This window comes from Pseudomonas sp. MWU12-2037, from assembly GCF_023242345.1.
Lineage (GTDB): Bacteria > Pseudomonadota > Gammaproteobacteria > Pseudomonadales > Pseudomonadaceae > Aquipseudomonas > Aquipseudomonas gingeri_D.
The window spans coordinates 278,865-391,404 of sequence record NZ_JALLIZ010000002.1; the positions used below are offsets into that span (position 1 = coordinate 278,865).

Annotated in this window: 110 protein-coding genes and 2 tRNA genes (1 of these 112 running past the window's edge); 45 read left to right on the plus strand and 67 right to left on the minus strand. The window is 60.4% G+C overall.

Features of this window, described 5'->3' with window-relative positions:
• Nucleotides 1-18: 18 nt before the first annotated feature.
• A complete protein-coding gene (locus M5B42_RS04490) occupies nucleotides 19-180 on the minus strand; it encodes a hypothetical protein (protein ID WP_177099862.1) in 162 nt (53 codons plus the stop codon).
• A gap of 190 nt (nucleotides 181-370) precedes the next feature.
• On the opposite strand from M5B42_RS04490, the gene M5B42_RS04495 reads away from it, so the two are divergent.
• The 3 genes from M5B42_RS04495 to M5B42_RS04505 all read left to right on the plus strand — a co-directional run bounded on the left by M5B42_RS04495 (nucleotide 371) and on the right by M5B42_RS04505 (nucleotide 3,035).
• The gene (locus tag M5B42_RS04495; protein ID WP_248745132.1) at nucleotides 371-1,249 is read left to right on the plus strand and encodes a LysR substrate-binding domain-containing protein; all 879 of its coding nucleotides are present in this window, start codon (nucleotides 371-373) and stop codon (nucleotides 1,247-1,249) included.
• Between the two features lie 89 nt (nucleotides 1,250-1,338).
• The gene (locus tag M5B42_RS04500) at nucleotides 1,339-1,809 is read left to right on the plus strand and encodes a RidA family protein (RefSeq protein ID WP_152737922.1); all 471 of its coding nucleotides are present in this window, start codon (nucleotides 1,339-1,341) and stop codon (nucleotides 1,807-1,809) included.
• Complete coding sequence (locus tag M5B42_RS04505) at nucleotides 1,806-3,035, plus strand: aminotransferase class V-fold PLP-dependent enzyme (RefSeq protein WP_248745133.1); 1,230 nt, start codon at nucleotides 1,806-1,808, stop codon at nucleotides 3,033-3,035. Before M5B42_RS04500 ends, M5B42_RS04505 begins: the two co-directional genes overlap by 4 nt.
• Here M5B42_RS04505 and M5B42_RS04510 read toward each other — a convergent pair.
• Nucleotides 3,005-3,346 (minus strand): aspartate-semialdehyde dehydrogenase, encoded by a 342-nt coding sequence (locus M5B42_RS04510; RefSeq protein WP_100938707.1) that lies wholly within the window; start codon nucleotides 3,344-3,346, stop codon nucleotides 3,005-3,007. The two genes, M5B42_RS04505 and M5B42_RS04510, sit on opposite strands and share 31 nt — an antisense overlap.
• Nucleotides 3,347-3,592: 246 nt before the next feature.
• Here M5B42_RS04510 and rapA point away from each other — a divergent pair, with 246 nt between their 5' ends.
• The gene (rapA, locus tag M5B42_RS04515; RefSeq protein WP_248745134.1) at nucleotides 3,593-6,439 is read left to right on the plus strand and encodes an RNA polymerase-associated protein RapA; all 2,847 of its coding nucleotides are present in this window, start codon (nucleotides 3,593-3,595) and stop codon (nucleotides 6,437-6,439) included.
• A 157-nt stretch (nucleotides 6,440-6,596) separates the two neighbouring features.
• Here the strand turns inward: rapA and M5B42_RS04520 are convergent, their stop codons facing one another.
• Nucleotides 6,597-7,943, minus strand: coding sequence for an MFS transporter (locus tag M5B42_RS04520; RefSeq protein WP_177099854.1), 1,347 nt, complete (start codon nucleotides 7,941-7,943; stop codon nucleotides 6,597-6,599).
• Nucleotides 7,944-8,205: 262 nt separating this feature from the next.
• Between M5B42_RS04520 and M5B42_RS04525 the strand changes: the two genes are divergently transcribed.
• The 3 genes from M5B42_RS04525 (at nucleotide 8,206) to M5B42_RS04535 (ending at nucleotide 13,278) form a co-directional block, all read left to right on the plus strand.
• Nucleotides 8,206-8,574 carry a YkgJ family cysteine cluster protein gene (locus M5B42_RS04525; RefSeq protein ID WP_103496323.1) on the plus strand — a complete coding sequence of 123 codons (369 nt, stop codon included), beginning with the start codon at nucleotides 8,206-8,208 and terminating at the stop codon, nucleotides 8,572-8,574.
• A gap of 124 nt (nucleotides 8,575-8,698) precedes the next feature.
• Nucleotides 8,699-10,906 (plus strand): EAL domain-containing protein, encoded by a 2,208-nt coding sequence (locus M5B42_RS04530; protein ID WP_283099679.1) that lies wholly within the window; start codon nucleotides 8,699-8,701, stop codon nucleotides 10,904-10,906.
• A 197-nt stretch (nucleotides 10,907-11,103) separates the two neighbouring features.
• Entirely contained in the window at nucleotides 11,104-13,278 is a 2,175-nt protein-coding gene (locus M5B42_RS04535; protein ID WP_103496321.1) for a hypothetical protein, read from the plus strand.
• 167 nt (nucleotides 13,279-13,445) lie between these two features.
• Here the strand turns inward: M5B42_RS04535 and M5B42_RS04540 are convergent, their stop codons facing one another.
• Nucleotides 13,446-13,751: a DUF2288 domain-containing protein gene (locus M5B42_RS04540; RefSeq protein ID WP_103496320.1), complete on the minus strand. Its 306-nt coding sequence runs from the start codon at nucleotides 13,749-13,751 to the stop codon at nucleotides 13,446-13,448.
• 361 nt (nucleotides 13,752-14,112) lie between these two features.
• Between M5B42_RS04540 and M5B42_RS04545 the strand changes: the two genes are divergently transcribed.
• The 9 genes from M5B42_RS04545 (at nucleotide 14,113) to M5B42_RS04585 (ending at nucleotide 21,827) form a co-directional block, all read left to right on the plus strand.
• A complete protein-coding gene (locus M5B42_RS04545) occupies nucleotides 14,113-15,231 on the plus strand; it encodes a branched-chain amino acid ABC transporter substrate-binding protein (RefSeq protein WP_152737910.1) in 1,119 nt (372 codons plus the stop codon).
• A 227-nt stretch (nucleotides 15,232-15,458) separates the two neighbouring features.
• Nucleotides 15,459-16,382, plus strand: a complete 924-nt coding sequence (gene livH, locus M5B42_RS04550) for a high-affinity branched-chain amino acid ABC transporter permease LivH (protein WP_103496317.1) — start codon at nucleotides 15,459-15,461, stop codon at nucleotides 16,380-16,382.
• Nucleotides 16,379-17,632 carry a high-affinity branched-chain amino acid ABC transporter permease LivM gene (locus M5B42_RS04555; RefSeq protein WP_103496316.1) on the plus strand — a complete coding sequence of 418 codons (1,254 nt, stop codon included), beginning with the start codon at nucleotides 16,379-16,381 and terminating at the stop codon, nucleotides 17,630-17,632. The genes livH and M5B42_RS04555 overlap by 4 nt, the downstream gene beginning before the upstream one ends.
• A complete protein-coding gene (gene livG / locus M5B42_RS04560; RefSeq protein ID WP_103496315.1) occupies nucleotides 17,629-18,396 on the plus strand; it encodes a high-affinity branched-chain amino acid ABC transporter ATP-binding protein LivG in 768 nt (255 codons plus the stop codon). Before M5B42_RS04555 ends, livG begins: the two co-directional genes overlap by 4 nt.
• Nucleotides 18,397-19,098: an ABC transporter ATP-binding protein gene (locus tag M5B42_RS04565; RefSeq protein ID WP_103496314.1), complete on the plus strand. Its 702-nt coding sequence runs from the start codon at nucleotides 18,397-18,399 to the stop codon at nucleotides 19,096-19,098.
• A 216-nt stretch (nucleotides 19,099-19,314) separates the two neighbouring features.
• Nucleotides 19,315-19,623, plus strand: coding sequence for a DUF2282 domain-containing protein (locus M5B42_RS04570; RefSeq protein ID WP_152737904.1), 309 nt, complete (start codon nucleotides 19,315-19,317; stop codon nucleotides 19,621-19,623).
• A 46-nt stretch (nucleotides 19,624-19,669) separates the two neighbouring features.
• Nucleotides 19,670-20,554, plus strand: coding sequence for a DUF692 domain-containing protein (locus tag M5B42_RS04575; protein ID WP_248745135.1), 885 nt, complete (start codon nucleotides 19,670-19,672; stop codon nucleotides 20,552-20,554).
• Nucleotides 20,551-21,327, plus strand: coding sequence for a DNA-binding domain-containing protein (locus M5B42_RS04580; RefSeq protein ID WP_248745136.1), 777 nt, complete (start codon nucleotides 20,551-20,553; stop codon nucleotides 21,325-21,327). Before M5B42_RS04575 ends, M5B42_RS04580 begins: the two co-directional genes overlap by 4 nt.
• The gene (locus M5B42_RS04585; RefSeq protein ID WP_177099845.1) at nucleotides 21,324-21,827 is read left to right on the plus strand and encodes a DoxX family protein; all 504 of its coding nucleotides are present in this window, start codon (nucleotides 21,324-21,326) and stop codon (nucleotides 21,825-21,827) included. The genes M5B42_RS04580 and M5B42_RS04585 overlap by 4 nt, the downstream gene beginning before the upstream one ends.
• Here M5B42_RS04585 and M5B42_RS04590 read toward each other — a convergent pair.
• Nucleotides 21,818-22,732, minus strand: a complete 915-nt coding sequence (locus tag M5B42_RS04590; RefSeq protein WP_103496310.1) for a LysR family transcriptional regulator — start codon at nucleotides 22,730-22,732, stop codon at nucleotides 21,818-21,820. The genes M5B42_RS04585 and M5B42_RS04590 overlap by 10 nt on opposite strands.
• A gap of 105 nt (nucleotides 22,733-22,837) precedes the next feature.
• Here M5B42_RS04590 and M5B42_RS04595 point away from each other — a divergent pair, with 105 nt between their 5' ends.
• The 4 genes from M5B42_RS04595 (at nucleotide 22,838) to tsaA (ending at nucleotide 26,606) form a co-directional block, all read left to right on the plus strand.
• Entirely contained in the window at nucleotides 22,838-23,437 is a 600-nt protein-coding gene (locus M5B42_RS04595) for a short chain dehydrogenase (RefSeq protein WP_248745137.1), read from the plus strand.
• A gap of 68 nt (nucleotides 23,438-23,505) precedes the next feature.
• Nucleotides 23,506-24,177, plus strand: coding sequence for a hypothetical protein (locus M5B42_RS04600; RefSeq protein ID WP_103499715.1), 672 nt, complete (start codon nucleotides 23,506-23,508; stop codon nucleotides 24,175-24,177).
• A gap of 108 nt (nucleotides 24,178-24,285) precedes the next feature.
• Nucleotides 24,286-25,899 (plus strand): NAD(P)/FAD-dependent oxidoreductase, encoded by a 1,614-nt coding sequence (locus M5B42_RS04605; protein ID WP_248745138.1) that lies wholly within the window; start codon nucleotides 24,286-24,288, stop codon nucleotides 25,897-25,899.
• A gap of 11 nt (nucleotides 25,900-25,910) precedes the next feature.
• Nucleotides 25,911-26,606 (plus strand): tRNA (N6-threonylcarbamoyladenosine(37)-N6)-methyltransferase TrmO, encoded by a 696-nt coding sequence (tsaA, locus tag M5B42_RS04610; protein ID WP_248745139.1) that lies wholly within the window; start codon nucleotides 25,911-25,913, stop codon nucleotides 26,604-26,606.
• Between the two features lie 63 nt (nucleotides 26,607-26,669).
• Here tsaA and fpr read toward each other — a convergent pair whose 3' ends face one another.
• Nucleotides 26,670-27,449 (minus strand): ferredoxin-NADP reductase, encoded by a 780-nt coding sequence (fpr, locus tag M5B42_RS04615; RefSeq protein WP_047526369.1) that lies wholly within the window; start codon nucleotides 27,447-27,449, stop codon nucleotides 26,670-26,672.
• A 122-nt stretch (nucleotides 27,450-27,571) separates the two neighbouring features.
• On the opposite strand from fpr, the gene M5B42_RS04620 reads away from it, so the two are divergent.
• Nucleotides 27,572-28,498, plus strand: coding sequence for a LysR family transcriptional regulator (locus tag M5B42_RS04620; protein ID WP_152737885.1), 927 nt, complete (start codon nucleotides 27,572-27,574; stop codon nucleotides 28,496-28,498).
• A gap of 12 nt (nucleotides 28,499-28,510) precedes the next feature.
• Here M5B42_RS04620 and M5B42_RS04625 read toward each other — a convergent pair whose 3' ends face one another.
• From M5B42_RS04625 to M5B42_RS04635, 3 genes are all read right to left on the minus strand, one after another.
• On the minus strand, nucleotides 28,511-28,876 hold the full coding sequence (locus M5B42_RS04625; protein ID WP_103499721.1) for a diacylglycerol kinase: 366 nt from the start codon (nucleotides 28,874-28,876) through the stop codon (nucleotides 28,511-28,513).
• Nucleotides 28,877-28,950: 74 nt separating this feature from the next.
• Entirely contained in the window at nucleotides 28,951-29,601 is a 651-nt protein-coding gene (gene erdR / locus M5B42_RS04630; protein ID WP_100938685.1) for a response regulator transcription factor ErdR, read from the minus strand.
• Nucleotides 29,602-29,655: 54 nt separating this feature from the next.
• The gene (locus M5B42_RS04635; RefSeq protein WP_248745140.1) at nucleotides 29,656-30,366 is read right to left on the minus strand and encodes a tRNA-uridine aminocarboxypropyltransferase; all 711 of its coding nucleotides are present in this window, start codon (nucleotides 30,364-30,366) and stop codon (nucleotides 29,656-29,658) included.
• Nucleotides 30,367-30,594: 228 nt separating this feature from the next.
• On the opposite strand from M5B42_RS04635, the gene M5B42_RS04640 reads away from it, so the two are divergent.
• The gene (locus tag M5B42_RS04640) at nucleotides 30,595-31,023 is read left to right on the plus strand and encodes a PA3611 family quorum-sensing-regulated virulence factor (protein WP_103499723.1); all 429 of its coding nucleotides are present in this window, start codon (nucleotides 30,595-30,597) and stop codon (nucleotides 31,021-31,023) included.
• A 241-nt stretch (nucleotides 31,024-31,264) separates the two neighbouring features.
• Nucleotides 31,265-32,380: a TIGR00730 family Rossman fold protein gene (locus tag M5B42_RS04645; RefSeq protein ID WP_103499724.1), complete on the plus strand. Its 1,116-nt coding sequence runs from the start codon at nucleotides 31,265-31,267 to the stop codon at nucleotides 32,378-32,380.
• Nucleotides 32,381-32,393: 13 nt separating this feature from the next.
• On the opposite strand, the gene recX is transcribed toward M5B42_RS04645, so the two are convergent.
• The 23 genes from recX to M5B42_RS04760 form a co-directional block, all read right to left on the minus strand.
• Entirely contained in the window at nucleotides 32,394-32,861 is a 468-nt protein-coding gene (recX, locus tag M5B42_RS04650; protein ID WP_248745141.1) for a recombination regulator RecX, read from the minus strand.
• Nucleotides 32,862-32,869: 8 nt separating this feature from the next.
• Nucleotides 32,870-33,934 carry a recombinase RecA gene (recA, locus tag M5B42_RS04655; protein WP_103499726.1) on the minus strand — a complete coding sequence of 355 codons (1,065 nt, stop codon included), beginning with the start codon at nucleotides 33,932-33,934 and terminating at the stop codon, nucleotides 32,870-32,872.
• 83 nt (nucleotides 33,935-34,017) lie between these two features.
• Complete coding sequence (locus M5B42_RS04660) at nucleotides 34,018-34,518, minus strand: CinA family protein (protein ID WP_248745142.1); 501 nt, start codon at nucleotides 34,516-34,518, stop codon at nucleotides 34,018-34,020.
• Nucleotides 34,519-34,712: 194 nt separating this feature from the next.
• A complete protein-coding gene (locus M5B42_RS04665) occupies nucleotides 34,713-35,249 on the minus strand; it encodes a lysis system i-spanin subunit Rz (RefSeq protein WP_248745143.1) in 537 nt (178 codons plus the stop codon).
• Complete coding sequence (locus M5B42_RS04670) at nucleotides 35,231-35,860, minus strand: glycoside hydrolase family 19 protein (protein ID WP_248745144.1); 630 nt, start codon at nucleotides 35,858-35,860, stop codon at nucleotides 35,231-35,233. The genes M5B42_RS04665 and M5B42_RS04670 overlap by 19 nt, the downstream gene beginning before the upstream one ends.
• A 59-nt stretch (nucleotides 35,861-35,919) precedes the next feature.
• Nucleotides 35,920-36,279 (minus strand): tail fiber assembly protein, encoded by a 360-nt coding sequence (locus tag M5B42_RS04675; RefSeq protein WP_248745145.1) that lies wholly within the window; start codon nucleotides 36,277-36,279, stop codon nucleotides 35,920-35,922.
• Nucleotides 36,280-36,289: 10 nt separating this feature from the next.
• The gene (locus M5B42_RS04680; RefSeq protein ID WP_248745146.1) at nucleotides 36,290-37,588 is read right to left on the minus strand and encodes a hypothetical protein; all 1,299 of its coding nucleotides are present in this window, start codon (nucleotides 37,586-37,588) and stop codon (nucleotides 36,290-36,292) included.
• Between the two features lie 79 nt (nucleotides 37,589-37,667).
• Nucleotides 37,668-38,117 carry a phage tail assembly chaperone gene (locus tag M5B42_RS04685; protein ID WP_248745147.1) on the minus strand — a complete coding sequence of 150 codons (450 nt, stop codon included), beginning with the start codon at nucleotides 38,115-38,117 and terminating at the stop codon, nucleotides 37,668-37,670.
• A gap of 1 nt (nucleotide 38,118) precedes the next feature.
• Nucleotides 38,119-39,390, minus strand: a complete 1,272-nt coding sequence (locus tag M5B42_RS04690) for a hypothetical protein (protein ID WP_248745148.1) — start codon at nucleotides 39,388-39,390, stop codon at nucleotides 38,119-38,121.
• Nucleotides 39,391-39,401: 11 nt separating this feature from the next.
• Nucleotides 39,402-40,001 (minus strand): putative phage tail protein, encoded by a 600-nt coding sequence (locus M5B42_RS04695; RefSeq protein ID WP_248745149.1) that lies wholly within the window; start codon nucleotides 39,999-40,001, stop codon nucleotides 39,402-39,404.
• On the minus strand, nucleotides 39,989-41,029 hold the full coding sequence (locus M5B42_RS04700) for a baseplate J/gp47 family protein (protein WP_248745150.1): 1,041 nt from the start codon (nucleotides 41,027-41,029) through the stop codon (nucleotides 39,989-39,991). Before M5B42_RS04700 ends, M5B42_RS04695 begins: the two co-directional genes overlap by 13 nt.
• Nucleotides 41,019-41,417, minus strand: coding sequence for a phage GP46 family protein (locus M5B42_RS04705; RefSeq protein WP_100938671.1), 399 nt, complete (start codon nucleotides 41,415-41,417; stop codon nucleotides 41,019-41,021). Before M5B42_RS04705 ends, M5B42_RS04700 begins: the two co-directional genes overlap by 11 nt.
• The gene (locus tag M5B42_RS04710; protein ID WP_100938670.1) at nucleotides 41,417-41,926 is read right to left on the minus strand and encodes a phage baseplate assembly protein; all 510 of its coding nucleotides are present in this window, start codon (nucleotides 41,924-41,926) and stop codon (nucleotides 41,417-41,419) included. Before M5B42_RS04710 ends, M5B42_RS04705 begins: the two co-directional genes overlap by 1 nt.
• Nucleotides 41,927-42,092: 166 nt before the next feature.
• A complete protein-coding gene (locus M5B42_RS04715; protein ID WP_248745151.1) occupies nucleotides 42,093-43,139 on the minus strand; it encodes a phage baseplate assembly protein in 1,047 nt (348 codons plus the stop codon).
• Nucleotides 43,140-43,142: 3 nt separating this feature from the next.
• Entirely contained in the window at nucleotides 43,143-44,429 is a 1,287-nt protein-coding gene (locus tag M5B42_RS04720) for a DNA circularization N-terminal domain-containing protein (RefSeq protein WP_248745152.1), read from the minus strand.
• Nucleotides 44,419-46,176 (minus strand): phage tail protein, encoded by a 1,758-nt coding sequence (locus tag M5B42_RS04725; protein WP_248745153.1) that lies wholly within the window; start codon nucleotides 46,174-46,176, stop codon nucleotides 44,419-44,421. The genes M5B42_RS04720 and M5B42_RS04725 overlap by 11 nt, the downstream gene beginning before the upstream one ends.
• A gap of 130 nt (nucleotides 46,177-46,306) precedes the next feature.
• A complete protein-coding gene (locus M5B42_RS04730) occupies nucleotides 46,307-46,603 on the minus strand; it encodes a phage tail assembly protein (RefSeq protein ID WP_177099820.1) in 297 nt (98 codons plus the stop codon).
• Entirely contained in the window at nucleotides 46,600-46,947 is a 348-nt protein-coding gene (locus M5B42_RS04735; RefSeq protein ID WP_100938665.1) for a phage tail tube protein, read from the minus strand. Before M5B42_RS04735 ends, M5B42_RS04730 begins: the two co-directional genes overlap by 4 nt.
• Nucleotides 46,948-47,013: 66 nt before the next feature.
• Nucleotides 47,014-48,510 (minus strand): phage tail sheath subtilisin-like domain-containing protein, encoded by a 1,497-nt coding sequence (locus M5B42_RS04740; RefSeq protein WP_248745154.1) that lies wholly within the window; start codon nucleotides 48,508-48,510, stop codon nucleotides 47,014-47,016.
• On the minus strand, nucleotides 48,510-48,692 hold the full coding sequence (locus M5B42_RS04745; RefSeq protein ID WP_103498942.1) for a DUF2635 domain-containing protein: 183 nt from the start codon (nucleotides 48,690-48,692) through the stop codon (nucleotides 48,510-48,512). The genes M5B42_RS04740 and M5B42_RS04745 overlap by 1 nt, the downstream gene beginning before the upstream one ends.
• The gene (locus M5B42_RS04750) at nucleotides 48,689-49,273 is read right to left on the minus strand and encodes a hypothetical protein (protein WP_177099816.1); all 585 of its coding nucleotides are present in this window, start codon (nucleotides 49,271-49,273) and stop codon (nucleotides 48,689-48,691) included. The genes M5B42_RS04745 and M5B42_RS04750 overlap by 4 nt, the downstream gene beginning before the upstream one ends.
• 170 nt (nucleotides 49,274-49,443) lie before the next feature.
• The gene (locus tag M5B42_RS04755) at nucleotides 49,444-49,791 is read right to left on the minus strand and encodes a phage holin family protein (protein ID WP_248745155.1); all 348 of its coding nucleotides are present in this window, start codon (nucleotides 49,789-49,791) and stop codon (nucleotides 49,444-49,446) included.
• A 603-nt stretch (nucleotides 49,792-50,394) separates the two neighbouring features.
• Nucleotides 50,395-51,138, minus strand: a complete 744-nt coding sequence (locus tag M5B42_RS04760; RefSeq protein ID WP_103498945.1) for an XRE family transcriptional regulator — start codon at nucleotides 51,136-51,138, stop codon at nucleotides 50,395-50,397.
• A gap of 215 nt (nucleotides 51,139-51,353) precedes the next feature.
• Between M5B42_RS04760 and M5B42_RS04765 the strand changes: the two genes are divergently transcribed.
• From M5B42_RS04765 to fdxA, 3 genes are all read left to right on the plus strand, one after another.
• A complete protein-coding gene (locus M5B42_RS04765) occupies nucleotides 51,354-52,088 on the plus strand; it encodes a carbonic anhydrase family protein (protein WP_248745156.1) in 735 nt (244 codons plus the stop codon).
• A 227-nt stretch (nucleotides 52,089-52,315) separates the two neighbouring features.
• Nucleotides 52,316-54,895 (plus strand): DNA mismatch repair protein MutS, encoded by a 2,580-nt coding sequence (mutS, locus tag M5B42_RS04770; protein ID WP_248745157.1) that lies wholly within the window; start codon nucleotides 52,316-52,318, stop codon nucleotides 54,893-54,895.
• 142 nt (nucleotides 54,896-55,037) lie between these two features.
• Nucleotides 55,038-55,361, plus strand: a complete 324-nt coding sequence (gene fdxA / locus M5B42_RS04775; protein WP_152740255.1) for a ferredoxin FdxA — start codon at nucleotides 55,038-55,040, stop codon at nucleotides 55,359-55,361.
• Nucleotides 55,362-55,879: 518 nt separating this feature from the next.
• Here the strand turns inward: fdxA and M5B42_RS04780 are convergent.
• The 8 genes from M5B42_RS04780 to M5B42_RS04815 all read right to left on the minus strand — a co-directional run bounded on the left by M5B42_RS04780 (nucleotide 55,880) and on the right by M5B42_RS04815 (nucleotide 63,033).
• Nucleotides 55,880-56,104: a hypothetical protein gene (locus M5B42_RS04780; RefSeq protein ID WP_103498949.1), complete on the minus strand. Its 225-nt coding sequence runs from the start codon at nucleotides 56,102-56,104 to the stop codon at nucleotides 55,880-55,882.
• 176 nt (nucleotides 56,105-56,280) lie between these two features.
• Nucleotides 56,281-57,561: a HAMP domain-containing sensor histidine kinase gene (locus tag M5B42_RS04785; RefSeq protein ID WP_152740253.1), complete on the minus strand. Its 1,281-nt coding sequence runs from the start codon at nucleotides 57,559-57,561 to the stop codon at nucleotides 56,281-56,283.
• Nucleotides 57,551-58,234, minus strand: coding sequence for a two-component system response regulator ColR (gene colR / locus M5B42_RS04790; RefSeq protein ID WP_103498950.1), 684 nt, complete (start codon nucleotides 58,232-58,234; stop codon nucleotides 57,551-57,553). Before colR ends, M5B42_RS04785 begins: the two co-directional genes overlap by 11 nt.
• 168 nt (nucleotides 58,235-58,402) lie before the next feature.
• Nucleotides 58,403-60,049: a chaperonin GroEL gene (gene groL / locus M5B42_RS04795; RefSeq protein WP_248745158.1), complete on the minus strand. Its 1,647-nt coding sequence runs from the start codon at nucleotides 60,047-60,049 to the stop codon at nucleotides 58,403-58,405.
• Between the two features lie 49 nt (nucleotides 60,050-60,098).
• Nucleotides 60,099-60,392, minus strand: a complete 294-nt coding sequence (locus M5B42_RS04800; RefSeq protein ID WP_152740251.1) for a co-chaperone GroES — start codon at nucleotides 60,390-60,392, stop codon at nucleotides 60,099-60,101.
• A 250-nt stretch (nucleotides 60,393-60,642) separates the two neighbouring features.
• Nucleotides 60,643-61,116 (minus strand): FxsA family protein, encoded by a 474-nt coding sequence (locus M5B42_RS04805; RefSeq protein WP_103498953.1) that lies wholly within the window; start codon nucleotides 61,114-61,116, stop codon nucleotides 60,643-60,645.
• Between the two features lie 65 nt (nucleotides 61,117-61,181).
• Nucleotides 61,182-61,913: a HugZ family protein gene (locus tag M5B42_RS04810; RefSeq protein WP_248745159.1), complete on the minus strand. Its 732-nt coding sequence runs from the start codon at nucleotides 61,911-61,913 to the stop codon at nucleotides 61,182-61,184.
• 112 nt (nucleotides 61,914-62,025) lie between these two features.
• Nucleotides 62,026-63,033: a DUF481 domain-containing protein gene (locus M5B42_RS04815; RefSeq protein ID WP_248745160.1), complete on the minus strand. Its 1,008-nt coding sequence runs from the start codon at nucleotides 63,031-63,033 to the stop codon at nucleotides 62,026-62,028.
• A 165-nt stretch (nucleotides 63,034-63,198) separates the two neighbouring features.
• Between M5B42_RS04815 and M5B42_RS04820 the strand changes: the two genes are divergently transcribed.
• From M5B42_RS04820 to M5B42_RS04835, 4 genes are all read left to right on the plus strand, one after another.
• Nucleotides 63,199-63,552 (plus strand): MGMT family protein, encoded by a 354-nt coding sequence (locus M5B42_RS04820; RefSeq protein WP_100938638.1) that lies wholly within the window; start codon nucleotides 63,199-63,201, stop codon nucleotides 63,550-63,552.
• A 43-nt stretch (nucleotides 63,553-63,595) separates the two neighbouring features.
• Nucleotides 63,596-65,140: an AmpG family muropeptide MFS transporter gene (locus tag M5B42_RS04825; RefSeq protein WP_103498956.1), complete on the plus strand. Its 1,545-nt coding sequence runs from the start codon at nucleotides 63,596-63,598 to the stop codon at nucleotides 65,138-65,140.
• 117 nt (nucleotides 65,141-65,257) lie between these two features.
• Complete coding sequence (locus M5B42_RS04830; protein WP_248745161.1) at nucleotides 65,258-66,973, plus strand: proline--tRNA ligase; 1,716 nt, start codon at nucleotides 65,258-65,260, stop codon at nucleotides 66,971-66,973.
• A gap of 17 nt (nucleotides 66,974-66,990) precedes the next feature.
• Complete coding sequence (locus M5B42_RS04835) at nucleotides 66,991-67,944, plus strand: hypothetical protein (RefSeq protein ID WP_248745162.1); 954 nt, start codon at nucleotides 66,991-66,993, stop codon at nucleotides 67,942-67,944.
• A 30-nt stretch (nucleotides 67,945-67,974) separates the two neighbouring features.
• Here M5B42_RS04835 and dinB read toward each other — a convergent pair whose 3' ends face one another.
• Complete coding sequence (gene dinB / locus M5B42_RS04840) at nucleotides 67,975-69,036, minus strand: DNA polymerase IV (RefSeq protein ID WP_103498959.1); 1,062 nt, start codon at nucleotides 69,034-69,036, stop codon at nucleotides 67,975-67,977.
• 294 nt (nucleotides 69,037-69,330) lie between these two features.
• On the opposite strand from dinB, the gene M5B42_RS04845 reads away from it, so the two are divergent.
• The 4 genes from M5B42_RS04845 (at nucleotide 69,331) to M5B42_RS04860 (ending at nucleotide 73,881) form a co-directional block, all read left to right on the plus strand.
• Nucleotides 69,331-69,407: transfer RNA gene (locus M5B42_RS04845), tRNA-Met, on the plus strand.
• Nucleotides 69,408-69,603: 196 nt separating this feature from the next.
• Nucleotides 69,604-69,680: transfer RNA gene (locus M5B42_RS04850), tRNA-Met, on the plus strand.
• 278 nt (nucleotides 69,681-69,958) lie between these two features.
• The gene (gene mprF, locus M5B42_RS04855; protein WP_248745163.1) at nucleotides 69,959-72,601 is read left to right on the plus strand and encodes a bifunctional lysylphosphatidylglycerol flippase/synthetase MprF; all 2,643 of its coding nucleotides are present in this window, start codon (nucleotides 69,959-69,961) and stop codon (nucleotides 72,599-72,601) included.
• A complete protein-coding gene (locus tag M5B42_RS04860; protein ID WP_103496423.1) occupies nucleotides 72,601-73,881 on the plus strand; it encodes an AcvB/VirJ family lysyl-phosphatidylglycerol hydrolase in 1,281 nt (426 codons plus the stop codon). Before mprF ends, M5B42_RS04860 begins: the two co-directional genes overlap by 1 nt.
• Nucleotides 73,882-73,956: 75 nt before the next feature.
• On the opposite strand, the gene M5B42_RS04865 is transcribed toward M5B42_RS04860, so the two are convergent.
• Nucleotides 73,957-75,858, minus strand: a complete 1,902-nt coding sequence (locus tag M5B42_RS04865) for a potassium transporter Kup (RefSeq protein ID WP_152740244.1) — start codon at nucleotides 75,856-75,858, stop codon at nucleotides 73,957-73,959.
• Between the two features lie 302 nt (nucleotides 75,859-76,160).
• Between M5B42_RS04865 and rimO the strand changes: the two genes are divergently transcribed.
• The 5 genes from rimO to M5B42_RS04890 all read left to right on the plus strand — a co-directional run bounded on the left by rimO (nucleotide 76,161) and on the right by M5B42_RS04890 (nucleotide 80,227).
• Entirely contained in the window at nucleotides 76,161-77,498 is a 1,338-nt protein-coding gene (gene rimO, locus M5B42_RS04870) for a 30S ribosomal protein S12 methylthiotransferase RimO (RefSeq protein ID WP_248745164.1), read from the plus strand.
• A 102-nt stretch (nucleotides 77,499-77,600) separates the two neighbouring features.
• Entirely contained in the window at nucleotides 77,601-78,050 is a 450-nt protein-coding gene (locus tag M5B42_RS04875; protein ID WP_152740243.1) for a GNAT family N-acetyltransferase, read from the plus strand.
• A gap of 75 nt (nucleotides 78,051-78,125) precedes the next feature.
• Nucleotides 78,126-78,836, plus strand: a complete 711-nt coding sequence (locus tag M5B42_RS04880) for an rRNA pseudouridine synthase (protein WP_103496418.1) — start codon at nucleotides 78,126-78,128, stop codon at nucleotides 78,834-78,836.
• A gap of 54 nt (nucleotides 78,837-78,890) precedes the next feature.
• On the plus strand, nucleotides 78,891-79,352 hold the full coding sequence (locus tag M5B42_RS04885; protein WP_248745165.1) for a DUF1456 family protein: 462 nt from the start codon (nucleotides 78,891-78,893) through the stop codon (nucleotides 79,350-79,352).
• Between the two features lie 104 nt (nucleotides 79,353-79,456).
• Entirely contained in the window at nucleotides 79,457-80,227 is a 771-nt protein-coding gene (locus M5B42_RS04890) for an SDR family oxidoreductase (RefSeq protein ID WP_248745166.1), read from the plus strand.
• Between the two features lie 133 nt (nucleotides 80,228-80,360).
• Here M5B42_RS04890 and M5B42_RS04895 read toward each other — a convergent pair whose 3' ends face one another.
• Nucleotides 80,361-81,458, minus strand: a complete 1,098-nt coding sequence (locus M5B42_RS04895) for a PLP-dependent cysteine synthase family protein (RefSeq protein WP_248745271.1) — start codon at nucleotides 81,456-81,458, stop codon at nucleotides 80,361-80,363.
• A gap of 316 nt (nucleotides 81,459-81,774) precedes the next feature.
• On the opposite strand from M5B42_RS04895, the gene nhaA reads away from it, so the two are divergent.
• On the plus strand, nucleotides 81,775-82,959 hold the full coding sequence (nhaA, locus tag M5B42_RS04900; protein ID WP_248745167.1) for a Na+/H+ antiporter NhaA: 1,185 nt from the start codon (nucleotides 81,775-81,777) through the stop codon (nucleotides 82,957-82,959).
• Between the two features lie 154 nt (nucleotides 82,960-83,113).
• On the opposite strand, the gene M5B42_RS04905 is transcribed toward nhaA, so the two are convergent.
• The 6 genes from M5B42_RS04905 to dinG form a co-directional block, all read right to left on the minus strand.
• Nucleotides 83,114-83,578 (minus strand): glycine zipper 2TM domain-containing protein, encoded by a 465-nt coding sequence (locus M5B42_RS04905; protein WP_103496413.1) that lies wholly within the window; start codon nucleotides 83,576-83,578, stop codon nucleotides 83,114-83,116.
• A gap of 292 nt (nucleotides 83,579-83,870) precedes the next feature.
• Nucleotides 83,871-84,518, minus strand: coding sequence for a pyridoxamine 5'-phosphate oxidase (pdxH, locus tag M5B42_RS04910; protein WP_103496412.1), 648 nt, complete (start codon nucleotides 84,516-84,518; stop codon nucleotides 83,871-83,873).
• A gap of 25 nt (nucleotides 84,519-84,543) precedes the next feature.
• Nucleotides 84,544-85,776, minus strand: coding sequence for an OmpA family protein (locus M5B42_RS04915; RefSeq protein WP_248745168.1), 1,233 nt, complete (start codon nucleotides 85,774-85,776; stop codon nucleotides 84,544-84,546).
• 110 nt (nucleotides 85,777-85,886) lie between these two features.
• The gene (locus tag M5B42_RS04920) at nucleotides 85,887-87,032 is read right to left on the minus strand and encodes a serine hydrolase domain-containing protein (protein ID WP_248745272.1); all 1,146 of its coding nucleotides are present in this window, start codon (nucleotides 87,030-87,032) and stop codon (nucleotides 85,887-85,889) included.
• A gap of 138 nt (nucleotides 87,033-87,170) precedes the next feature.
• Nucleotides 87,171-89,534, minus strand: coding sequence for a beta-galactosidase (locus tag M5B42_RS04925; RefSeq protein WP_248745169.1), 2,364 nt, complete (start codon nucleotides 89,532-89,534; stop codon nucleotides 87,171-87,173).
• A 97-nt stretch (nucleotides 89,535-89,631) separates the two neighbouring features.
• On the minus strand, nucleotides 89,632-91,776 hold the full coding sequence (gene dinG, locus M5B42_RS04930) for an ATP-dependent DNA helicase DinG (protein WP_103496409.1): 2,145 nt from the start codon (nucleotides 91,774-91,776) through the stop codon (nucleotides 89,632-89,634).
• A gap of 99 nt (nucleotides 91,777-91,875) precedes the next feature.
• Here dinG and M5B42_RS04935 point away from each other — a divergent pair, with 99 nt between their 5' ends.
• A complete protein-coding gene (locus M5B42_RS04935; RefSeq protein ID WP_103496408.1) occupies nucleotides 91,876-92,340 on the plus strand; it encodes a CopD family protein in 465 nt (154 codons plus the stop codon).
• Between the two features lie 147 nt (nucleotides 92,341-92,487).
• Here M5B42_RS04935 and M5B42_RS04940 read toward each other — a convergent pair whose 3' ends face one another.
• Both M5B42_RS04940 and M5B42_RS04945 read right to left on the minus strand, forming a co-directional pair.
• On the minus strand, nucleotides 92,488-93,246 hold the full coding sequence (locus tag M5B42_RS04940; protein ID WP_248745170.1) for a collagen-like protein: 759 nt from the start codon (nucleotides 93,244-93,246) through the stop codon (nucleotides 92,488-92,490).
• Nucleotides 93,239-93,517 carry a DUF1145 domain-containing protein gene (locus M5B42_RS04945; RefSeq protein ID WP_103496406.1) on the minus strand — a complete coding sequence of 93 codons (279 nt, stop codon included), beginning with the start codon at nucleotides 93,515-93,517 and terminating at the stop codon, nucleotides 93,239-93,241. Before M5B42_RS04945 ends, M5B42_RS04940 begins: the two co-directional genes overlap by 8 nt.
• A gap of 109 nt (nucleotides 93,518-93,626) precedes the next feature.
• Between M5B42_RS04945 and M5B42_RS04950 the strand changes: the two genes are divergently transcribed.
• Entirely contained in the window at nucleotides 93,627-94,124 is a 498-nt protein-coding gene (locus tag M5B42_RS04950; RefSeq protein WP_103496405.1) for a DUF6231 family protein, read from the plus strand.
• Between the two features lie 334 nt (nucleotides 94,125-94,458).
• Here the strand turns inward: M5B42_RS04950 and M5B42_RS04955 are convergent, their stop codons facing one another.
• From M5B42_RS04955 to M5B42_RS05000, 10 genes are all read right to left on the minus strand, one after another.
• Nucleotides 94,459-95,391, minus strand: a complete 933-nt coding sequence (locus M5B42_RS04955; RefSeq protein ID WP_248745171.1) for an STM4504/CBY_0614 family protein — start codon at nucleotides 95,389-95,391, stop codon at nucleotides 94,459-94,461.
• 466 nt (nucleotides 95,392-95,857) lie between these two features.
• Entirely contained in the window at nucleotides 95,858-99,910 is a 4,053-nt protein-coding gene (locus M5B42_RS04960; protein WP_248745172.1) for a transglycosylase SLT domain-containing protein, read from the minus strand.
• A 141-nt stretch (nucleotides 99,911-100,051) separates the two neighbouring features.
• On the minus strand, nucleotides 100,052-100,630 hold the full coding sequence (locus M5B42_RS04965; RefSeq protein ID WP_248745173.1) for a hypothetical protein: 579 nt from the start codon (nucleotides 100,628-100,630) through the stop codon (nucleotides 100,052-100,054).
• Between the two features lie 12 nt (nucleotides 100,631-100,642).
• Nucleotides 100,643-101,134: a phage protein Gp13 family protein gene (locus tag M5B42_RS04970; protein ID WP_248745174.1), complete on the minus strand. Its 492-nt coding sequence runs from the start codon at nucleotides 101,132-101,134 to the stop codon at nucleotides 100,643-100,645.
• Between the two features lie 623 nt (nucleotides 101,135-101,757).
• Complete coding sequence (locus M5B42_RS04975; protein ID WP_248745175.1) at nucleotides 101,758-102,267, minus strand: BRO family protein; 510 nt, start codon at nucleotides 102,265-102,267, stop codon at nucleotides 101,758-101,760.
• A 26-nt stretch (nucleotides 102,268-102,293) separates the two neighbouring features.
• Complete coding sequence (locus tag M5B42_RS04980; RefSeq protein WP_248745176.1) at nucleotides 102,294-103,427, minus strand: ATP-binding protein; 1,134 nt, start codon at nucleotides 103,425-103,427, stop codon at nucleotides 102,294-102,296.
• Between the two features lie 50 nt (nucleotides 103,428-103,477).
• Nucleotides 103,478-103,807, minus strand: coding sequence for a hypothetical protein (locus M5B42_RS04985; RefSeq protein WP_248745177.1), 330 nt, complete (start codon nucleotides 103,805-103,807; stop codon nucleotides 103,478-103,480).
• Between the two features lie 140 nt (nucleotides 103,808-103,947).
• A complete protein-coding gene (locus M5B42_RS04990; RefSeq protein ID WP_248745178.1) occupies nucleotides 103,948-104,301 on the minus strand; it encodes a hypothetical protein in 354 nt (117 codons plus the stop codon).
• Nucleotides 104,302-104,710: 409 nt separating this feature from the next.
• Entirely contained in the window at nucleotides 104,711-104,935 is a 225-nt protein-coding gene (locus tag M5B42_RS04995; protein ID WP_248745179.1) for a hypothetical protein, read from the minus strand.
• Nucleotides 104,936-105,451: 516 nt separating this feature from the next.
• Entirely contained in the window at nucleotides 105,452-106,591 is a 1,140-nt protein-coding gene (locus tag M5B42_RS05000) for a site-specific integrase (protein ID WP_349292765.1), read from the minus strand.
• A 259-nt stretch (nucleotides 106,592-106,850) separates the two neighbouring features.
• On the opposite strand from M5B42_RS05000, the gene M5B42_RS05005 reads away from it, so the two are divergent.
• On the plus strand, nucleotides 106,851-107,327 hold the full coding sequence (locus M5B42_RS05005) for a YchJ family protein (protein WP_103496426.1): 477 nt from the start codon (nucleotides 106,851-106,853) through the stop codon (nucleotides 107,325-107,327).
• On the opposite strand, the gene M5B42_RS05010 is transcribed toward M5B42_RS05005, so the two are convergent.
• The gene (locus M5B42_RS05010; protein WP_248745181.1) at nucleotides 107,320-107,823 is read right to left on the minus strand and encodes a hypothetical protein; all 504 of its coding nucleotides are present in this window, start codon (nucleotides 107,821-107,823) and stop codon (nucleotides 107,320-107,322) included. The two genes, M5B42_RS05005 and M5B42_RS05010, sit on opposite strands and share 8 nt — an antisense overlap.
• Nucleotides 107,824-107,956: 133 nt before the next feature.
• Here M5B42_RS05010 and M5B42_RS05015 point away from each other — a divergent pair, with 133 nt between their 5' ends.
• Both M5B42_RS05015 and M5B42_RS05020 read left to right on the plus strand, forming a co-directional pair.
• On the plus strand, nucleotides 107,957-108,439 hold the full coding sequence (locus M5B42_RS05015) for an LEA type 2 family protein (RefSeq protein WP_248745182.1): 483 nt from the start codon (nucleotides 107,957-107,959) through the stop codon (nucleotides 108,437-108,439).
• Between the two features lie 7 nt (nucleotides 108,440-108,446).
• A complete protein-coding gene (locus M5B42_RS05020; RefSeq protein WP_100938610.1) occupies nucleotides 108,447-108,653 on the plus strand; it encodes an SEC-C metal-binding domain-containing protein in 207 nt (68 codons plus the stop codon).
• Between the two features lie 106 nt (nucleotides 108,654-108,759).
• Here M5B42_RS05020 and rpoS read toward each other — a convergent pair whose 3' ends face one another.
• The 5 genes from rpoS to truD form a co-directional block, all read right to left on the minus strand.
• Entirely contained in the window at nucleotides 108,760-109,764 is a 1,005-nt protein-coding gene (gene rpoS, locus M5B42_RS05025) for an RNA polymerase sigma factor RpoS (RefSeq protein ID WP_103496401.1), read from the minus strand.
• A 108-nt stretch (nucleotides 109,765-109,872) separates the two neighbouring features.
• A complete protein-coding gene (locus M5B42_RS05030; protein ID WP_103496400.1) occupies nucleotides 109,873-110,751 on the minus strand; it encodes a peptidoglycan DD-metalloendopeptidase family protein in 879 nt (292 codons plus the stop codon).
• 196 nt (nucleotides 110,752-110,947) lie between these two features.
• Entirely contained in the window at nucleotides 110,948-111,583 is a 636-nt protein-coding gene (locus M5B42_RS05035) for a protein-L-isoaspartate(D-aspartate) O-methyltransferase (RefSeq protein ID WP_177100209.1), read from the minus strand.
• 41 nt (nucleotides 111,584-111,624) lie between these two features.
• Nucleotides 111,625-112,374, minus strand: a complete 750-nt coding sequence (gene surE / locus M5B42_RS05040; protein WP_103496398.1) for a 5'/3'-nucleotidase SurE — start codon at nucleotides 112,372-112,374, stop codon at nucleotides 111,625-111,627.
• Nucleotides 112,362-112,540: the 3' end of a tRNA pseudouridine(13) synthase TruD gene (truD, locus tag M5B42_RS05045; protein ID WP_152740230.1), read on the minus strand. 880 nt of this gene lie beyond the right edge of the window; the window shows 179 of its 1,059 coding nt (coding positions 881-1,059); the start codon falls outside the window, past its right edge; it ends in the stop codon at nucleotides 112,362-112,364. The genes surE and truD overlap by 13 nt, the downstream gene beginning before the upstream one ends.

Genomic DNA, 112,540 nt, shown 5'->3' on the forward strand with positions numbered 1-112,540 from the left:
CAAGAATCAGCGGGGGTATCAGCGCTTTTTCGGTTTGTTCTTCGGTTTTTTCTTGCCCTTGCCCAGCGGCATGGCCTGTTCGAACGCCTGGCGAACTTCATTCAGGCGTTTTTCATTGAGATCATGGACACGCTTGGCCCGTTCGGCATTAAGGTCGATCAACTTGTCATCTTGGTTCATGGTCAGATTACATCGCTATCCGTCGAGTTACATCAAAGGGCCACTATCGGTAACCTTCAACACGCGCTATGGGTTAATAATGCGGGCAAGTCAGTCGGTTATCCAGACCTCACGCACAACAAGGTCTGGGCAGTCCCGCGATTTCCCAGCACAATCCTCCGACCACGATCAAATGCAAAGGAGCGCCGAAGTGGCGTTACACCGGGATCTGCCGCCCTTGATGGCCCTGCGCGCCTTCGAGGCCGTGGCCCGCCACCTGAGCTTCATCAAGGCCGCCGATGAGCTGTGCGTCAGTCAGAGCGCTATCAGCCACCAGGTGCAGAAACTCGAACAGCATCTGGGTCGACAACTATTTATCCGACGCACCCGCGCCATTGATCTCACAGAGGATGGCGACCAGTACTACCAGCAAATACGCCCGGCCCTGGAGCAGATCGCCCTGGCGACCCGCCAGCTCAGCCTGCCCCGAGCCAACCAGGTGCTGCGCATTGGCCTGCTGGCCTCCTTCGCCACTCTCTGGTTGGCGCCGCGCCTGACCGGCTTCACGATTCGCCACCCGCAAATCAGGGTCGAGCTGGAACCCACGATCCAACTGGCCGATGTGGCCGGCGCCCAAGTGGACCTGGCGATCCGCTATGGCAAAGGCGGCTGGCCCCATGTCGACGCTGTACGCTTGATGGGCGAGCGCCTCTTTCCGGTCTGCAGCCCGGCCTTCAAGGCCAACGGCATCGAACACGGTCCGCTGCTCATGTCACAGGCACCGCAACCGTTCGAATGGATCGACTGGTCCCGCCACTATCACCTGGACGTTCAGCACTACCCCAGCGTCATGCTCCACGACTACAACATAGTGGTCGAAGCGGCCATCGCCGGGCAGGGTATTGCCATGGGGCGCCAGCGCCTGATCGAGCGCCGCCTCAAGGAAGGTGTGCTGGTGAATGCCTTCGACCAACCGGCCTTTGAAAGCGAGATCGGCTACTGGCTGGTCAAACCCAACAGCGCATTGAGCCCCGCCGCCGAATGCTTCTGTGAGTGGTTGCTGGAGCAGTGCAGCGCCGCCGACCCATGAGTTATCTGGATACGTCGGATTGAATCTATCCGTTTGTCGGCCCCAGGCCGGCCCAGCATGCTCAGGCCTCTTTCCCTGAGGTTTGCCCAATGAATCATTCCCTGTCCGACCGAGTGGCCCAGCTAGGCCTGAACCTGCCGCAACCGGGGCAGCCGATCGCCAACTATGTGAACTACGTCATCAGCCAGAACCAGCTGTTCATTTCCGGACAGATTCCCCTGCAAGACGGCAAGCCGGCCTTTATCGGACGCCTGGGCGACAGCCTGGACGAGGCCCAGGGTGCACAGGCCGCCGAACTCGCCGCGCTCGGCCTGCTGGCACAACTGGGCCACGCCCTTGACGATGATCTGTCGCGCCTGGTGCGGATCGTCCGTCTGGGTGTCTTTGTCGCCAGCAGTCCCGACTTCCAGCGCCAGGGAGCCGTGGCCAACGGCGCCTCCAACCTGCTGGTCAATGCCCTTGGCGACAAGGGCCGCCATGCGCGCACCGCCGTCGGCGTCGCCAGTCTACCCAGCGGTGTGGCCGTGGAGATCGACGCGATTTTCGAGCTGCGGCCATGAACGATCTGCTTGCGGACGAAATCGTCCGCCTGCGTGCCGCCACCCCTGGCTGCGCCCGGGTGATCCATTTCAATCACGCCGGCGCCTCCCTGCCCAGCCAGGCCACGCTGGACGCCATCAACGCGCAACTGCTGCGCGAAGCGACCATCGGGCCCATGGAAGCCGGCGTTGAAGGGGCCAGGCTGCAAGAGCAGGCTCGCCACTGGGCGGCCCGACTGCTGGGCACCGACAGCGCCGCCATCGCCTTTACCGGCAGCGGCTCGGCGGCCTGGGGCATGGCCTTCAGTGCCCTGGGGGAGTGGCGCCCGGGCGACCGGATTCTGGTGGGGCGGCATGAATGGGGCGGCAACCTGGCCTGCATGACCCAGGCCGTCCAATCCGGAGCCCGGATCGAGGTGATCCCCTGTGACGAGAGCGGCGCGGTGTCGGTGCCCGCCCTGGAACAGATGATCGATTCGCGCGTGAAGCTGATCGCCCTGACCTGGCTACCGGCCAACGGTGGCCTGATCAACCCGGCCCGGGCCATCGGCGAAGTGGCACGCCGACATGGCATTGCCTACTTCATCGACGCCGGACAAGCACTGGGCCAGTTGCCCTGTGATGTCCAGGCCCTGGGCTGCGATGTGCTCAAGGGCGCCGCCCGCAAGTTCCTCCGCGGACCGAGGGGAACAGCGCTGATGTATATACGCCCGGAATTCATGGCACGACTCAAGCCGGTCCAGCTCGATGTGCTCTCGGCCCCCTGGGACGGCCATGCCTTCACCCCGAGGAACGATGCGCGCCGCTTTGAAACCAGCGAAGTCTCCCTGGCGCTGCTGGCCGGACTGGCGAATGCGCTGAAAGAAGCCGTGGAGGTGGGGATCGAGCGCATTTATCAGCGAATCCAGGCGTTAAGCCAACCACTGCGCCAGGCACTGGGCCAGATCAACGGCCTTGAACTGCGCGACCTGGGCCTGCCCGGGCAGCAATCAGGACTGATTGCGTTCACGCTGGAAGGGTGGGACGTTTTTGAACTGAAACAGCGGCTGGCCGCAAACGGCATCAACCTGGGAGCCAATGGCACGGCTTATACGCCACTGGATATGCAAGCCCGGGACCTGCCGGCCATTGCGCGGATCGCCGTCAGTCATCTCAATACCGGGGAAGAAATCGACGCCTTGCTCCAGGCCCTGCGGCTACTGGTCAACGAGCGCCGTCAGACCTCAACGTCCACCAGCAGGCCCTGACGCGGCTGATCGTCCATCAGCGCCACCACCGGTACGGTATTGTCGGCATTCAACTCATCGCCCGGGACGGCCAGGTGCAACTCGGGGTCGTCGTCGGCTTCGCGGCGGCGTTGTTGCTGTTCCTGCTGGCGCCGCTGTTCCTCGCGCAGCAGCCAACCGGCCTCGTCCGGGTCACGCTTTTGCAGGTCGATGGTGCTCTCATTGGAGCTTTGTTGGACCGGCACCACGGGGGGGATATTCGGTTGCGGTCGAATCGGATCCGTCTGGGACGTAATCGGTACGACACTCAAAGGCAATATGGGTGGCAGCATTATGGCATTCTCCTGTCGTCAGGCTGTCGGCGGCGCGCTCGGCGACTTGAGCCCAGGATGGTCAAACTGTGACCGGATTAACAGACAAAGGTGCCCGAGATCCCGATGAGCTACCCTTTCCTTCAGGTCTCGCACCGACTAAAGGCGGGATGCTCGCTAAAAGCGCGGTATTTGTGAGCTTCTTTTGGCCTGAAAGCGTCGATTCCGTTAACATAGTCGGCTTTTTCAAGGCGGGAGTCAGGCAGCATGGCGCAGCAGTATCAACCGGGGCAACGCTGGATCAGTGACAGCGAAGCGGAGTTGGGTTTAGGCACCGTTCTGGCACAGGACGGCCGCTTGTTGACCGTGCTCTACCCGGCCACTGGCGACACCCGCCAGTATGCGCTACGGAATGCGCCCCTGACCCGCGTGAGGTTCTCGCCGGGCGACACCATCACCCACTTCGAAGGTTGGAAGATGACCGTGCGGGAAGTCGACGATGTCGACGGCCTGCTGGTCTATCACGGCCTCAACGCGCAGAACGAAGCCGTCACGCTGCCGGAAACCCAGCTGTCGAACTTCATCCAGTTCCGCCTGGCCAGCGACCGCCTGTTCGCCGGGCAGATCGACCCGTTGGCCTGGTTCTCGCTGCGCTACCACACCCTGGAACACACCAGCCGCCAGTTGCAATCCTCGCTCTGGGGCCTGGGCGGCGTACGCGCGCAACCGATCGCCCACCAGTTGCATATCGCCCGGGAAGTCGCCGACCGCATCGCACCACGGGTCTTGCTGGCCGACGAAGTGGGCCTGGGCAAGACCATCGAAGCCGGCCTGGTGATCCATCGCCAGTTGCTCTCGGGCCGCGCCAACCGCGTACTGATCCTGGTGCCGGAGAACCTGCAGCACCAATGGCTGGTGGAAATGCGCCGGCGCTTCAACCTGCAGGTCGCACTGTTCGACGCCGAACGTTTTATCGAAAGCGATGCCAGCAACCCGTTCGAAGACACCCAGTTGGCCCTGGTGGCCCTGGAGTGGCTGGTGGAAGACGAGAAGGCCCAGGATGCGCTGTTCGCCGCCGGTTGGGACCTGCTGGTGGTCGACGAAGCTCACCACCTGGTCTGGCACGAAGACCAGGTCAGCCCGCAATACGCTCTGGTCGAACAGCTGGCCGAGAGTATTCCCGGCGTCCTGCTGCTGACCGCGACCCCGGAACAACTGGGCCAGGACAGCCACTTCGCCCGTCTGCGCCTGCTTGACCCGAACCGTTTCCACGACCTCAAGGCCTTCCGCGCCGAGAGCGAGAACTATCGCCCGGTGGCCGAAGCCGTCCAGGAACTGCTGGACAAAGGTCGCCTGTCGCCTGCCGCGCACAAGACCATCCAGGGTTTCCTCGGTGATGAAGGTGAAGCCTTGCTGACCGCGGTCAACGACGGCGACGCCGAAGCCAGCGCGCGCCTGGTGCGTGAGCTGCTCGACCGCCACGGCACCGGCCGCGTGCTGTTCCGCAACACCCGCGCCGCCGTGCAGGGTTTCCCGGAGCGCAAGCTGCACGCCTACCCGCTGCCATGCCCGGACGAATACCTCGAACTGCCCCTGGGCGAACACGCCGAGCTGTACCCGGAAGTCAGCTTCCAGGCCCAGCCGGACACCGACGACGAAGCTCGCTGGTGGCGCTTCGACCCGCGTGTCGAGTGGCTGATCGACCAGCTGAAAATGCTCAAGCGCACCAAGGTCCTGGTGATCTGTGCCCATGCCGAAACCGCCATGGACCTGGAAGACGCCCTGCGCGTGCGCTCCGGGATTCCTGCCACGGTGTTCCACGAAGGCATGAATATCCTCGAACGTGACCGCGCCGCCGCCTACTTCGCCGATGAAGAGTTCGGTGCCCAGGTGCTGATCTGCTCGGAAATCGGCAGCGAAGGCCGCAACTTCCAGTTCTCCCACCACCTGGTGCTGTTCGACCTGCCGTCCCACCCGGACCTGCTGGAGCAGCGCATCGGCCGTCTCGACCGGATCGGCCAGAAGCATGTGATCGAACTGCATGTGCCGTACCTGCAGACCAGCCCGCAAGAGCGCCTGTTCCAGTGGTACCACGAAGCGCTGAACGCCTTCCTCAACACCTGCCCGACCGGCAACGCCTTGCAGCACCAGTTCGGCCCGCGCCTTCTGCCGCTGCTGGAAAACGCCGACGACGGCCAGTGGCAGGCGCTGATCGACGAAGCCCGTGGCGAGCGTGAGCGCCTGGAAGCCGAGTTGCACACCGGTCGCGACCGCCTGCTGGAACTCAACTCCGGTGGCGCCGGCGAAGGTGACGCGCTGGTCGAGGCGATCCATGAGCAGGACGACCAGTTCGCCCTGCCTATCTATATGGAAACCCTGTTCGACGCCTTCGGCATCGACAGCGAAGACCATTCGGAAAACGCCCTGATCCTCAAGCCGAGCGAGAAGATGCTCGACGCCAGCTTCCCCCTGGGCGACGACGAAGGCGTGACCATCACCTACGACCGCAACCAGGCGCTGTCGCGCGAAGACATGCAGTTCATCACCTGGGAACACCCGATGGTGCAGGGCGGCATGGACCTGGTGCTGTCCGGTTCGATGGGCAACACCGCCGTGGCGCTGATCAAGAACAAGGCGCTCAAGCCCGGTACCGTGTTGCTGGAGCTGCTCTATGTCAGTGAAGTGGTCGCGCCGCGCTCGCTGCAACTGGGCCGCTACCTGCCGCCGGCGGCATTGCGCTGCCTGCTGGATGCCAATGGCAACGACCTGTCGACACGGGTGGCCTTCGAAACCCTGAACGACCAGCTGGAAAGCGTGCCACGGGCCAGCGCCAACAAGTTCATCCAGGCCCAGCGCGACAGCCTGACGCCGAAGATCAACGCCGGTGAAGCCAAGATCGCACCACGTCACGCCGAGCGTGTGGCCGAGGCCCAGCGACGCCTGGCGGCGGATACCGATGAAGAGCTGGCACGCCTGACCGCGTTGCAGGCGGTCAACCCGAGCGTGCGAGACAGTGAGCTGGTGGCCTTGCGTCAGCAACGTGAGCAAGGTCTGGCCATGCTGGAAAAAGCCGCGCTGCGCCTGGAAGCGATTCGGGTGTTGGTGGCGGGCTGATAACTACCTGACGGTCCTGCATCATTAGAACTGACGTCTTCGCGGGCAAGCCCTGCTCCTACAGTGCTATGTCGTACACACCATCAGTGAACGACAATGTACTGTAGGAGCAGGGCTTGCCCGCGAAGAGACCCTTGAACCTTGCGAGGATCTGGCGTCAGGCGGTAACCGGCGCCACAGCCGGCGCATCCGCCACCATCCCCTCGCGCATACGCTGCGCATCCTTGCTGAAACACCGCGCCGCCTGGAACAGGAACGCCAGCGTCAATAACAAGGCACCCGGAATCAGGTACATCGCGTCATGCAGACCGACGGCCTTGAACGCCTCGCTCATCTGCTCGGCCCCCGCCGCCAGCATCGCCGCATGGGCGAAATGATCGGACAGCAAACCCACCACCACCGGCCCCAAACCACCGCCCAACAGATACAAACCGGCAAAGTAGACGGCCATCGCCGTCGCCCGCAGCCGTGGCTCGACCACGTCCTGAATCGCCGTATAAACACAGGTGTAGAAGTTATAGGCAAACAGCCAACCGACGCTGAACACCGCCACGAACACGCCGATCTCGATCCGCCCGGCATGCAGCGCCCAGCCGGTGGTCAACGTCGAGATCACCAGGCTTACCGCTGCGAACAACAGCCGACCATTGGCAACACGCTGGTGCAGCTTGTCCGCGACCCAACCGCCCAGCGTCAAACCAACCAAGCCGGTGACCCCGACAATAAAGCCGGTCGCCACCGCGGCTTCCTGCAAGGGCATGAGGAAATAGCGCTGCAGCATCGGCACCAGAAACGAGTTGCAGGCGTAGGTGGCAAAGTTGAAGGTCAGCCCCGCCAGCACCAGCCAGAGAAACGTCGGGATCGCCATCAGGCGACGCACAGGACGGTCGATCTTCTCCTGGGAGACCTTCACCGTTTCCGCCGCACCGCGCTTCGGTTCCTTGATCAAGAACATGAACCCCGCCAGCAGCAACCCCGGCACCGCCGCGATAAAGAACGGTGCGCGCCAGCTGTCGAAGGCCTTGACCATGGCCCCGGTGGTGAAGAACGCCAGCACCAGCCCCAGCGGCAAGCCGAGCATGAAGATGCCCATGGCCCGCGCCCGGCGGTGCGCCGGAAACAGATCGCCGATCAGCGAATTGGCGGCGGGCGCATAAGCGGCCTCGCCAATGCCCACCCCCATGCGTACCAGCAGGAAAGTGGCGAAACTGCCCACCAGGCCGTTCGCCGCCGTCAGCCCACTCCAGACCGCCAGGCCCCAGCCCATCAGCTTGCTGCGCGAGCCGTTGTCGGCCATCCGCCCCAGGGGCAGGCCGGCAATGGCATAGACAATGGTAAATGCGGTGCCGATGATGCCGATCTGGAAGTCGCTCAGATGCCACTCCATGCGGATCGGCTCGATGATGATCGCCGGCAGGGTACGGTCGTAGAAGTTGAAGAGGTTGGCGAGGAACAACAGGAACAGAATGCGCCAGGCATTCGCCGCTTGGGTCGAGTTCTGCATGGGGTCCGTCTCTTTTATTGTTATAGGGGCCAGCCCGCCAGACGCGTTGAGCCCGGAACCCTCAATCTAGTGAGCGGCGCCGGGCCTGTCTGCCACCATTCGCGGCGCTGATACCCGGCAATGCCCCGCGCGCCCTGCCCTATCACCTGATTGCCGCAGCCCCGGACGTCGGCAAAGGTTATGCAAAAAATACCTTTCAAAGCCCGGGCCGAAGCCTAGAATAGCCCTCGATTGACTCCCCCCACTTTCTCCGTGACCTTCCATGCCCGACGCTAATCCGTGTCTGAATTGTGGTGCCTGCTGTGCGTATTTCCGCGTGTCTTTCTATTGGGGAGAATGCGCCTCGGCCGGCGGCCTGGTGCCCGACGAACTGGTCACCCAGGTCGGCGTCAACCACGTGGCCATGCTCGGTACCGAACGCAGTGCCCCACGCTGCACCGCCCTTGAAGGCAAGGTCGGCGAGCAGGTCAGTTGCTCGATCTACCATCAACGTTCAAGCACCTGCCGGGAATTCGAGGCCTCATGGGTCGACGGCGTGCACAACGAGTACTGCGACAAAGCCCGCGCGGCGGCCGGACTGCCACCGCTGGAGCCGGAACAGGCCGGTTTTTTAGTACCCATCGCTATTTAGGTCATTTCCAAATCATTGGTGTCGCTCTGCCATGCCCCCTTGCAGCCTGAGGTGAGCCTCTATACTCCATCGCACTGGTCGGTGCTGAGTCACCGGTAGTCCAAGGCGTCAAGTAGGGCATGCTATGGAATGGCTGGGCTTGCATTTTGTTAACGAGCTTCCCGAAACCGGGCAGCTGCTGCTCAATTGCAGCCACAATCCGTTGCTAGTGCTATTGGCTTATCTGGTGGCCTGCGCGGCCTCTTTTGCCATGCTGGACATGGCCGAGCGCGTCGGTCATGTGGAAAAACCTTCGCAACAGCGGATCTGGCGCTGGGTCGGTGCCTGTTGCCTGGCCGGTGGCATCTGGGCCATGCACTTCATCAGCATGCTGGCATTCCAGGTGCCCATCGACATTCAATACGACCTGTCGATCACCCTCTCCTCCCTGCTGATCGCCCTGCTGGCCTCCTTCCTGGCCATGCACACCCTGGGGCATCCCGAGCTGCGCACCTCACAGTACGTGCGCGCCGCGCTGTTCATGGGATTGGGCATCGCAGCCATGCACTACGTCGGCATGTCGGCGTTGCAATCGAGTGCGGTGCAGTACTACAACCCCGGTCTGGTCGGTCTTTCTGTCCTGGTGGCCATCGGCACCAGTCTCGCGGCCCTGGTCTTGTCACGGCGCTTTCGCACCGGCAGCGGGATCTTTCACCAACTGCTCAAATACACCGCCAGCCTGGTGATGGGCGCCGGCATCTTCAGCACCCACTTCATCGGGATGTGGTCGTTGCACCTGATGCTGCCGGCAGGTAGCGCCTTGCCCGCACTGGCGGACAACCATCACCAGCAATTGGGCATGACCATCGCCCTGATCACCCTGCTGATCATCGGCAGCAGCATCAGCGCGGCCCTGGCGGACAAGAAGCTGCAGGGCAAGGAACATGACCTGCGACGGGTCAACGCCCTGCTCAGCCAGCTCGACCAGGCGCGCCTGTCACTGGCGCAAGTGGCCCACTACGACGCCCTGACCAACCTGATCAACCGCCGCGGTTTCAACCAGATCTTCGCCGAACGGCTGATGGAGCGCAGCACCAACGGCGGCATGCTGGCGGTGATGTTCCTCGATATCGACCACTTCAAGCGGATCAACGACAGCCTCGGCCACGATGCCGGCGACGAACTGCTCAAGGTCATCGCCGGACATATCAAGAGCGCGACCCGCAGTCACGACGATGTGGTGGCACGCTTTGGCGGCGACGAGTTCTGCATCCTCATCGGCCTGCACAACCGCGAAGAAGCCCGGCACATGGCCCAGCGCATCATGCTGAAAATGAAGGAGCCCATCGAGCTGGCCGGGCGACGCATGGTCATGACCACCAGCATCGGCATCAGCGTGTTTCCCGATGACGGCAAATCCTGTGAGGAACTGCTGAAAAACGCCGACCTGGCGCTGTACCAATCCAAGGGCGCGGGGCGCAACAGCCTGCACTTCTTCAGCTCCAACCTGAAAACCCGCGCCACCCTGGAGCTGCAACTCGAGGAGGAACTGCGCCAAGCCCTGCGCGACGGCAGCGGCCTGGCGCTGCACTACCAACCGATCTACGACCTCAAGAACGGCCAGGTCGCCAAACTCGAAGCCCTGGTGCGCTGGCAACACCCCCAGCACGGACTGCTCTCGCCCGACCGGTTCATCGGCATCGCCGAAGCCAACGGGATGATCGCCGAACTCGACGGTTGGGTCATGCGCAAAGCCTGCGAGGACCTGGCCTGGCTCTCCGAGCGCGGCTGCGACGAACTGAAGATCGCGGTGAACTGCTCGGCCCTGAACCTGGCACGGGAAGAACTGGCCGATGAAATCGAAAATATCCTGTGCACCGCCGGCATGCCGCCCCAGCGCCTGGAACTGGAAGTCACCGAGAACGCCCTGATGGGCAATATTTCCAACACCCTGCAACTGTTGCGGCAGATCCGCAGCCTCGGCGTGTCACTGTCCATCGACGATTTCGGCACCGGCTACTCGTCCCTGGCCTACCTCAAGCGCCTGCCCCTCAACACCCTGAAAATTGATCGCTCGTTCATCCTCGATGTGCCCAAATCGACCCAGGACATGGAAATCGTCCAGGCGATCATCGTCATGGCCCACACCCTGCACTTGCAAGTCGTCACCGAAGGCGTCGAAACCCAACAGCAGTACGAATTCCTCGCGCACTACGACTGCGACTTTATCCAGGGCTACCTGCTCAGCCGACCGGTTCCGCTCGAGGAGTTGTTACCGGTGCTGCGCCAGCTCGACCTACACTGGCAATTGCCCAGCACCGCGTTCAATCCGCTGATAGTACAAAATTCATAAAAAGTTCCACGCCAATTAAAGAACGCCAATTTTTGGCCGATCCATCGGTACTACAAGCAAGGATTCCCCCTAGGGGAGCCTAGGGATAAACCCTATCGCTCAGGCCAATATCGCGAGGTACAGTCGCGATCTCTCACTCCGTGATGGCGCGTTGATACCCCTTCGACCGCCGAACCAGACCAGGCAAATGGCGCACAATGACCTCTAAAAATACTCCAGCCAACGCAGTATCCGATCTGATAGCGCCCACGGTCGCGGAAAAACCCTACAAGGCCTATTCAACTCCCCGTCCGCTGTCGACTCAGCAATACCTGTACTTCACCGAAACCAACACCGACCGCATCCTCGACAACCTCGACGGCCTGCGCGACATGGTGTTCCCCCGCTCGCCCCATACCGAAGGCGAAAGCGAGGCGCGCCGCGAGCAGGAATTCCCATCGGTATGCCTGATCGGCCTGGGTCGCTGCGGTTCGAACATTGCCCTGGATGTCGCGGAACTGGTGTACAACGCCCGCAAGTTCTACCTCAACGAGTTCAACAACGAAGACAAGGTCAGCGACAAGGGCTACCGCCCGGCGCAATGGATCCGCAACAACCTGCGCCTGGTACAGAACAAATCCGCCAAACCGGTGTTCCTGGTGGAGCCGCTGGTGATGCTCGGCGACCTGGACAAGGACATCGCCGGGCGCATCCGTTTCTCGCGCAAGGGCGAGAAAAGCGGTTTTATCCGCGACTACAGCAAGATGAAGATCATGGACCTGTCGGAAGTCCATGCCGGTGGTGCGGGCAACGCGCCGATCCTCGGCCAGTACCTGGCCAAGATCATCCTGAACAAGGACACCCAGCGCTTCTCCAGCCCCGACTGGAAGATGATCCATTCGTACCTGATCGACTCCTGCGGCATCAAGGCCAACCAGTCACGCCTGTACTTTTCGATCTTCAGCGCCGGCGGCGGTACCGGTTCAGGCATGGCCTCGGAATTCGGCCTGGCCCAGCAATACTCCTACATGAACAAGACCTTCGACACCAAGCCGGCCGACGAGCACGACAGCAAGAGCGGCCACTCCTTCGTGTTCGAACCGATCTTCACCAGCGGCATCTGCGTACTGCCGAATATTTCCGACCACCGCAGTGAAATGTCCGAAGCACTGCACATCAACGCCGGTCGCCTGCTCTGCAAGTACCTGTCCGAAGAGTGGGACTTCTCGTACAACTTCGACAATGACGACAGCAGCGAAGCCAGCGTCATGGGCCGTATTCGCCCATGGAACGCGATGATGCTGATCTCCAACGACATCATGCGTTATGCCGAAGAAAGCGATGACGGCAACATCCAGAACATTGATGTCAATGCCATGGAGAAACACGCCAACCAGTACATCTCCCAGCAGATCTTCAACATCCTGACCGCCCAGGCGGTAACCACTGACTACGACCAGAACTATTTCCGGCGTGCCGGCATCGACATCGGCGAGACCATTCGCCTGGATGCCAACGACCTGTTTATGAGCCTGGCCGGCCCGGTGGCGATTGCCTACGCCGAATCCGTGGTACCGGAACAGCCGGCGCCCACCGGCGACAAGTTCAAAGTGTTCGAGAAAGAACCCCAGCGGCTGAATATCGACGACCTGTTCTTCCGTTCCATCGACCTGCCGCACTTCAACAAAGTGACCCAGGCGATCGAAGGCATCAGCCTGCTACCGATCGAGTCCAAGCGCTATCGCGCGGCCCTCGACCAGTACAAGACCTCGGGCTACGACGCCGCGGCGCTGCACGACCTGCACTTCTTCAAGAACTGCTCGTCGGTGGTCTCGATCGTCTCCCTGCCCAAGGACTACAAACTGTCCTATATGGACCTGAACCGGCTCAAGACCCACCTCAACAGCCTGTTCCCCAACACCACGCTCAAGCGCTACGCCTTGGTGATCGGTGCCTCGGCGAACCTGTCGCTGACCACCCTGATCGCCAAGAGCCCGTGCCTGTCGGACGACTTCCTGACCCTGATCGTGGCTTTTATCAAGCGTTGCTTCGCACGTAACCCGTACCGTTTCGACGATACGCTGGACAACTCGATGCTGGACTTCATCACCCGCGATGAGTTCGACGAAGACAGCCTCGACGAGTTGCTCAACGAGTTCGAAAACCCGGCGAAAATCCTCGATACCAACTGGTACGCGATCAAGCCGATGTACGAGAAGAAGTACCGCGAGCTGATCAACGACAAGGAAAAGTTCGTCTCGATCAACGATATCCGCCTGTCCCGCGACTGCGTGAAGAAGGCCATCAAGTACCTGCGCGAGATCTACCGTCACCGCATCGGCAAGACCAAGGTCATTTCGCTGAACAACCACACCGGCAAGACCGAGTACTAGAAAAGCTCCCACGAGCCGCAAGCCATTGGCTCGCGGCTCGCGGGGTGCATCTGTCTCTGTGCATTTTCTCCACGGGCAAACTGCCATTACTGCGCAACGCAGTTACTGACCTACACACCGGCAAGCTATAAACGCACAAGGGTTATGCACTATTAGTGGGCGCCGAATTATTTTGTTGCTCTTTCCTGGATCATCACCCAGGGCGAAACCACCACCGCCCACAACTCCGGATCGCGTTCGAAAAGATCCAGCGCCCGCGACTCAGACACCTTGGCGAGCTCCCCGCTCGCCAGCCATGCGGCGACTTTCCCAGCCTGGTTCTCGGCCACGGCCTCGGCGGCGGCGATCAGATCCAGTGCCGGCTCGACCCACAATAGGGCACCCCGGGCAAAGAACGGTTGCAGCTCTTCCCAGCGAATAGATGCAGTTTCACCAAGCAGCTTGGCATAGAGGGTGCTAGGTTCTTGAATCATGGGGTTCCACCTGAGAAAAAATCGGCGCAATCATAACGTCGAGGCTCGCTTGGAAACACCCAGATGAAACTGAAGGGGTGATCGAGGGGATGGAAGGCGCCAGGGATTGCAGCTGAAAGCTAGCAACATCCAGACAAAAATCTGCATGATAATCTGCCGCTATTCTGTCTCTTTCTTTCACTTAAGCGACATATCTCGATTTTGCCTCCGGCTGCCCGCTATCCAATCGATGAGGGCGCACACTAAACTGTATCGGTACAGTTGCCGGGGCAAGAACCGGGATATCGGCGTTAAATCTGACCCGGTCCCACAGCTCCGGCCGTAGGACTCTAAAAACTACAACAGCAAGAGTGGAGCACTAATGACTAAGCAGATTTCCAAACTGTTCGCCGCTATGGTTCTGGCCGGGGTTGCCAGCCATTCTTTCGCTGCAGACACCATCAAGATCGGCATTGCCGGCCCGAAAACCGGCCCTGTGACCCAATATGGCGACATGCAGTTCATGGGCGCGAAAATGGCCATCGAACAGATCAACGCCAAGGGCGGCGTCGACGGCAAGATGCTCGAAGCCAAGGAATACGACGATGCGTGCGACCCTAAACAGGCCGTAGCCGTGGCCAACAAAGTGGTCAACGACGGCGTCAAATTCGTAGTCGGTCACCTCTGCTCCAGCTCTACCCAACCGGCTTCGGATATCTACGAAGACGAAGGCGTGATCATGATCACTCCGGCTGCCACCAGCCCGGAAATCACCGCTCGCGGCTACAAGATGGTGTTCCGTACCATCGGCCTGGACAGCGCCCAGGGCCCTGCCGCCGGTAACTACATCGCCGATCACGTCAAACCGAAAATCGTTGCTGTCCTGCACGACAAACAGCAATACGGTGAAGGCATCGCCACCGCGGTCAAGCAGACCCTCGAGAAGAAAGGCGTGAAGGTTGCCGTCTTCGAAGGCCTGAACGCCGGCGACAAGGACTTCTCCTCGATCATCCAGAAACTCAAGCAAGCCAACGTCGACTTCGTCTACTACGGCGGCTACCACCCGGAACTGGGCCTGATCCTGCGTCAGTCCAAGGAAAAAGGCCTGAACGCCAAGTTCATGGGTCCGGAAGGCGTCGGCAACGACTCCATCTCGCAAATTGCCCAGGACGCTTCCGAAGGCCTGCTGGTGACCCTGCCGAAGTCCTTCGACCAGGATCCGGCCAACAAGGCCCTGGTAGATGCGTTTGCGGCCAAGAAAGAAGACCCGACCGGCCCATTCGTATTCCCGGCCTACTCGGCTGTGGAAGTCATCGCCGAAGGCATCAAGGCCGCTAAGAGCGAAGACACCGCCAAGGTGGCAGCCGCCATCCACGCCGGTACCTTCAAGACTCCGACTGGCGACCTCAGCTTCGACGCGAAGGGCGACCTGAAGGACTTCAAGTTCGTGGTCTACCAATGGCACTTCGGCAAACCGAAAACCGAAGTATCCCCTCAGTAAGTCAGGCCTGACCGGTCAAGAAGCCCACTGTGCAAGCAGTGGGCTTTGTTTTACGAGGTTTATGGGCCCGACACCCGCGATCCGGGAGCTGGCTCACCTGAAAATCTTAAAACCGTCACCAGCGGTTCGCTGGCAAACGCTCGTGCCGACGTGGCCACAGACCACGGCACCGGGCCGGAACATGACTCCACCAGTGAAATGCGTATCGGGTTTTTAGGAGCGCTGTAATGCCTGAGATCTATCACTTCTTCCAACAGCTGGTTAATGGCCTGACCATTGGCAGCACCTATGCCTTGATTGCCATTGGCTACACAATGGTTTACGGCATTATTGGAATGATCAACTTCGCCCATGGCGAGGTGTACATGATTGGTTCCTACGTGGCCTTCATCGCCCTTGCCGGGCTGGCCATGCTGGGTATCCACTCACTGCCGCTGTTGATGACCGCCGCGTTTATCGCGTCGATCGTCGTGACCAGTGCCTATGGCTACAGTATCGAGCGCGTTGCCTATCGCCCCTTGCGTGGCAGCAACCGCCTGATACCGCTGATTTCCGCCATCGGCATGTCGATTTTCCTGCAGAACACCGTACTGCTGTCCCAGGACTCCAAGGACAAGTCCATCCCCAACCTGATCCCGGGGAGCTTCTCCTTTGGTCCAGGCGGCGCAGAGGAAGTGCTGATTTCCTACATGCAGATCCTGGTATTCGTCGTCACCCTGGTGGCCATGACCGGACTGACGCTGTTCATCTCCCGTTCACGCCTGGGCCGCGCCTGTCGCGCTTGCGCCGAAGACATCAAGATGGCCAACCTGCTGGGTATCAACACCAACAACATCATCGCCCTGACCTTCGTCATCGGCGCCGCCCTCGCGGCGGTAGCGGCCGTGCTGCTGAGCATGCAATACGGCGTGATCAACCCCAACGCGGGCTTCCTCGTGGGCCTGAAAGCCTTTACCGCGGCAGTCCTGGGCGGCATCGGCAGTATTCCGGGCGCCATGCTCGGCGGGCTGGTGCTGGGGGTGGCCGAAGCCTTTGGCGCCGACATCTTCGGCGACCAGTACAAAGACGTGGTGGCATTCGGTCTTTTGGTTCTGGTGCTGTTGTTCCGGCCGACCGGCATCCTGGGCCGTCCGGAGGTTGAGAAAGTATGACTAAATATCTCAAATCGGCGCTGTTCAGCGCCTTGCTGGTGTGGGCAGTAGCGTTCCCAGTACTCGGGCTCAAGCTGAGTATCGTCGGGATCAACCTCGAAGTGGAGGGCACGGGTCCCGTCACCCTGGGCATCATCGCCCTGTGCTCGATCCTGATGTTCCTGCGGGTGCTCTTCAGCCAGCAGTTCAGTGCAATGTTCAAGTCGAACCGTGGTCCGCTGGTTTCGCCCAAGGTCGGTCAGTTCCTGACCCTGCCGCGCACCCAGCGCTGGATCATCATCGGCCTGATCGTGACCGCGTTGATCTGGCCGTTCTTCGGCTCGCGCGGCGCGGTCGACATCGCCACCCTGATCCTGATCTACGTGCTACTGGGCCTGGGTCTGAACATCGTGGTCGGCCTGGCCGGCCTGCTCGACCTGGGTTATGTCGGCTTCTACGCGGTAGGCGCCTACACCTACGCACTGCTGTCGCACTACTTCGGCTGGAGCTTCTGGATCTGCCTGCCGCTCGCCGGCCTGATGTCGGCCACTTTCGGCTTCCTGCTGGGCTTCCCGGTCTTGCGCTTGCGCGGTGACTACCTGGCCATCGTAACCCTGGGCTTCGGGGAAATCATCCGGCTGTTCCTGCGTAACCTCACCGACCTCACCGGCGGCCCCAACGGCATCAGCAACATTCCCAAGCCGACCTTCTTCGGGCTGTCGTTCGAACGTAGCGCCGCAGAGGGCGCGCGGACCTTCCACGAATTCTTCGGGTTGGCCTACAACCCGGTGAACAAGGTGGTGTTCCTGTACCTGGTGGCCCTGTTGCTGGCCTTGCTGGCGCTGTTCGTGATCAATCGCCTGCTGCGCATGCCCATCGGCCGTGCCTGGGAAGCATTGCGCGAAGACGAAATCGCCTGCCGTGCATTGGGCCTGAATCCGACCGTGATCAAGCTCTCGGCCTTCACCCTGGGCGCCTGCTTCGCCGGTTTCGCTGGCAGCTTCTTCGCCGCGCGCCAAGGCCTGGTGACGCCGGAGTCGTTCACCTTCATCGAGTCGGCGATCATTCTCGCCATCGTCGTGCTGGGTGGCATGGGCTCGCAACTGGGGGTGATCCTTGCCGCCGTGGTGATGATCCTGCTGCCGGAGCTGATGCGTGACTTCAGCGAATACCGCATGTTGATGTTCGGCGCCCTGATGGTGTTGATGATGATCTGGCGTCCACAAGGTCTGCTGCCCATGCAACGTCCTCACATGGAGCTGCGCAAATGAGCCGTGAGATCCTGAAAGTAACCGACCTGAGCATGCGCTTCGGTGGTCTCCTGGCAGTCAATGGCGTGGCCCTGACCGTCCAGGAAAAACAAGTGGTGGCCTTGATCGGCCCGAACGGCGCCGGCAAGACCACGGTGTTCAACTGCCTGACCGGGTTCTACAAGCCGAGTGCCGGCAGCATCCTGCTCGACGGCCAGCCGATCCAGGGCCTGGCCGGCCATGAGATTGCCCGCAAGGGCGTGGTACGGACCTTCCAGAACGTGCGTCTGTTCAAGGACATGACCGCAGTGGAAAACCTGCTGATCGCCCAGCACCGGCACCTGAACACCAACTTCCTCGCCGGCCTGTTCAAGACCCCATCGTTCCGCAAGAGCGAACGCGAAGCCATGGAATACGCCGAGTACTGGCTGGACAAGGTCAACCTGACCGAGTTCGCCAACCGCCCGGCGGGCACCCTGGCCTATGGTCAGCAACGTCGCCTGGAAATCGCCCGCTGCATGATGACCCGCCCGCGGATCCTCATGCTCGACGAGCCCGCGGCCGGCCTGAACCCGCGGGAAACCGACGACCTCAAGGCGCTGATCAGTGTGCTGCGTGAGGAACACAACGTCACGGTGCTGCTGATCGAGCACGACATGAAGCTGGTCATGAGCATTTCCGACCATATCGTCGTGATCAACCAGGGCACACCGTTGGCCGACGGCACGCCACAACAGATCCGCGACAATCCCGACGTGATCAAAGCCTACCTGGGGGAAGCGTAAATGCTGCAATTCGAAAACGTTTCCACCTTCTACGGCAAGATCCAGGCCCTGCACAGTGTCAACGTGGAGGTTCGCCAGGGTGAAATCGTCACCCTGATCGGTGCCAACGGCGCGGGCAAATCGACGCTGCTGATGACCCTGTGCGGTTCACCGCAGGCCCATAGCGGCAGTATCCGCTACCTGGGCGAAGAGCTGGTGGGGCAGGAATCTTCGCAGATCATGCGCAAAAGCATCGCGGTGGTGCCGGAAGGCCGTCGCGTGTTCTCCCGCCTGACCGTGGAAGAAAACCTCTCCATGGGCGGCTTTTTCACCGACAAGGGCGATTATCAGGAGCAGATGGACAAAGTCCTGGGGCTGTTCCCACGTCTCAAGGAACGTTTCAACCAGCGCGGCGGCACCATGTCCGGCGGTGAACAGCAGATGCTCGCCATTGGCCGGGCGCTGATGAGCAAGCCGAAACTGTTGCTGCTGGACGAACCGTCCCTGGGCCTGGCGCCGATCATCATCCAGCAGATCTTCGATATCATCGAACAGCTGCGCAAGGACGGTGTGACGGTGTTCCTGGTGGAACAGAACGCCAACCAGGCACTGAAAATCGCCGACCGTGCCTATGTGCTGGAAAACGGCCGGGTGGTGATGGAAGGCAGCGGCAACGACCTGCTGACCGATCCCAAGGTGCGTGAAGCGTATCTGGGCGGTTGATGCCCCGGCGAAACCCGCAAAGCCCCGATTTATCGGGGCTTTTCTTTGACCGGCGAAACATCGGGAAAACCTTGCCGGGTACCGCCGCGAAAAATAGTCGATTATTTTTGCCCCAGGCTGTAACAACCACTAGCCTCGAGGCTCAAGTAAAGCAAGAAAGCAATGAAACCCAACCAACCCCTGCTTTCATCATTGAAGACACATCGGAGATCGACCATGAGCACTTCCACTACCCGTACCCTGTCCGCCGCCACCCTCGCCCTGGCCCTCGGTTCTGCCCTGAGCATGGCGGCATTGCCGATGAGTGCCCACGCCGCCGACGGCGTGGAAAAATGCTTCGGTGTGGCCATGGCAGGCAAGAACGACTGCGCCGCCGGTGCCGGTACCACCTGCGCCGGTACTTCGACCAAGGACTTCCAGGCCAACTCCTGGAAGTCCGTGCCAAAAGGTACCTGCTTGAGCACTAAAAGCGAGACCTCGCCCACTGGCAAGGGTCAGCTGGAAGCCTTCACCCCCAAGGCCTGATCAACCAGAGCCCTGCCACCTGTCAGCCTGAGCGCCGAAGATGCCCATGTCACTGCAACCCATCCCTCTTCACCGCGCTCAGGCCCTCGGGCCCGGGCTCCCGCCCCGTGCCGGGCTGGGGCTCAAGACCGAACATTTTCAGACGGTACTCGAAACGCGCCCCGACCTCGGTTTCTTCGAGGTCCACGCCGAAAACTACATGGTCGCCGGCGGGCCGTTTCATCATTACCTGGGTTTGATCCGCGAACAGTATCCGCTGTCGTTGCACGGCGTCGGTTTGTCCATTGGTGCCGAAGGCCCATTGGACAGCGAGCACCTGAAGCGCCTGGCGACACTGATCGAGCGCTATCAACCCCAATCCTTTTCCGAACACCTGGCCTGGTCGACCCACGGCCCGGTGTTTCTCAACGACTTGCTGCCGCTGGCCTACGACCCCGCCACCTTGCAGCGGGTCTGCGAGCATGTCGACCAGGTGCAAAGCACCTTGAAACGTCCAATGCTGCTGGAGAACCCGGCGACTTACCTGCAATTCCAGCGCTCGACCCTGGATGAGGCGGACTTCATCAGCGAAATCATCCGCCGCACCGGTTGCGGACTGCTGCTGGACGTGAACAACGTCTACGTCTCCAGCATCAACCACCAGCGCGATCCGCTTGCCTACATTGAGGCCCTGCCGCTGCACGCCGTGGGAGAAATCCATCTGGCCGGCTTTGCCGAAGATGCCGATAGCCTCGGTGACCGTCTGCTGATCGACGATCACGGCGCCCCCATCGACCAGGCGGTCTGGGCCCTGTATCAACAGGTACTGGCGAAGATCGGGCCGATGGCGACCCTGATCGAACGCGACAACCGGCTCCCCGCCTTCGCCGTGCTCCTGGCCGAAGCCGGGCAGGCCGAGGAATTGCTGAAACAGGCCGAGGTGAGAACATGAGCGACCAGGCCAGCTTCAGCGCCGCGCTGCTCGACCCGCGGTTGCCTTGCCCGCCCGGCCTGTGCAGCCGCAACGGGGCCGACCCGGCCAGTCGTTTCGCGGTGTATCGCAACAATGTCCAGAGTTCGCTGATCAACGCCCTGGCGGACAGCTACCCGGTGGTCATGGCCCTGGTCGGCGAGGAGTTCTTCCGTGCCATGGCCGGCCTTTATATCCAGCACTTCCCGCCCATCAGCCCGATCCTCAACGACTATGGCCAGGACTTCGACAGCTTTATCCAGGGCTTCGCCCCGGCGGCGAGCGTGCCTTACCTGGCCGACGTGGCCCGCCTTGAGCGCTTGCGGATCAACGCCTATCACGCCGCCGATGCAACGCCCCTGAGTCCGGAACAGATTGGCGTTTACCTCGCCGATCCCGAGGCCCTCAATCGCCTGCAGGTTCACCTGCACCCCAGCGTCGCCGTGCTGAATTCGTCCCATGCGGTCGTGTCGCTATGGGAGGCCCATCAAGGCGACGGCCTTATGGAACAGCTCGACCCGACGCAAGCCGAAGCCGCACTGGTCCTGCGCCTGAACTGGCGGGTCGAGGTGTTCAAGATCGATATCGGCACCCTGGTATTTATCCAGAGCCTGCAAAACGACTGTCCGCTGGAGTTGGCCCTTGCCTACGCTTATGACGCCAGCACTGCGTTCGATCCGAGCCATGCCCTTGCCCTGTTGATTCGCTACAGCGCCATCATCCACCTGCACCCAGAACAAAAGGCCCGCCCATGAACATTCACACTGAATCGCAGAACCCCATCGCGCGCCTGATCGGGCGGATCATCCAGCTGTTCGAGATGATCCCCTACAGCCTGATTGCCTTTGTCGCACGCTTCTCCATCGCAGCCGTGTTCTGGAAGTCCGGACAGACCAAGGTCGAGGGCTTTGCCGTGGACCTGATCTCCGGCACATTCGATATCGGCCTGCCGCGCCTGGCCGACTCCACCATCCCGCTGTTCGCCAGCGAGTACAAGGTGCCGTTGCTGTCGCCGGAAGTGGCCGCCCACCTGTCGGCCTTTGGTGAACACTTTTTCCCGGTGCTGATCCTGCTGGGGTTCGCCACGCGCTTTTCGGCATTGGCGCTGTTCGGCATGACCTTGACCATCCAGCTGTTCGTCTACCCGAATGCCTACCCGACCCATGGCACCTGGATGGCTATCCTGCTGCTGTTGATGGCCAAGGGACCGGGTGTGTTCTCCATCGATCACTTGATCGCCAAGCGTTATCGCTGAAGCCGCTCCAAGGCCTCGCCGCTACGCTTGAACCAGCCGATCAGATAGTCGGCCAACACCTGCGTACGGCGCGGCAGGCCGCCCTGGTAAGGGTGCACCAGATATAGCGGCATATCGCGGGTACGGTAGTCGCGCAACAGCCAGCGCAGACGGCCATCAGCCAGTTCCGCGGGCAGGACGTAGGACGGCAGGCGGGCGATACCGGCGCCCACCAGTGCCGCTTTCTTCAGCAAGTTGTAGTGATTGCTGGCAAAGGGGCCACCCACCCGCACCCGTAGCAGCTCATGCTGCCGGTGGTATTGCCACTCCTCGCGGCCACTGTAGTGGCTATTGAGCAGACAACGGTGATTGGCCAGCTCCTGGGGCGTCTGCGGCTCGCCGTAACGTTCCAGATAGGCCGGGCTGGCACAGGTCAGTTCGTTCATCACCAGCAATGGCCGAGCCACCAGGCGTTCGTCGTTGCCGACTTCGGTGCGAATCGCCAGATCGAAGCCCTCGCGGGCCAGATCGCGGAAACCGTTGTTCAGGTCCAGCTCGATCTGGACATCGGGATAATCCCGGGAAAACTCCAGCAACAAGCCATCAAAAAAGGTTTCCCCCAGGGACACCGGCACGGTCATGCGCACGGGACCGGCGATATCGTCCTTGAGCCGGGCCAGGGCCTGATGCGCCCGCTCCACTTGCACCACCAGCGCCTGGGCCTGGGGCAACAAGGCCGCACCGGCGGCGGTGAGGCTCAGGCGCCGCGTCGTGCGGTGCAACAACACCACCGAGAACTGCGCCTCCAACTGGCTGATGCGCTTGGACAATTGCCCCTTGCTGCAGCCCAGTTGCTGGGCGGCCAGGGTAAAGCTGCCGGCCTCGACCAACACTGCGAACGCCGCCAGATCATCCATCTCGCTCACTGGATTGTTTCCAAAAGAAAACCAAAGGTTGCCTATTAGCGCGCTTATCAATGGAAAAATCCACTCTAGACTGAAAGCTCAATCACCCACTGGAGGAACCGCACCATGAAAATCCTATTGATTGGCGCCCATGGCACCATCGGCTCGGCCGTGGCAGAGGAACTGGGCCAGCGTCACGAGATCATCAAGATCGGCCGCAACAGCGGTGACCTGCACGTGGACATCAGCGACAGCGCGTCGATTCGCAAGCTGTTCGAGCAAACCGGCAAGTTCGACGCATTGGTCTGCGCCGCCGGTAACGTGAACTTCGTGCCGTTGGCCGAGATGAGCGAGAAGGACTTTGCGCTGGGTCTGCAGGACAAATTGATGGGCCAGGTCAACCTGGTGCTGATCGGTCGCGAGTACGCCAACGACGGCGCCTCGTTCACCCTGACCAGTGGCATTCTGAACCGCGATCCGATCCGTACCGGTGCCTCGGCCAGCCTGGTCAACGGGGCCATCGACGGCTTCGTCAAGGCCGCCGCCATCGAGTTGCCGCGCGGTCTGCGGGTGAACTCCATCAGCCCGAACGTGCTGGTGGAAGCCATGGCCAGCTATGCACCGTACTTCCGTGGATTCAAGCCGGTGCCGGCGGCGGATGTGGCCTTGGCCTACGCCAAGAGCGTGGAAGGACTGCAGACGGGTCAGACCTACTACGTCGGTTGAATGCCAGCGAGGCTTGTACAGCTCTCCTGGCCTGAGTAACGTGGCGGCACTTGCCAGGAGACCCCATGATGCGCGTTGCCCGTTCCTTGATGATTTTCGCCCTGCCGCTGTTCGCCGCCGGCTGCCAGATGCTTGCACCGGCCACCTCGCATCCCACGGCGGGCCTGAGCCGGATGCAAGGCGAACTCACCAGCGTCGATGGCAAGCTGATGTTCCAGCCCTGCCAGGAACAGCGTCGCTTTGTCGTCAGCGACAGCGGCAATACCAGCGTCCTGCAGCAGGCCGCCAGCCTGTCCGGTCCGTCTGGCAAGCTGTTCGCCGACCTGCGCGGCAAGTTTTCCTCCAGCACGACCGACGGCAGCGACGGCCAGTTGAACCTGCAACAGTACTACCGCCTGGAACGCGGCACCGCCAGTTGCGACGAGCCCAACTTCAAATTCCAGACCGTGATTGCCAGCGGCCACAGCCCGGAATGGAGCCTGAAGGTCGGCGGCAACGGCATGATACTCGAACGCGAAAACCAGCCGCCCCTGGCCCTGCCCTATCTGGAAGAACAACTGGGTGACGGACGCTTCAGCCTGAGCAGCGAAGCCAATGCCCAGCACATCGAGCTGTGGGTCGCGCCGCAGTCCTGCGTCGACAGCAGCACCGGCAGCGTGCGCCACCTGAGCGCCGAACTGCGGGTCAACGGCCAGGTCCAGCGTGGCTGCGGCTATTTCGGCGGCGCCCGTAACGACTGATTCGACAAGCTGCTGTTTTAGCCTCACGGAATCTGGCCGTTGGGGCTTATAATCACCGGTTTGATGTAAAGCCGGCGCGCCCGCGTGGCCCGCACACTGGACCCTGTCATGTTACGAATCACCGAACTCAAGCTGCCGATCGACCATCCCGACGAAGACCTGCGCCCGGCCATCGTCCAGCGCCTGGGCATCGCCAGCGATGACCTGCTCGATTTCACCTTGTTCAAGCGCAGCTACGACGCCCGCAAGAAATCCTCCGAGCTCTGCTTCATCTACACCATCGACCTGTCGGCCCGTGGCGAAGACGCGCTGCTGAAAAAATTCGCCGAGGACCGCAATGTCAACCCGGCCCCGGACGTCAGCTACAAGGTGGTCGGCCAGGCGCCGGCCGATCTGCAGGAGCGTCCCGTGGTCGTCGGCTTCGGCCCCTGCGGGATTTTCGCCGGGCTGCTGCTGGCGCAGATGGGCTTCAAGCCGATCATCCTCGAACGCGGCAAGGAAGTGCGCGAGCGGACCAAGGACACCTGGGGCCTGTGGCGTAAAAGCGTGCTCAACCCCGAGTCCAACGTGCAGTTCGGCGAAGGCGGCGCCGGGACCTTCTCCGACGGCAAGCTCTACAGCCAGATCAAGGACCCGAACCACCACGGCCGCAAGGTCCTGCACGAGTTCGTCAAGGCCGGCGCGCCGGAAGAAATCCTCTACGTCAGCAAACCGCATATCGGCACCTTCCGCCTCACCGGCGTGGTGGAAAACATGCGCCAGCAGATCAAAGCCCAGGGCGGCGAAGTGCGCTTCCAGCAGCGGGTCACCGATGTGCTGATCGACGACGGCCAACTGACCGGCGTGCAGCTCGACAGCGGCGAACAGATCCACTCCCGGCACGTGATCATGGCCCTGGGTCATAGTGCCCGCGACACCTTCCGCATGCTCCACGGTCGTGGCGTGTACATGGAAGCCAAGCCGTTCTCGGTGGGTTTCCGTATCGAACACCCGCAATCGCTGATCGACCGCGCGCGCCTGGGCAAATACGCCGGGCACCCGAAACTCGGCGCGGCCGACTACAAGCTGGTGCACCACGCCAAGAACGGCCGTTCGGTCTACAGCTTCTGCATGTGCCCGGGCGGCACCGTGGTGGCGGCGACCTCCGAGCCGAACCGGGTGGTCACCAACGGCATGAGCCAATACTCGCGCAACGAGCGCAATGCCAACTCCGGGATCGTTGTCGGCATCACTCCGGAAGTGGATTATCCGGGCGGCCCGCTGGCCGGTATCGAGCTGCAGGAGCGCCTGGAGTCCCACGCCTTTATCCTCGGTGGCAGCAACTACGAAGCCCCGGCGCAACTGGTCGGTGACTTTATCGCCGGCAAGCCTTCCACCGCCCTGGGCAGTGTGGAACCGTCCTACAAGCCAGGCGTGGCCCTCGGCGATCTGGCCCTGGCGCTGCCGGACTTCGCCATCGAAGCCATTCGCGAAGCCTTGCCGGCGTTCGAGCGGCAGATCAAGGGCTATTCCCTGCATGACGCGGTGCTGACCGGGATTGAAACCCGTACCTCCTCGCCGCTGCGCATGACCCGTAACGACTCGATGCAGAGCCTGAACGTCAAGGGCCTGTTCCCGGCGGGTGAAGGTGCCGGTTATGCCGGCGGGATCCTCTCGGCGGGTGTCGACGGTATCCGTATCGCCGAAGCCGTGGCCCGGGACATGCTGGGGATCGGCGCCTGAGGGGCCGGACCATGACCTATAGCGTCTCCCCCATCGGTTTCGTGCGCTCCTGCTTCAAGGAGAAGTTCGCCATCCCGCGCCAGCCACAGCTGGCGCCGGCTGCCCGCGGCGTGCTGGAGCTGGTCGCGCCGTTCGACCAGGGCGAGGCCGTGCAGGGACTGGAGCAGGTCAGTCATGTCTGGCTGCTGTTCCTGTTCCATCAGGCCCTGGAAGACAAACCACGCTTGAAGGTGCGCCCGCCGCGCCTGGGCGGCAATCAGTCCATGGGGGTCTTCGCCACCCGGGCGACCCACCGGCCGAACGGTATCGGCCAGTCGGTGGTCAAGCTGGACCGGGTCGAAGCCCAGCGCCTGTGGATTTCCGGCATAGACCTGCTGGATGGCACGCCGATTCTCGATATCAAGCCGTACGTGCCCTACGCCGACATCATCCCTGGCGCCGTCAATGCCATCGCCAGTGCCGCGCCGGGGCTGATTCCCGTGCTCTGGACGGAGGGTGCACTGCAACAGGCCCATGACCATGCTCAGCGCCTTGAAGAGCCCCTGGTCGAACTGATCGAGCAATGCCTGGCCCAGGACCCGCGTCCGGCTTATCAGAAGCCAACCCCGGAACGGGAATATGGCGCCCAGTTCTGGGATCTGGATGTACGCTGGCATTACCCGGAAACCGGGACGATACGCGTACTGGAAGTGATCCCCGCCCGCTAGAAACGCCAGAAACACAAAAGCCCGCGCTGCCCTCTCAGGCAACGCGGGCTTTTTTGTTCAGGCCTATTTCTCGACGAACGCACGCTCGATCAGGTAATCGCCCGGCTCACGCATGCGCGGCGAGACTTTCAGGCCGAAGCTGTTGAGCACTTCGCTGGTTTCGTCGAGCATGCTCGGGCTGCCGCACAGCATGGCGCGGTCGTCCTGCGGGTTGATCGGTGGCAGACCGATGTCACGGAACAGCTTGCCGCTGCGCATCAGGTCGGTCAGGCGGCCTTCGTTCTCGAACGGCTCGCGGGTCACGGTGGGGTAGTAGATCAGCTTCTCACGCAGGGCCTCACCGAAGAACTCGTTCTGCGGCAGGTGCTCGGTGATGAACTCGCGATAGGCCACTTCGTTGACGTAACGCACGCCGTGGCACAGGATGACCTTCTCGAAACGCTCATAGGTTTCCGGGTCCTGGATCACACTCATAAAGGGCGCGAGGCCAGTACCAGTGCTGAGCAGGTACAGGTGCTTGCCCGGCTTGAGGTCGTCAAGCACCAGCGTACCCGTAGGTTTCTTGCTGATGATGATCTCGTCGCCTTCCTTCAGGTGCTGCAACTGGGAGGTCAACGGACCGTCCGGCACCTTGATGCTGAAGAATTCGAGATGCTCTTCCCAGTTCGGGCTGGCAATGGAATAAGCACGCATCAGTGGTCGGCCGTTTGGCTGCTGCAGGCCGATCATCACGAACTGACCGTTTTCAAAGCGCAGGCCCGGATCGCGGGTGCACTTGAAGCTGAACAGGGTGTCGTTCCAGTGGTGAACACTGAGGACACGCTCGTGATTCATGTTGCTCATTTGGATGGGGCTCCTGGAAATGTGGCCTGCGCCGTCAATTAGCGCGATTGCATAGCATTCTAATGGCGGCGACAATATCTGTTAACTGAATTATCAAGATAAGGGTTATCGGTTATATAGATATGCGATTTACTCTCCGTCAACTTCAGGTCTTCGTCGCCGTCGCCCAGCAGGAAAGCGTGTCCCGGGCAGCCGGGCTGCTGGCCTTGTCGCAATCCGCCGCGAGCACCTCGATCACCGAGCTGGAACGCCAGTCGAGCTGTCAATTGTTCGACCGTGCCGGCAAGCGCCTGAGCCTCAACGCCCTGGGCAAACAGCTGCTGCCCCAGGCCGTGGCACTGCTGGACCAGGCCAAGGAAATCGAGGACCTGCTCAACGGCAAGTCTGGTTTCGGCTCGCTGGCGGTGGGCGCCACCCTGACCATCGGCAACTACCTGGCAACCCTGCTGATCGGCCGCTTCATGCAGATCCACCCGGAAAGCCAGGTCAAGCTGCATGTGCAGAACACTGCCAATATTGTGCAACAGGTCGCGCACTACGAAATTGACCTGGGTCTGATCGAAGGCGATTGCAGCCACCCGGACATCGAGGTGCAAACCTGGGTCGAGGACGAACTGGTGGTGTTTTGCGCACCCCAGCACCCGCTGGCCCAGCGCGGCCAGGCCAGCCTGGAAGAACTGACCCGTGAGGCCTGGATCCTGCGTGAACAGGGCTCAGGCACGCGCCTGACCTTCGACCAGGCCATGCGTCATCATCGCAGCGCGTTGAATATCCGCCTGGAGCTGGAGCATACCGAAGCGATCAAGCGTGCGGTGGAGTCGGGGCTGGGGATTGGCTGCATTTCGCGTCTGGCCCTGCGCGATGCGTTCCGCCGTGGCAGCCTGGTGCCGGTGGAAACCCCGGACCTGGACCTGGCGCGCCAGTTCTATTTCATCTGGCACAAGCAGAAGTACCAGACCTCGGCCATGCGCGAATTCCTCGAACTGTGCCGTTCCTTCACCGCCGGGGTTCAACGCAGCGATGAGATCGTCCTGCCGACCATTGCCTGACGCTACCGGCGCTTAAAGCAGAATCACCGCCCAGACCAGGGCGATCATGCTCAAGGCCACGAATTGCGCGGCACTGCCCATGTCCTTGGCATTCTTGGACAAGGGGTGACGATCGAGGGAAATGCGGTCAATGGCCGCTTCGACCGCCGAATTGAGCAATTCGACGATCAGCGCCAGCAGGCACACGGCAATCAACACCGCGCGCTCGACCCGACTGACGTGGAACAGGAACGTCAGCGGGATCAACACCACGTTAAGCCAGACTAACTGACGAAAAGCCGCTTCGCCGGTAAAGGCCGCACGTAAGCCATCAAAAGAGTAGCCCACCGCGTTGAGCATGCGTTTAAAACCGGTTTGACCTTTGAAGGGCGACGGCATAGGTAAGCAACTACGTGAAGTGGAGTAGGAAAACTAACTCAACCGACGTCAAACAAAGATGAAAGAACCCATGCCTACTGGCTCGAAATTGACTCAAGTTGTTGCAGCAGCAGTGCGGCCTGGGTCCGGGTGCGCACCCCCAGCTTGCGGAAGATCGCCGTGACGTGGGCCTTGATGGTCGCCTCTGAAACACTCAACTCGTAGGCAATCTGTTTATTCAACAAACCTTCGCAGACCATGGTCAACACCCTGAACTGCTGGGGTGTCAGACTGGCCAGGCCGGCACTGGCGGCCTTGGCCTCGGCGGACACGCTGACCGCTTCGAATGCCTGGGGCGGCCACCAGACATCGCCATCGAGGACACTGCGCACCGCTTGCTGGATCACTTCCAGGGAACTGGACTTGGGGATAAAGCCGCTGGCGCCGAACTCACGGGAGCGCACCACCACCGAGGCTTCTTCCTGGGCCGAAACCATCACCACCGGAATCTGCGGGTATTGCCCGCGCAGCAGCACCAGGCCGGAGAAACCGTAGGCGCCCGGCATGTTCAGGTCGAGCAGGACCAGGTCCCAGTCGGCTTTCTCGGTGAGGCGGGTTTCCAGCTCGGCAATGCTGGCCACTTCCACCAGGCGTACATCGGGCCCCAGGCCCAGGGTCAGCGCCTGATGCAAGGCGCTGCGAAAAAGAGGATGGTCGTCGGCAATCAAGATGTCGTACGTGGTCATTTTTCCAATGATCCTGTTTTTATGCGTCAGGCTCGACGCTGTGCGTCCATTAGATTACAGGAAAGTCTTCAGATGCTCGTGGGCTTCGTCTTCAGTGTTGATCGGCAGCTGAAACTTGGCGCCCAGGTAGTGCGCGGTAAACACGTCCAGTAACGCGTCCAGCCCCTGGGCCGCACGGGTGTCCCCGGCCAGTTCCAGGCACAGGGCCGCCACTTCCGCGGTACAAAAATGATCATCGCGTTTGGAACGACGCAATTTGTAGCGGGACAACTGTTCGGATTCCAGGCTCAACACCGGAAAACGCTCCAGATAAGGGCTCTTGCGAAACATCTTGCGCGCCTCGGTCCAGGTCGCATCCAGCAGGATGAACAGCGGGCGCTTGCCGGGTGCCGGGTGTACCTGCGTCACCACCCGTTCCGGCGCCACGAACTCCCCCGGGAATACGATAAACGGCTGCCACTGCGGATCGTCCAACAGGGCCAGCAGTTGCGGATCGACTTCGGTCCGCGACCAACTGAAGGCGCTGGTGTCGGCGATCACATCGGCGATCAGCCAGCCGGTATTGCTCGGTTTCATCGGTTCGACGTCGTGCATCAGCAGGCACATGGCGGAATTCGACGCCACCCTGGGGCGCCAGGCGCACAGGCAATACTGAGGAATCACACGGCAGCCCGGGCAACGCTCGGCGCGTGAGCCGCGCGCGAGGAAGGGTGTTTTGGCACGGGCCAGGCGCTCGGCACGTAAACGGGATACGGCGTGGCTCATCGTGAAGAAAGTCGGCGGGAGGAAGGGCTGAACACGAACAATACGACTCGCAAGGGCAAAAGTGCACGGAGTTTACCAGAGAGCCCGGCGAGGTTTGAGCGCTCATCCGTCGACATTTCCGTCAGTAGCGCCCTAGTAGGGCCTACAACCGCCCTCTATACTTCGCGACCACTGAACGCACGCCCCGGTAACGGGTCGAAGCACCAGTTACCGAATCAGGAGAGTTGCATGCTGCGCCTTATCGTACCGTCCCTGGCCCTTTTGCTGGCCCTGCCCTTCAGTGCCCAGGCGGCGTCGCTGAAGGATTTCGAACTGAACAAGATGCTCAAGGACGTGGCCGAGCAGAGCAACGAAGGCCTGCCCCGTGAGATCGACGAGAACATCCTTGACGTCGGCTACACCGTTGAAGGCGCCGAACTGATCGACCACCTGAGCGTCCAGGCCGATTACGCGCAAAATATGCGCGATAACGCCAAGGCGGTTTACCTGCAACTGGGGGCCAGCGTGTGCCGTAACGCCAACTACCGCAAATTGATGGCCAAGGGCGCGGTCATGCGTTACGAGTTCACCGAGAACAAGACCAACCGTCCTGTGGCCTCCGCCCGTTTCGTGGAAAGCGACTGCCCGACGGAAACCCCGGTGAAGAAGAAAAAGTAACCCCTGCCATATCGCGCGCCGCCGTTCATCTTCGGCGCGCCGTTTCACCCCCGCGCCTGCGCGCAACGCCACTGACAAGCTGCTAAAGTCCTTTGCAAAGAGGCAATAAGCGGTTGCCAGACATGACTTTACAGGCTCATCATCAAATCGACATGGCACACATGCGACACATGCAGTGACGCGGCCTTGGCGAACTTTTCTTTCGGCCAAGCCAAGGGTTCCGTGCAGAAGGAGACGTTGAATGCCTTACCAACCGAATGACTTGCTGTCCCGTCATTTCCAGAACAATGGGATCGACCTCAGCCGGATCGAAGAGCAACTCGACCAGGTTGCTCCCAACAGTCCGAACCTTGAGCTTTACCGCGACATGATGCTGACCGTCCTGCGCATGGCCCAGGATGACCGCAACCGCTGGAATGCCAAGATAGTCCTGCAGACCCTGCGTGAACTGGAGAACGCCTTTCGCGTACTCGACCAGTTCAAGGGCCGGCGCAAGGTCACCGTGTTCGGCTCGGCGCGAACGCCCACCGAACACCCACTCTATGCCCAGGCCCGCGCCCTGGGGACCGCGCTGGCCCAGTCCAACCTGATGGTCATCACGGGCGGCGGCGGTGGCATCATGGCTGCGGCCCACGAAGGTGCCGGCCTGGAACACAGCCTCGGGTTCAATATCACCCTGCCCTTCGAACAACATGCCAATGCAACCGTTAACGGCACGCACAACCTGCTGTCCTTCCACTTCTTCTTCACCCGCAAACTGTTCTTCGTCAAGGAAGCCGATGCACTGGTGCTCTGCCCCGGCGGCTTTGGCACCCTTGATGAAGCCCTGGAAGTACTGACACTGATCCAGACCGGAAAAAGCCCGCTGGTCCCGGTAATTCTGCTGGATGCCCCTGGGGGCGGCTTCTGGCAAGGCGCGCTGGACTTTATCCGCAATCAGCTGGAGGCCAATCACTACATCCTGCCTGCCGACCTCAAGCTGATGCGCCTGGTCTACAGTGCCGACGAAGCCGTGGAAGAGATCAAGCAGTTCTACAGCAACTTCCACTCCAGCCGCTGGTTGAAGAAGCAGTTCGTGATCCGCATGAATCATCCGCTCAACGACCGCGCGATGGCGCAGATGCAAAAGGACTTTGCCGACCTGTGCCTCAGCGGGTACTTCTATCAGGGCCCCTGCAGCGAACCGGAACACGATGAACCCCAGTTCAGTCACCTGACGCGCTTGTCGTTCGCCTTCACGGCTCGGGACCAGGGGCGCTTGCGGGAGCTGGTGGACTTTATCAACCGGACGGAAAACTGGAGCAAGGCCAAGGCGCCGGCACAGGAGCACGCGCGCGAGCCGATCAAGGCGACGTGATTACCACCCAGCCTCAGTCATCCAGCCCTCGGCCGCTGAACAGGCGGCCGATCATCTCCATGGAATAACCCCGATAACTCAGGAAGCGTCCCTGTTGGGCACGCTCACGGGCGTCGGAGGGCAAATGCCCGGCGAACTTTCGACGCCAGGTGTCTTCCAGCTGGGCTTGCCAGTTGAAACCGCTTTCACGCAGGGCCAACTCGATGTCGGCACGTTGCAGGCCGCGCTGGCTGAGCTCTTCGCGAATACGCAAAGGGCCGTAGCCGGAACGGGCACGGTAGGACACGAAGCTTTCGAGGTAACGGGATTCGGACAGCAGCCCCTCTTCCGTCAAGCGGTCGAGTTCGGTGTCGATCATTTCAGGGGAGGCGCCGCGCTGACGCAGTTTACGCGTCAGCTCGACTCGACCGTGCTCGCGTCGCGCGAGCAGGTCCATGGCAGTGCGCCGTACGGCGACCGGGGTATCCAGTACGGCGGTCATCGTCTTACTCAGAGATCAGCGTCAGCCAGGTCGTCTTCGGTTGCGACGACAGCGGCCGCACCGGAGTTGGCCTTGGTGTCTACGCCTGGAGTCAGCAGCTTGTCACGTAGTTGCTTCTCGAGGGTCGCGGCGATTTCCGGGTTATCCGCCAGGAACTTGGCCGAGTTGGCCTTGCCCTGACCGATCTTGCTGCCGTTATAGCTGTACCAGGCACCGGACTTCTCGACGAAACCGTGCAGCACGCCCAGGTCGATCATCTCGCCATTGAGGTAGATGCCCTTGCCGTAAAGAATCTGGAACTCGGCCTGACGGAACGGCGAAGCCACCTTGTTCTTCACGACCTTGACGCGGGTTTCGCTGCCAACCACTTCGTCGCCTTCCTTCACCGCGCCGGTACGGCGGATGTCCAGACGCACCGAGGCGTAGAACTTCAGCGCGTTACCACCGGTGGTGGTTTCCGGGCTGCCGAACATCACGCCGATCTTCATGCGGATCTGGTTGATGAAGATCACCAGGCAGTTGGCGTTCTTGATGTTACCGGTGATCTTGCGCAGGGCCTGGGACATCAGACGGGCTTGCAGGCCGACGTGCATGTCGCCCATTTCGCCTTCGATTTCCGCTTTTGGCACCAGGGCGGCCACGGAGTCGACGATGATCACGTCAACGGCGTTGGAGCGCACCAGCATGTCGGTGATTTCCAGGGCCTGCTCGCCGGTGTCCGGCTGGGACACCAGCAGGTCGTCAACGTTGACGCCCAACTTGCCGGCGTATTCAGGGTCCAGGGCGTGTTCGGCGTCGACGAAGGCACACGTTGCACCGGCTTTTTGCGCCTGGGCGATGACGGAAAGCGTCAGGGTGGTCTTACCCGAGGATTCCGGACCGTAGATCTCTACGATACGGCCTTTCGGCAGACCGCCGATGCCCAGCGCGATGTCCAGGCCCAGGGAACCGGTGGAGATCGAAGGAATCGCCTGACGGTCATGATCGCCCATCCGCATGACGGCACCCTTGCCGAATTGACGTTCGATCTGACCCAAGGCCGCAGCCAAGGCTTTCTTCTTGTTGTCGTCCATTAAAGTCCTCACGTAATCAATAAGGCCTGACGGCCAACACCTGTATAAGTAGCCAGTATTATTCCACAGCGTTGGCGGATCGCCTACCCCTGATTTGCGATTTCTGCTTCCGCCCGTCGTAACAGGCCTTCCAGGGCGGCCTGCACCGTCTGTCGACGGACGGCGTCGCGGTCGCCGGGGAAGTGCCGGCGTTCGGTGCTGACGTCGTCGCCGCAGCCCCAGGCCAGCCAGACGGTACCCACGGGTTTCTCGGCGGAGCCGCCATCCGGCCCGGCCACGCCGCTGACCGCCACGGCGTAGCGCGCGTTGCTGTGGGCCTGGGCCCCCCGGACCATGGCTTCGACCACTTCCCGGCTGACGGCACCGACCTGATCGAACAAGGCCTCCGGCACCTTCAGTTGAAGGCTCTTCTGCCGGTTGGAGTAGGTGACATAGCCGGCCTCGAACCAGGCCGAGCTGCCGGGAATCCGGGTGATCGCCTCGGCGATGCCGCCGCCGGTACAGGACTCGGCGGTGGTGACATCGGTCTTGAGCGTCTGCAAGCGCTTGCCGAGTTCGGCAGCAAGCCGGGTGATTTCGTCCACGTTCCTCTCCTGCTCGGGGCAAAGCGGTGCCCTTGTGGGAGCTGGCTTGCCAGCGATAGCGATGGTGAGTTCACCACCCTAATCGCCAGCAAGCCGGCTCCTACAGAGGTTCCGTACAGCCGGATTCGATTGTGCGAGATGAACACCCTACACGAGCAGATCACACTTTCAAGACACGAGATTGCATCCGGATGTCAGCGGGAGACCGCCCCGGCATAGGCCTGACACGCCTTCAACTCAATCAGGGCGCGGTCGCCGTCGTCGGTGATGGCGATAATTCGTTGAGCATGCGCCGGGTCAAGTCGGGCTCTTGTGGCTGCATGAACCACGCCGCCGGCGGCGGTGGCGGCTGGCACGTCGCAGCCACTGGCAGGATCGTTGGCGTCGAGGAGGACTGACAGCCGCAGATCAGCAGTGGCAATACGATCACGCAGGCGAGCTTGATCCTGTTGCACATCGTTCAGCTCCTTGGAATGGGTTTGGTCGCTGACCTGGAGCCGTTGCTCCAGGGCCAGGCGCTTGTCCTGCTCGGCCCGCTGTTGCGCGGCCGCGGCGAGGGAAATCTGGTTGAGCGTGTCGGCCTGCAACCGGGCTTGATGCTCCAGTTGCTGGCCGTAACGCCAGTCTTGAATGTGCCAGGCGCAGGCCGCCGCACCACCGGCCAACAAGGCCAGCAGTGCGATGACAACGCCCAGGCGCCAGGGCGCCGGGATCAGGTCGAGGAGGCGCATAGCACCGCCCTCGCCCGGGCCCAGATTTGCAGTCGATCCTCGAGGCCGTTCAGGCCGCCGTTGATCTTGCGGGTGATGCTGTTGAACTGATCGGCGTCGGCCAGTGCGTTCAACCCTTGCTGCTCCCAGAACCAGGCCGCCGACTCGGCGGCCCATTGCGGTTGCTCCAGCAGTTCCGGTTGCAGCAACAGGCGTTCGTCGCAGAACAGCCCGAGACTGCATTGGCGATAGTTGCTGCGACCGGTGATCTGGATCAGCCCGCGACCGCGATAGCTCCAGCCGTCACCGGACGATGCATCGCCGTTATCCATACGCGATGCATAGACGATGTTCGCGATCTGCTCCGGCTGCCGGGCGACCTGCGCGGCCAGGTCCGGAGTAAACCGGTTTGGCCAAGTGGCGAGTAGGGCCTGCGCGCCATAGTTCAGGTTCTCGACCACCGACTGCAGTTGGCCTGACTCGTGGCCGGTTTGCGCCAGGAACGCTGCAACGCGCTGCGTGGTGACGATCTGGTAATCATTCATCGCTGTGTTGAGCACAGGCACAAAAACGCCGGCTTGGTCGCCGGCGTTCGGGAGGATCTGCAGCAATTGCTGCTGGGTAATGGGCATGGCTTTCTCCGAGCACAAAAAAACCGCTCGATGGCGGCGGGTGGTGGTCTGAGTGTTGCTCAGGCGGGTGGTGCGGGCCAGTTGATGGTTGTAGGGAAGCCGGGCTGCTCGGATATACGGTTGACGGCCACCCGATATTCCTTCCAAAGCTTCAGGTTTGCCGTGTCATCGGGGGTCGCCGTGCCAAGGTCAACTGCGTCTTGTAGAGGTGCGATGCGCAGACTGGCAGTGGCAAGCAGAGAATCGCGCTCAGAATTGGTAGCGGCTAATACTTGCTCAGGACTTGGTTCGTTTGCAGCGGCTTGAGCAGCACGTGCTTCTGTATCAGTAATCTCAACGGAGCCCTCGGGCAAAATATACGCGAAAAGGGCATCGTCGAGAAAGTGAACTCCACCGTTGGCATCTTTGTAATATGGCATTTTTATTTCCTTATCTAATTTCATTCCAAGTAACAGCACTACTTGCTACATACGATTCGCCCGGGAGAACGATAGCTGTGATGCCGCCGCCTGCAGAGGTAGGAGTACTATACCATCCCCAGGGAAAGTTCATAGAGACCCCTCCGACTGTCAGCGTACCAGCCCCGCCGATAGCGTTTGTGGACGTGTTATACACGAAGATTAAAATAGGGCGCCCTGTAGTGTTGTAATACGTTGTTCCAGCAACTCGCGTAGTTCCGACAGCAAAAACCTGTCGCGTCTGCCCAACCCCAATCCCAGACATCTCAATGGCATACCAACCCGCCACTCCATTCGAGGCAAGAGTCACCCAAGCACCAGTGGGAAGCGGAAGCGCCGTGGTAGCGGCTGGCAGGAGAATACCATCGGAGCCTGTAGTGACAATCGACATTCCCCCGCCCCCAAAACTCCAAAACTTTATCACTGTCTTTGCTGGCATGGTAGACGCGAGCGGCAAGGTCACGTTAATCAGCGTTGCGCTTGTACCAACAACAAGACCGCCCGCATGAGCCGCCGCAGTTAGTACGGTGCTTGTATTGACACCAAACGCACCGCTGAACTGAAATCCAACCCCCTGAACAAATGCGGTAGTCGGGAGTTTTGTTGAATTATCGAATTGTGGAGGCGTTACACCAGAGGCATTGGGTAACTGATCGAGCAAAACAATGTCGGTGCCATCATACACAGCGTCAGTTAACTGCCCCTGGATGACAGCAGCGACTTTGTTGCCGCTGGCATCGTATTGCATGATGCTCTTCGGGCCGAGGCCCGAGATGTTCATCTTGTCAGAGCCGGCGCCCCCCGAATGGAATTTCACTTGAAACCGCTGATTCACAGCATAGGCACTGATCGCCGGCACGGGGGCCAGTGTGAACAAGGGGGCAGTACCGCCAGTCGTGAAAGCAACCAAAGCCTGGCCTTGGACTGCCCCTGCCATCTTTTTGGGCGTGACGATGGTCGTGTCGTCAACACCTGAATTGGTCTGCGCCTGAGTGGCAATTTTAGCCACACCTGAAACACTTTCAGACGCGGGAACTACTGATTTTGAAACCCGCAGATCGGCGATGCTGACAATAGCATCTTTCAGTTGAGTGCTATTATTTTCATCCGGAACAGCATTGGTTGAGAGGATGACCGACAAAACCTCATCCGTCACCGCATTCCCCCACTCAGCAGGAATCAGGGATCCCGGCGTACCGGTCAGCGGATTGTCATCTACAAACTTCCCATTGACCAGCCCTACCCCAGGCACATTTTTTGGATAATCCATTGCTACCGCCTCAAAATATAATAATTATGAAATATATTGAATTTCAAAAAACTGACGTCTAACATTAGTGTTTAGTGCGCTAAACAGCAGCAAGCAGTGCTGCTAAAAAGTCTGGTTGAACCGGGCGATCAGACTCGGCAGGAAACTGGCTGCTCGCCGACTCCGGCCAATCGCGCAACGCTTGCCGATAAACCTGGAGCAAACGGTATTGCTCAACCGTCAAAGTTGTCACGGTGCCGACTTCAATCTGATCGCGATGCCTCGCCACTGCACCGTCAGTCTGTGCCAGTACCCCATTACGCCAATTCCTGGCTGACGCCTCCAACTCCGAGACCAAGGGTGCCGGTGGGAGTTGTACCTCTGGAAGGCCATCCTTCCCAGTCCCGATCACCATTAATTGTGGAAGTGCCGCATCCAGCTTTGCAAACAACGCGACATGATCAACATCGGAATACTCGCCCCATGACTCGTCAAGCTGATCAAACGAAAACATCCAGCGGTCATCGATTTCATTGAACTTGGCATACATATCAGTATCCCTTCACAACATAAGTGGATGAAAATGTAATTGCAGAAGCCCAGTTATAAATGGTCAACCCACTCAGGCTTCTTGCAACCCCAACCCCACCTCCAGGATTGCTGCTACTGGCGACCCCCATCGGCGTAACCGAACAGGTCAATATCGCGTTGGAAAACGTCAGCGGGAACGTCACACTTCCCGAACCGCCGGCAACGATGGACCCGCTGCTTCCCCACTGTTCAAGCAGATATCCCGTCGGACTGCTGCTATCGGGATAACGCTTCCATCCGGTCGGGTTCAAATTGGAAAGCGATGCGGTGGCATAGGTGGCTTGCGCGGAACCGTCTATGGCATACCAGATCGCGCCGCTGTTGGATGTCAGCGTCAGGGAATCGCCCGCAGCAAGAGACAGCCCGTTGAGGGTATAGGGAGTAACAATCGTGTCAGAACCCGCCCGCACCAAGTTCATTGGCAACGGACCGTAGTTCCAGAACTTGATCACCGATCCGTAAGGCATGCTGCTAGCGGCAGGCAGTGCGACGCTGATGGGTGAATTACTGGCCCCGATAATCAGCCTGCCCGCATGGGCGGCGGTCAATACCGCATTACTGGAGAAAACAGTCAGCCCACTAAACTGGAGACCAACTGACTGTACAAAAGCAGTCGTCGCCAGCTTGAGGCTGTTATCGAACTGCGGTGCCGTCGTGCCAATGGGGCCGGCCAACTGTCCCAACTGGAGGGAATGTTGACTCTGGGTCGCCGGGGCAACCTGTTGTGCTCCTCCGCAACCATCGATCAGGACCCAGGCACCGCCACCAATAGAGCTGTTGTACTGAACCCATGCCTCACCATTGGCGATAATCTCGCCGCCCTGAAGCGCAGAGTGCGCACCACCGACAACAGGCTTGGCCCCGATACCGTTCGGGTTGAACGTGCTGGCACCGGTGTTGGCGTTAGCGGCCTTGAAACGCAGGACGGTGCCGTCGACCAACTGAGTAACGACTGGCGAGTAAGTCGCAACGTAAGTATTGGCACTGCCTGTATCCGAAGCATAATTGCCCGTACTCGCTTGCCCAACCTTACGGATGGCTGCCAGCAACTGCGTGGTATCAGACTCATCCGGAGCAAGGCCAGCGCCTTGAATCACGTTGAGCATCTCCAGCGTTACCGCATTGCCCCACACCGCCGGAATCAGCGAGCCGGGCGAGCCACTCAACGGGTTCTCATCGACAAACTTGCCATTCACCAGCCCAACGCTGGGCACGCTTTTTGGGTAATCCACACTTTTATCCTCTAGTCATAATTGATGTGCACGAGCGTGTGCGCTGGTGCGGCACGATGTATCAGGCATTCCAGGGCACTACCGGGGTTGGCGCCGAAGCGCTCGCCCCAATAGCTCGCGCCGAAACGCCGGCCCATAAGCAGTCGGCCACCTGTATTCAGCGTCCACATGAACTGGGCCTGCCAAGTGCCGAAACGCGCTTTGCCGAACCGTGCCCTCCCCATGCGTGGGGTTTGCAGTTCGGTGACGCTGGCATTCGGATAACCCTGGCTGCGGGCGATATCAATGAAATAGCCGATGCTCTGGCCACCCACCGCCAACAACCGCCGACGCACCGCCACACGGCGATCGTCGAACAAGGGAGTGGGCCCCAGGCACGGGTCGGGCAGGTTCATCACCCGCTCCCAATCCGGCACCAGCTCACTGACCGTCACCGGGTCCACTTCATTGATCAGATCAACGGCCCGGGCATCAACCCGTGCCAGTTCCTGGGCGATCCCCAGCAGCACCTGCTGGATCTCCGGCACTTGCTCCGGATCCCAGGCCGGCCCCGCCGGCAGCAGGCTGCGCAACTGCTCCTGGTATTGCTCGGCCGTTCTTACTCCAGCCATACGCAACCTCCGAAAGTCAGCAACTGGTTGGTGGCGGCTGGCACATCGGCGGACGGCGAGACCAGCAGGTGATCCTGCTCACCACTGGCACTGCTGATGGACTCGGCGATATGGGTCAGCAACAGCGTGTCGCCCAGGCCAGCCTCACGATCATGCAGGTCCTGCAACTCGGCCTCGACGGCTGCGCGGATGGCACTGGTATCCGGGATCAGGCGCAAGGTGTAGGTCACCGGGACCAACACCGGCGCCAGTACATGCAACTCGGCGGTCACCGGACGCAACGGGTCGATATAGGCCTGGACCAACGCCAGTTGCCCATCGTCCGGCAGCGGCACCGGATCATCGTCGCGCATCACGAACAAGCCGACGGTGCCCGGTCCCAGGTAGCTGCCGCGACACCAGGCCCGGGTAATCCCCGGACACTCCAGTGCCCAGGTTTCGTAGTCGGCCGCCGAACCGCCATTGGGAACAATGCGATAGGAACTGATCACCCGAGCCCGCAACGATTCGATACTTTCCGCAGCAACGCCACCGCTCAAGCCAGGCGCCAGCACCGTGAAGGTGTTGCCGATTCCTTGCACCGGCTGCACCGGAAACAGGGTCAGGCCGGCATCGCCATTCCCCAGGCTGCCCGCATCCAGCGCCTGGATCTGCGCGGTATTGGTCCCGCCACTGGTGGTGCCACCCACCGTCACGGTGTAGCTGCGCCCATCACTGGTCTGCAGCAAGGTCCCGGCATCAAGCACCGCCCCTGCCGCCGCGGTATAGCTGACGCTGCCGCTGGCCGATTGCGCCGCCTTGCGCGGTTGATGCAAACGCAGCGCGGCAATACGCTCCAGGGTAGTGTCGTCGGCGGTGTCAGGCAGGATCTGATCAGCGATCCAGTCGAGGTAGCCGTAGAGGCCGAAGGCCGCGCCACTCAGGGTGCGGGCCAGGACCTGTGCATCGGACTGGCGCAGCGAATCGCCGGCCAGGTCGCCTTGGGTGCGGCTGATCAACACCGGTAGCGAAGGGGTTTCAAACGGCATAAGTCACCTGCCAACTATGGTTCGGGTTGATATCCAGGCGCTCGCCGCTGGCCAGGGTCAGAACCGTACGCAGGTTCAGTCGCTGGGCGTCGAGCCGTTCGGTTTGAATGTCGATGGCGCTGCAATGGCCGTCGTCGAGCAGCCATTGCAAGGCTTCGCGGGCATAGAACTCAGCATCGAGCTGGGTCTGCGCGGTGAGCTTGACCCGCCGCAACAGCCACAGCCGCGAGCCGATACGGTCGTCGGTCACCGAGGGAAAACTGTCGCCCCACCAACCGAAACGCTCGTCGTCATCGATCGGGTCATCGGTATTGGCGCGACGCCAGGTAAACAGGCTGATCAGCACCGAACGGGTCAGCGCCGTCTTCAGGTCGTTGGACACGAACATCAGGCACCTCCCGTCGGCGCGCCGGTCTGGCCGTTACCCGGCTGGATGCCGCCGTGCACATGTTTCATCTGGCTGATGCCGCCGGCGACCTGGTCGCCCTGGGAGACGATCTTGCCGGTCTGGGTCAGGCTCGGCGTGTCGATGTTCACCGCGGTACCGGCGCGAATGTTCAGGGTGCCGGTTTCGATATCGATGATCCGGCCACGCTTGAAGTGGATCTTGTCGCCTTCATCGGTGTAGAGGGCGATTTCGCCAGGGGCGAGGTTCTGCAGGCGGTAGCGGCGGTCGGCGACCACCAGGACGATAGCGTGGGAACGGTCGCCGCCGAGAAAGGTGGCAATGCCTTCGGCGCCGGCCAGCGGGTTGCTGGTGAAGCCGTAGGGCTCGAAGTGCTCCATGTCGTCGTTCACTTCACCGGCGGTCAGGCGCATTTGCAGCGATTGCAGTTTGTTGGCCGAATTGGCGAGCACGACAGTGCCGCGCGCCAGCAGGCGTGTCAGTAGGCTCATAGGGGGTCCTTGGGCAAGCGGAGTGTCAGGAAGGCCGCCTTCGCGGGCAAGCTCCGCTCCCACAGGGTTGATGTCACGCCGCGAACTTTCGGCCACACACGGACATTGTGGGAGCGGAGCTTGCCCGCGAAGGCGGTGGAACAGCATCCGAATAAGATGGGAATAACTACTTCGTGGCCTTCGCAGGTGCCGGCGTGGCATCGAAGACCTGCGGCGGCGCCACCACCAGGGTGGTGATCGAGCCCTGTGCGGACAACGACCAGGTCACCTTGGAGATAAGCATGTCCTGGTCCACGTCCAGCACCGGATCCTTGACCCGCACGGTCAGGTTGTGTCGCCACAGATCACCGTTGGACTGTCGCCAGCCCTGCACGGTGTAGGTGGTCGTCAGGGCCCTGGCGCGGCGTGTCGCCCGTTCCCAGTCAGCCCGTTGCTGGGCCAGCACCGGAGTGATCTGCGCGCTTTCGCTGATCACCGTGACGCGCTGGCGATCCGGACTGGTCTCGCTGGACACTCCGGAAACTTCGCTCACTGCAGTGCCGCTGTTCTGATCGCTGCCCTTGTGCTGGCCGATCACCCGGTACTCGGAAAACACCGCGCTGTAGTCTCTCGCCGTATTGGCCGAAAGAATGTTCTTGCCCAACTCCAGTACATCAGTCGCCCGCCCTGCACTGCCGGGCTTGGCGAGTACCAGGTTGCCGGCCGCATCATCGGTGGAGAACACCCGATACAAAGTCAGCAAGCGGTCGATGGACTTGAACACCGTCTCCCCCGGCACGATGCTGTGGGTTTGCAGTTTGGTGGTTTCCGGGATCTCGCTGCGCACAGTGACCTTGTAGGGCTTGGCCAACGCCTCGACGATCTTCAGCACGCTCTGTTCACGCCATTGGCTCGGCTGGTTGATGGCCGCGCAATCCACCAGGTCCTGGGTCAGCGAACTGCCCTCGACGGTCAGGCTGATCTGATTGCCGTCATAGCTGATGGGCGCCTTGAACACGTAACCGGTCAGGACCTGGTCGCAGCCGATCATGACCGAACAACGGGCACCGGCCTTGATCGGCAAAGCCTGGGTCTGTCCCGGCCATTTCCAGGTGATACCGAGCTTGAAGGTGCGGAACTGACGCTCGAGATCGGCCGTGATCTCGATGGTCTTCCAGCCCTCATAACTCAGGCCGTCGACCAACAGGACGACGGCGTTGTCGATGTCGTTCATGGCTTACTCCTTGGAGACCTGCAACGGTACCGGCGGTATGAAACCGGGGTGCGAAATCCGGTTGCGCTGCACCACCTCACCCACCCGCGTGGCATCACCGAGCTTCTGGTAAGACACGACCAGGGCCGGCTGGGTGCTCTTGGGCGTCAGGTCAACCAGCCGCACCCCGTTGGATGCCACTGCATTGAGATGCTGCGTCAGGGCCTGGCGGACGGTACTGAGTGCCTGGTACTGCACCGCGTCGGCCTTGAGCGCCGCCTGCCAGATCACATCGTTGAGGCTGTCACGCAGCGCCAGCACATCGTCGACCACCGGCACATCGGCCCGCTGCACCGGCTGCTGGGCTTGTTGGGCCAGCGACGGTGTGCTCGTCAGTTTCACCGCCGGCGTCGCCACCGGGATCATTGAGACAAACTGGGAGATCTGGACCAGCAAGGCATCCTGGATCAGGTTCACCGTGGCCTGTGAGGCCGCGGCGGAGTCCTTGCCAATGGTCAGTTTTGAGGCGTCGAGGGACTTGGCGTCCGCGACCTGTTTCGACAGGTCGGCCAGCATTCCGTGATAACCCTGGACGGCAAAGTCTTTCAAGCCCCGAACTTCGCCCACAACGCTTTTGACTTCGCCCACCAATCCGTTGAATTCCCCCAGCACGCTTTTAACCGCGGCACTCACTTGCTGGGGGAACTCCTTGACCGTGCGAACCAGGGCATAGATGTTCGCGTACGTCTCGATCAGCGGTTGCAACTCCTGCTCGATCACGTGATACGCCAGAGTAATCCCCTTGCGCAGGTTTTCCAGGCCGATCCGCGCCTGGTTGATCTGCGACATCGCCCCATCGAAACGCGCCACCGAAGCGTCGAGCAATTTGTCCGACGCCACCTGCAATTGCTTCTGGGTGTTGACTACGGCCTTGGGGAACTGCAGCGGTTCATCCGGGTAGAACTTCAGGTTGAAGGTCACCAACCCGCCATCCTTGCGGGTCTGGGTCATGTCACATTCGCCGACCTTGACCTGCATCCGTCCCTGCCACGGGTGAACCAGTTCGCCGCTGCCCTCCTCCAGTGCCTTGAGCAGCGCGTCACGCTTCTCAAGGCAATCGGCGCCAACGATAAAGGCGGTCAGTTCATAGATCTTCGACTGCTGGCCGAGACCTTCAAAAAACGACCGGTCGCGCTGCGGGTATTCATGCAACTGGCCTTTCTGGCCGACCGGGTTTTTCGCCTGATCGACCCAGAAGGGCACGCCGCGAAACGACGCCGGCAACAAACGATCACGCCAGCTAGTCGCCATAGGAACCTCCGTAGGAAAGCGAGCGATAGCCGACGCGCGGCGTCAGGTCCAGGCCCGGTTGATTGGTTTGCGCTTGGTCGACGCGCAAGCCCGCTGGCGCGTCCTTGAAGTTCACGGTCAAGCCGCCTTCGAGTTGCGTGCGGTTGTTGGCGGCGGTTTGCTGGACAAGGCCGCTGCCGTTGCCCGTCAGACCGGAGTCAGTACTGCTCGACGAGTCGCCCCAGTTCCAGAAGGAAGAAGCGCCGTCATTGGCCGCCTTGGCATTACTGGCCTCTTGTTGCTGCGCCAGGCCATCGACCTTGCCGGTGACCTTGGCGACAAAGTCACCGAAACCACCACTGAACAACTCCTTGATCGGCGTGATGAAGGTTTGCAACTTGCTCCACCAGCCAGCGAACCAGGCGACAATCGGATCCCAGTTCTTGATGATCATCCCCAACGGAGACCAGTCGAACATCGTCTGGAAAAAGTCCATGACCGGTGTCGCCAGGCTTTGCAGTACATCCCACAAGTCAGAAAAGACCTTGCCGATGGGCTCCCAGTTGGCGACGATCAGTCCGACAGGAGACCAGTCGAACAAGGTCTGGAAGAAGTCCTTGAGCGACTGCGCCGTGTCTTGCAGCGCCGCCCAGATCGTGTCGAAATAAACGCTGATAGCGCCCCAGTTATTGATGACCAGCACCAGCGGCGACCAATCGAACAGCATCTTGAGGAAGTCCACCGCTGGTGCGCTTGCCACTTTGATCGTGTCCCAGAGCTCACCGAAAAAGGCGCTGATCGCCCCCCAGTTATTAATGATCATCCCCAGCGGCGACCAGTCGAACACGCCCTTGAGAAAGTCCATCACCGGCACGGCCAAGGCCTTGAGCAATCGCCAGATCGAATCGAAGAGCCCCGTCACAGGCCCCCAGTTGTCGATGACCAGGCCCAGCGGCGTCCAGGAAAACAGCCCCTTGAAAAAGTCGAACACCGAAGTAGCTGCCGTCGTGATCGACTGCCAAAGGCCGGCGAAAAACACGCTGATCGTCTCCCAGCCCGCACTGATCATCGGCATCGGCGACCAGTCGAGCAGCGCCTGCAATCCCGACATGAAGCTGGCCGCCATGCCTTTGATATCGCCCCAAAGCCCGATAAAAAAGCCTGAAATCGGTTTCCAGTAAGCAACGATCAGCGCCGCGGCAAGGGCAAAGCCCACCACGACCAAACCGATCGGCGAAGCGAGCACACCCACCACCGCTGCCACCCCGGCCACCGCACCTTGCAGGACGGTGAACGCCACCGCCCCCGCCGCCAGGCCCTGGACCAGATTCGGATTGGCCGCCACGAACTCGGCGACGCGGCTCACCAGCGGCACCAACGCCGTCACTACGGAATTCACCACAGGCAACAAGCCCTGGCCGAACTTCAGGGAAACCTTGTCGACCGCCTCACTCAAACTCGCCAGATTTTTTGCCGTGGGCCCTGAATCAGATCCCTCGGCGCCCTTGCGGGCCTTGGCCAGGGTGTTTTCCGCCTCGATCGCTGACTTGACGCCCTCGACAAAAGGGGCGGCCAAGCCTTCGCCCTTGAACAGCTCCGAGAGATCCAGCTCGCCCAGGCCGCTGTCCTCCAGGCTCTTTTTGAAACTTTCGACTTTCTTGCTGACCCCTGACAGGTCGTCGTCCATTTTCTGGACGCCATTCACGACAAGGGCCATGTTCACAACCGTCTGGGTATTCGCCGTGAGCGTGTTATTGGTCGTAGCCATCACTGCACCTGCTGCATCGCATTGATCCGTTGCGCGTGCTCCAGGGATTCCCGGAGCACATCCAGTGGCCTGGCCATCATCTGTTCGGGGTCAACCTTCCAGAACCAGGCCAGGTCATAGGCGACCGCAATCAGCTCGCCGATGGCTGCGATGCCGCACTCATGAAAAAACCCGCCACCGCCCAGCTCAAGGTGTTGAGGTCGGACAGGTCCAGCTGGTTGACCGACGACGGCGGGATACCGGCGCAGACCGCGATGTACTTGGCCGCGACATCCATGTCGAGGCTGACGTCTTCGCCCTTGTCGATCTTGTACGGCAGCGCCTTGATCGACCGCACTTCCTGCACCGTCGGACGGCGCAGGGTGAGTTCGCTCAGGGGTTCGCCGTGGGCTTCGATGGGCACCTGCAACTTCACCGGATCAGTCATTGCCAGGTCCCCTTGATGCCTTCGAATTTCAGCGCGATGGTTGCGTCGTCACCCTTGGCGGACGGGGTGTCGCTCAGATAGGCACCGGCCAGGACGTAGACCTTGCCATTGCTGAATTCGCAGGTGACGGTCATGTCGGTGCCGGCGACCAGTTGCTTGAGCGGGAAGTCCGGCGTGTACAACGCGGTCACCGCGAAAGTGGGAGCGACGTCGGTTTCCTTGTAGAAACCCGGCACGACTGTTTCCCGTTTGACGAACATCAGCGGGGCTTCGCAGCCGCCATTGATAGTCAGTTGAGCGCCGTCCACTTTGACGTAGCAGGTACCCGCAATCAGTTGACCCATGGTGTATCTCCTTGCAATAAAAAGCCCGCATCGAGCGGGCTGGGGTTACGCAGTGTGGGCAGGCGATCAGGCCGCCGCGTCGTACTGCAGGCGGAACTGGTTGAGCAGCGCGAACACACGCAAGCCGTTGATGTAGTCCGGCGGGAACAGCACGTTGACCCGGCTCGGGTCCTGGCTGTCGCGCTCGACGATCAGGTGATCGGCGAACATCTCGGCGTTCTCCACGTGACCTTCCAGCTCGAGCTTGGCGTACTGGGCAATCAGTTCACCGCGGATGGTGCTCGGGGTGAGGATCGGCTGGCCGGCGCCGAAGCGGGTGCCATCGTCTGCCAGCTTGTGGCGACCGTACTTGCTGGTGATCACGCTTTGCAGGCGGCGCACGATAAAGGCCGACTGGTGCATGGTCTCGCTGTCCAGGTAGGAGTTGTCCGCCTGGCCGTAAGCGTTTTTCTGGTAGGTGGTGATCGCCCGCTGGATGCGCACGTAACCGCCTTCGTAGTACGCGGTGGCCAGACCGTAGCTGAGCAGCGACTGACGTTCGGTCAGGGTGAAACGCTCACTGGCCGCGGCCGGGTCGATACCCGCCAGGCTGCCGCTCTGGGTCGGACGGCTGGCATCGGCGGAGATGAACACCGAAGTCCGCGCGGCCAAGGCCGCGGCCTGGACCCAGAACGGTTGTGGCACACCCGGCTCCATGGCCAGGATGGTCATGTGCTGATCGTTACGGGTCTGACCGGCAGCCACCAGGGTGCCGACAGTACCGCGCTTGGCGGTGTAGACATGACCGAACAGTTGCTTGGACCAGGACCAGCGACCGACGCTGTCATTCATCGCGGCTTGCCAGGCATTCAGGGTCGCCACATCGGACCACGGCTGGCAGATGAATTCGAACGGCTCGTCACCGAGAGCCGCGAGTGCCGCAACCTGGTCCGGCACACCGGTGCCACCGGCCATTGGCGCGGAGACGATGGTCAAGCCGGCTGGGGTCTGCTCGCCATTGCTCTTGCCCAGGCGATTGAACTGCAGGCTGATGTCGTTGCCGCTGTCACCGGTCCATTTGCAGGTCAGGGTCACGGTGCCGTCGACGGCCACGGCGCTGACCGGCAGGTCGGTCGCGGCATTGACTTGCAGCGCCAGGGTGGTGGCTGCCTGGGCGGCGGTCGCGCCGTTGACCACGGCGGCCTGGACCCGTACACCACCGACATACAGGTTGAGCACGCCGCTTTCGGTGGCGGCGCCGGTCAGTTTCAGATCAGCCTTGGCGATGCTGCCCACGGTGTTTTGCAGCGGCAGGCACCAGATCTCGCCGACCGGATCGGTCTTGCGCCAGGTGTCGTACATCGAGGCGAGCATCGAGCCCTGGCCACCAATGCTTTTCGCCAGGGCGACGCTGGAAACCAGCACCAGGCTGCCGATTTCGGTGCTGGTGGCGTTGTCGTTGACCTGGGCGACGATCAGGCCGCGCAGGGTCGACGACGCGCTATTGGCCGCCGAGTTGTCCATTTCGGCGTAGAACAGCGGAACACGCAGGTCCGCGGGGATGTTGCTGAATCCGATAGCCATTATTGGGCATCCTGTGGTTGTGCCGCTTGCACGGCGTTGAGGGTGATATCGCCATCAGCCAGACGACGGCGCCACCAGGCGCTGTCGGCCACTTCACGGCCTTCGAGCGGTAGCAGGTCGCCGGCTTCCAGATCCGGTACGGCGCGGCCCGGGGCCGGCACTACGGTGATGCGTTGGGTCATTGCGTTACGTCTCCAGAGAAAGTCAGCTCCAGGCGCCCGTCGGGGCCTGGGCGGTGCAGATTGGGGTCGGCGGGATCGATGGCATCGACCTTCACCGTGACCCCGGTAAAAGACGGCAAGCCGTCCAGTTCACGCTCGTGCCAGGTTTCGGCCGGGTCCGTGGAGCGATTGCGCCCCAGTTGGAACTCGGCGAAGAAATGCAGGCTGTAGAGCAGGCGGGTGGCGTTGATCGAGATCAGCCCGCCGCCGTCGTACTCGATGGGGTTGTAATAGGTGTCGGGTTTGAAGCCGACCAGGGCCCGCCAAAGTTCGGCGCGCAGGCTGTGGAGTTGGTCGAAGGCTTGGGCGCCGTTGCTGGCGTCGAGCACCAGGGTCAGTTCCAGGCGATCGGTCAGGGTTTGGCGGGCGACGTTTTGTGAGGCGTCCTTGTTCGCCAGGTCGGTCATCAGCGTGACAAAGGCCGCCGGGGTTTGCAGCGTGGTGTTGCTTTGCAACAGGTCGAGATCAAGGCCGGTGGAAATGTGATTGGCAAGACTGGGGCATTGAGCACGCAGTTGCGTGAGAATCGGGGTGATATTCATGGGGGTTCACCGGGTAATAAAAACCCGTCGATTGACGGGTTCGACAGACAATCATTCGCCTCCAGAAAGCCCGCGTCCTTGCGGGCTGGGCCCTGCTCTCGGGCCCGGTGGTTCCAATCCGTTGGTGATTCCGAGGGAGTCATGAGCGCTTTATTCGGATCGCTATCCGGCTATTGTTCCGGCTTGATCTCCGGGGGAGGTGTTTCGTCAATCCCCAAGCGCCTGGCCGCCCAGCGTTCATAAATGCCGATGGCGGCGTCCGCGCCGGCCATGGCGGTCAGGCAGCCAAAGGCACCGGCGGTCCAGATCGACACGCCGGCTGCATACAGCAGCATGATGGTCGACACGCCACAGATCATGCAGGCCCCGGAGCGCAATACCAGGCGCCGCAGCAGCACCCAGCCGCGGGCACCGTCCTTGTCGGCGCGCCACATTTCGCCGGAAACCCCGCCGACCACGGCCAGCAGGATGACCAGCCAGATAGGCATGTCCACCAACGCTTGTTGCTCGCTCGTCATGTCACGCCTCCTGCAATAAAAAGGGCCATTCATTGGCCGGTGATGGTTTGGGCTTGTCGTTCAAGGTGAAGGGTTCTCTTCAGAGCCCGCGTTCGGTGGGCATTCCAAAAAGCCCGGTCGCCCAGGCTTTTCAGTAATGCGGTCCTGATGCCCGGTCCTGGAGCCGCTCGCGTTTTCGGCGATGGGGGCTTCTGTCCTGACACCTGATCTTTCGGCGCTACTGGCGCGGTACGGATCGATTCAAATTGTTCTTCCGACCGCGACCCTGTCCGCCGGATAACTGCTTGCGGTGCTTTACGCTGCACACCCGGGTCAGTTGCCAACCCTCTGAACCGTTGAGGCCGGTTCATCGCTGCCTGTTCTTTGAAGCGGTGTCACTAAAGAGCGGTGGGTTGCCCCTGGCATCTCTGCCTGTCACCGACCTTTCTGGCCGGCTTGAGACAAAGAATATGCATGTACGCATATACAGTCAATGCACAAATGCATTTATTTATGCATTTCATTTGCGTAAACGCATGGAACCCATGCAGATCAAGGGCTGGGGCTTTTTGGCGGGCGAAAAAAAACCCACATGGCTGTGGGTTTTTTCTCAATCAGAAGTGCTTAGCGGGCGTACATGCCCCACCAGAAGACGTGACCAAGGATGGTGATCTGCTCTTCCTGGATCTCCTGGAAGCTGTAGTCCTCATCCGGATGCTCGTCGCGGTTGAAGCTACGCAGGCGGATCCCGGTCGGCAGGCGATAAAGCTGCTTCACCCGCAGTTGACCGTTGTGGTTGATGGCGTAAAGGTCACCGTCGACGATATCGCCTATGGCGCTCTTGCCGGCGTTGACCCCGACCGTGGCACCGTCGCGCAGCACCGGCAACATGCTGTTGCCGCGCACGGTCACGCATTTGGCCTGGTCGAACTGCACGCCATTGTGGCGCAGGCTGCGCTTACCGAAACGCAGGCTGGCCTTCTCGCTTTCTTCTATGACGAATCTTCCTGATCCAGCAGCCAATTCAACCTCGCGAAGAAAGGGGACGGACACTTCGTCTTCATCGACGGGTGTGTCGTCGTCCCACAGGCTTATATCCTTGAGTTCGGAGTGCGGCGTGCCCTGCTCCTGATCCCGGGCAACGGCAACCGGTGCGCGTCCGCGCAGTTGGTCGGTGCTGATGCCGAAGTACTCGGCGACCTTCGAGATGTGCTTGTCCGAAGGATCGACGATCTTCCCGCTGAGGATCCGCGACAGGGTGGATTGGGGCACGCCGGTACGACGGTGAAGCTCCGTAGGGGAGATCCCGTGTCGGTCGAGCAGTGCTCGTAGGACGGTAGAAACGTTGCGTATTTGCATAATGCGCATATTGCTTGCGCTTTTCGGGAATGGCAAATGCTGATTTGCATATTTCATGCATAGACAGTCGCACAGGCGCGGCCAAGGGCGATGGGAGCCTTATTTCCGCCCAATAGCGATCAGCTCTATCGCAAATCCGTATTAAAAACTGTCATTTCTGACAGTAGTTACTTATTTTTCCGAATCTTAAGCTCGGGTCTCGACATTGCTCGAGACCCATCATCATGAACACCTCCAAAGTGGCCGTATCCGTGATACTTGCCATCCTGTCGTTGAACAGCCACGCCGCCTCCTGGGGTTACGAGGGGAATGTCGGCCCCACCCACTGGGGTCAGGTGGATCCGGACTACATCAGTTGCAGCACCAGCAAGGAGCAGTCACCGGTCAATATTGAAACCCACCATGCGAAACGTTCGAAACTCCCTGGCCTGTCGTTCCAGTACATCCCTCAAGCCGCTGAAATCACCAACAACGGGCACACGATTCAAATCAATGTCGCCCCCGGCAGCCTGCTGCGCTTTGACAATGAAGACTTCGAACTCAGGCAATTCCACTTCCATACCCCGAGTGAAGAGGAAATAGACGGCAAGTCCTTTCCGATGGACGCGCACTTTGTCCACAACTCTGAAGACGGACAGATTGTCGTCGTGGCGGTCCTGTTCAAGGAGGGAAGAAAAAACCAGAACCTGGAAGCTGTTTTCAACACGCTGCCGGATGTGGGCAAAATCACGGAAGTTGTGGCCTTCAATCCCGCCAGCGTCCTCCCCTCTCAAGGCAGCTATTACAAATACCAAGGCTCGTTGACCACACCGCCTTGCAGCACAGGTGTTACCTGGCTGGTCCTGAAGACACCGGTCGAGCTGTCTCATGAACAGATCGCCGCCTTTCAGAAGCTGTACCGGATGAATGCACGGCCTGTCCAACCGTTGAACTCGAGGGTTATCGAGTCCAGCGATTGAATGTCGACGACACCTGAACAAGCCCGCGGGCCGCGCGGATAACAGCGACGTAGCCGGTCCGCCATCGAAACAGGAAAAAAGTCTGACTCCTCCCTGTCCGGATAGGCTGCAAAAGGCCATACCAGCGGACATCCAACCTGCCGTGTTAACCTTGCCCCCATCGAAAAAGTCCCGCGCCAGGCGCTCGACTTCGCACTCCACTCAAAACGAATCCGCCTAAGTATCCGATGAGTAAAAATAGCCCCGATCTGTCCTCCCACACCCCGATGATGCAGCAATACTGGCGCCTGAAGAACCAGCATCCCGACCAGCTGATGTTCTACCGCATGGGCGACTTCTACGAGATCTTCTATGAAGACGCGAAGAAGGCCGCCAAGCTGCTCGATATCACCCTCACCGCCCGTGGGCAATCAGCCGGGCAGGCGATTCCGATGTGTGGGATTCCTTACCATTCCCTCGAAGGTTATCTCGTCAAGCTGGTGAAGCTCGGCGAATCAGTGGTGATCTGCGAACAGATCGGCGATCCGGCCACCAGCAAGGGGCCGGTCGAACGGCAGGTGGTGCGGATCATCACCCCCGGCACCGTCAGTGACGAAGCCCTGCTCGATGAGCGCCGCGACAACCTGATCGCCGCGGTACTGGGCGATGAGCGTCTGTTCGGCCTGGCCGTGCTGGATATCACCAGCGGCAACTTCACCGTCCTCGAAATCAAGGGTTGGGAAAACCTGCTGTCGGAGCTGGAGCGGATCAACCCGGTCGAGCTGATGATCCCGGATGACTGGCCACAGGGCCTGCCTGCGGAAAAGCGTCGTGGGACACGTCGTCGTGCGCCGTGGGACTTCGAACGGGACTCCGCGCTCAAAAGTCTCTGCCAACAATTTTCCGTACAGGATCTGAAAGGCTTCGGCTGCGAAACCCTGACCCTGGCCATCGGCGCCGCCGGCTGCCTGCTCAGTTACGCCAAGGAAACCCAGCGCACCGCCCTGCCGCACTTGCGCAGCCTGCGCCATGAACGCCTGGACGACACCGTGGTGCTCGACGGCGCCAGCCGCCGTAACCTGGAACTGGACACCAACCTTGCCGGTGGCCGCGAAAACACCCTGCAATCGGTGGTCGACCGTTGCCAGACCGCCATGGGCAGCCGCCTGCTGACCCGTTGGTTGAACCGCCCGCTGCGCGACCTGCGTGTCTTGCAGGCACGCCAGAGCTCCATCACCTGCCTGCTGGAAAGCTACCGCTTCGAAAAACTGCAACCGCAGCTCAAGGAGATCGGTGACATCGAGCGGATCCTTGCGCGGATCGGCCTGCGCAACGCCCGGCCTCGCGACCTGGCGCGCCTGCGCGATGCCCTCGGCGCCCTGCCGCAGTTGCAGGATGCGATGCTCGAACTGGACGCCCCGCACCTCAAGCAACTGGCCGTCACCACCAAGACCTACCCGGAGCTGGCGATCCTGCTGGAGCGCGCCATCATCGATAATCCGCCGGCGATCATCCGCGACGGCGGCGTCCTGAAAACCGGCTACGACACCGAACTGGACGAACTGTTGTCGCTGAGCGAAAACGCCGGGCAGTTCCTGATCGACCTGGAAGCCCGGGAAAAAGCCCGCACGGGCCTGGCCAACCTCAAGGTCGGCTATAACCGGGTCCACGGCTATTTCATCGAGTTGCCGAGCAAGCAGGCCGAGTCGGCACCGGCAGACTACATCCGGCGCCAGACCCTCAAGGGCGCCGAGCGCTTTATCACCCCGGAACTCAAGGAATTCGAGGACAAGGCCTTGTCGGCCAAGAGCCGCGCCCTGGCCCGGGAGAAGATGCTCTACGAAGCCTTGCTCGAAACCTTGATCGGCGAACTGCCGCCGCTGCAGGACACCGCCGCGGCCCTGGCCGAGCTGGATGTGCTGAGCAACCTCGCCGAACGCGCACTGAACCTGGACCTGAATTGCCCGCGCTTTGTCGACGAACCGTGCATGCGCATCAGCCAGGGACGCCACCCGGTGGTCGAGCAGGTGCTGACCACACCGTTCGTAGCCAATGACCTGGCGCTCGATGACAATACCCGCATGCTGGTGATCACCGGTCCTAACATGGGCGGTAAATCCACCTACATGCGCCAGACCGCGCTGATCGTGCTGCTGGCCCATATCGGCAGCTTCGTGCCGGCAGCCAGCTGCGAGTTGTCCCTGGTGGACCGGATCTTCACCCGGATCGGTTCCAGCGACGACCTGGCCGGAGGACGCTCGACCTTCATGGTGGAAATGAGCGAAACCGCCAACATCCTGCACAACGCCACCGAGCGCAGCCTGGTGCTGATGGACGAAGTCGGACGCGGCACCAGCACCTTCGACGGCCTGTCCCTGGCCTGGGCAGCGGCGGAACGCCTCGCGCAACTGCGGGCCTACACCCTGTTCGCCACCCACTACTTCGAACTGACCGTGCTGCCGGAAAACGAGCCATTGGTGGCCAACGTGCATCTCAATGCCACCGAGCACAATGAACGCATCGTCTTCCTCCACCACGTACTGCCCGGCCCGGCCAGCCAGAGCTACGGCCTGGCGGTGGCACAGCTGGCCGGCGTGCCGAGCGATGTGATCACCCGTGCCCGCGAGCACCTGAGTCGCCTGGAGACCACCAGCCTGCCCCACGAGCAGCCGGTCGCCAAACCAGGAAAACCAGCCGCTCCGATGCAAAGCGATATGTTCGCCAGCCTGCCCCATCCGGTGCTGGATGAACTGGCCAAGCTCAACCTCGACGACCTGACGCCACGGCGTGCATTGGAAATGCTCTATACAATGAAGACACGGATCTAACGCAGCGGACTACAAGCTGCTAGAATCTCGCGCGGTTTGGGATGCTGCGAACTATTAGCCTGGTTCGCAGACTATCGCTCCCAGACCTGGCGAGCCCATTCTGATAGGGTTTCGCTGCCGCCGCCTGAGGAGAGAACTAGAAATGACCTTCGTCGTCACCGACAACTGCATCAAGTGCAAGTACACCGACTGCGTAGAAGTCTGTCCGGTGGACTGCTTTTACGAAGGCCCGAACTTCCTGGTCATTCACCCGGATGAGTGCATCGACTGCGCGCTTTGCGAGCCGGAATGCCCTGCTGTGGCTATTTTCTCCGAGGATGAAGTCCCGGAGGATATGAAGGAGTTCATTCAGTTGAACGTTGATCTGGCCGAGATCTGGCCCAACATCACTGAGAAGAAAGAATCACTGCCGGACGCTGAAGAGTGGGATGGCAAAAAAGGCAAGATCAAGCACCTCGAACGCTGATTGCACCGCGCTCGACAAAAAGGCCCCTTGCGGGCCTTTTTTTTGTGCCTTCACTTTTCTACAGGCAAAAAAAAGGGGCGGTGTGACCCGCCCACATTTTTTCCCTAGTCCCTTTTTTCCCTTTCATCGTCCTGATGAATCGCATCCCGCGATGTTCCTTCCAGCAATCTGTCCTTGATCGCCGTGTCTATCCGTCGACACAGGGGCGATATTAAAGACTTTCTGAGTCGCTGCAACAGGATCCAAAGTGCCATCTCTTCAGGATTGGATCCATTTAAAACACAAAAAAACCATATATTTCAATTGGTTAAGAGAAATACCCAGTAATCGAGACAGCAAATTATCCTCGATCGCTTACGCAAGATGTAAGCAATGGCTTACACGCCGAGGCAGGTAAAACAGAACTTCTGGATCCAATCCTGGCCCGCAGCGTCCAAAAGCGGGTGCTGAATGAAGCAAACGGCGCACATAAAAAAGGCCTCGATCAATGCGAGGCCTGGGAGACAGACAGGACGACTTCAACTCTGCGGCTTGAGCCCTTGGGAAAGGCCGAACATGAACAACAGAAGATCGTGGTCGGGTTTGGCATCGGCCGCCTTGGCAACACGGGGCATAGGACAATGTCCGGCACCGGCCGCGGTAGTCAGGACCTCAGGACCGGGCTGCTCCCAGACCACCAGGGCCAGGGAGGCCACGGCCAGCGCACTGACCAGAAACAAACCTCGAGCGACTTCTAACTTCATTACCATAAGCCTTTGATGGTATTGCTGAACATCTATCCTCAAAATAGCTCAGTTTTCCCTGTGCCGTGGCACTCAACGACGAGTGGTGTCGTAGCTTTTTGAGATCATCCGCCGCGTCTTGGCGTATTTCAGGGCGCCAAAGACGGGCCTTTCCCAGGTGAACATTTCGTTTCCGGTCATGTATCAGGCCCGCCCAGGTCAACATGAAAGCGGCAGCCATTGGGTGTCATGGTGGTCAGGCTGACATGCCAACCCTGGTTTTCGCAGATCCGCTGGACCAGAGACAAGCCCAGCCCAAGGCCTTCACCGCGTTTTTCGTTACCGCGTACGAAGGGCTGGAACATGGCTTCGCGCTTCTCTTCCGGAATCCCCACGCCGCTGTCTTCCACCACGAACCCGGCCGGCTCCAGGCTCAGGCGGATAAAGCCCTGGTCGGTGTAGTGCAAGGCATTGCGCAGCAGGTTACCCATTACGGCGTGGAGGAAGGTGGCGTTATAGCGGGTATCCGGAGGATTGCCGGGATCGACGATCAGCCTCAGGCCCTTCTCTTCAATCGGTGCACGCCACAATCCGATCAAGTCGTCCGCTACCCGACTCAGGGAGACCTGCGGCGACATGCTGGCGTCCTCACGCTGGGCCCGGGCGAGCATCAGGAAGGTCTGCACCAGCTCGCGCATTTCCTCGCAGGCCCGGGCAATGCGTTCGACCTGATTGCGCCCGCGTTGGTCGATGGCCGGGTTTTCCAGCAACAGCTCACAGGAGGTCGCCAATACCATCAGCGGCGTACGCAGCTCATGACTGACATCGCTGGTGAACAGGCGCTCGCGAGTCAGGGCGTCACGCAGCCGGCCGAGGGTGGCGTCGAACGCCACCGCCAGTTCACCCACTTCGTCAGCGGCGTAATCCGGCGCCAGGGACGGTGCCAGCCCGAGCAACTGATCACGATGACGCACCTGGCGGGCCAGGCGTACCACCGGGGCCATCACCCGCCGGGCGAGAATCCAGCCGAGAAACACGGCCAGGGCCAGGGCCAGGACAAATCCCACCAGCACCACGGCAAACAACACCCGCTCACGCTCTTCGAAGTCACTCTGGTCCTGCAACAGCACGTAACGCCGGCCGTCGACCACCTCGACCATGGCGTGGTAGGACAGTTGGTCGCGAAACACCTCGTGGAACCCGGCGTCCAGATGACGCAGATCCCTGGGCAAGGCGAAATCCCCCGGACCGCCGCTGAAATAGAACAGTTGATCGGGCTCGGGTCGATGGCTCCAGTCATTGACACTGTCCATCAGCAACAGACGCTGGAGATCGCCTCCCAGGCCCGCGGAAATCAGCCTTTCCTCAACCAGGTGAACCGTCGCCACGATGCCTATGGCAAAGGTCCCCGCCACCAGGGCGCTCATCAGCGCAAAGGCGATGATGATGCGTTGGGCAAGGCTCTGTTTAAACTCCATCGCGGCCTTCGGCCAGGCGATAGCCGACGCCATGTACGGTATGCAGCAAAGGCTTTTCGAAAGGCTTGTCGATCACCTGGCGCAATTGGTGGACGTGACTGCGCAAGCTGTCGCTGTCCGGGCAATCGTCGCCCCACAGGGCTTCCTCGAGGACTTCGCGACGCAGTACATGGGGGCTTTTCTGCATCAGCACCGCCAGCAGCTTCAAGCCCACCGGGTTGAGCTTGAGCAGACGCCCTTCGCGGGTCACTTCCAGGGTATCGAGGTCGTAGCTCAGCTCACCGACCTGCAAGGCCCGGCGTCCGCCGCCCTGGGCCCGGCGCAGGACTGCTTCGATCCGCGCCGCCAGTTCCGACAGGGCGAACGGCTTGAGCAGGTAGTCGTCGGCACCGGACTTGAAACCTTGCAGACGATCATCCAGTTGATCGCGGGCGGTGAGCATGATCACCGGGGTGTCGCGCCGGGCATCTTCACGCAGGCGCTTGCACAGGGTGAAACCATCGATACCCGGCAACATGATATCCAGCACGATCAGGTCGTAATGTTCGGTGGCAGCCAGGTGCAGGCCCGACAAGCCGTCCTGCGCACAGTCCACGGTATAGCCTTTAAGCCCCAGGTAATCAGCCAGGTTGGCGAGGATATCGCGGTTGTCTTCAACCAGTAGAATTCGCATGGGTACTCTCTCCGTACGCGGTAACGGCCATGTCTTGGCCCGCGCAGCTTAAGGGCAAGCCTGTGGCAGCGACAAGCCGCGCGATAAAAGCAGTCGCTGCGCCCATGACTCGCCGAAAAAAAGAAACCCCGCACAAGGCGGGGTTTCTTTGTAGCAGGTGGGGCCGACTTACATCATGCCGCCCATACCACCCATGCCGCCCATGTCTGGCATACCGCCGCCAGCTGCACCTTCTTTCTTCGGTGCATCGGCAATCGCAACATCGGTGGTCAGCAGCAGACCAGCAATGGAAGCAGCTGCCTGCAGCGCCGAACGGGTTACCTTGGTAGGGTCCAGGATGCCCATTTCGATCATGTCGCCGTACTCGCCGGTAGCAGCGTTGTAACCGAAGTTGCCTTTGCCGTTCTTGACTGCGTTGACCACGACACTTGGCTCATCACCGCTGTTGGCGGCAATCTGGCGCATCGGCGATTCAACGGCGCGACGCAGCACGGAGATACCCACGTTCTGGTCGGCGTTGTCGCCGGTCAGTTCGGTCAGTGCTTCCAGGGCACGGATCAGGGCAACGCCACCGCCAGGGACCACGCCTTCTTCAACGGCTGCACGGGTCGCGTGCAGGGCGTCTTCAACGCGGGCTTTCTTCTCTTTCATTTCAACTTCGGAACCAGCGCCAACCTTGATCACAGCAACGCCGCCGGACAGCTTGGCCAGACGCTCTTGCAGTTTTTCACGGTCGTAGTCGGAGGAAGTATCGGCAACCTGGGCACGGATCTGAGCGATACGGGCTTCGATGTCGCCTTGAACGCCGGCACCGTCGACGATGATGGTGTTTTCCTTGGACAGGGTCACGCGCTTGGCGCTACCCAGGTGGTCCAGGGTGGTGCTTTCCAGGCTCAGGCCGATCTCTTCGGAGATCACGGTACCGCCAGTCAGGACAGCGATATCCTGCAGCATCGCCTTGCGACGATCACCGAAGCCCGGTGCCTTGACGGCAGCGACCTTGACGATACCGCGCATGTTGTTCACAACCAGGGTCGCCAGGGCTTCGCCTTCAACGTCTTCGGCCACGATCAGCAGTGGACGGCCGGCTTTGGCAACGGCTTCCAGCACTGGCAGCATTTCGCGGATGTTGGAGATTTTTTTGTCGACCAGCAGGATCAGCGGGCCGTCCAGCTCGGCGACCATGGTTTCCGGCTTGTTGACGAAGTACGGGGACAGGTAGCCACGGTCGAACTGCATGCCTTCTACAACCGACAGTTCGTTTTCCAGGCCCGAGCCTTCTTCAACGGTGATCACGCCTTCTTTACCGACTTTTTCCATGGCTTCGGCAATGATGTCGCCGATGGAGCTGTCGGAGTTGGCGGAGATGGTGCCGACCTGAGCGATGGCCTTGGTGTCGGCGCAAGGCTTGGACAGGGCTTTGAGCTCTTTGACGATGGCGATGGTCGCCTTGTCGATACCGCGCTTGAGGTCCATCGGGTTCATGCCGGCAGCGACAGCCTTCAGGCCTTCGTTGACGATCGACTGAGCCAGTACGGTGGCGGTGGTGGTGCCGTCGCCAGCGTCATCGTTGGCACGGGAAGCAACGTCCTTGACCAGTTGCGCGCCCATGTTTTCGAAACGGTCTTCCAGCTCGATTTCCTTGGCAACGGAAACGCCGTCCTTGGTGATGGTCGGAGCGCCGAAGCTCTTCTCGATGATCACGTTACGGCCTTTCGGGCCCAGGGTCGCTTTTACCGCGTCAGCCAGGACGTTGACGCCTTTGAGCATTTTTTTGCGGGCGGAGTCGCCAAACAGAACTTCTTTAGCAGCCATGATCGTAATTCCTTGAATACTTTGTCGTAACGGGAAAAATGAGCGGGAATCAGCCTTCGATAACAGCGAGAATCTCGTTCTCGGCCATTACCAGCAGGTCTTCGCCGTCTACTTTCACAGTGTTGCTGCCGGAGTAAGGGCCGAATACCACCTTGTCACCCACTTTCACGGCCAGCGCACGGACTTCACCGTTGTCCAGCACGCGGCCGGTACCTACAGCGAGAATTTCACCGTGGTTGGCTTTCTCGGCAGCCGAACCTGGCAGCACGATACCGCCGGCGGTTTTTTTCTCTTCTTCGCTGCGACGGATGACGACGCGGTCATGCAGAGGACGAAGCTTCATTGTCGATCTCTCCTAATTATGGTTTTCAAGGGTCGATGTCGATACCGACCGGTTTAGCAAATCCGGCGTTGCCGGTTGCGGCTCGCCAAGCGAACCGCGAAAGACTGTCTGGCGATTTTCGCCAAAACCTTGCGGTGACCGTTACATAAGGTCACCAAAGGTAATTTCAAGGGCGAGGTGACGTTTTTTTTACCTTATGGTGCCGAAAACCAACACGGCACCCGAAGGTGCCGTGTCGTTGTGCTGACGATCAGGAATCGCGGTGTTCGAACTCGCCTTCGATGACCTGGGGCTGCCGGCTGGCGGCCGGCGCCGATCCCGACGGACCACGGGGCTGCAGATCGTCGGCAAAGGCCCGCTGACGCAATGCCTGCTCTTCGACGCGCCGACGCATGCGGTCGGCCAACAGGCGGCGGGTCATGGGCAACAACAGGACCAGGCCGATAATATCGCTGATAAACCCCGGCAGCAGCAGCAGGCCACCGCCCAGGGCCAGCATCAGGCCCTCGAGCATGGTCTGGGCCGGCAACTCGCCGCGGTTGAGACTTTCCCGCGCCCGCAACGCCGTGGCGATCCCTGCAACCCGCAGGACCAGCACACCCAGCATCGAGCCGAGAATGATCAGCGCCAGGGCCGGGAAAAACCCGATCGCGGTACTGACCTGGAAAAACACATACAGCTCTAGCACCGGAAACAGCAGAAAGAGCAATAAAAAAGCGCGCATCAAATGGTTCCTCTACGGAAGAATGCCTTCCACTTAACCTGAGATGACGTCGACAGGTTGTGAATTCAAGCTGAAGCGGCTTCCTTTTTTGGCCAATGCTCGGCGTGAGCCAGGGAAACCAAGGCTTCGCGAACTTGTGTCGGCGTGTTGCAAGGTGTTTCGAAGGGCAGCCAGTACAGCGCCTGGCCAATGCGCAGGTGCATGCCTTCGGTGTCGATACCCGCCAGTTGCGCAGGCACTGTATCCGGCAGGCCGGCCAGGGCGACGTAGTGGGCGATGGCCTTGGCGTGGTCGCTATTCATGTGTTCGACCATGCTGATCTCGGCCTTGCCGGCGAAGGGGTTCGCCAAGGTGACCTGATCCAGCCAGTGAATCGCGCCGAAACCACCGATATAGCGGTGCCGCACCGGGTTGAGCACCCAGAAGTCGAAATCGTGGGCCTGATGGTAGTTCCGCGAATCCGGGAAGTAGCGATAGTAACGCTCGGCCGCTGCCTCGATCACCTCGGGATCGCTGAGCTTTTCGGCCTCGGCCAGGTAGGTCAGGCGACCGACCGCCTGCACGTCTTCGGCATCGCGCTCGCCCACCAGCAGGGAACACTTGGGGTCCTTCTGCAGGTTATGGGTATGCTGGGCGATCCGGCTGATCAGGATCAACGCACGCCCCTGGTCGTCAAGGCAGTAAGGCACCACGGAGCCAAACGGGAAACCGGGCATGGCCTTGGAGTGCGTGGACAACACCCCCCGGTACTCCTTGAGCAGCAGCTCACGGGCGTTCTTGGCAACTTCAGTACTCACCTTTATGACTCCTCGTCAGAAACCGTCGGCAAGCCCTTGGACTTGCGAATGAAAATCAGTGACAAAATAAACATTATCTGTGACGGAGGCCAGGGTCGGGGAAGCGGTGCGATTACCAGACGACGCCGAAGCCAGCCGTGTAGCGGGTCTTGTTCAGGCTGCTCTCCGCATCGCCCTGGACCACGTTGCGCTCGGCCTTGAGGTTCAGCGAGGCCCACTCGGTCACTTTGTAGCGCAGGCCCATCTGGGCGTCGAGGGAATACTCCGAAGGCCCGCTCAACGGCTTGCCCACTTCGCCGTTGGTGAAGAACTGCACCGTCTTGCCCACCAGGTTACGGCTGTAGTCCCATTTCATCCCCAGCGAATAAAAGTTCTTCTTATCGCCGTTACTGTACTCGTAGTCGGTATTGTTGAGCAGCGAACCGAGGGAAAACGCCCCCAGCTCATTGTCCCAGAACTGGTAGCCAGGACCGGTACCGACGATACGTTGGCGCGACAGTTCTTCCACGAAGTCACGCTTGTAGGTCAGGCGCCCCTGCCAGAACCACTTTTCGGTGATAAAGCGGTCCAGGGCATACTCGACGTTCCAGTTGTTGGCGGTCACGATATTGTTCTGGAACTCGCGGTTGTACTCACCCTGGGCATTATGCCGCCAGGCGCCATGGCGGGCAGTCGTCTTGAAGCCGATGTCGTAGTCGTCGGTGTCCTGATCCGCCCGTTTGTAGTCCAGGGCCAGGTCGACATTGCCCTTCCACACCAGGTCCTCGATCACCGGCTTGGGCTTGACGATCTGCTTGATACTCACGAGGTCGACGGTTTTCGGCGCTTCGCCGTTGACCAGCGTCACCTTGCCGTCCGCCGCCGCTTTCAGGGACTTGGCCTTCTCCCCCGTGTAGGCATCCTGCTTGACCAGCAGCTCCTGGTCGCTTTCCAGGGTCTTGACCTGCTTCCAGTCCACCGGGATCGCTCCGGCGTAATCGGTCTGGATCAACAGCTTGCCGCCGTCGAACAGGCTGATCTTGCCCGTCAGGCGATCGCCGTTCTTCAACCAGACGGTATCGGCCAGCAACGGCGTCGAGGCACTGAGAACAGCAAGGCACAGCAGGGTTCTGGATAACATAAGCAGAGAGAGGACTCGGGTTTGCGGAAAAAAACCGGCATTATCCCGCAGGGCAATACCTTGACCAAAGAGTGACCGACTGAACGACACCCTAGTTCAATAATCACCCATGACTCACAGAAATAACCTACACAAGCAGCCAGATCCCCGAACAGGACTGCCTCAATGACCGACGACAGCAGCGGCGGCGAAAGCCCTGCACAGATGCGCCGCACCGCCCTCTACCTGACCCTGGCGCAAGTGCCCGAAGGCCGGGTCGTGACCTATGGCCAACTGGCCGAGCTGGCGGGTCTGGGGCGTGCCGCCCGTTTTGTCGGACGGACCTTGAGCCAGTTGCCCGCCGATACGAGCCTGCCCTGGCATCGGGTGCTGGGTGCCGGCGGTCGGATCAGCCTGCCCGCCGGCAGCCCCTCCGGCGACGAACAACGCGCCCGGCTGCGGACTGAAGGCCTGACGGTCCTGAACAATCGTGTCGATATCAAGCGCCATGGCTGGCGCCCGATAGAGCACAGCGGTTAGAGTGCGCGCTTTGTTTCCGTTAACCTGAGGCAGATTCCAGCCCATGCCCCGTAAAACCTGGCGCGCCGCGCTCGCCGCTTATGCCAGCCCCTCGACACTCGTGCTCCTGCTGCTCGGTTTCGCCGCCGGTCTGCCTTATATGTTGGTGTTTTCCACGCTTTCCGTCTGGCTGCGTGAAGCCGGCGTGGCCCGTGAAACCATCGGTTATGCCAGCCTGATCGGCCTCGCCTACGCCTTCAAATGGGTCTGGTCGCCGCTGCTCGACCAATGGCGCCTGCCGTTGCTCGGAAAACTCGGGCGCCGCCGTTCCTGGTTGGTGCTGGCGCAGATCCTGATCGTCCTCGGGTTGATCGGCATGGGTTTCTGCGATCCGCAGAAACACCTGTCCTGGCTGATCGCCATTGCTGTTGTCGTGGCCTTCGCCTCCGCGACCCAGGACATCGCGGTGGACGCCTATCGCCTGGAAATCGCCAACGACAGCCAGCAGGCCGCCCTGGCTGCCAGCTATATGTCGGGGTATCGGGTTGCCGCCCTGCTGGCCACCGCCGGCGCGCTGTTTATCGCCGAAGGTTTCGGTTCCACCGGCTTCAGCTACAAGCATTCGGCCTGGACCGGCACCTACGTGCTGTTCGGCCTGCTGATGATTCCGGCGCTGCTCACCACCTTCTTCATGCGCGAACCGCCAGTGCCGCTAAGGACCCAGCTCTCCGCCGGGCGCTACAGCTTCGTGCACCAGCTGTCCTCGGTCTTCGTGCTGATCGTCCTGCTGGTCTCGGTACCGGCGATGTTCACCCAGCTCTACAACACCGATTTCGCCAGCGTGCTGTTCCAGGGCCGGAGCATGCTTGACCTGCTGCTGGAAGACCGTGCCTTCCTGCGCGCGATCCTCTATACCATCCTCACCACCCTCTGCCTGTCGAGCATGGGCCGTCGCGGCCTGGCGCCGGTGCTGACGCCGGTCAACGACTTTATCGTCCGTTATCGCTGGCAGGCCCTGCTATTGCTGGGGCTGATCGCCACCTATCGGATGTCGGACACGGTGATGGGCGTGATGGCCAACGTGTTCTATATCGACCAGGGCTTTACCAAGGACCAGATCGCCGGGGTCAGCAAGATCTTCGGCCTGATCATGACCCTGGTCGGGGCCGGCATGGGCGGCCTGCTGATCGTGCGCTTCGGCATCCTGCCGATCCTGTTCATCGGCGGCGCGGCCTCGGCGGCGACCAACCTGCTGTTCATGCTGCTGGCCGATATGGGCCCGAACCTGAAGATGCTGATTGTCACCATCTCCCTGGACAACTTCAGTTCGGGCCTGGCGACCTCGGCCTTCGTCGCCTATCTGTCGAGCCTGACCAACCTGAAGTTCTCCGCCACCCAGTACGCCCTGCTCAGTTCGATCATGCTCCTGCTGCCGCGCCTGATCGGCGGTTATTCCGGGGTGATGGTGGAAAAGTTCGGCTACCACAAGTTCTTCATCATTACCGCCGTGATGGGTATTCCGACCCTGATCCTGATCGCCCTGCACTGGTATCAGTCCAGCCGTGGCGAAGGCGCGATACCCACCGCCGTCGGCGAAGAAACCCCGTAAATACAGGCCCGCACCGCTCTCCCCCGGAGCGGTGCGGCGACACGCCTGTACGTCGCCGGATCACACCCGTACAATGCTCAGTCATTTTCAGTCATCAGCAAGCGACAACGGCCAACCATGCGCACCAGTCAATATTTGCTCGCCACACAGAAAGAAACGCCTTCCGATGCGGTCGTGATCAGCCATCAGTTGATGCTGCGCGCCGGGATGATCCGCAAACTCGCTTCCGGCCTGTACACCTGGCTGCCCATGGGCCTGCGTGTCATGCGCAAGGTCGAAGCCATCGTGCGCGAGGAAATGAACGCGGCCGGCGCCCTGGAAGTGCTGATGCCCGGCATCCAGCCGGCTGAACTGTGGCAGGAATCCGGTCGTTGGGAACAATATGGCCCCGAACTGCTGCGCCTGAAAGATCGCCACGACCGCGACTTCTGTGCCGGCCCGACCCACGAAGAAGTGATCACCGATCTGTGCCGCAACGAGCTGAGCAGCTACAAGCAGCTGCCGATCAACCTGTACCAGATCCAGACCAAGTTCCGTGACGAAATCCGCCCACGCTTCGGCCTGATGCGCGGTCGCGAATTCATCATGAAGGACGCCTACTCCTTCCACGTCGACCAGGCTTCGCTGCAGGTCACCTACGACCGCATGCACCAGGCGTACTGCAATGTCTTTACCCGCCTGGGCCTGAAGTTCCGCCCCGTGGAAGCGGACAACGGCTCCATCGGCGGCGCCGGTTCCCATGAGTTCCACGTACTGGCCGAGTCCGGCGAAGACGATATCGTCTTCAGCAACGGCTCCGAGTACGCGGCGAATATCGAGAAGGCCGAAGCCGTGCCTCGCGAAACCTCGCGCCCGGCGCCGACCGAAGCCCTGCGCCTGGTCGACACCCCTGATGCAAAAACCATTGCGCAGTTGGTCGAAGGCTACAACCTGGCGATCGAAAAGACCGTCAAGACCCTGATCGTCCACGCCGAAGAAGAAGGCAAGCTGATTGCCCTGATCATCCGCGGCGATCACGAGTTGAACGAAATCAAGGCCGCCAACCAGCCAGGCGTTGCCAGCCCGCTGGTCATGGCTTCCGATACCGAACTGCGTGACGCCATCGGTGCCGGTGCCGGCTCCCTCGGCCCGTTGAACCTGCCGCTGCCGATCATCATCGACCGTTCGGTCGAGCTGATGAGCGACTTCGGTATCGGCGCCAACATCGACGACAAGCACTACTTCGGCGTCAACTGGGAACGTGACCTGCCCGTACCGACCGTGGCCGACCTGCGCAACGTCGTGGCCGGCGATCCGAGCCCGGACGGCAAGGGCACCCTGGAGATCAAGCGCGGCATCGAAGTCGGCCACATCTTCCAGCTGGGCACCAAGTACAGCGAAGCGATGAAGTGCCAGGTCCTGGGCGAAAACGGCAAGCCGGTGACCCTGACCATGGGCTGCTACGGTATTGGCGTGTCCCGCGTGGTCGCTGCCGCCATCGAGCAGAACAACGACGCCAACGGCATCATCTGGAGCGACTCCCTGGCGCCGTTCCAGATCGCCCTGGTACCGCTGCGCTATGAAACCGAACAGGTTCGCGAAGCCACCGACAAGCTCTACGCCGAATTGACGGCCGCCGGCTTCGAAGTGCTGCTGGACGACCGCGACAAGAAAACCAGCCCGGGCATCAAGTTCGCCGACATGGAACTGATCGGCATTCCCCATCGGATCGTGGTCAGCGACCGCGGCCTGGCCGAAGGCAACCTGGAATACAAGAGCCGCACCGAGGCCGAGGCGCACGCGCTGCCGGTCGCCGACGTGCTGTCCTTCCTTCAGGCCCGTATCCGTCGCTGAGTCCAGATAGAGCGCCCATGTTCAATCGAAGTACCTTAGCCCTCGGGGGCGCCGCCTTGTGCGGCGCCCTGCTGGTCAGCGGCTGCGCCAACCAGATGTCACAACGCAGCGAGCATGAAGAGCGTGTCGAGCGCAAACTGCTCGCTCACAGCCTGCAGATCGATGTCGGTGACCCCAAGGTTCTCGAGCTGCCGCAACGTCGCGTGCGGATTCACGAGCAGAAGACCTTCGAAGTCACCGAATTCGATGTTACCCGTCGTTATGATCGCTACACGCCTTATCAAGGCTGGCGCAAGGTCTATGAAATGCCGCTCGGGGCCCTGGCCCTGATCGGTGGCGCAGCTGCCAATGTGGCCAATATCTTTGCCCTCGGCCATATGCCGGACAGCATGACCCATGGCTGGCTCAAGGACGGCATCGACGGCCTCAATCCGTTCATGAACGTCGAGTCCGGCGGCCGTGCCCAGCAGAACCTGGCCGGGGTCGAGGAAATCCAGCGCGACAAGCGTACGGAATACTCGAGCCTGCCGTGGTCCGAACGCCCGGTGGAAGTAGTCGCCGGCAAACAGACCGCCGAGCTGACCACCGACCGCAATGGCGTGCTGCGCCTCAACCTGCTGGACAGCCCGTTTGCCGAGCAGGACCTGTATCGCATCGGCAACCTGCAGATCCGCGTGGAAGATGCCCAGGGTGAAATTCACTCGGACTCCAGCCTGTCCATCAGCAGCAAGCTGCGCGGCAAGCTGCTGGAGGCCCACGACCTGATCTACAACGACCTGGAGGGTGACGACGTCAACCAATGGGTGCATCGGGTCAAGCGCCTGTCGGAGTTGGGGCTGGAGGACGAAGCCAGCGAACTGGAGCAGAGCCTGATCGAACTGACCCGCAACGATCCCGAGTTGCAGCGTGAGTTTCTCAAGACCCTGACCAAAAAAGCCGGGCGGCTGGTGGCGGATCCCGCGGCCAACTGAAGCGTTCGAGCGGGCTGAAGACTAATCGCTTCAGCCGCTGAACAACTCCAGCTGTTCATGCCCACCGCGCAAATCCTGCAAGCGCACACCAATCCCCAGCAACCGCACCGGCCGGTCGCCTCGGGCAAAAGCCTGGCTCAGCAACTGCCGATAACCCTCCAGATCCCGCCCTGCCCCGGCCTGCTCCAGGGTCGTCTGGGTAAAGTCGTGGAACTTCACTTTGACGAAGGGCTTGCCCGGCCGATAGCTGCTGTCGAGTCGGGCAATGCGCCCGGCGAGGGTTTCCATCAGTTCGGGGAGTTTTTCCAGGCAACTGGCGAGGTCCGGCAAGTCGGCATCGTAGGTGTTTTCGACACTCACCGACTGCCGCCGGCTATCGTTGTGCACCAGCCGCTCATCGATGCCCCGGGCCAATCCCCACAGGCGCTCGCCAAAACTGCCGAACTCGCGGACCAGGGCCAACTTGCCCCATTCGCGCAATTGCAGGCAATCGGTAATTCCCAACCGCCCGAGCTTGTCCGCCGTGACCTTGCCGACCCCGTGCAGCTTGTTGACCGGCAAGCCGGCAACGAAGTCCTCCACCTGATCAGGTGTGATCACAAACAATCCGTTGGGCTTTTTCCAGTCGCTGGCAATCTTGGCCAGAAACTTGTTCGGCGCCACTCCGGCGGAGACGGTGATATGCAATTGCTTGGAGACCCGGCGCCGGATGTCCTGGGCAATGCGTGTCGCGCTGCCGGCAAAGTGCGGGCTGTCGGACACGTCGAGGTAGGCTTCATCCAGGGACAAGGGCTCGATCAGATCGGTGTAGTCGCGAAAGATCGCCTGGATATCCTTCGACGCTTCCTTATAGGCATCCATGCGCGGCTTGACGATGACCAGGTCCGGACACAGGCTCAAGGCATGCCGCGACGACATCGCCGACCGCACGCCAAAGGCTCGCGCCTCGTAATTGCAGGTGGCAATCACCCCCCGCCGATCCGCTGAACCGCCCACCGCCATGGGCTTGCCAGCCAGGCTCGGGTTATCACGCATCTCGATGGCGGCGTAGAAGCAATCACAGTCGACGTGGATGATTTTGCGTTGCGTCATGAAAACACAGGTTCATTCAGGGAGCGGAAACACTACAGGCCAGCAGTATCTCACCGACACCTGTATATAGCACCAGTAGTTTGATTCTTCCTCTTTACTTGTAGGAAACAACCCCTATGAATTTATTTTTTCAATCGAAAAGCACTCGTCGATAGAGCTGAAAGCCTTACCCGGCATGGCCCCGAGCCCCTATGAAGAGCCCACCTCAAGCGCTAAGCGGTTGAACAATAAAGGGGTTTTCCTCAATTAGGGTTTGACAGCCCAGCGTTTCTCTGTAGAATGCCGACACACAGACGCGGGATGGAGCAGTCTGGTAGCTCGTCGGGCTCATAACCCGAAGGTCGTCGGTTCAAATCCGGCTCCCGCAACCAAACATCAAAAAAGGCTACTCGAAAGAGTGGCCTTTTTTGTGCGTGGGTGTTTTCACCTGGCAGCCTGAAAAAACCTTGATTGTCTGAGACTTAGCGAAAGCAGCCGGTCAAATCGAGGTTTTGCACATTATTTTGACCAAACGGACCATTAACGGTTGACACCCCGCCGTTCGGCTGTAGAATGCCGCCACACAGACGCGGGATGGAGCAGTCTGGTAGCTCGTCGGGCTCATAACCCGAAGGTCGTCGGTTCAAATCCGGCTCCCGCAACCAAATATCAGAAAAGGCTGCTCGAAAGAGTGGCCTTTTTTGTATCCGCCGAAAAAACTTTCATCCAATCAAGGCAGGACGGATCGAACCCTCGACGGATAACGCAGTCAATGGGTGCACAGGCTAAGCTGAATCCGCAACAAACTTCCTCTACAACAGCCCGGGGCGTGGGTCGCCGTACAACGGCCAGACACGTTAATATTTGCAATTATTTTGTCCATAGGGATTGGTAACTTGGCTGGATACCCCCATCCTGTCGCGCACAATCCTAGAGGTGATTGATGCGCGCCAACTCGTCCGAACCACACGATACTGTTACAGCAACACACCCGATCTCCGCCAACCGTCTCCGTTGGCTGGATCTGTTGAGCAAGTACCGGCAGTCCGTCGGCCTGGCCATCACTCTGTTCCTGTTCGCTATCGCCCTGATCGCCTGTCGCCACCTGTTGATCGAACTCGACCTGGACGCCCTGCACGATTCGATTCTCAGCGTGCCCAAGCCAGCATTGGCCGGCGCCCTGGCGGCGACCGCCATCGGCTTCATGATCCTGCTGGGCTATGAGTGGTCCGCCAGCCGTTACGCCGATGTACAGCTGCCGAAACGTACCCTGGCACTCGGCGGCTTCACCGCCTTCGCCATCGGCAACGCCATTGGTTTGTCGCTGCTGTCCGGCGGTTCGGTGCGCTATCGACTCTATGCCCGTTTCGGCCTGGGGGCCGCCGAAGTCGCGCGGATGACCCTGTTCGCCAGTCTCTCGCTGGGTTGCGCGCTGCCCCCCCTGGCCGCCCTGGCAACCCTGAGCAACCTGCCCGCGGCGTCCGAAGCCCTGCACTTGCCGATCTATCTCCTCGGCGGCATCGCAGTGGTCGTGCTGGCCTTGACCGCCCTACTGGCGGTCGGCATCTATCGCCGGCGCCTGCCGGAACAACCGATCAAGGACAACCTGCTGGTCAAGGTCGGACGTCGCACCCTGCGCCTGCCGAGTGCCCGACTGACCCTGCTGCAACTGGTGATTACCGCCCTGGACGTGGCCGCCGCCGCGACCGTGCTCTATCTGCTGTTGCCCGTAGCCCCACCGTTCGGCGCCTTCCTGCTGGTGTACCTGCTGGCCCTGGCCGCCGGTGTGCTCAGCCATGTGCCCGGCGGCGTGGGCGTGTTCGAAGCCATCCTGCTGGCCGCCTTTGCCAATGAGCTGGGCGCCGCGCCGCTGGCCGCCGCACTGCTGCTCTATCGCCTGATCTATGTGCTGTTGCCCTTGTTGCTGGCCTGCCTGGCCCTGCTGAGCACCGAAGCCCAGCGGCTGATGAGTACCCGCCAGAGCATGCGGGTGGCATCGGGTTTCGCGGCACCGATCCTCGCCGTACTGGTGTTCCTGTCCGGTGTGGTCCTGCTGTTCTCCGGCGCGACCCCGGAAATCGACACACGCCTGGAAGGCATCGACTTCCTGGTACCGGACCGCCTGATCGACGCCTCGCACTTCGGCGCCAGCCTGGTGGGCGTGTTGTGCCTGCTGCTGGCCCAGGGCCTGCGTCGACGCCTGTCCGCCGCCTGGATGCTGACCATGACCTTGCTGCTGGTGGGCGCCCTGCTCTCGCTGCTCAAGGGTTTCGACTGGGAAGAAGCCAGCATGCTGACGGCCACCGCCTGCCTGCTGGGGATTTTCCGCCGCTCCTTCTATCGACCCAGCCGCCTCACCGAATTGCCGTTCTCGCCGCTCTATCTGGTGGCCAGTCTCTGCGTACTCGGTGCCTCGGTCTGGCTGCTGCTGTTCGCCTACCAGGACGTGCCCTACAGCCACGAGCTGTGGTGGCAGTTCGCGCTGGATGGTGATGCCCCCCGTGGCCTGCGTTCACTGCTGGGGGCCGCCGTGGTCTTGGTCGCCGTTTCGCTGACCTGGTTGCTGCGTACCGCGCGCCCGGTGATCCACCAGCCCACGCCCGATGAAATGGAGCGGGCGGTCAAGGTGCTGATGGCCTCGGACCAGCCTGATGGCGGCCTGGCCCTGACCGGCGACAAGGCGTTCCTGTTCCACCCCACCGACACCGCTTTCCTGATGTACGCCCGTCGTGGCCGCAGCCTGGTGGCGCTGTATGACCCGATCGGCCCGGCGCGCCAGCGTGCCGAACTGATCTGGCAATTCCGCGACCTGTGCGACACCCATCATGCCCGTCCGGTGTTCTATCAGGTGCGTGCGGAAAACCTGCCGTACTACATGGACATCGGCCTGACCGCCATCAAGCTCGGCGAAGAAGCCCGGGTCGACCTGCATCGCTTTGACCTCGAGTCCAAGGGCAAGGAGATGAAGGACCTGCGCTACACCTGGAACCGTGGTAGCCGCGACGGCCTGTCGCTGGAGATCTACGAACCGGGGCAGGCGCCGCTGGATGAGCTCAAGGTCATCTCCGACGCCTGGCTCACCGGCAAGAACGTGCGCGAGAAAGGTTTCTCCCTGGGCCGTTTCAGCCCCGAGTACATCAACCACTTCCGTGTCGCGATCATCCATTTCGAGGGGCGCCCGGTGGCGTTCGCCAACCTGCTCGAGACCCACAGCCATGAACTGGCCAGTCTCGACCTGATGCGTTCGCACCCCGACGCCCCCAAGCTGACCATGGAGTTCTTGATGGTTGGCCTGATTCAGCATTATAAGGCTCACGGATACGCGCGTTTCAGCCTTGGGATGGTCCCGCTGTCAGGCCTGCAACCACGGCGTGGCGCACCACTGACCCAGCGTTTGGGCTCGATGGTGTTCCAACGCGGCGAGCAGCTCTACAACTTCCAGGGCCTGCGTCGTTTCAAGGACAAGTTCCAGCCTGATTGGGAACCCCGTTACATGGCCGTGCCGGCAGGGCTTGATCCGCTGGTCGCATTGGCCGATACCGCCGCCCTGATTGCAGGCGGCTTGACTGGATTGGTGAAACGCTGATGATTCAACGCTCCTGGCGGTTGTTACTGGTAATCGTGCTGCTTCTGGCCGCGCTTGCGGGAGGCGGCTACTGGTTCTGGAACCGCCCTCCACCGGAACCTACTCTCGAACACTTGAGCCAGGCCGACGGTTCGACCCTGACCCGCCTGACCCCTGGCACGACACCCAAGGCCCAGGTAGTCGTGGCGACCCTCGCCGAAGACGCCCTGAGCGACACACAGTTGTCCGCACTGAGTCGCAGTGGCGCGGCGCTGATCGTCCAGGTGATCCTGCCCAAGGACAACTGCACACTGCAGCAGAAGGTCCTGGACAGTGCCTTGCAGCAATTGAAAGGCCCGGCGACCCTGGTCAGCGGCATCGGCCCGGGTGCGTCCCTGGCCTGGAACTGGCTGGCGTCCCAGACCAGCGACAAGGCCCAGGCCATCTCCGTGGGCTTCGTTCTCGATCAACCGGATTGCACCACCCCGGTACCGAAGACCGCGGCCCACGGCCACTGGCTGGTGGCCTGGAACGACGGCCCGGATGATCCGAGCGCGGCGTTCGTGCGCGACCAGGCGAATGCCGAAACCAGCATCAGCGACTACGACATCAAGCTGCCCCAGGTGCTGAACAACGAACTGCGCAAAATGCTGGTGGGGACGGACAACGGCGGCCTGGCCATTCCGGTGGTGGAAGTCCCGGCGGACAAGACCAGCGACACCGTGACCCTGTTCCTCTCCGGCGACGGCGGCTGGCGTGACCTGGACCGCGACGCGGCGGGTTATATGTCGAAGATGGGCTACCCGGTGGTGGGCATCGATACCCTGCGCTACTACTGGCAGCACAAGAGCCCGGAACAGACGGCTGCCGACCTGACCGAACTGATGCAGCACTACCGGCAGAAATGGGGTGCCAAGCGCTTCGTCCTGGCCGGCTACTCCTTTGGTGCCGACGTACTGCCGGCGATCTATAACCGCCTGCCGGAAAACGAGCAGCAGCGGGTCGACGCGATCATCCTGCTGGCGTTCGCCCGCAGCGGCAGTTTCGAGATTCACGTTGACGGCTGGTTGGGCAAGGCCGGCATGGAACTCGATACTGGCCCGGACATGGCCAAGCTGCCGGCAGCCAAGGTGCTGTGTATCTATGGCCAGGACGAAGTGAAGGAAAGTGGCTGCACCACCACCACCGCGGTGGGAGAGGCCGTCAAGCTGCCAGGGGGTCATCACTTCGACGAGAACTACCCGGCGCTGGCCAAGCGATTGGTGGATGCTATCCAGAAGCGTCAGGTCAAAAGCGAATGATGTGAGCCCTGTAGGCGCCCAAAGAAAAAGCCCCCGCTGCCACAAGGCAACGGGGGCTTTTTCATACCCGTGGAATCAGATCTCGACCTGGGTCCCCAGTTCGATCACCCGGTTCACCGGCAACTTGAAGAAACGCAGGTTACCGTTGGCATTCTTCAGCATGAAGGCGAACAGACTCTCCCTCCAGCGCGCCATCCCGACGATCTTCGAAGCGATCACCGTCTCACGGCTGAGGAAGTAGGTGGTGCGCATCGGACTGAAATCCAGCTCGTCCAGATGACACAGCTTCAGCGCCTCAGGCACATCCGGCTCATCGATAAAACCGAAGTGCAGGATGACCCGGAAGAACCCCTCGCCATAGGCATCGACCTCGAACCGTCGCTGCGTCGGCACCCGCGGAATGTCCTCGTACACCACCGTCAGCAACACCACCTGCTCATGCAGCACCTGGTTGTGCAGCAAGTTGTGCAACAACGCATGGGGCACCGCATCCGGCCGTGCGGTCAGGAACACCGCCGTACCCTGCACCCGATGAGGCGGCTGCACGCGAATACTGCCAATAAAGATCGGCAACGGCAGGCCCCCTTCGTCGAGGCGGTCCATCAGCAGCTCCTTGCCGCGTTTCCAGGTGGTCATGAGGATAAACAGCACGATCCCCGCCAATACCGGGAAGGCACCGCCCTGGACGATCTTGGGCACGTTGGCGGCGAAGAACAGCCCGTCCACCAGCAGGAAGCCCACCAGGATCGGCACGGTCAGGATCGGCGACCATTTCCATAGCAACAGCATCACCGCCGCCACCAGGATACTGGTGATCAGCATGGTCCCGGTCACCGCCACGCCATAAGCCGAGGCCAGGGCGTTGGAGGAGCCAAACCCGATTACCAGCAGGATCACGCCGATCATCAGGGTCCAGTTCACCGCACCGATGTAGATCTGCCCCTGCTCGGCACTCGAAGTGTGCTGGATATGCATGCGCGGGATGTAGCCCAACTGGATCGCCTGGCGGGTCAGGGAGAACGCCCCGGAGATCACCGCCTGGGAAGCGATCACCGTCGCCAGGGTCGACAGCACCACCAACGGCACCAAGGCCCAGGCCGGCGCCAGCAGATAGAAGGGGTTGCGCGCCGCGTCCGGGCTTCCCAGCAGCAAGGCGCCCTGGCCGAAGTAGTTCAGGACCAGCGCCGGCAGCACCAGGGCGAACCAGGCGCGAGCGATTGGCTTGCGACCGAAGTGGCCCATATCGGCATACAAGGCTTCGGCACCGGTCAACGCCAGCACCACCGCCCCCAGGATCGTCACACCCATGCCCGGGTGAATGACAAAGAAGTGCACGCCCCACATCGGGTTCAACGCGCTCAGTACTTCAGGGTGCAGGGAAATACCATAGGCGCCCATGACCCCCAGTACCACGAACCACGCCACCATCACCGGCCCGAACAGCTTGCCGATACTCGCGGTGCCATGTCTCTGGATCAGGAACAACGCCACCAGCACCACCAGCGACAGCGGTACCACCCAATGCTCCAACCCGTCGAAGGCAATTTCCAGACCCTCGACCGCCGAGAGCACCGAGATCGCCGGCGTGATCATGCTGTCGCCATAGAACAGTGCCGCGCCGATCAACCCGAGAACCACCAGCGTCGACTGCAATTTCGGGTATGACGCCGATGCTCGCCGCGCCAACGCGGTCAGGGCCATGATCCCGCCCTCGCCCTGGTTGTCGGCCCGCAGGATAAACAGCACATACTTGATCGAGACCACCCAGACCAGCGACCAGAAGATCAGTGCCAGAATCCCGAAGACACCGTCATGGTCGACCGGCACCCCGTAACCACCAGTGAACACCTCCTTGAGGGTATATAACGGGCTGGTGCCGATGTCGCCGTACACCACCCCTACCGCCGCTACCAGCATACCCAACGGCTTTGCCGTCGAGTGCCCGACCTGCCCCTCACTCACTGCCTGACCACCCATCAACTACTCCTACACCCCGGAATAAGGCTTCTTTCAAGAAGCACTATTTGCTTTTTCACGCAGCATGCGCTGTTTTTCTTACAGTTGCCGACGATTTATAAGTCATCGGATATTTGAAACAAAAAATGACAGCAACTCGCATCGGGCGAAGCATAGCGCAGCACTCGTCGCATTTCCCTGCATAAAGCTGGTCAAGTGCCTCGGCCATCGCTAGAATTGCGCACTTTTTGATCAGAGGCGCATCAGCGCCCACGCGACGCCCTTGTCCCAAGTGGCTCGACACCCTAATACCGAGGTTAGACATGTCCACCCCTACCGCGCCAGCCAACCCCAAGGTCGGCTTCGTATCCCTGGGTTGCCCGAAAGCACTGGTCGACTCCGAGCGCATCCTTACGCAACTGCGCATGGAAGGCTATGACGTGGTGTCCACCTACCAGGACGCCGACGTCGTGGTGGTCAACACCTGCGGCTTTATCGACAGCGCCAAGGCCGAGTCCCTGGAAGTGATCGGCGAAGCCATCAAGGAAAACGGCAAGGTGATCGTCACCGGCTGCATGGGTGTCGAAGAAGGCAATATCCGCAAGGTGCACCCCAGCGTGCTGGCCGTGACCGGCCCGCAGCAGTACGAGCAGGTAGTCAATGCCGTGCACGAAGTCGTGCCGCCGCGCCAGGACCACAACCCGCTGATCGACCTGGTGCCGCCGCAAGGCATCAAGCTGACCCCGCGCCACTACGCCTACCTGAAGATTTCCGAAGGCTGCAACCATAGCTGCAGCTTCTGCATCATCCCGTCGATGCGCGGCAAGCTGGTCAGCCGTCCGGTGGGTGACGTACTCGACGAGGCCCAGCGCCTGGTCAAGTCCGGGGTCAAGGAACTGCTGGTGATCTCCCAGGACACCAGCGCCTACGGCGTCGACGTGAAGTACCGTACCGGCTTCTGGAACGGCGCCCCGGTGAAAACCCGCATGACCGAGTTGTGCGAAGCCCTCGGCAGCCTGGGCGTGTGGGTACGCCTGCACTACGTCTACCCGTACCCCCATGTCGACGAACTGATCCCGTTGATGGCCGCCGGCAAGATCCTGCCGTACCTGGACATCCCGTTCCAACATGCCAGCCCGAAAGTGCTCAAGTCGATGAAGCGCCCGGCGTTCGAAGACAAGACCCTGGCGCGGATCAAGAACTGGCGGGAAATCTGCCCGGACCTGATCATCCGCTCGACCTTTATCGTCGGTTTCCCCGGCGAGACCGAGGAAGACTTCCAGTACCTGCTCGACTGGCTGACCGAAGCCCAGCTCGACCGCGTCGGCTGCTTCCAGTACTCGCCGGTCGAAGGCGCACCGGCCAACGACCTCGGCCTGGGCGTGGTTCCGGATGACGTCAAGCAGGAGCGCTGGGATCGCTTCATGGCCCATCAACAGGCCATCAGCACCGCCCGCCTGCAACTGCGCATCGGCCGCGATATCGAAGTGCTGATCGACGAAGTCGACGAACAGGGTGCGGTCGGTCGTTGCTTCTTCGATGCCCCGGAAATCGACGGCAACGTGTTCATCGAAGGCGCCGGCGATCTCAAGCCTGGCGACAAGGTCTGGTGCCGGGTCACCGACGCCGACGAATACGACCTCTGGGCGGAAACGATCTAAGCTGTAAATAATCTGAAAAGCCCCGCTCTTTCAACGAGATGCGGGGCTTTTTTACGGCTATAGTCTGGCGTGTGTACAACCGCGATGGAAGGAATCTGCTACATGCCCCAGCTCCCGGTGATCCAAACCCCCAAGCCCGGTGACTACCCGGAACTGGCCCAGCTCTGGGAAGACTCGGTGCGCGCTACCCATGACTTCCTGCCGGACAGTTATCTCCAACTGCTGAAGAACATGCTGCTGACCCACTACCTGGATGCGGTCATGCTGGTCTGTACCCGCGATTCGCGCCAGCGCATCACCGGTTTTGCCGGGGTCGCGGCGGGCAAGGTCGAAATGCTGTTCATCGCCCCGCACGCACGCGGCACGGGCTTGGGCAAGCTGTTGCTGCGCTACGCCATCGAACACCTGAATGCCGATGAACTGGACGTCAACGAACAGAACGCCCAGGCCGTCGGTTTCTACTTCAAGCAGGGCTTCGAGGTGATCGGTCGCTCGGAGAAGGATGGCATGGGCCAGCCCTATCCTTTGCTGCATCTGCGCCTCAAGCGCTGAGTGCGACAAATGTTGCCGGGCTTAACCGGCGCCAGGCAGGTACAATAGCCGCCCCCCTTTTTTACGGCCGCCGTCATGTCTGAACCCACTCGCCTTTCCAAACGCCTGATCGAGCTGGTCGGCTGCTCCCGTCGGGAGGCCGAACTGTTCATCGAAGGCGGCTGGGTCACGGTCGACGGCGAAGTCATCGACGAGCCGCAGTTCAAGGTCCAAGCCCAGAAAGTCGAACTGGACCCCGAAGCCAAGGCCACCGCCCCGGAGCCGGTGACCCTGTTGCTGCACCAACCGGTCGGCCTGGACCCCGAGGCGGCCATGCAACTGCTGCACGCCGAGACGCTCTCCGAGGAACACCGCTATGGCAAGCGCCCGCTCAAGGGGCACTTCCTGCGCCTGACCGCGGGTGCCGACCTGCAAGCCGGCGCCAGCGGCCTGGTGGTGTTCACCCAGGACTGGAAAATCCTCCGCAAGCTCACCGCCGACACGGCCAAGATCGAGCAGGAATATGTGGTGGAAGTCAGCGGCGATATCGTCGAGCACGGCCTCAACCGCCTGAGCCATGGCCTGACCTACAAGGGCCGCGAGTTGCCCGCGGTGAAAGCCAGCTGGCAGAACGAGAACCGCCTGCGTTTCGCGATGAAAAACCCGCAACCCGGGGTGATCGCGCTGTTTTGCCAGGCGGTCGGGCTCAAGGTCGTGTCCATCCGTCGGATCCGTATCGGCGGCGTCTCCATCGGCAAGGTGCCCGTGGGCCAATGGCGCTACCTCTCGACCAAGGAAAAATTCTAATCCCCGCTTCAACGTCGCGCAGATGCGCGGCGTCTACCTCTCAGGATGGTTCACATGATTCACAACGACGTACTGCGTAGCGTGCGCTACATGCTCGACATCAGCGACAACAAGGTCGTCGAGCTCATCAAGCTGACCGGCTTCGAAGTGGCCAAGGCCGATATCATCACCTACCTGAAAAAGGATGAGGAAGAAGGCTTCGTGCATTGCCCGGACGAGGTCATGGCGCACTTTCTCGATGGCTTGGTGATCCTCAAGCGCGGCAAGGACGAAAGCCGTCCGGCGCTGCCGATCGAGCTGCCGGTGACCAACAACATCATCCTGAAAAAACTGCGGGTCGCCTTCGAACTGAAGGAAGACGACATGCACGCCATTCTCAAGGCCGCCGAGTTCCCGGTGTCCAAGCCCGAGCTGAGCGCGCTGTTCCGCAAGTTCGGCCACACCAACTACCGTCCCTGCGGCGACCAGTTGCTGCGCAACTTCCTCAAGGGGCTGACGCTGCGCGTTCGCGGCTGATCCGCTTCGACGTGCATGGCGCATCATTGCGCCGCCCAATAGTGGCTCCGCTTTTGACTCCTGACGGCTAGGGTATCGATACCTTTTCGCACTCAGGATTCGCCATGCACCCTTACTTCTCCCTGCAAGGCCGCACCGCCCTGGTCACCGGCGGTACCCGTGGCATCGGCAAGATGATCGCCAAGGCCTTCGTCGAGGCCGGTGCCCACGTCTACGTCTGTGCCCGGGATGCTGAAGCCTGCCAGCAGACCGCCGATGAACTCGGCGCCCTCGGGCACTGTGAGGCCCTGGCCGCCAACCTGGCGACCGAGGAAGGCGTGCTGGCGCTGGCAACACGCCTGGGTGAGCGGATCGATCGACTGGATATCCTCGTCAACAACGCCGGCACCACCTGGGGTGCGCCGCTGGAAAGCTATCCGGTGAAGGGCTGGGAAAAGGTCATGCAACTGAACGTGACCTCGGTCTTCAACTGTATCCAGCAATTCCTGCCGCTACTGCGCAAGTCCGGCTCGGCGGCGAACCCGGCGCGAATCATCAATATCGGTTCTGTGGCGGGGATTTCTTCCTTCGGCGAGCAGGCCTATGCCTACGGCCCGAGCAAGGCGGCCCTGCATCAACTGTCACGGATTCTGGCGCGAGAACTGGTCAGCCAGCACATCAACGTCAATGTGATCGCGCCGGGACGCTTTCCGAGCAAGATGACCCAGCATATCGGCGCCGACGAGCAGGCGCTGGCCGAGGACACGGCGTTGATTCCCATGAAGCGCTGGGGGCGCGAGGAAGAGATGGCTGCGCTGGCGATCAGTTTGGCGAGTACCGCCGGGTCTTATATGACCGGGAATATAATCCCGCTGGATGGTGGCTTCAGCCTGTAATCACAGGAAATACCGAAGACTAACTTGTGGAACCCCATACCTGTGGGAGCAGAGCTTGCTCGCGAAGGGGCCCTTGTGGCCGCTAAAAGCTTCGCGGCGGTGCGGCGATCCGGCAAGCTCCGCTCCCACAAGTTCAGATCCCGGCCCGCAACACGCTTTCGGGCAGCGCCTCGCCGCGCTCGACACTGGCTGCCACGGCCGCGATCAACCCATCCAGCTCATACCCCTGGGTCTTCAACCACTGCGGATCGTAATAGGTGGTAGCGTAACGCTCGCCGCCGTCACAGAGGATCGCCACGATCGACCCGCTCTCTCCCGCCTGGACCATCTGCCGTGCCGCCATCAGCGCACCGACCAGGTTGGTGCCGCTGGAACCGCCGACCCGCCGCCCCAAACGCTGCGCCAGGTAATGCATGGCCGCCAGGGACAAGGCATCCGGCACCTTGACCATGGCATCGATCACCTTGGGCAGGAACGACGCCTCGACCCGTGGACGCCCGATCCCTTCGATCCGCGAACCGCAGTCCAGGCGCAGGCTGGCGTCACCCGTCAGGTAAAAGTCAAAGAACACCGAACGCTCGGCATCGGCGCACAACACCCGGGTGCCATGCTGGCGATAACGCACATAACGACCGAGGGTCGCCGTGGTGCCGCCGGTACCTGGGCTGGAAATCAGCCAGCTCGGCTCCGGATGACGCTCGAAACGCAGTTGCTGGAAAATCGACTCGGCGATGTTGTTGTTCGCCCGCCAGTCAGTGGCCCGTTCGGCGTAGGTGAACTGATCCATGAAATGGCCGCCGCTCTCCCGGGCCAGGCGCTCGGACTCGGCATAGATCTGCGTCGGGTCCTGCACCAGGTGGCTCTTGCCACCGTAGAAGGCAATCTGCGCGATCTTTTCCTGGGACGTGGTGGCCGGCATTACCGCGATAAACGGCAAGCCCAGCAGGCGCGCGAAATAGGCTTCGGAGATTGCCGTCGAACCGCTGGACGCCTCGATCACCGGCGCGCCCGGACGCAGCCAGCCATTACACAGCGCATAGAGGAACAGCGAACGCGCCAGGCGATGCTTCAGGCTGCCGGTCGGATGGCTGGACTCGTCCTTGAAGTACAGCTCGATGCCCGGCAGGCCCGGCAGCGGCAAAGGGATCAGGTGGGTATCGGCACTGCGCTGGAAGTCGGCTTCAATGATCCGGATCGCTTCCCGGGCCCACTGTCGGTTGTCGCTCATGATGGGTACTCGTCTTGGAACGGAGGTGCTCGAAAGCACTGACGGCTGGCTGCGCCACTGGCCCAGGGCCAAACCGCTGAAGGATAAACAGAGATCGGAGCCCTGACAGGCTCCACGGCAATAATCCGCTAACTATAGGAAGTTTCCTACCGACCGCACAGATACAGTGAAGACGCAATTAGACACACAACTGCTAGGCTTTTGCGGTCAGCCCCTCAATCACCTACTTATAACAAAAAAGAATATAAATTTTGTTTTAACAACTAACAGTACGGGTTAGGGTGTCCTACCTTTTTGAATTCATCGATGGAGAGCGACCTTGCCTCTGCGTAGCACTTTCACCCGTTTCTTTCAGCTGGAAGCTGCCAGCGGCCTGCTATTGATTGCCGCCGCAGCCCTGGCCCTGATCATCAACAACTCGCCGTTGTCGCACCTCTACGCCGGTCTGCTGGACGTGCCGGTGGTGGCCCAGGTCGGCGCCCTGCAAATCGCCAAACCCCTGCTGCTGTGGATCAACGACGGCCTGATGGCATTGTTCTTCCTGCTGATTGGCCTGGAGGTCAAGCGCGAACTCCTCGAGGGCCATCTGTCCAAGCCGTCGCAGGTGGTGCTGCCCGGTGCGGCGGCGATCGGCGGCATGGTGGTGCCGGCGCTGATCTACTGGTTCCTCAACCGTGATAATCCGGCGGCGCTCGACGGCTGGGCGATCCCCATGGCCACTGACATCGCCTTCGCCCTCGGGGTGCTGGCCTTGCTCGGCAAGCGGGTACCGGTGTCGCTGAAACTGTTCCTGATGACCCTGGCGATCATCGACGACCTGGGCGCGATCATCGTCATTGCAATCTTCTATTCCCATGAACTGTCGACATTGTCGCTGGCGCTGGCCGGGGCCTGCCTGGTGGCGCTGATCGCGATGAATCGCCTGGGAGTGGTCAAGCTCGGGCCCTATATGGTGATCGGCCTGATCCTCTGGGTCTGCGTGCTCAAGAGCGGTGTGCATGCGACGCTGGCCGGCGTGACCCTGGCGTTCTGCATTCCGCTGCGCACCCACAACGCGGAAGCCTCGCCATTGCTGAGCCTGGAGCATGCGCTGCATCCCTGGGTGGCGTTCGGCATCCTGCCGCTGTTCGCCTTTGCCAACGCCGGCGTGTCCCTGGCAGGCGTGAACCTGGAAAGCTTTACCCACCACGTGCCGATGGGCATCGCCGCCGGCCTGCTGATCGGCAAGACGGTGGGCGTCTTCGGCCTGACCTGGCTGGCGGTCCGCGCGGGCCTCGCGGCGCTGCCCCACGGCGCCAACTGGGGGCAGGTGTTCGGCGTGGCGATCCTCTGCGGCATCGGTTTCACCATGAGCCTGTTCGTCGGCTCCCTGGCCTTTATACCGGGCAGCAGCGACTACGCCGGCATGGACCGCATGGGGATTCTCACCGGTTCGATCCTGGCGGCGGTGATCGGCTATGCCGTGATGGCGGGGGCCAGTCGCAAGCCCAAGGCGTCCGTGTAGCGTTCCGACAGAAGTTTTGGCGGTCTCACGGGCCTCTTCGCGAGCAAGCTCTGCTCCTACAGGTTCGTGGTGATCGCCTAATCAGCGAACACCAGAAAAAGAAAACCCCGACCAGTTACCTGGCCGGGGTTTCTTTTTAAAGCTGATTACGAAATCAGTGGGAAACGCGGCTGGTGCCACCCACGGTGGAAATACGCACGCGCTCGCCGACACGGAAGATTTCGTTCGGCTGAACTTCCTGCACATAGGCACGCATGCTGCCGTCGTCTTCACGTACGGTGATTTCAACACCCTGGGCGCTGGTCAGGCCTTTTTCAGCCATGTTGCCCAGCACGCCACCAGCGACCGCACCAATCACCGCCGTCACGATACTGCCACGGCCACCGCCGATGGCGCTGCCGCCGACACCACCGACAATAGCACCGGCACCAGCACCGATAGGCGAGTTGCTGCCTTCGATTTTCACTGGACGCAGCGACTCGATGGTGCCCATGCGAATGGTCTGCACGCGACGCGCTTCGTCACGGGAATAGGAATCGCCAGTCAGGCTGTTGGTGCAACCACCCAGCAACATCGCCATGGTGGAGAAGGAAGCAATCAACAAAACAGACTTACGCATAGGATCAACTCCAAAAGATATGACTTTAATTAAACTCCGCAGCTTGATCCCTGTCACGGCACCGCACGGATAAAATGATTTTCATTCAGCGCCAGTACAGCCTCGGCGCCCGGGAATTCGGAGCACATCAGACACTCGATGGAACATGATCTGGCGCTACGGCTACCGGGAGACAGTGCAATACACAAAAAGTTCATATCTGAACTTCCGCGCAAATTCTGGGGGAAGCTTATCAAGCATCTGGCTTGGCGGCAGTGGTTTGAAACCACTGCCCCGGGAAATACAGGTCAGATCAAGGTGCCAGGCGCCGACGTGTCCAGTCCGCGCCGAGCAGGCGGTAGTCGAGCCGGTCATGCAGGCGACTGGCGCGACCTTGCCAGAATTCGATGCGCTCCGGTAGCAAACGATAACCGCCCCAATGCTCAGGACAGTCGGGCTGGGTATCGCTGAAACGCGCTTCGGTGTTCTGGAGCAAGCCCTCGAGTTCCCCGCGATCGGCAATCACTCGGCTTTGCGGTGAAGCCCAGGCCCCCAACCGACTGCCCAGCGGGCGCACCTGGAAGTAGGCATCCGACTCCTGCGCCGAGACCTTGACCACCCGCCCCTCGATCCGCACCTGGCGTTCCAGGGTCGGCCAGAAGAAGGTCATCGCGGCAAAGGGACGGGCCGCCAGTTGCCGGCCCTTGTCGCTCTCATAGTTGGTGAAGAAGGTAAAACCCGCCTCGTCCAGGCCCTTGAGCAACAGGATGCGGCAATGCGGGCGCCCTTCCTCGTCCACCGTTGCCAGGGTCATGGCATTGGCCTCGACAGGCGCCTGCTCGGTCTTTACCGCCTCGGCAAACCACTGGTGGAACAGCGCAAACGGCTCGGCCGGGGCCAGGGCCTCGGTGAGACCGTCACGGGTGTAGTCGCGGCGCATATCCGCCAGGGCTTGAGTCATGGCGCGTTCCCTCTCGATCGTCAGGTCAGTTCTTGGTCGAGCTGTCGGTGCTGGCGTCTTTCTTCGCCGGCGCTGCAGCCTTGTCCGCCGCGGGCTTGGCCGCCGCTTTCTTGACCGGGGCCTTCTTGTGCACCGGGGCTTTCTTGGCCACGGCCTTGCCCTTGGCAGCCGCTTTCTTCGCCACAGGCGCAGCCACTGCCGGCTTGACGTCAGCAGCCGCCACCTGGGTGACCGGAAGCGGAGCCGGCATCGGAATGCTGTATTTGCTCAACAGCGCAACCATGGTGTTCTGCGGCGTCAGGATGATTTCCACACGACGGTTCAGGGCACGGCCTTCGCTGCTGTCGTTGGCGGCACGCGGCATGTCCGCGCCCATGCCACGCAGCATCAGGCGATCACGATGCAGGCCGCTGAGGCCGAAGATCGCGGCAACGGACTGAGCCCGTTGCTGGCTCAAGGCCTGGGTCGACTCGGCGCTGGAGCTGTTGTCACCATGGCCGAGGATCAGCACGGCGGTCTTGGGATCGCCCTCGACGGTCTTGGCGATTCGGCTGAAAGGACCGAGGGTGACCGGCAGCAACATTTCCGGGCGTTTGGGGTTGTAGAAACCGTCCACGGGGGCAATGACCACCAGCACGTTTTCACGCCGCTCCAGTTTCAGGGAGCTGTCCTGGATGGCGACACGCAGGCGCGGCTCATAGTCGTCAAGCCAGGCCTGGGTGATTTTCGGGTCGGGCATCGGCACGGCCTTGACCGGCGGCTGGGCGGTTTCCTTGGCCTTGTCCGAGCTGCCGAACGGCCACCACCAGTGGGTAGCAGGATCGGTCTGCGGTGCTGGCGTCGTTGCGGCGGCAACCGCCGTGGCCAGTGGCACGGGCTTGTCCTGTGGCTTGGCGGCCGGCGCAGCAGCCTGGGCCGGGTCTTTCACGGCAGCCTTGTCGGACGAACCGAACGGCCACCACCAACTGCTGCCGGTATCCGCGCTGGCTGTCGGCGCGACTGCGGCGCTTGGAGCTGCGGGTGCCACGACAGGCGCTACCGGAGCACCGGCCTTGGCGGCGGCCACGGGTGCAGCAGGTTTGGCTGGGAGCTTGGCAGCATCCTTGGACGTGGCTACGGCTGCCGCAGGCGCGGCGGGTGTACCCGCGTTAGCTGTCGCCGGGGCTTGAGCAATGTCCTTGTCCGCACTTTGTGGAAGTTGCGCGCAACCGGTCACGGTCAGGCAGAGGGCCAGGGCGAGAGACTTGTTCGATGACATTGGATATCCACAAAATGAGATAGAGAAACAAGGGCCTTCGGCCCCATGAAACAGTGTATTAGAAAGCAAAAAAGTCACAGGGTTCCGGCCTACGACTTTATCCGCGCATTCTACAGACAGCCGGCAAGAATCCGTACTAGCTTCTGTGCCCGAGGGTCCATCAATACATAAGGCCCGAGGGTATTGGTGACAAAGCCGAAGGCGACATCGTATTCGGGGTCGGCAAAACCGACGGAGCCGCCGGCCCCCGGGTGGCCGAAGGCCCTGGCCCCGAGGCCGAACGTGGCGTTGGGCACATCCGGCTGATCGAGCATGCAGCCCAGGCCGAAACGGGTCTGGGTCAGCAGGGTCTTGTCCATGCCCAGGCTGTGCTGGCGGGTCAGTTCCTCGAGCATGTCGGCCTCCAGCAGACGGCCATCCAGCAGGCCGCTGTAGAAGCCAGCCAGGCTGCGGGCGTTGCCATGCCCGTTGGCGGCCGGCTGCTGCATGCGCCGCCATTCCGGCTTGTTGGTGCTGGTCATGATCGACGGAGGGTTGGTGAACGCCCGGGTACTCATCGCCTCGGGTTCACGCATGGTCACGTGCAGCAGTCGCTGGGCCGCCGCATCACCGACATTGCCCTTGCCCCGGGCGATATGGGCGACGCGATGGAATTCCTCGTCCGCCAGGCCGACATGGAAGTCCAGGCCCAACGGCCGGGCAATCCGCGCCACGATGGACTCGCCCGGGCCACGGCCATCGGCGCGTCGCAACAACTCACCGACCAGCCAGCCATAGGTGATCGCGGCGTAGCCATGGCCCTCGCCGGGCGTCCACCAGGGGGCTTCGGCCGCCAGGGCGTCGACCATGGTCTGCCAGTTGTAGAGCGCCTCGGGAGGCAGCAACTGGCGCAAGGCCGGCAAGCCGGCCTGATGGCAGAGCAGCTGGCGCAGGGTGATACCGGACTTGCCGGCGGCGGCGAACTCGGGCCAATACTGGGCAACCGGAACATCCAGTTGCAGCTTACCCTCGGCCACCAGTTGCAGCGCGGTGACAGCGGTAAAGGTCTTGGTGCAGGAAAACAGGTTGGCGATGGTGTCGCTGTGCCAGGCCTCGGCGCCATCCTTGTCGGAGGAGCCAGCCCAGAGATCGACCACGGTTTCACCGCCGATCTGGATACAGAGCGCGGCGCCGCGCTCCTGGGGATCGTCGAAAAGGGCCGCGAAGGCTTCGCGCACCGCCTCGAATTGAAGTTCGAAATGACCCTGAATCTGCACCCGTGACTCTCCCGCCGCAACACCTTCCAAAGTGGCCTGCATTGTTCCAGCGATTGGCAGGTTTGGGAACAGACCTGAATCAGACAATTCGTAACACCTTGCAAGAATTGTCAGACGTTGCGCGAAACACTGTAGGAATCAGTGGCCATTGCCGGAGTGACCGCCGGAATGTCCGGCACCCTCCCCGCCAGCGCTACCCGAACGACCGTTGCCACCATTGTCATCCTGGCCGATGCCCTTCGCGGCCTTCTGCTGCGCCTCCACCTTGGCTTTCTCGGCTTCCTTGTTGAGCAAAGCCAGGGCCTGCAGGTTGCTCTTGCGCACGCTCTCGACAAAGCCCTGGAATGGCACATCGGTAATGCCCACCAGGCCAAAATGGCCGTTTTCACCGTCCAGCAGACGACCGCTGACCGGCTGGTCGAGGTACTGGAACCAGTGCACGCCGACGATCGACGGCTGGGCCACCGCCTGCTTGAGGAACGCGGCATAGGCCGGGCCCCGATCTTCTTCCCGGGCCAGTTCCGTCACGCCGCCCCAGAATGGGCCACGGTCCTTCGAGCCGAAGTTGAACTCGGTGATCAGCACCGGTTTGTTCAATGCCTCCAGTTGATCGAAGTCGTATCCGTCCTGGGGCTTGAGGGTGTAGAAGTTGAAGCTCAACACATCGCAGTACTGGGCACAGGACGCCACGGCCTCGGGCGTGCTGACGGCAAAACGACCGCCCAGCAGCAGGTGATTCGGCGCATGCCATTTCAGCGAGTCGGAAATGGTCTTGAAGTAGGTATCGGCAAACACCTTCTGGAAATACTTCAGGTCCGCTTCGATCTGCGGGTGGGCGGGATTGGGCAGCGGCGCCTCGAAACCCGGGTCTTCCATCTGCTCCCAGGTCGGAATCTCCACGCCCCAGGCCTTGGAAAGGCCCTGCTGGTTGCGGTACTTGTCGCGCAACTGCTTGAGGAAGGCGCGCTTGGCCGGTACGTCGGTGGTCATGCGCAACGTGCCGTAGGCCAGGGCGTAACGGGATTTCGGATCGTCGCCGGGACCGGCCCAGGCCAGTTCGTTGTCGGCGAAGTAACCCACCAGCCAAGGATCGTCGCGATGATCACGTGTGGCAATCGCCACCGCGCGCTCGGTGGCCATGGCAAAACGCGGGTCGAACGGGTCGGGCATGCCGCCCCACCAGTCGCTGCCAGTGCTGATGCTCGCATAATCGCCGACGATGGACAGTGGCAAGGTGTAAGGCACACGGTCATTCAGGCCCAGGGCCGGATCGCTCCAGTTGCCGATGGTGTTGAAGCCCCAGGCCTGCAAGCGGTCCAGGGTGTGTTTCTGCCAGCGTTGCTCGTCCAGACCCGGGGCGCAGGGCACCTTGGGTTCAGCCGGCGCGGCGGTCGCGCACGGCGAACCGTAGGTGCGTTCCAGGTTGGCGCCATAGAAATCGAACCAGCGCCCGGACTTGAACGCCCGGCCCTGGGAAGCCCCGGTGATGATGCTGTTGTCGGCCTTGCCATAGTAGGCGGCCAGGGGCTCACCGTCCTTGGGCAAGTCGCTGAACATGCCTTCACGACCTTCGACATAGGTCTGCTGGTCGTGAGCGCTGACGGTATTCACACCCAGTGAGTAGAACGGATGCCCCTGCGGCGTCACCAGGTACCAGCGGCCGTCGTGTTTTTCGGTGCGGAAGAAACCCGTGGCGTCGAAGAGCGGGCCCTTGAGCGAACCGCCGAACTTGTCCCGGGCACTGCGCTCGCGCTCGGTCAGCCAGGTCTTCAGTTGCTGGCTTTCCTTGCTCGCGGCGGCCTTGAGCTGATCGTCGCTGCTGATTTTTTCCGGCCACTTGGCACGGGTCGACTGGCCGTAGCCATCCACCAGCGAGCTATAGACGGCCTTGACCACATCGTCACCGGCCTGCACGCCGAAACGTTCCAGAAGGATGTTCTGAGCCACTTTGGGGGCGTCCATCGACAGGGTCACCGACACCACCTGCTGGCGATTCAATTCACCCTGGCTGCTGGCCAGCAACACCCGCTGGCCATCCACCGTGGTCGGCATCGGCGGACCGGCACGCATGCCCTGGCTCAACGGCGAACTGGCCTGCAGTGGCACCAGCAAGGTCTGCGCGGGACCGGCCGGCAGGTCGACGCGACTGGTGAGGGTCTTGCCGTCGCTGCTCTGGATCGTCACGTTGAGGGTCAGCGCCCAATCCATCGCACTCTGGATCCGCAGGCTCATGGCCCCCGCTTGCGACCAGTCCCAGGCACCGGTCTGCGGCGTGAGACGCAGGCTCGGCTGCGCTGCCGGGTTGAAGGTGACCCGCCGCAGCACTTCGCCTTCGGCCGTCTGCTCCGCGTTGTATTGCGGCAGGCTCGCATCCACGGTGACCACCTGCACCACATCGGCGGGACGAACGAAGTTGAACAGCGTCTGTTGCCCGGCAGGCGCGGCCCAGAGCGGCGCGGCGAACAACAAGGCGAAAACGGCGGGCAGCGTACGGCCAATCATATGAATCAAACTCTCCCTTACGGCCAATCAAAGGCCAGCGTGACGCCAAGCGGCGCCATCCGTAGACAACGAAGTTAGTTATTTAACCTGCATCACATCAAGAAATTTCCCGCCGGAACGGCGGCAAGGCATTGAGGATAGCTTTTCCGTAGCGCTGGGTGACCAGGCGCCGGTCGAGCAAGGTGATGATGCCGCGGTCTTCCTCGGTGCGCAGCAGCCGCCCGCAGGCCTGGACCAGCTTGAGGGAAGCGTCCGGCACGGAGATCTCCATGAACGGGTTGCCGCCACGGGCTTCGATCCATTCGGCCAGTGCCGCCTCGACCGGATCGTCCGGGACCGAGAAGGGAATCTTGGCGATCACCACGTGCTCGCAGTAGGCGCCGGGCAAGTCCACCCCTTCGGCAAAGCTCGCCAGGCCGAACAACACGCTGGAATCACCGCCATCGACCCGGGCCTTGTGCTTGTTGAGGGTCTCCTGCTTCGACAGGTTGCCCTGGATGAATACCTGCTTGCGCCAGTCGCGGTCCAGGCCGTCGAACACGTCCTGCATCTGCTTGCGTGAGGAAAACAGCACCAGGGTGCCCTTGGAGCCTTCCACCAGTTCCGGCAGGTCGCGAATGATCGCGGCGGTATGCGCCACTGCATCGCGAGGGTCGGCGTTGAGATTCGGTACCCGCAGCACACCGGCATCGGCGTGATGGAAGGGGCTCGGCACCACTGCGGTCACGGCTTTTTTCGGCAGGCCGGCACGCATGCGGAAACGGTCGAAGGTGCCCAGCGCGGTGAGGGTCGCCGAGGTCACCAGGGCGCCGTAGGCCACGTTCCACAGATTGCGCCGGAGCATTTCAGCGGCGAGGATCGGACTGGCGTTGACCTCGATGTCAAACAACACACCGCTCTCGGCCAGGCTCAACCAGCGGGCCATGGGCGGATTGTCTTCCGGGTCTTCGGCGGTAAAAGCGGTCCACAGCTCCCAGTTGCCCTGGGCGCGGGACAGCAAACTGCCGAACAGCGGGTACCATTCCTCGGCCTGGTGGCTGGCGATGCCGATATTGACCTCGCCATCCATGCCTTCCTTGAGCAACTCGGTCAGGCGGGTGAAGAGGTCGTTGAGGCGGGCGAAGCCTTTCTTCAGCTCGATGCCCATCTCGCGGATATGCTCCGGGATCACCCCGCCGACGAAACGATGGCGCGGCCGCTCGCGGCCCTCGGTGTCTTCACCGGTCTTGAAGTCGGCCAGTTGCTCGCAGGCGCTGAACATGAACTGCTGGTGGGTCTTGATCTCCCGAGCCAGCTCCGGCACCTGCTCGATCAGCTTGCCCAGGTCACCCGGCAGCGGATGCTGGGCCAGCAGCTTGGTCAGGTTCTTGGCGGTCTGCTCCAGCCAATCGGCGGTGGAGCGCAGCCGCGTGTAGTGGGCGAAGTGACCGATGGCCTTGTCCGGCAGGTGGTGGCCTTCGTCGAACACATAGAGGGTGTCACGTGGGTCGGGGAGCACCGCGCCACCACCCAGGGCCAGGTCGGCGAGCACCATGTCATGGTTGGTGACGATCACGTCCACCTTGCCCATGCCCTCGCGAGCCTTGTAGAAGGCGCACTGGCCGAAGTTCGGGCAATGGCGGTTGGTGCACTGGCTGTGATCGGTGGTCAGGCGCGCCCAATCGGCGTCTTCCAGGGCGTTGGGCCAGCTGTCGCGGTCGCCGTCCCATTTGTTCCCGGCGAGCTTCTCGATCATGCTGGTGAACAGCTTCTGGCTGGCCTCGTCGACCTCGATGCGGAAACCTTCCTCTTCGAACAACTGCGCGGTGGCGGTCTGCGCATGACCCTCCTGCAACAGCATGTCGAGCTTGGACAGGCACATATAGCGCCCGCGGCCCTTGGCCAGGGCGAAGCTGAAGTTCAAACCGCTGTTGCGCATCAGGTCGGGCAGGTCCTTGTAGACGATCTGCTCCTGCAGCGCGACGGTGGCGGTGGCGATCACCAGACGCTTGCCGGCGGCCTTGGCGGTGGGAATCGCCGCCAGGCTGTAGGCCACGGTCTTGCCGGTACCGGTACCCGCCTCCACGGCGACCACGGCCGGATCGCCACTGCGCCGGCCTTCGTCATCGGTGTCGATATCGCCGAGGACCTTGGCCACTTCGGCGATCATCAGGCGCTGGCCGTAACGCGGCTTGAGGCTCTTGGCTTCGAGAAAACGCGAGTAGGCGCCCTGGATCGTGGTTTTGAGTTCGGTGCTGATCATGAGTCTTCAGGCGCAAGAAACGCTGGATAAATTTTCAGTGGTTCGAATGGACGGCTATCATACCCCGCTAAACCCTCGCGCGCCGCACGGAGTACCCGAATGACCGTTTTTGCCCTTGTCTACACCCTCCACGTCCTGGCCGCGCTGGTCTGGGTCGGCGGTATGTTCTTCGCCTGGATGATCCTCCGTCCGGCGGCCATGGCCGCGTTGGAAGGCCCGGCCCGGCTGAAGCTGTGGCTTCAGGTGTTCCAGCGCTTCTTCGTCTGGGTCTGGGTCGCGGTGGTGCTCCTGCCGATCAGCGGCGTAGGGCTGATCCAGTTGCGCTTCAGCGGATTCGAGACCGCACCGCGTTATGTGCAGGTCATGATGGGCCTGTACATCGTCATGGTTGCAGTCTTTATTCGTATCCAGTCGTTGCAATTGCCGGATCTGCGCCAGGCGGTAGAGGCCCAGGACTGGCCTGCGGGTGCGGCGACGCTGGGACGGATTCGGCGGCTGGTGGGGATCAATCTGCTGATCGGACTGGTGCTGGTGGCCGTTGCGGCGGCACGTCCGATGTTCTGAATGCGGAGGCAGTCTGGGTGCAGGAGCCCGACCTGACACGGACCGTGTAGGAGCCGGCTTGCCGGCGATGAGGTCAGCAAGCCTGGCATGATCGGTCGCTATCGCCGGCAAGCCAGCTCCAGGGTTTGTAGCGTTTTCACGATCTTGTTACAGCCGCTGAACCGTCACGCTGCCCGCAGGACCAACCGGCCCCGGCTTGCCCGCCAGACCCGGACGACCGGACTTGCCACCGTCTGTGTCGTAGACAAAACAACCCTTGGACTTGCCGCCCGCGCCCGGACGCCCCGCCGCGCCGGCAATACCGCCGTTACCGCCATCGACCAGCACCTGGATCCGCGCCGCCGGATAATCCCGTGGCAACTGCAACCGAACCTGTGCCCCCGCCGCGCCCGGATGGCCATCGCCGCCATTGTCACCGTCCGCGCCTTGACCGGCCGCGCCCCAGGTACAACCCGGCTCATCGCCATTGGCCCCATCAAGCCCGACAAACCCCGGCACACCCGCGCCACCCCGGGCATCGATCGACAGCAACGGACCGCTGAGCGCGTCGATGCGCAGATCCAGGTTCCGTCCCGGCGAAGGGGCTCGCTGATAGGTGCCCGGTGCTCCAACCGCGCTGATCTGGCTACCGCTACCCAGCTCGGCACGCGTGGCCTTGAGCGCGAACCCCTGCTCGCTCGGTACAATGGCGATACGCGCCGACTTGCCCAGGTGCAGTTCACCGATATTCAGTTGCGTGACGCTGGCAGGCACCAGCAAGGTACCAAAGTCGGCCACATCCAGACGTTCCAGTTGCAGCACCGAGGTGCTGGCGGGCAGGCGCAGCATGGAATTGGTTTCGACGGTCACGACCTGGGCAAACGCCAGGGGGCTGCACAGGGCAGCCAACAGACACAGGCTACGCATGCTGGTGTTCCTCACGGGTGGGCAAAGGCAGGATTTGCAGATGAAACATGCCGAACAGCAGGATCTGCGCCCGGTCGCGCCAGGGATGGGCGCGGCCCTGCAGGCTGCCATTGAACAGCATGATCTCCAACAAATGTGTCAACAGCAGCATGCTCCCGGCCAGATCCACCAGGACCCGGAACGGACTGATCAGCGGATGCGCCAGATTGACCAGCACCACCAGCCAGAACATCAGCGTCAACACCTTCCCCAGCCCCCAAAGCACCTTCATACGCCCCCCTGATGAGTTATTCTTTGGCGCACAGTAAGGCGAGTCAGGGCAGTTTGCCAGAGGCCGTTGAAAATTCGCCCGTGTTTGCCGCTCCGACCGAGGAATCCCGATGCCTGAAAGCCTTTCCGCCCGCACGCCCCAGCAAGCGCTGGCGGCCCTGCTGGACCGTTACGCCCCGCAAAACCTGCTGCTCGTCGGGGCCGGCAGCTTTCCGGCACTGGAGGCGTTCCAGGCCGCCCATCCCGAAACCCAGGTGGCCTTCGCCGAACCTGGCCCGCTGTCGGCCGCACTGGCCGCCCGGCGTTTCGACCTGGCGCTGGTGGTCGACTGTCTGGAGCACCTGCCCAAGCGTGACGGCCGGCAGCTGCTCGGTGGCATTCGCAACCTCAACGCCAGCCGCATCGCGGTGCTGGTGGACATGGCGGCCAGCGGCTGGCAGGACAGCGACTTCTTCGCCCTGGCCCTGCAAAACAGCGAACGCTTTGCCCGCGACGAGCAGGTACTGACGTTGTTCACCTATGATCTGAAGGAATACAAACAGGTGCCGGACTGGCTGAACGCCAAGTTCTGGGCCAATCCGGAAAATTTCGGCAAGTACTGGTGGTGATTCCCGTGAGCACATCCATCTGTCCCTGTGGTAGCGGCAACCTGCTGGATTTTCTCTGGGCTCACCTATAAGGAGAGGACCGTCAGGCTATCGAGGGTTTCAGCGAATGTCTAACAGTTTTCTAACGGCCTTCTAACGCTCTGAAGGCTCTGGCTGGCGCCTCAAGCATTCCGAAAGGGACTGACCTACAGAGGCGCGCATGGGCGCACGATGAGGACCCCATGCGCACCCGCCATAAGGCTCAGGCGCACCCGCGAGGGCCTACGGGGGAACTTGCAGCCTCACGCTGACTGAGATGGTCATTCAGATTTTTCTGCCAGATTCTCAAAGAGGCCTATCTATTTCGCTTAGACTCAAGGCCTGCCAGCATGACTATTGCAGAAGCCGTTAAGTGCAGCCCATAGGCGACTATCTCTGGCTCTACAGTTCTGATCGCCTCCCCTTGACCGTGCCCACCATTCTTGTTTCTCAATGTAGGTATTCCGCTGGTGAGGACGTTAACCAAAGATGTGAGATGGGACTCATTGTAGGACGGCACGAGCCCTGCGCCTGTGCACGCCAAAATCAATTTGGAAGCGGTGTCACCAGATCCATAGGTTTTTCCGTTGGCAGTCAGTATGACCTTCATTGTGCTTTCAAAGGACTTGAGGGCATCGACCAATGCTTCTTCGTGGTTCCCATGGCGGTAATGCTCATATGCCCCCAAGAACTCATCGCGCGCGCCCTCGAACTCATCAGCATTAAGGAACCCAATGGCAGGCTTTACGATTTCCGAATGAAGAAGCTGTGAGTCTATACGGACAATTCGTCCGTCTATTAACTCATAGCCCAACCCTGCCTCTTTAAATCTTTCGTTCAACTCTGTTAAACATTCATCCACATGTGCATCTGCGTTTGTACGACCTACATAGTTCCGAGATCGCGCCATATCGTCTCCGAGCACGTAACATAGCTCGATGGCATCAAGGCACCTTTCGACGTCTGGCTCTTGGAACAAAAAATTATGCAGCTCAGCGAATGCATCGCTCTGATAAATCTTGCATAAGGTTTGCTGACCGTACTCCTTCCTCAAGGCCCTCACGATTTCCGTGTATGCCTCCTTTGGTTGAAAGTGCCCGTGGAAGGCGCGCACGTCTCCCAAGATGTCTTGGATCATGTAGGACAGTTGCACTCGAAATGCGTTGGGAAAACTTTCGTATGTGTAGACGTCACTGACCTCACCGCGCAAACGCCTTTGGCGTTTAGAATACAAATCGATTACTGCCATTCAATTCACCCGTGTCTTACCTGACCAAAATGACATCATAGCCCCCGCAAGATCACCCGTCACAGCCACCAAGTAGAACACAGACGACATCCCCAAGGGTTTCGACAAGTGGACCACCTTGAACAACTCCGAGAGACACAAGGAGTAGAGCAAGAAATCGGTAGGTGACACGGTGGGTCAGCAGGGTCCGAAGGATGCTTAGTGCTGCCTTCATGTCCATGAGCGCTCCTTTGTGTCCTGCCTCTTAGAAGGTGATGCTTATCAGCATAATCACCCACCTATGAGGGGTCTTTAAGATGATCTCAAAGGGGTCTTTTAGATATACCTAACGGGCCCCTATCCTGATAGTGAGGGTTTCTACAGCCCCCGGCCTACAAGGGCTCCAGCCTGTACAAAAAGTGATCAAATGCTGAAATAAAGGGCCCCGTTAAGGACCCTAAAGGGTTGCAGCGAATGACGTACCGCTTCAGCGAATCTCTACACCCTGAGACTCCATCATCATCAGCAAGAGCTTTTGTGTGATTGGGTCATTCGGTACGAGGCCGCGCAGGCCATTGAAGACGCCCGTCATGTATTCCTGATCGGCCCTACGGGAATCACTGCCCAGTGCTCCGAAGGCGTTGTAGCCAGTCTGGTAGGCATTCGCCAGGACTCCCATTGCTGGGACCTGCTCAGCGACCCGACCGAGGAACCCAGTGAATCGCTTGTCCTGGGTGGCGCTGTACTTCATTGCGCCCAGCTCAGGTTTCTCCTTGGGCCCCCGTGGGAGGATCGACGAACGCACAGCCGCGCCCTGATCGAAACCGAAAGGCGCAGCTACGATGTTCAGTAGACCCAGTGGGGCCCCGATGTGAGAGCTACGGGATAGACCTGCATAGGCCAACATCTTGGGATCCAGCGAGTTCTTCAGGAACCCTTCACGCTGGTCCTTTGGCATACCAGCCGCTTGGCTGTACTTCATCGCCACGTAGGTGGACACAGCAAGGCCAGTAGACAGGACCGCTTGCATCGTCTGGTCAATCGCTCGACCGTTCTTCGTTGCATCGTGGAAGCCACGGACAAGCCGGGAGTTCACAGAGCGCATGGTGAAGTTCTTGAACTGCATAGCCACCTTAATCCACGCCCCATAGGCAACAGTGTCAGCAGACGACAGAGCGTGTGGCCGCAAGATGGTCTCGTGGGCAATCTTGTCGCCCATCCGCCACATGTCCATCGTCCGAGGGTCTCGCTGTAGAGCTGCACGGTCCTTGATGGTGTACTTACCGTTCCTCCCGACAACCATGTGTTCCCGGATCGCCGCCTTGATGCCCTCGAATTGCTCGGGGCTGATAGACATGGAGTGAAGCCTTTGAGGTTCGAACAGACTGGACTTACGGCCAGCTAACACATGGTCAACGAGATCCGAAAGGACACCCGACCGACCAGCGTCCGCGATGTAGTTCGACGACTCTGTGAGGAACTTGGTCAAGGGCCAACGGGCAGACGCTTCCTGTGTAGCGAACTTGAGGGACCCTACAGCATTCGCAATCACCGGGTTCACATCAGCCTGATCCCGAAGGCGCTCAATGATGTCCATACGGGTTGGCCGAAGGTGGTTATCCAGCTCACGTCCAAACACCATTGAATGCATGTCCTTGAGGTCCTTGGCGCTGATCTTCGAGCCCCATTGCGTCATCTCACGGAGCAACGGCACACCCTTCAAAAGCATGTGCGTATGCCCCTTGGTCACCATGCCCGAGACTTCGAGTACGGACTGAGCCCCCATGTAGGCGTTCTTGGATAAAAAGCTCATGTCCGAGAGAATTCGAGCACCTGTAGCTAAGGCCCCTTCAGGCTCTCGACGTGCTTGGCCTGTGAGAATCTTCATAGCCTCTGCAAGCGCTGCCTTCTCGGCCTTGCTGGACGCGTTGACCTTGGAGATATCGTGTAGCAGCTCGCCAGTCGTCCGGCCTGTTGCCCCCATGATTCCGATGTCACCGTTAACACGGCGGTCATAGCTTGGGGTGATGCGGGACAAGTCGAATTCCCGTAGGTCGTTCACAGCGAACTGTGAGCCGTCCGAGAGGGGCACAGCCATGTCCGAATCAAACAGGTGACGCCCTTCAAGGAAGTTGTTCGAGGCAAGCCCCATGTTACCGGGGATGCTCCCTTGGTCGCCGAGTGACAACAGTGTGGAGCCGTCGAAGTCCTCAGACTTGGCGATACCGAAAGCCTTACGAGTCGCGTAGTCCTCTACGGCCTCCTTGAGCCCGGCAGGGTCCAGCGTCTTGCCTTCACGGGCTGCCTGATCCATCAGGAACTTATCGACCCGCGCCTTGACGTGTGGCCGGGCCGCGTAGCTGGCAAGCCATGACTCAGAGATTGCATGCTGTAGCCCATCCTGACCGCCAAACTTCTGAAGGTGCAGGGCCTTGGCCGCTGTCGAGTAGACGTTAGGAATGTAGGACCCAGCGTGGCGCGTCTCCGGGAGGATCGCTCGGGCATTCTTGTTGCCGAACTGTGCGGGAGCTGCAAGGTAGTCAGCCTTGCGGTCGTAGTGGTCCCGGACGGTTTCCATCAGCTTGCGTTCACCTGGGGTCAACTGGGTCAGCTTGTTCCCGGTGGTGTCCTCAATGGCCTCAGCGACTCGGCGATTAACCATGTCCATATGAGCCTTTCTGCCACCCGCCTGGGTTGCAAACTGAGGGTCCTTGATGGCCTCTAAGAGCTGTTCCGACATCTTGTTGTAGGTGACGTGATCCTGGGATGCCGTCCGCTCAATGATGTCCGAAGCGGTGGCCCCGAACTTCCCGTTAGAACCACTTACCGTCAGAGTAGGAGGCCTGAACAACTGACCACCGATGTCCCGGACTGCCTGGTTCTCGGAGCGCAACAGCGTGTAGCCAATCTCAGTAAAGCCACCCATAGAGACCCCTTTGGCAGCTCGCTCCACAGGCATGTACAACTCAGCATCTCGAATAGTCATCGGGTTCATTGGATTATTCGCAGACAGGATGGAACCGTCTTGAAGTCGAACCGCGCCGGGCTCACTTGGATGCGGCACTACGTCAATCCCACCGATGTTCTCAGGGGTTTCACCGACCAACCAAGGAAACCGGGACGGGTCATCCATACCGGCCTGTCTGGCTGTCTCACGGGCTTCCAGGCGGATCGCTGGGGGAGCGAACGGGTTGTTATCGAAAGTCTCCATTTCAGGATGAAGGTCGAACCGTTCGTTCGGCAAGGCCGACTCTCCGTGCATCTCCAAGACCTTCTGTAGCTGCTCGTCGGATATGTCGTCTCGTCGAGGCACCTTTGCGGCTCGTTGAGCTGCCCGGTCAAACAGAGCTGTCGCACCGGCACCGAAGAGAGCCCCACCGACCAGCGCGGTCCCGTAGTGCCCCTCGATACCTGTAGCGGACTCACGTAGCCCCTCAGAGGCAACAGCGCCAGCACTCCCATAGACAGCCCCTTGGGCCACGCGAGAGATCAAACGGGACCCTGTAGCACCAGGGATCGGCGCATAGGTCAGAGGATCAACACCAGCAGAGATGAACCCACCGACAATCTGTGCGCCCGTCCCTGCCCCGTTGATTCGAGCCTCATAGGCTGCGTTCTCTTTAGCCATAGCGATGGCCTGGGGGAGATTCGCTCGCTTGCCCTTCGAGTAATCCATGATGAACCCGAAGTATTGAGGGTCTACCCCTTCCTTGCGGATCATCTCGAAGTCGTCACGGGTCCACGAAGAGGTATCGGTAGGGTTTGCCCACTCCAGCGGATCGACAGTTTCCTGAGTGGCGTACCGGAGAATTGAAGGGATTGGCGAGGTCATAACGGATGCCTTTGTGGCGTCCCATGTCCCCTCAAATGTGCCCTTTTCCTTTGGGACCATCGAGAGGTAATCGGGTTGGGTCACAGGAGCTTCGCCACCCTTAAGACCCATTGCGCCCAGACCTGGGAGCCCCTGACCTACATGTATCGGGTTGGTGGCTGTGAGTCCTTGAGTGGCGTCCTCGAAGGTCACAGCCTTAGCCTTTGGGTGAATACCCGGATCAGTTACCCCCAACGCTTCGAAGTATTTCCGGGAGGGACTCTCGCCGGACACGTCCAAGAGGTTGCGCATGTACTGCTGACCTTCCGGGCTGATCTTCGAGAAGTCGCCTTGATCCAGTGCGGCCAACTGGGGCGCTCCGAGTCGGCCTTGCCCTTGGTTGTACGCCAGAGCGGTTTTCAGCAAGTCCCCGTTGTAGGCCCCGCTTAGGTCCTTCAGGTGCCGCATGACAGCAGGGATTGCCTTATTGGGGTCCTTACGATCCTCTGGGGTCATCAGCCCGTAGGCCTTGCCGGTTGCCTCTGTGAACTGCCCCAGGCCGAGAGGGCCGGTGTGGCTCTTGGCGTCCGTCTGGAATCTGGATTCGTTGAAGATCAGCTTATGGGCGAAGTCGTACGGGACACCTTCACGGTCAGCCTCTTGGCGAATCAATGAGTCGTATAGGGTCCCGTTTGCCAGGACCTGGGCGTATTCATCTTTGCTATTCAATATGTCCTCCTTGTGGTTACTGTTTGCGTGCACCTTCGAAGCGGACACACGAAAGCGGCCCGCTGTTGGTGGGTGTGGCTGATTGGGAATGAGGGGATTTACAACTGGCAAAAACCATTGCGGCCTTGCCTCTGTGCGACATTACTGTTTTGGCCCTCCCTGAGGTGTTCCGGCTCCCTGCGGTGCGCTCTTTGCGAAACCACCACCAGCCGCATAACCACCGAGGCCAGAGCTGACAATGTTCAATGCGTTCGCGATGTTGTTGGTTTTGAGACCCTGACCGCCCCCGCCACGAACAGCCGAACGGGCGTTCTCAGCAGCACCGACACGGTTCTGAAAAATGGCCGCATAGTCGCGGTCGAAGTTGTCCGTGATGTTCATCTTTTCGGCGGACGCTTCGTTGTCTGCGGATCGACGGATACGGTCCATAGTGTTGCCGGATAGACCCGACTCCCCTACAGCCGTATTGATGGTCCCTTGGTTTCGAAGGGCCTGTAGGTTCACCTCTGTGAGCTGCCTGCGCGCTTCGTCTTGTTTGTCCACCATGGACAGCCTGGCATCAGCATCCTGCATGTTTGCCGACTTGATCATCTCTTGCTGGGTCTTACGTTGACCGTCAATCATCGCGCCTTTGGCCTTAGCCTGTTCAGATGCCCCTGCGGCTGCGGATGCAGCAGACATAGCCATCATCGCGATTGGAATTGCTAATGGTCCACACATTATTATTACCTCCTATAACCAGAATTGACGAAACTTGAATCCAGCCGGACTCATAAGTTGGCCCGTTGCAAAGGTTGCACCGAGTGACTCCAGAAGCCGGATATGAGCGTGATTTTCAACCGACACAACGTTGGTAAAGGCCAGCCCTTCCGATTCGCCTTTGATAGCCATCAGGTGGTCCTTGAGAACTCTGTAGAACCGAAACCGCTCCGCCTTTGTTAGCATGTCAATGACGTTTGTAGTGACGAACCAAATAATCCCCTGAGCATGTCCACCTACAGCTAAAACGGAAGCTCCATATCTAATGGCATGTGTCGTTTCGTCGAGGTAGCTCGGGAAAGCATCAAGCGGATTACGACCAGCCTGAAGTGAGTGAAATTCTTTAAGGTCACCATGAGAAAGATTATTAGCAGCGGACCATAGGTCGTCTTGTGTTGCCTTTACTTTGTGCATACGTAAAACCTCCATATTATTAGTAGTAGTGCGCTCTTTGAAAATGAGCATGCAAGCTCCCAAGACACACCAAGATTTCAGGCTCGTGCAAACTCCCCATGATGATGCGTACGAACGGAACTCAAGTACCTCTCAGCGGCACAAAAACTCCCCAGCTTCATAAGATGGACATCACCGCCTATCGATACTCGAACGCGGTAATCACCGTTCCTCATTTTTTCGATTCCCTTAGGAAGACCAGAACGTTTTGGCTTCCCTTTCGCGTTCCATAGATTTTGCTGCACTGTGCATGCTCGTAGATTTTCTATTCGATTATTGAGGCGATTTCCGTCTATGTGATCGACAACAAGCTCTGCCGGGTCCTTCCCCGTATGCATAAAATAAATAATCCGATGTGTTCGGTAGAACCGCCCCTGGAATTTCATCCGATAATAGCCGTCACTTCCGATACTAACGACAGGACCTATCCTGCCATTACTGCCACGGGTTGCTTTGATTCGGGATAGACCTGAGTGACTCGTAGGGTCAATCACGTAGATTTTTTGAAGGTCTGTAATGGGCGGCATTGCGGTGTTCGTAGCCATAGTCATGTCTCCTGTTCAGCGTCTGGATGCATCTCCTTTCGAGTTGGTTGGGTGTGTTGCTAATAGTGAGGGGAACTGGGCAGTGACGTGCTACAACCACACCAAACAAGGAGTTGGCAAGGCGTCGCTCAGGCGAAAAACAGCGTCCTTAATACAGAAGTCCTTCAGTTCCGCAACGTCGGCCCGTAGGGTCTTCAGCTCATCCATGACGCTCTGTGCGATTGGGTTGGTGGACTCTTCAGCATCGTATTTGCCGGTCTTGCGGATCGTCGGTAGGACTTCCTCGGTGACCCACTTGCGGAACGGCTCAGAGGCCGGAGCGTGGCCCCGTAGGAGCATCTGGTAGACGGCGCTCTCTGGGAACATCATCGTCGTTGTGCGGTACTTCTTGCCCTGCGCATCCATTGGGACACTGACCGGGAGATTCCCTATGAGTGCACATAGAGACTTACCGGGCATCTCCCGATGAGTCGTCAGCTTGCGATAATCGCTGACACTGGTAGCCGGATCTTTCAGACCTGCCGCTCGGGCCACCTGGGTAGCCACAAACAACAGATCGTGCTCAGGGTGGCCGGTCAGGACGTCCAGCTCGATGCCCATGAAATTACGTTTCTTCAAAGTAGCAACTAACAAAATTCCTTAAGCTTCTCCATTGTCAGTAATTCTGAAGCAACATCAATTTTCGCAGGGATATCAAATACTATAGGGCTTCGCAACTGATCTGATAAAACACGCCCAGTAAAAGCGACAAGCGATGCGGGCGGATTAATCATAAAAATCTTCGGAGTACGACGAACCTCTCCCGCCTGAAGCTTTCCAATATTAAACCTCAACAAAAACTCCGAGCCACTCTGACTTATTGAGCATTTCGGACCAAGACCATTCAAATGGGGTGGTTCTACATAGGGACGAGCCAAGCTATTAACCTTCTCAGGCTTTTGCAACACCTGATATGAGTATTTAAAACAAAACAACGAAGCAACTGGGACACTCAGAGAAACTTTTACATCATCTGCAAACTGATCTCCAAAATTGCCAATTTCAAGTAAAAAAGGCACTATACCTCGCCTTTCTTGCAGATATGACGCCGACTCCCTGTAAAAATTCTTATTCACCATAGCCATCATTACACGATGGATCATACCTGGCTCTTCATCCAACAGATAGTCTTTATACTTCAGTAGGGGCAATAATGACCACTGAGTATAACTCATCGAAAATTCGTCAGATGCGGTAGAGTCAGGAAGCACAATTTTCACGGTTAACTTGGGGGAGTGAACGGTCGCACGACTGATAGCTGCCGCCCCCATTTTTGCTATCTCCGACGGATCCGCAATATCTGTTGATGAGCCACGGCGCACGTAGACAGCATTTGATAAAACTCTTCCATATTTCTTTTTCACATAAATCGGACGTTCCTGAACTGGAATACTATACAGCCCAAGCTTTACCCCCTTATATTCCAGTGATCTATATGAAAAAACCACAGGATGATTCGTTTTCTTACTAACAAACTCTTGCAAGCGAGAGTCATCAATATCAACATCCAGTCCAACAAGCTCTCCCGTGCCGTTTTTCACTCCTATAAGAATGTAAGCCACCTCAGAGCGCCACGCGTTGGCGAATGCCAAAATATCTTTTAGCAACTCGGATTTTCGATCGTCATCAACATCTGAAAATGGATACTGCCGCTCCTTATAGTCAAGGGTAGTGCACTCTCCTCGATATAATAACTCCGAGATCAAATCATCATCATTCATTTTTCGTCCCTATTCAAAAACCAACCTATAGCCCACGTATGATTTTGAACTCAACTCTTACGAATCGCATCTGCGATAGCTGCCCGGTCACCGACATGCCGAGCCCGAAGGACGACCCCCAAAGCAGCGTCTCGTGTCAGTTGGGTGAACACAAACTGTCTCTGTAACGAATCCTCGTAGAACGCCTCCTGAGCGACCATCGGACCACCAACAAGAGCCCAGGTCGTCAAACCATCGGGACCTACCGTGCTTTCAAACAGCCCCAACTCAACGAACTCATTGAGAGCTGCTGTCAGGCTTGCCTTTAAATCGACATGGCGTCTTTTGGGCGTAGCCTTGGCAATAGAGAGGCTGTCAGTAACAAAGCATGGGGCAGACATCAGGGCAAATCCTTAGGCGCACGGAAGATCGCCAAGGTATACGAACCCTGCCCACACATGTCAACGAATTACGCTCACACAGCTGCAAATTGACTGCCCGTGAGGTTTGGGTCTGCCGCTATGCCATACTGACTTTCGGCCTACTCGACACGTACCGCCACCCAATTCGGGTAATCATCTGTCCGCGATACTGCATACTTATGGTTTTTCCCACGGATAAGAGACTTGATCATATATTCTACTGTACGCCATGGCAGCTCTTCGCGCTCGCAAGCAGTTAGAGACATATCATTAGTAAAAGCCGTCTCGAATGTCTCCGTGAAGACCTCACCATACTCCGACCGCCAAGAGCGTTTAGCTACCATCTTCGCGCCGCCCTTGGTATCCCCATCAAAATCATCAGAAACCACATGGGAAATAAAAATAGCCGGTGATTTAGTTACGCTAAAAACGTTTTCCGAAACTTCAACACCCAAACCGCTAACTGTTTCCATTAAACCAACCTCGCCATGCAATCCGAGTTAAGCATTAATTAGCTTTGTGAGTCCGTGTTGCCCCTCTGAAACTGGGCCTCTTCGTTTTGCTTATAAGACTTTCCGCCACCTCAGAGGACCACAGTGAAAACCCAAAGATCAAAACGCAAAAGGTGACCCATCCGAGAAACTGAATGAGCGCCTCCATCAGGTCACCCCTTCAGCGGTAAAGCCACCAAATTGCAGGTGACGGTCGATTGTGACGGCATGGGCCGAGGAGGTCTTGATACTCATGCAAGGATGCTCCGTGCTTTTGTGTGTGAATACTAATCGCTTATCTATAGAGCGAAATTTACGTCCATGAGCCACGCATGTCAACGAATAATATTCACACATCAAATCCTTCAGCGACCAACGTATGCTCAATGCCTTACGAGGCGTCCCACGTTCTTGTCTTCTGATCGAAGCTTTTGACCTTTGGTGCGAGCTGTACGGCTTCTATGGGCCCTGTAATTTCGTCGAGCTTGTAGATGAACTCCCTGACCTCCTGAGACTTGAGGCGCGACGCCTCGATAGCGAGAAGATCATCCGCGCGCGCCATACGCGACGCATTCCACTCATCTCGATCTTTTCCGGGAGGGGGAGCTTCAGTCACGCCTTTTTCCTTAAATTTCGTACTGCCTATAACCTCCAGAAAGCCCCGCAACATGTCGTCCCAATCCTCACTCGTAAGGCCAGCGGGAGCATCAGGTGGGTAGCTCTCTTGAGTGACGATTAAAAAGTCACGATTTATCAAACACCAGAGTTTCGTAACCTCTCCGCCACAGGGGTTAGGGCCGATTGAAAACTCAATGCGCTCAGCGTCTGGCATCCTTGAGGACGCGATGGAGAAACTGATTCTCCGCATAGGTTTGCCAGGACTCGATGTATTGCTTTGGGGCATTCAGGGGCTCTCATTGGCGGCCGAGCAACTGACTCGCCTGTTTATATTCAGGTTTGAACAGCCCGTAATCATCCCTGCAAGGGCCTCAACAAGCATTCCAGATGCCAGACGTCAAAAGTAATCGTGCCAGAAGCATGGCCCACTACAGCCTGAACGTGTGTCGTTGGGCCCTTTGGTCCGAATCGAGGGCGTCAGTGAAATATCGCAACGAATGGAAGATGATACCGTTTAGTCGACCAGCAGACCGCCCCTCAGCGCCTCGGCCAATCGAACGACCTGCACAGCCCTACCCGCCCCGTATAGATCGAAAGTGATCGAACCCGAGCTGTGCCCCAAGATTTCCTGAGCGGTCCCCAACGGAACCTCAGCGGCCTTTAAGGACCCTGCAACGAAGTGCCTCAACGAATGGAACGACAGGTCACCCCCTGACTCCAGCTTCAGAACTTCACGAATCATCTCGTTCAGTGGCTTGTTAAAATAATGAGCCTTGGCAGTGAACAGCCGGTCAGAGCCGCACCGTTTGACGAACTCAAGGAACGCTTCAAGGTTAAACCCAAATGCCCCATCGACCAGCGGAACGACACGGGCGGAGTGCTTGTTCTTGAGGGTCTTCCCGTTGTCCGCGTTGATGTCGATAACCCACACATCACCAATCTGTTTTACATCACCTTTGGCAAGCTGGTAGACCTCCCCGATACGCGCCCCAGTAAGAACGCCCAACGACAGCGCCCAACGCTTCCACGAATCGGCAGGGAGGCCATTGGCGTAGATCATGAGGGTAGCTATCTGATCCTGCGAGAACGCCTCTCGGGAGCTGTCGGCACCTTTGGTCAGCTTCAGCCCCTTGTCGTATGTCTTATCGAGATGTCCCGTGTTCACGGCCCAGGTCATGACCGTCGATAACCGAGTCAGTAGCTTGTTCACGGTTGAGCCCTTGCGGGTTTCGAGTAGCTTCTCTTTGAGAGACACCATATCGGCGCGCGTATGCGTCCGCATGTCCAGTTCGCCAAGTGCCATAGCGATGACCTTACAAGATGTGGTGACCTCATGCATCGTGCTGGGCTGAACGTTCGCCCTGAGTTCAGACATGTAGAGGTCGGCAAGGAAGCTGAAGGTGATCGGTTCGAGGTCTGGTTGGGTATTTACAGATAGAGACAGATTGACATGGGTGTTTGCTGTACCCGCCTGCTGACCGTCGAGTTCCCCAGCGATCCCCTGTAAGATCCGGTCGTATGCAGTTAGCGAGCTATCCACCGTGACCCGATCAGCTATGGTCAGTGTGTGGGCCCGTAGGTCCTCCCAGGTAGCCGATTGGTTCGCCAAGTGGAATACGGCAAGATCCTTGAGGATGTCCGTCGAGAGGTCCATGGCCCTGGAGCGCTCCGAGGTCCTTAGGGAAACCGTTACGGCAGCCTTGGCCCCTGTAGGCCGTAGTCGCATGTAGTAACGACCACTCCTGCGGTAGTACCAAGGCTTAGCCAGCTTGATGTCTAACAAATCTCTAACATTGGTGGTCTGACTTGAAGCGATCATTCGAAGGAAACCTATATAAACCAAGGGGTTTCCTCTCCTGCTCTCAGTTCTGGGCCAATCCGGAAAATTTCGGCAAGTACTGGTGGTGATTCCCGTGAGCACATCCATCTGTCCCTGTGGTAGCGGCAACCTCCTGGAGGCCTGCTGCGGCCATTATCACGCGGGCCATCCGGCCCCCTGCGCCGAAGCCCTGATGCGCTCGCGCTACTGCGCCTATGTATTGGGGCTAGTCGACTACCTGGTGAACACCACGCTGCCCATTCAACAACCGGGGCTGGACCGCCAGGCCATCGGCGAATGGAGCGCGCAAAGCACCTGGCTGGGCTTGGAGGTGGAAAGCTCGGAAGTCTTTGGCGGCCAGCCCGAGCATGCCTTCGTGACCTTTACCGCGCGTTGGCACGACAGCAATGGCGAACACAGCCACCGGGAAAAGTCGTCCTTCGTACAAACCGATGGGCGCTGGTATTTCATCGACCCCACCGTGCCCCTCAAGGCCGGGCGCAATGACGCCTGCCCCTGCGGCAGCGGGCAGAAATACAAGAAGTGCTGTTCCGGCTACCTGCTCAGCTGAGGCGCAGGTGTGAGATATCCGGCACCGTGACGACGGTTGCCACCGACAGTTGGCCCATGTCGGCACCGACCGGCGCCACGCTGAAGGCCGACAGATCCAGGGCCAACGCGACGGGCTCGGGCTTGGCATCCTGCATATCGCTGCCGACCTCGGCGATGCCGAAGTCCGGTGCATCGACCTCGCTGAACGCGGCCATATAGGCATCCCGCGGCGCCACCTGGGCACGGCCCGGCGCTGGGACCGGGGCCGTCATCTCGATCTCTTCGACGGCCATCTCGACCACCGCGACCAGCGCCCCGGCACGCTCGAGGGTGACCCTGTACTTTTCCGCAGCCGCGGCATCGAGATTGCTCTTGAGCACCAGGCGCCGTCCGGAGAACAGCAGTTCGATGCGCTGGGCATCGGCCTGGAACAGCCGGGCCAGGTTGCTTTTGACCTGATCGGGCGCAGCACCGGGTAGCGATTCGCCACTAAAAACAATCTCGTAAAGCATCATGATCACACTCCTGTGCGCCGACCTGATCCGTTGCGCGAATGCTCAGCAGTATCACCCAGTGGATTTACCGCCACAACCATGAGCTTTTTCTGTCACAGGCTTGCTATGCTGGGGCCTCGGCGGGAGGAACCCCATGCACTCACGGACACTTGGCACGCTCGGCCTGCTTATGCTGTTGACGCTTTCCGGCTGTTCGTCCTGGTTCGATGGCGGTACCCGCGAGCCCGAGGTTCGCCTGGTGCGGGTCGAACTGATCAAGGCGCGCCTGGTTCAACAGAAATTTCGCCTGCACTTTCGTGTCGACAACCCCAACGACGACAGCCTGACCGTGCGCAGCCTGCATTATCGTCTCTACCTCGACGGCTGGCTGCTGAGCGAAGGCGAGTCCGAGACCGGCTGGTTCACCGTGGAAGCCAACAGCCACGCCTCCCTGGTCATTCCAGTCAGGACCAACCTCTGGGAACACCTGCGCGACCTGACCAAGCGCCTGAAACACCCCCATGATCCGATCCCCTACCGACTGGAGGGCGAACTGGAAACCGGACTATTCCTCAGCCATGACGTGCACCTGGAGCGTAAAGGCGAGATAATTCCCGCCGAAATTATTCCGGAGTGACACCAGCATGACCCAGCAACCCCATGTCCACGGCCCTGATTGCAACCACGATCACGAGCATGAGCACCACGATCACGACCATGGTCATGTCCACGGCCCGAACTGCGGTCACGCTCACCAGGAGCCGGTACGCAACGCGCTGAAGGACGTGGGTCGCAACGATCCGTGCCCGTGCGGCAGCAGCAAGAAATTCAAGAAGTGCCACGGGGCCTGAGGCTTTCTGCCAGTAACGCCCCCGCAGGAACGCATTGAACCCATTTCAATGCAAAAAAAATCCCCGACCAGATCGGGGATTTTTTATGGGCAGGTGCAGGAGCGCGCTACTGGAACAGCGCCTCGCTGGACAGGCCATTCTTCTCGAGGATCTCGCGCAGGCGCTTGAGTCCCTCGACCTGGATCTGCCGAACGCGCTCGCGGGTCAGGCCGATCTCCAGACCGACATCCTCCAGGGTACTGCTCTCATGCCCGCGCAGGCCAAAGCGCCGTACAACCACCTCACGCTGCTTATCGGTCAATTCCGACAACCACTGGTCGATACTCTGGGACAGGTCGTCGTCCTGAAGCAGCTCGCAGGGATCGGTAGGTCGATCATCGGTGAGGGTATCGAGCAACGTCTTGTCGGAATCCGGCCCCAGGGACACGTCCACCGAAGACACCCGCTCATTCAGGCCGAGCATGCGCTTGACCTCACCCACCGGTTTTTCCAGCAGATTGGCGATTTCTTCCGGGGAAGGCTCATGATCGAGTTTCTGGGTCAGCTCCCGTGCCGCCCGCAGATAGACGTTCAGTTCCTTGACCACGTGAATAGGCAGGCGAATGGTCCGGGTCTGATTCATGATCGCCCGTTCAATCGTCTGGCGGATCCACCAGGTGGCATAGGTTGAGAAGCGAAAGCCACGTTCCGGATCGAATTTCTCCACCGCCCGGATCAAGCCGAGGTTGCCCTCTTCGATCAGGTCCAGCAGGGAAAGACCGCGGTTGACATAACGTCGGGCGATTTTCACCACCAGGCGCAGGTTGCTTTCGATCATGCGCTTGCGGCCCGCGGGATCGCCACTTTGCGACAGGCGCGCAAAATGAACTTCTTCTTCCGGGGACAACAAGGGGGAAAAACCGATTTCATTGAGATACAACTGGGTCGCATCCAGCGCCCGCGTGTAGTCAATGTACTTGTGCTGCTTGAGCGCAGCAGCATTCTTGGTCTTGGCACGAACTGGGGGTGGAGAACTGTCGTCCTCCGGCATCATATCCATGACGATGTCGGAGTCCATAAGGAGCACCTCATCATCGATGTCAAACCCCGGCGCTTCTTTACTGAGAGCCATTGTTATAGTCCTTTGGTGAGTTCGACCTCAAGCTCAAGCGGCGCCTTTATCCTTGGCAACGCTGGAACCTGTTCCCACTACAGTCAGGAGAACAGGCTGGAAAACGGATCAACGACGTGGCAGGAATTGCAGTGGGTCTACGGGTTTCCCCTGGCGGCGAATCTCAAAATGCAGTTTCACCCGGTCCGTACCAGTTGATCCCATCTCGGCAATTGTCTGTCCGACCTTGACCTGCTGACCCTCCCGAACCAACAGCCTACGGTTGTGACCGTAAGCACTGACGTAGGTATCACTGTGTTTGATGATGACCAGCTCGCCGTAGCCCCGCAACCCACTCCCGGCGTAAACCACTGACCCATCAGATGCAGCTAAAACAGGCTGTCCCAAATCTCCGGCGATATCAATACCTTTATTCAAACTACCGTTTGAAGAGAATTTTCCAATCAGAATACCGTTTGAAGGCCACGCCCAACCCTTCGGCGCGGGACCGGCCGGCGGCATCGGCGCCGCTGCCGCAGGTGCCTGGGCCGCGGGTTGCGAGGTGGTTGCAGTGCCAGACGCGCCGTTGGCCGGACGCCGGGTGATGGTGAACTTGCTCGAAGGCGAAGCGCTCGACGACGTCGAGGCGACAGCCGTCGGCGTTGAATTTGAACGGCTGTCGAAGCGAATCGCCTGACCCACGTGGATGGTGTAAGGCTCGGGAATATTGTTACGCGCGGCCAGGGCTTTCCAGTCCCAACCGTAGCGGAAGGCGATCGAAAACAGGGTATCGCCACGGGTGACCACATGCTGGCCGGTGGTGGTCATCGGTTTCTGTGGCGTCGCGCTGGCGGCTGTCGTTGTAGCGTTGCCGTTACGATCAACGACGCGCACGCCGTTCTTTGGAGCACTGGAGCAACCAGCCAGTAAAGCACTGAGGGCAAGGCCGATCATCAGGCGCTGAACGCTTGCTTTACCCATACGCTGCCGAATGACTGTGAGACTCACCCGCCGCTCCCTTTGTGGTGGCTGAAATAAGAGTGCCTGTACAGGCGGTAATGTGGCGTAAGTATAACTGGCTGTTGGAATTTCACTGACAACAAAGCCAAGTCGAAAACCCGACACATTTTAAACATGGGTGCCGTACCAGTCCCGCTCTAAGACCTACGACCTTAAACAGAATTCATTGCCGTTCAACAAATGTTCAGGCCAACGGTCCGTTAAGGAGCGGAACGAAACGTACCGCGCCTAATACATGACGGGAAAAGCCCTGCTCTTCGCGCACGATCAGCATCAACTGCTGGACTTCACCGGCACCCACCGGAATCACCAGGCGACCGCCCGGGGCCAATTGATCGAGCAAGGCCTGGGGCACATCCGTGGCGACGGCGGTGACAATAATGCCGTTGTACGGCGCCAGTGCCGGCCAGCCCTCCCAGCCATCGCCCCAGCGGAACACCACGTTGCGCAGGTTGAGCTCGACCAGACGCTCCTTGGCGCGATCCTGCAGGACCTTGATCCGCTCCACCGAAAACACCCGCTCCACCAGCTGCGACAGCACCGCCGTCTGGTAACCGGAGCCGGTACCGATCTCCATCACCTTGTCCAGCGGCCCGGCCTCCAGCAGCAGCTCGCTCATGCGCGCCACCATATAAGGCTGGGAAATGGTCTGGTTGTGGCCGATCGGCAGCGCCGTATCTTCGTAGGCACGATGGGCCAGTGCCTCGTCGACAAACAGATGACGCGGCGTGCGGCGGATCACTTCCAACACCTGGGCGTTGGTCACACCTTCTTCATAGAGTCGCTGAATCAAGCGTTCGCGGGTTCGCTGGGAGGTCATGCCGATACCGCGACGCATCAGTTCGTCTTGCTCACGGGTCATCAAGCAAGCCCCTCCAGCCAACCGCCCAGCGACTGGAAGGCATCATTGAAGGTGCGATCCAGTTGCAGCGGCGTCACCGAGACAAACCCTTGCATCACGGCATGGAAGTCCGTCCCCGGGCCACCGTCTTCGGCGTCTCCGGCGGCGGCGATCCAGTAACCGGCCTTGCCCCGTGGGTCGACCACCCGCGTCGGCGCCGCGGCCCGGGCCCGATGGCCCAGGCGCGTGAGCTGGACACCGCGAATGCGCTCCAGGGGCAGATTGGGAATATTCACATTGAGCACCGTGCGCGCGGGCAGCGCCAGGCCTTCATGGGCCTGCACCAGCAGGCGGGCGAAATGCGCGGCGGTGGCCAGGTTGTCGACCTGGCGCGAGGCCAGCGAAAAAGCGAACGAAGTACGCCCGAGGAAGCGCCCCTCCAGGGCGGCCGCCACCGTACCGGAATACAGCACGTCATCCCCCAGGTTGGCCCCCAGGTTGATACCGGACACCACCATGTCCTGCTCCTGCGCCAACAGGGCATTGAGCCCCAGGTGCACGCAGTCGGTGGGTGTGCCGTTCAGGCTGATAAAGCCGTTGGGCAATGTATGTGGGTGTAGCGGGCGATCCAGGGTCAGCGAGCTGCTGGCGCCACTTTTGTCCTGGTCCGGGGCAATCACCGTGCACTCGGCATAGTCCACCAGCGCAGCATGAAGCGCGGCGAGACCGGGTGCAAAAACCCCATCGTCGTTCGAAATCAGAATACGCATGAGCTGTCCGTCTGTCCTACCGGCACCAGATCGACGAGTTCGCGCACCAAAGCAGTGGCGAAGCATCCGGCCGGCAGGATGAATTCCAGTTGCAGAATGTCAGACTCCGGATAATGCCACGACAACCGGCCAATGGGCAGCCGCAGGATGCGTCGTTCGTGTTCCA

Excerpts from the sequence above, each read along its gene's own strand:
- M5B42_RS04490 (WP_177099862.1), bottom strand. The coding sequence starts at position 180 with ATGAACCAAGATGACAAGTTGATCGACCTTAATGCCGAACGGGCCAAG.
- M5B42_RS04500 (WP_152737922.1), top strand. The coding sequence starts at position 1,339 with ATGAATCATTCCCTGTCCGACCGAGTGGCCCAGCTAGGCCTGAACCTG.
- M5B42_RS04505 (WP_248745133.1), top strand. The coding sequence starts at position 1,806 with ATGAACGATCTGCTTGCGGACGAAATCGTCCGCCTGCGTGCCGCCACC.
- M5B42_RS04510 (WP_100938707.1), bottom strand. The coding sequence starts at position 3,346 with ATGCTGCCACCCATATTGCCTTTGAGTGTCGTACCGATTACGTCCCAG.
- rapA (WP_248745134.1), top strand. The coding sequence starts at position 3,593 with ATGGCGCAGCAGTATCAACCGGGGCAACGCTGGATCAGTGACAGCGAA.
- M5B42_RS04520 (WP_177099854.1), bottom strand. The coding sequence starts at position 7,943 with ATGCAGAACTCGACCCAAGCGGCGAATGCCTGGCGCATTCTGTTCCTG.
- M5B42_RS04525 (WP_103496323.1), top strand. The coding sequence starts at position 8,206 with ATGCCCGACGCTAATCCGTGTCTGAATTGTGGTGCCTGCTGTGCGTAT.
- M5B42_RS04530 (WP_283099679.1), top strand. The coding sequence starts at position 8,699 with ATGGAATGGCTGGGCTTGCATTTTGTTAACGAGCTTCCCGAAACCGGG.
- M5B42_RS04535 (WP_103496321.1), top strand. The coding sequence starts at position 11,104 with ATGACCTCTAAAAATACTCCAGCCAACGCAGTATCCGATCTGATAGCG.
- M5B42_RS04540 (WP_103496320.1), bottom strand. The coding sequence starts at position 13,751 with ATGATTCAAGAACCTAGCACCCTCTATGCCAAGCTGCTTGGTGAAACT.
- M5B42_RS04545 (WP_152737910.1), top strand. The coding sequence starts at position 14,113 with ATGACTAAGCAGATTTCCAAACTGTTCGCCGCTATGGTTCTGGCCGGG.
- livH (WP_103496317.1), top strand. The coding sequence starts at position 15,459 with ATGCCTGAGATCTATCACTTCTTCCAACAGCTGGTTAATGGCCTGACC.
- M5B42_RS04555 (WP_103496316.1), top strand. The coding sequence starts at position 16,379 with ATGACTAAATATCTCAAATCGGCGCTGTTCAGCGCCTTGCTGGTGTGG.
- livG (WP_103496315.1), top strand. The coding sequence starts at position 17,629 with ATGAGCCGTGAGATCCTGAAAGTAACCGACCTGAGCATGCGCTTCGGT.
- M5B42_RS04565 (WP_103496314.1), top strand. The coding sequence starts at position 18,397 with ATGCTGCAATTCGAAAACGTTTCCACCTTCTACGGCAAGATCCAGGCC.
- M5B42_RS04570 (WP_152737904.1), top strand. The coding sequence starts at position 19,315 with ATGAGCACTTCCACTACCCGTACCCTGTCCGCCGCCACCCTCGCCCTG.
- M5B42_RS04575 (WP_248745135.1), top strand. The coding sequence starts at position 19,670 with ATGTCACTGCAACCCATCCCTCTTCACCGCGCTCAGGCCCTCGGGCCC.
- M5B42_RS04580 (WP_248745136.1), top strand. The coding sequence starts at position 20,551 with ATGAGCGACCAGGCCAGCTTCAGCGCCGCGCTGCTCGACCCGCGGTTG.
- M5B42_RS04585 (WP_177099845.1), top strand. The coding sequence starts at position 21,324 with ATGAACATTCACACTGAATCGCAGAACCCCATCGCGCGCCTGATCGGG.
- M5B42_RS04595 (WP_248745137.1), top strand. The coding sequence starts at position 22,838 with ATGAAAATCCTATTGATTGGCGCCCATGGCACCATCGGCTCGGCCGTG.
- M5B42_RS04600 (WP_103499715.1), top strand. The coding sequence starts at position 23,506 with ATGCGCGTTGCCCGTTCCTTGATGATTTTCGCCCTGCCGCTGTTCGCC.
- M5B42_RS04605 (WP_248745138.1), top strand. The coding sequence starts at position 24,286 with ATGTTACGAATCACCGAACTCAAGCTGCCGATCGACCATCCCGACGAA.
- tsaA (WP_248745139.1), top strand. The coding sequence starts at position 25,911 with ATGACCTATAGCGTCTCCCCCATCGGTTTCGTGCGCTCCTGCTTCAAG.
- fpr (WP_047526369.1), bottom strand. The coding sequence starts at position 27,449 with ATGAGCAACATGAATCACGAGCGTGTCCTCAGTGTTCACCACTGGAAC.
- M5B42_RS04620 (WP_152737885.1), top strand. The coding sequence starts at position 27,572 with ATGCGATTTACTCTCCGTCAACTTCAGGTCTTCGTCGCCGTCGCCCAG.
- M5B42_RS04625 (WP_103499721.1), bottom strand. The coding sequence starts at position 28,876 with ATGCCGTCGCCCTTCAAAGGTCAAACCGGTTTTAAACGCATGCTCAAC.
- erdR (WP_100938685.1), bottom strand. The coding sequence starts at position 29,601 with ATGACCACGTACGACATCTTGATTGCCGACGACCATCCTCTTTTTCGC.
- M5B42_RS04635 (WP_248745140.1), bottom strand. The coding sequence starts at position 30,366 with ATGAGCCACGCCGTATCCCGTTTACGTGCCGAGCGCCTGGCCCGTGCC.
- M5B42_RS04640 (WP_103499723.1), top strand. The coding sequence starts at position 30,595 with ATGCTGCGCCTTATCGTACCGTCCCTGGCCCTTTTGCTGGCCCTGCCC.
- M5B42_RS04645 (WP_103499724.1), top strand. The coding sequence starts at position 31,265 with ATGCCTTACCAACCGAATGACTTGCTGTCCCGTCATTTCCAGAACAAT.
- recX (WP_248745141.1), bottom strand. The coding sequence starts at position 32,861 with ATGACCGCCGTACTGGATACCCCGGTCGCCGTACGGCGCACTGCCATG.
- recA (WP_103499726.1), bottom strand. The coding sequence starts at position 33,934 with ATGGACGACAACAAGAAGAAAGCCTTGGCTGCGGCCTTGGGTCAGATC.
- M5B42_RS04665 (WP_248745143.1), bottom strand. The coding sequence starts at position 35,249 with ATGCGCCTCCTCGACCTGATCCCGGCGCCCTGGCGCCTGGGCGTTGTC.
- M5B42_RS04670 (WP_248745144.1), bottom strand. The coding sequence starts at position 35,860 with ATGCCCATTACCCAGCAGCAATTGCTGCAGATCCTCCCGAACGCCGGC.
- M5B42_RS04675 (WP_248745145.1), bottom strand. The coding sequence starts at position 36,279 with ATGCCATATTACAAAGATGCCAACGGTGGAGTTCACTTTCTCGACGAT.
- M5B42_RS04680 (WP_248745146.1), bottom strand. The coding sequence starts at position 37,588 with ATGGATTATCCAAAAAATGTGCCTGGGGTAGGGCTGGTCAATGGGAAG.
- M5B42_RS04685 (WP_248745147.1), bottom strand. The coding sequence starts at position 38,117 with ATGTATGCCAAGTTCAATGAAATCGATGACCGCTGGATGTTTTCGTTT.
- M5B42_RS04695 (WP_248745149.1), bottom strand. The coding sequence starts at position 40,001 with ATGGCTGGAGTAAGAACGGCCGAGCAATACCAGGAGCAGTTGCGCAGC.
- M5B42_RS04700 (WP_248745150.1), bottom strand. The coding sequence starts at position 41,029 with ATGCCGTTTGAAACCCCTTCGCTACCGGTGTTGATCAGCCGCACCCAA.
- M5B42_RS04705 (WP_100938671.1), bottom strand. The coding sequence starts at position 41,417 with ATGTTCGTGTCCAACGACCTGAAGACGGCGCTGACCCGTTCGGTGCTG.
- M5B42_RS04710 (WP_100938670.1), bottom strand. The coding sequence starts at position 41,926 with ATGAGCCTACTGACACGCCTGCTGGCGCGCGGCACTGTCGTGCTCGCC.
- M5B42_RS04715 (WP_248745151.1), bottom strand. The coding sequence starts at position 43,139 with ATGAACGACATCGACAACGCCGTCGTCCTGTTGGTCGACGGCCTGAGT.
- M5B42_RS04720 (WP_248745152.1), bottom strand. The coding sequence starts at position 44,429 with ATGGCGACTAGCTGGCGTGATCGTTTGTTGCCGGCGTCGTTTCGCGGC.
- M5B42_RS04725 (WP_248745153.1), bottom strand. The coding sequence starts at position 46,176 with ATGGCTACGACCAATAACACGCTCACGGCGAATACCCAGACGGTTGTG.
- M5B42_RS04730 (WP_177099820.1), bottom strand. The coding sequence starts at position 46,603 with ATGACTGATCCGGTGAAGTTGCAGGTGCCCATCGAAGCCCACGGCGAA.
- M5B42_RS04735 (WP_100938665.1), bottom strand. The coding sequence starts at position 46,947 with ATGGGTCAACTGATTGCGGGTACCTGCTACGTCAAAGTGGACGGCGCT.
- M5B42_RS04740 (WP_248745154.1), bottom strand. The coding sequence starts at position 48,510 with ATGGCTATCGGATTCAGCAACATCCCCGCGGACCTGCGTGTTCCGCTG.
- M5B42_RS04745 (WP_103498942.1), bottom strand. The coding sequence starts at position 48,692 with ATGACCCAACGCATCACCGTAGTGCCGGCCCCGGGCCGCGCCGTACCG.
- M5B42_RS04750 (WP_177099816.1), bottom strand. The coding sequence starts at position 49,273 with ATGAATATCACCCCGATTCTCACGCAACTGCGTGCTCAATGCCCCAGT.
- M5B42_RS04755 (WP_248745155.1), bottom strand. The coding sequence starts at position 49,791 with ATGACGAGCGAGCAACAAGCGTTGGTGGACATGCCTATCTGGCTGGTC.
- M5B42_RS04760 (WP_103498945.1), bottom strand. The coding sequence starts at position 51,138 with ATGCGCATTATGCAAATACGCAACGTTTCTACCGTCCTACGAGCACTG.
- M5B42_RS04765 (WP_248745156.1), top strand. The coding sequence starts at position 51,354 with ATGAACACCTCCAAAGTGGCCGTATCCGTGATACTTGCCATCCTGTCG.
- mutS (WP_248745157.1), top strand. The coding sequence starts at position 52,316 with ATGAGTAAAAATAGCCCCGATCTGTCCTCCCACACCCCGATGATGCAG.
- fdxA (WP_152740255.1), top strand. The coding sequence starts at position 55,038 with ATGACCTTCGTCGTCACCGACAACTGCATCAAGTGCAAGTACACCGAC.
- M5B42_RS04780 (WP_103498949.1), bottom strand. The coding sequence starts at position 56,104 with ATGAAGTTAGAAGTCGCTCGAGGTTTGTTTCTGGTCAGTGCGCTGGCC.
- M5B42_RS04785 (WP_152740253.1), bottom strand. The coding sequence starts at position 57,561 with ATGGAGTTTAAACAGAGCCTTGCCCAACGCATCATCATCGCCTTTGCG.
- colR (WP_103498950.1), bottom strand. The coding sequence starts at position 58,234 with ATGCGAATTCTACTGGTTGAAGACAACCGCGATATCCTCGCCAACCTG.
- groL (WP_248745158.1), bottom strand. The coding sequence starts at position 60,049 with ATGGCTGCTAAAGAAGTTCTGTTTGGCGACTCCGCCCGCAAAAAAATG.
- M5B42_RS04800 (WP_152740251.1), bottom strand. The coding sequence starts at position 60,392 with ATGAAGCTTCGTCCTCTGCATGACCGCGTCGTCATCCGTCGCAGCGAA.
- M5B42_RS04805 (WP_103498953.1), bottom strand. The coding sequence starts at position 61,116 with ATGCGCGCTTTTTTATTGCTCTTTCTGCTGTTTCCGGTGCTAGAGCTG.
- M5B42_RS04815 (WP_248745160.1), bottom strand. The coding sequence starts at position 63,033 with ATGTTATCCAGAACCCTGCTGTGCCTTGCTGTTCTCAGTGCCTCGACG.
- M5B42_RS04820 (WP_100938638.1), top strand. The coding sequence starts at position 63,199 with ATGACCGACGACAGCAGCGGCGGCGAAAGCCCTGCACAGATGCGCCGC.
- M5B42_RS04825 (WP_103498956.1), top strand. The coding sequence starts at position 63,596 with ATGCCCCGTAAAACCTGGCGCGCCGCGCTCGCCGCTTATGCCAGCCCC.
- M5B42_RS04830 (WP_248745161.1), top strand. The coding sequence starts at position 65,258 with ATGCGCACCAGTCAATATTTGCTCGCCACACAGAAAGAAACGCCTTCC.
- M5B42_RS04835 (WP_248745162.1), top strand. The coding sequence starts at position 66,991 with ATGTTCAATCGAAGTACCTTAGCCCTCGGGGGCGCCGCCTTGTGCGGC.
- dinB (WP_103498959.1), bottom strand. The coding sequence starts at position 69,036 with ATGACGCAACGCAAAATCATCCACGTCGACTGTGATTGCTTCTACGCC.
- mprF (WP_248745163.1), top strand. The coding sequence starts at position 69,959 with ATGCGCGCCAACTCGTCCGAACCACACGATACTGTTACAGCAACACAC.
- M5B42_RS04860 (WP_103496423.1), top strand. The coding sequence starts at position 72,601 with ATGATTCAACGCTCCTGGCGGTTGTTACTGGTAATCGTGCTGCTTCTG.
- M5B42_RS04865 (WP_152740244.1), bottom strand. The coding sequence starts at position 75,858 with ATGGGTGGTCAGGCAGTGAGTGAGGGGCAGGTCGGGCACTCGACGGCA.
- rimO (WP_248745164.1), top strand. The coding sequence starts at position 76,161 with ATGTCCACCCCTACCGCGCCAGCCAACCCCAAGGTCGGCTTCGTATCC.
- M5B42_RS04875 (WP_152740243.1), top strand. The coding sequence starts at position 77,601 with ATGCCCCAGCTCCCGGTGATCCAAACCCCCAAGCCCGGTGACTACCCG.
- M5B42_RS04880 (WP_103496418.1), top strand. The coding sequence starts at position 78,126 with ATGTCTGAACCCACTCGCCTTTCCAAACGCCTGATCGAGCTGGTCGGC.
- M5B42_RS04885 (WP_248745165.1), top strand. The coding sequence starts at position 78,891 with ATGATTCACAACGACGTACTGCGTAGCGTGCGCTACATGCTCGACATC.
- M5B42_RS04890 (WP_248745166.1), top strand. The coding sequence starts at position 79,457 with ATGCACCCTTACTTCTCCCTGCAAGGCCGCACCGCCCTGGTCACCGGC.
- M5B42_RS04905 (WP_103496413.1), bottom strand. The coding sequence starts at position 83,578 with ATGCGTAAGTCTGTTTTGTTGATTGCTTCCTTCTCCACCATGGCGATG.
- pdxH (WP_103496412.1), bottom strand. The coding sequence starts at position 84,518 with ATGACTCAAGCCCTGGCGGATATGCGCCGCGACTACACCCGTGACGGT.
- M5B42_RS04915 (WP_248745168.1), bottom strand. The coding sequence starts at position 85,776 with ATGTCATCGAACAAGTCTCTCGCCCTGGCCCTCTGCCTGACCGTGACC.
- M5B42_RS04925 (WP_248745169.1), bottom strand. The coding sequence starts at position 89,534 with ATGATTGGCCGTACGCTGCCCGCCGTTTTCGCCTTGTTGTTCGCCGCG.
- dinG (WP_103496409.1), bottom strand. The coding sequence starts at position 91,776 with ATGATCAGCACCGAACTCAAAACCACGATCCAGGGCGCCTACTCGCGT.
- M5B42_RS04935 (WP_103496408.1), top strand. The coding sequence starts at position 91,876 with ATGACCGTTTTTGCCCTTGTCTACACCCTCCACGTCCTGGCCGCGCTG.
- M5B42_RS04940 (WP_248745170.1), bottom strand. The coding sequence starts at position 93,246 with ATGCGTAGCCTGTGTCTGTTGGCTGCCCTGTGCAGCCCCCTGGCGTTT.
- M5B42_RS04945 (WP_103496406.1), bottom strand. The coding sequence starts at position 93,517 with ATGAAGGTGCTTTGGGGGCTGGGGAAGGTGTTGACGCTGATGTTCTGG.
- M5B42_RS04950 (WP_103496405.1), top strand. The coding sequence starts at position 93,627 with ATGCCTGAAAGCCTTTCCGCCCGCACGCCCCAGCAAGCGCTGGCGGCC.
- M5B42_RS04955 (WP_248745171.1), bottom strand. The coding sequence starts at position 95,391 with ATGGCAGTAATCGATTTGTATTCTAAACGCCAAAGGCGTTTGCGCGGT.
- M5B42_RS04965 (WP_248745173.1), bottom strand. The coding sequence starts at position 100,630 with ATGTGTGGACCATTAGCAATTCCAATCGCGATGATGGCTATGTCTGCT.
- M5B42_RS04970 (WP_248745174.1), bottom strand. The coding sequence starts at position 101,134 with ATGCTCATTTTCAAAGAGCGCACTACTACTAATAATATGGAGGTTTTA.
- M5B42_RS04975 (WP_248745175.1), bottom strand. The coding sequence starts at position 102,267 with ATGGGCATCGAGCTGGACGTCCTGACCGGCCACCCTGAGCACGATCTG.
- M5B42_RS04980 (WP_248745176.1), bottom strand. The coding sequence starts at position 103,427 with ATGAATGATGATGATTTGATCTCGGAGTTATTATATCGAGGAGAGTGC.
- M5B42_RS04985 (WP_248745177.1), bottom strand. The coding sequence starts at position 103,807 with ATGTCTGCCCCATGCTTTGTTACTGACAGCCTCTCTATTGCCAAGGCT.
- M5B42_RS04990 (WP_248745178.1), bottom strand. The coding sequence starts at position 104,301 with ATGGAAACAGTTAGCGGTTTGGGTGTTGAAGTTTCGGAAAACGTTTTT.
- M5B42_RS05000 (WP_349292765.1), bottom strand. The coding sequence starts at position 106,591 with ATGGACCTCTCGACGGACATCCTCAAGGATCTTGCCGTATTCCACTTG.
- M5B42_RS05010 (WP_248745181.1), bottom strand. The coding sequence starts at position 107,823 with ATGATGCTTTACGAGATTGTTTTTAGTGGCGAATCGCTACCCGGTGCT.
- M5B42_RS05015 (WP_248745182.1), top strand. The coding sequence starts at position 107,957 with ATGCACTCACGGACACTTGGCACGCTCGGCCTGCTTATGCTGTTGACG.
- M5B42_RS05020 (WP_100938610.1), top strand. The coding sequence starts at position 108,447 with ATGACCCAGCAACCCCATGTCCACGGCCCTGATTGCAACCACGATCAC.
- rpoS (WP_103496401.1), bottom strand. The coding sequence starts at position 109,764 with ATGGCTCTCAGTAAAGAAGCGCCGGGGTTTGACATCGATGATGAGGTG.
- M5B42_RS05035 (WP_177100209.1), bottom strand. The coding sequence starts at position 111,583 with ATGACCTCCCAGCGAACCCGCGAACGCTTGATTCAGCGACTCTATGAA.
- surE (WP_103496398.1), bottom strand. The coding sequence starts at position 112,374 with ATGCGTATTCTGATTTCGAACGACGATGGGGTTTTTGCACCCGGTCTC.